99 protein-coding genes, 1 tRNA gene and 1 other annotated feature (1 of these 101 running past the window's edge) are annotated in these 115,343 nt (G+C 31.1%); of the genes, 16 read left to right on the top strand and 84 right to left on the bottom strand.

What is annotated here, in order from left to right:
• Positions 1 to 93 precede the first annotated feature (93 nt).
• From DWX74_RS11235 to lepA, 21 genes are all read right to left on the bottom strand, one after another.
• Complete coding sequence (locus tag DWX74_RS11235) at positions 94 to 1,410, bottom strand: rubredoxin-like domain-containing protein (protein WP_286164178.1); 1,317 nt, start codon at positions 1,408 to 1,410, stop codon at positions 94 to 96.
• A 153-nt stretch (positions 1,411 to 1,563) separates the two neighbouring features.
• The gene (hpf, locus tag DWX74_RS03750) at positions 1,564 to 2,112 is read right to left on the bottom strand and encodes a ribosome hibernation-promoting factor, HPF/YfiA family (protein ID WP_199647538.1); all 549 of its coding nucleotides are present in this window, start codon (positions 2,110 to 2,112) and stop codon (positions 1,564 to 1,566) included.
• A gap of 339 nt (positions 2,113 to 2,451) precedes the next feature.
• Positions 2,452 to 4,491, bottom strand: coding sequence for a CocE/NonD family hydrolase (locus DWX74_RS03755; RefSeq protein WP_118548779.1), 2,040 nt, complete (start codon positions 4,489 to 4,491; stop codon positions 2,452 to 2,454).
• 45 nt (positions 4,492 to 4,536) lie between these two features.
• Positions 4,537 to 5,934, bottom strand: a complete 1,398-nt coding sequence (locus tag DWX74_RS03760) for an APC family permease (protein WP_118548780.1) — start codon at positions 5,932 to 5,934, stop codon at positions 4,537 to 4,539.
• Between the two features lie 22 nt (positions 5,935 to 5,956).
• Positions 5,957 to 6,625 carry a TetR/AcrR family transcriptional regulator gene (locus DWX74_RS03765; protein ID WP_118548781.1) on the bottom strand — a complete coding sequence of 223 codons (669 nt, stop codon included), beginning with the start codon at positions 6,623 to 6,625 and terminating at the stop codon, positions 5,957 to 5,959.
• A 90-nt stretch (positions 6,626 to 6,715) separates the two neighbouring features.
• Positions 6,716 to 8,011, bottom strand: a complete 1,296-nt coding sequence (locus DWX74_RS03770; RefSeq protein WP_118548782.1) for an MFS transporter — start codon at positions 8,009 to 8,011, stop codon at positions 6,716 to 6,718.
• Between the two features lie 351 nt (positions 8,012 to 8,362).
• A complete protein-coding gene (locus DWX74_RS03775; protein WP_118548783.1) occupies positions 8,363 to 8,806 on the bottom strand; it encodes a GatB/YqeY domain-containing protein in 444 nt (147 codons plus the stop codon).
• Between the two features lie 30 nt (positions 8,807 to 8,836).
• A complete protein-coding gene (gene rpsU, locus DWX74_RS03780; RefSeq protein WP_002844447.1) occupies positions 8,837 to 9,016 on the bottom strand; it encodes a 30S ribosomal protein S21 in 180 nt (59 codons plus the stop codon).
• A gap of 199 nt (positions 9,017 to 9,215) precedes the next feature.
• Positions 9,216 to 9,566 (bottom strand): histidine triad nucleotide-binding protein, encoded by a 351-nt coding sequence (locus DWX74_RS03785; protein ID WP_118548784.1) that lies wholly within the window; start codon positions 9,564 to 9,566, stop codon positions 9,216 to 9,218.
• Between the two features lie 108 nt (positions 9,567 to 9,674).
• A complete protein-coding gene (gene mtaB, locus DWX74_RS03790; RefSeq protein WP_118548785.1) occupies positions 9,675 to 10,973 on the bottom strand; it encodes a tRNA (N(6)-L-threonylcarbamoyladenosine(37)-C(2))-methylthiotransferase MtaB in 1,299 nt (432 codons plus the stop codon).
• On the bottom strand, positions 10,974 to 11,726 hold the full coding sequence (locus DWX74_RS03795; protein WP_118548867.1) for a 16S rRNA (uracil(1498)-N(3))-methyltransferase: 753 nt from the start codon (positions 11,724 to 11,726) through the stop codon (positions 10,974 to 10,976).
• Between the two features lie 69 nt (positions 11,727 to 11,795).
• Entirely contained in the window at positions 11,796 to 12,743 is a 948-nt protein-coding gene (gene prmA / locus DWX74_RS03800; RefSeq protein ID WP_118548786.1) for a 50S ribosomal protein L11 methyltransferase, read from the bottom strand.
• A gap of 176 nt (positions 12,744 to 12,919) precedes the next feature.
• Positions 12,920 to 13,354 (bottom strand): hypothetical protein, encoded by a 435-nt coding sequence (locus tag DWX74_RS03805; protein WP_118548787.1) that lies wholly within the window; start codon positions 13,352 to 13,354, stop codon positions 12,920 to 12,922.
• A gap of 354 nt (positions 13,355 to 13,708) precedes the next feature.
• On the bottom strand, positions 13,709 to 14,884 hold the full coding sequence (dnaJ, locus tag DWX74_RS03810) for a molecular chaperone DnaJ (RefSeq protein WP_118548788.1): 1,176 nt from the start codon (positions 14,882 to 14,884) through the stop codon (positions 13,709 to 13,711).
• Between the two features lie 197 nt (positions 14,885 to 15,081).
• Positions 15,082 to 16,920, bottom strand: coding sequence for a molecular chaperone DnaK (gene dnaK, locus DWX74_RS03815; protein ID WP_118548789.1), 1,839 nt, complete (start codon positions 16,918 to 16,920; stop codon positions 15,082 to 15,084).
• An 81-nt stretch (positions 16,921 to 17,001) separates the two neighbouring features.
• The gene (gene grpE / locus DWX74_RS03820; protein ID WP_118548790.1) at positions 17,002 to 17,583 is read right to left on the bottom strand and encodes a nucleotide exchange factor GrpE; all 582 of its coding nucleotides are present in this window, start codon (positions 17,581 to 17,583) and stop codon (positions 17,002 to 17,004) included.
• An 11-nt stretch (positions 17,584 to 17,594) separates the two neighbouring features.
• Entirely contained in the window at positions 17,595 to 18,629 is a 1,035-nt protein-coding gene (hrcA, locus tag DWX74_RS03825; protein ID WP_199647540.1) for a heat-inducible transcriptional repressor HrcA, read from the bottom strand.
• Between the two features lie 249 nt (positions 18,630 to 18,878).
• Positions 18,879 to 20,009 (bottom strand): radical SAM family heme chaperone HemW, encoded by a 1,131-nt coding sequence (gene hemW, locus DWX74_RS03830; protein ID WP_118548792.1) that lies wholly within the window; start codon positions 20,007 to 20,009, stop codon positions 18,879 to 18,881.
• A 183-nt stretch (positions 20,010 to 20,192) separates the two neighbouring features.
• Complete coding sequence (locus DWX74_RS03835; protein ID WP_118548793.1) at positions 20,193 to 21,059, bottom strand: nitroreductase family protein; 867 nt, start codon at positions 21,057 to 21,059, stop codon at positions 20,193 to 20,195.
• A gap of 221 nt (positions 21,060 to 21,280) precedes the next feature.
• On the bottom strand, positions 21,281 to 22,627 hold the full coding sequence (locus DWX74_RS03840) for a CCA tRNA nucleotidyltransferase (RefSeq protein ID WP_118548794.1): 1,347 nt from the start codon (positions 22,625 to 22,627) through the stop codon (positions 21,281 to 21,283).
• A 69-nt stretch (positions 22,628 to 22,696) separates the two neighbouring features.
• Positions 22,697 to 24,502: a translation elongation factor 4 gene (gene lepA, locus DWX74_RS03845; RefSeq protein ID WP_006440900.1), complete on the bottom strand. Its 1,806-nt coding sequence runs from the start codon at positions 24,500 to 24,502 to the stop codon at positions 22,697 to 22,699.
• A gap of 395 nt (positions 24,503 to 24,897) precedes the next feature.
• Between lepA and rpsT the strand changes: the two genes are divergently transcribed.
• Entirely contained in the window at positions 24,898 to 25,164 is a 267-nt protein-coding gene (gene rpsT, locus DWX74_RS03850) for a 30S ribosomal protein S20 (protein ID WP_040410674.1), read from the top strand.
• Between the two features lie 387 nt (positions 25,165 to 25,551).
• Here rpsT and holA read toward each other — a convergent pair whose 3' ends face one another.
• A complete protein-coding gene (holA, locus tag DWX74_RS03855) occupies positions 25,552 to 26,583 on the bottom strand; it encodes a DNA polymerase III subunit delta (RefSeq protein ID WP_118548795.1) in 1,032 nt (343 codons plus the stop codon).
• Positions 26,543 to 27,862: a ComEC/Rec2 family competence protein gene (locus DWX74_RS03860; protein ID WP_118548796.1), complete on the bottom strand. Its 1,320-nt coding sequence runs from the start codon at positions 27,860 to 27,862 to the stop codon at positions 26,543 to 26,545. Before DWX74_RS03860 ends, holA begins: the two co-directional genes overlap by 41 nt.
• A gap of 315 nt (positions 27,863 to 28,177) precedes the next feature.
• Here DWX74_RS03860 and DWX74_RS03865 point away from each other — a divergent pair, with 315 nt between their 5' ends.
• Positions 28,178 to 28,723 (top strand): biotin transporter BioY, encoded by a 546-nt coding sequence (locus DWX74_RS03865; RefSeq protein ID WP_118548797.1) that lies wholly within the window; start codon positions 28,178 to 28,180, stop codon positions 28,721 to 28,723.
• A gap of 68 nt (positions 28,724 to 28,791) precedes the next feature.
• On the opposite strand, the gene DWX74_RS03870 is transcribed toward DWX74_RS03865, so the two are convergent.
• A complete protein-coding gene (locus DWX74_RS03870) occupies positions 28,792 to 29,994 on the bottom strand; it encodes a GNAT family N-acetyltransferase (protein WP_118548798.1) in 1,203 nt (400 codons plus the stop codon).
• Between the two features lie 9 nt (positions 29,995 to 30,003).
• The gene (locus DWX74_RS03875; RefSeq protein ID WP_199647556.1) at positions 30,004 to 30,903 is read right to left on the bottom strand and encodes a DUF2156 domain-containing protein; all 900 of its coding nucleotides are present in this window, start codon (positions 30,901 to 30,903) and stop codon (positions 30,004 to 30,006) included.
• Positions 30,904 to 31,145: 242 nt separating this feature from the next.
• Between DWX74_RS03875 and DWX74_RS03880 the strand changes: the two genes are divergently transcribed.
• From DWX74_RS03880 to DWX74_RS03890, 3 genes are all read left to right on the top strand, one after another.
• Positions 31,146 to 31,988, top strand: a complete 843-nt coding sequence (locus DWX74_RS03880; protein ID WP_118548800.1) for a ComEC/Rec2 family competence protein — start codon at positions 31,146 to 31,148, stop codon at positions 31,986 to 31,988.
• A gap of 123 nt (positions 31,989 to 32,111) precedes the next feature.
• Positions 32,112 to 33,707, top strand: a complete 1,596-nt coding sequence (locus tag DWX74_RS03885; protein ID WP_118548801.1) for a potassium/proton antiporter — start codon at positions 32,112 to 32,114, stop codon at positions 33,705 to 33,707.
• Positions 33,708 to 33,735: 28 nt separating this feature from the next.
• Positions 33,736 to 34,221: an AAA family ATPase gene (locus DWX74_RS03890; protein ID WP_118548802.1), complete on the top strand. Its 486-nt coding sequence runs from the start codon at positions 33,736 to 33,738 to the stop codon at positions 34,219 to 34,221.
• 79 nt (positions 34,222 to 34,300) lie between these two features.
• Here the strand turns inward: DWX74_RS03890 and DWX74_RS03895 are convergent, their stop codons facing one another.
• The 4 genes from DWX74_RS03895 to DWX74_RS03910 all read right to left on the bottom strand — a co-directional run bounded on the left by DWX74_RS03895 (position 34,301) and on the right by DWX74_RS03910 (position 36,416).
• Positions 34,301 to 35,005 carry a tRNA threonylcarbamoyladenosine dehydratase gene (locus tag DWX74_RS03895; RefSeq protein ID WP_118548803.1) on the bottom strand — a complete coding sequence of 235 codons (705 nt, stop codon included), beginning with the start codon at positions 35,003 to 35,005 and terminating at the stop codon, positions 34,301 to 34,303.
• A 76-nt stretch (positions 35,006 to 35,081) separates the two neighbouring features.
• Positions 35,082 to 35,178, bottom strand: a tRNA-Sec gene (locus DWX74_RS03900).
• A gap of 86 nt (positions 35,179 to 35,264) precedes the next feature.
• The gene (locus tag DWX74_RS03905; RefSeq protein WP_118548804.1) at positions 35,265 to 36,008 is read right to left on the bottom strand and encodes a uracil-DNA glycosylase; all 744 of its coding nucleotides are present in this window, start codon (positions 36,006 to 36,008) and stop codon (positions 35,265 to 35,267) included.
• Between the two features lie 36 nt (positions 36,009 to 36,044).
• Positions 36,045 to 36,416, bottom strand: a complete 372-nt coding sequence (locus DWX74_RS03910; RefSeq protein ID WP_118548805.1) for a NusG domain II-containing protein — start codon at positions 36,414 to 36,416, stop codon at positions 36,045 to 36,047.
• 186 nt (positions 36,417 to 36,602) lie between these two features.
• Between DWX74_RS03910 and DWX74_RS03915 the strand changes: the two genes are divergently transcribed.
• A complete protein-coding gene (locus DWX74_RS03915; RefSeq protein ID WP_118548806.1) occupies positions 36,603 to 37,676 on the top strand; it encodes an FAD:protein FMN transferase in 1,074 nt (357 codons plus the stop codon).
• A 224-nt stretch (positions 37,677 to 37,900) separates the two neighbouring features.
• Here the strand turns inward: DWX74_RS03915 and DWX74_RS03920 are convergent, their stop codons facing one another.
• The 10 genes from DWX74_RS03920 to DWX74_RS03955 form a co-directional block, all read right to left on the bottom strand.
• Complete coding sequence (locus DWX74_RS03920; protein WP_158573233.1) at positions 37,901 to 40,405, bottom strand: cell wall-binding repeat-containing protein; 2,505 nt, start codon at positions 40,403 to 40,405, stop codon at positions 37,901 to 37,903.
• Between the two features lie 307 nt (positions 40,406 to 40,712).
• Positions 40,713 to 43,163, bottom strand: coding sequence for a cell wall-binding repeat-containing protein (locus DWX74_RS03925; RefSeq protein ID WP_118548808.1), 2,451 nt, complete (start codon positions 43,161 to 43,163; stop codon positions 40,713 to 40,715).
• Positions 43,164 to 43,251: 88 nt separating this feature from the next.
• Positions 43,252 to 43,404 carry a hypothetical protein gene (locus DWX74_RS11065; protein WP_158573234.1) on the bottom strand — a complete coding sequence of 51 codons (153 nt, stop codon included), beginning with the start codon at positions 43,402 to 43,404 and terminating at the stop codon, positions 43,252 to 43,254.
• Between the two features lie 162 nt (positions 43,405 to 43,566).
• Positions 43,567 to 44,562, bottom strand: a complete 996-nt coding sequence (locus DWX74_RS03930) for a hypothetical protein (protein WP_118548809.1) — start codon at positions 44,560 to 44,562, stop codon at positions 43,567 to 43,569.
• 269 nt (positions 44,563 to 44,831) lie between these two features.
• On the bottom strand, positions 44,832 to 46,922 hold the full coding sequence (locus DWX74_RS03935; RefSeq protein ID WP_118548810.1) for a cell wall-binding repeat-containing protein: 2,091 nt from the start codon (positions 46,920 to 46,922) through the stop codon (positions 44,832 to 44,834).
• A gap of 75 nt (positions 46,923 to 46,997) precedes the next feature.
• Positions 46,998 to 47,162, bottom strand: a complete 165-nt coding sequence (locus DWX74_RS11070) for a hypothetical protein (protein WP_158573235.1) — start codon at positions 47,160 to 47,162, stop codon at positions 46,998 to 47,000.
• Between the two features lie 534 nt (positions 47,163 to 47,696).
• Positions 47,697 to 49,580: a selenocysteine-specific translation elongation factor gene (selB, locus tag DWX74_RS03940; protein ID WP_118548811.1), complete on the bottom strand. Its 1,884-nt coding sequence runs from the start codon at positions 49,578 to 49,580 to the stop codon at positions 47,697 to 47,699.
• A gap of 40 nt (positions 49,581 to 49,620) precedes the next feature.
• On the bottom strand, positions 49,621 to 51,003 hold the full coding sequence (gene selA, locus DWX74_RS03945) for an L-seryl-tRNA(Sec) selenium transferase (RefSeq protein WP_243412067.1): 1,383 nt from the start codon (positions 51,001 to 51,003) through the stop codon (positions 49,621 to 49,623).
• A 74-nt stretch (positions 51,004 to 51,077) separates the two neighbouring features.
• Complete coding sequence (gene selD, locus DWX74_RS03950) at positions 51,078 to 52,136, bottom strand: selenide, water dikinase SelD (protein ID WP_118548813.1); 1,059 nt, start codon at positions 52,134 to 52,136, stop codon at positions 51,078 to 51,080.
• A gap of 395 nt (positions 52,137 to 52,531) precedes the next feature.
• Entirely contained in the window at positions 52,532 to 53,194 is a 663-nt protein-coding gene (locus tag DWX74_RS03955) for a helix-hairpin-helix domain-containing protein (RefSeq protein ID WP_118548814.1), read from the bottom strand.
• A gap of 82 nt (positions 53,195 to 53,276) precedes the next feature.
• On the opposite strand from DWX74_RS03955, the gene DWX74_RS03960 reads away from it, so the two are divergent.
• A complete protein-coding gene (locus tag DWX74_RS03960; RefSeq protein ID WP_118548815.1) occupies positions 53,277 to 54,635 on the top strand; it encodes a D-alanyl-D-alanine carboxypeptidase family protein in 1,359 nt (452 codons plus the stop codon).
• 152 nt (positions 54,636 to 54,787) lie between these two features.
• Here DWX74_RS03960 and DWX74_RS03965 read toward each other — a convergent pair whose 3' ends face one another.
• The 8 genes from DWX74_RS03965 to aspS all read right to left on the bottom strand — a co-directional run bounded on the left by DWX74_RS03965 (position 54,788) and on the right by aspS (position 65,250).
• Positions 54,788 to 55,519: an amino acid ABC transporter ATP-binding protein gene (locus DWX74_RS03965; RefSeq protein ID WP_118548816.1), complete on the bottom strand. Its 732-nt coding sequence runs from the start codon at positions 55,517 to 55,519 to the stop codon at positions 54,788 to 54,790.
• 2 nt (positions 55,520 to 55,521) lie between these two features.
• Complete coding sequence (locus DWX74_RS03970; RefSeq protein WP_118548817.1) at positions 55,522 to 56,328, bottom strand: transporter substrate-binding domain-containing protein; 807 nt, start codon at positions 56,326 to 56,328, stop codon at positions 55,522 to 55,524.
• 21 nt (positions 56,329 to 56,349) lie between these two features.
• Positions 56,350 to 57,015, bottom strand: a complete 666-nt coding sequence (locus tag DWX74_RS03975) for an amino acid ABC transporter permease (RefSeq protein WP_118548818.1) — start codon at positions 57,013 to 57,015, stop codon at positions 56,350 to 56,352.
• A gap of 374 nt (positions 57,016 to 57,389) precedes the next feature.
• Positions 57,390 to 58,706 carry an argininosuccinate lyase gene (argH, locus tag DWX74_RS03980; RefSeq protein ID WP_118548819.1) on the bottom strand — a complete coding sequence of 439 codons (1,317 nt, stop codon included), beginning with the start codon at positions 58,704 to 58,706 and terminating at the stop codon, positions 57,390 to 57,392.
• Positions 58,707 to 58,968: 262 nt separating this feature from the next.
• Entirely contained in the window at positions 58,969 to 59,733 is a 765-nt protein-coding gene (locus DWX74_RS03985) for an EFR1 family ferrodoxin (protein ID WP_334294636.1), read from the bottom strand.
• A 140-nt stretch (positions 59,734 to 59,873) separates the two neighbouring features.
• Positions 59,874 to 60,374: a MarR family winged helix-turn-helix transcriptional regulator gene (locus DWX74_RS03990; protein WP_118548820.1), complete on the bottom strand. Its 501-nt coding sequence runs from the start codon at positions 60,372 to 60,374 to the stop codon at positions 59,874 to 59,876.
• Between the two features lie 157 nt (positions 60,375 to 60,531).
• Positions 60,532 to 63,168 (bottom strand): calcium-translocating P-type ATPase, PMCA-type, encoded by a 2,637-nt coding sequence (locus DWX74_RS03995; RefSeq protein WP_118548821.1) that lies wholly within the window; start codon positions 63,166 to 63,168, stop codon positions 60,532 to 60,534.
• Between the two features lie 288 nt (positions 63,169 to 63,456).
• Positions 63,457 to 65,250 (bottom strand): aspartate--tRNA ligase, encoded by a 1,794-nt coding sequence (aspS, locus tag DWX74_RS04000; protein ID WP_040410672.1) that lies wholly within the window; start codon positions 65,248 to 65,250, stop codon positions 63,457 to 63,459.
• A gap of 259 nt (positions 65,251 to 65,509) precedes the next feature.
• Here aspS and DWX74_RS04005 point away from each other — a divergent pair, with 259 nt between their 5' ends.
• Positions 65,510 to 66,142, top strand: a complete 633-nt coding sequence (locus tag DWX74_RS04005; protein ID WP_118548822.1) for an NUDIX hydrolase N-terminal domain-containing protein — start codon at positions 65,510 to 65,512, stop codon at positions 66,140 to 66,142.
• Between the two features lie 119 nt (positions 66,143 to 66,261).
• The gene (locus tag DWX74_RS04010; RefSeq protein ID WP_118548823.1) at positions 66,262 to 66,831 is read left to right on the top strand and encodes a GNAT family N-acetyltransferase; all 570 of its coding nucleotides are present in this window, start codon (positions 66,262 to 66,264) and stop codon (positions 66,829 to 66,831) included.
• 51 nt (positions 66,832 to 66,882) lie between these two features.
• On the opposite strand, the gene DWX74_RS04015 is transcribed toward DWX74_RS04010, so the two are convergent.
• The 11 genes from DWX74_RS04015 to scfB form a co-directional block, all read right to left on the bottom strand.
• Positions 66,883 to 67,962 carry a helix-turn-helix domain-containing protein gene (locus DWX74_RS04015; protein WP_118548824.1) on the bottom strand — a complete coding sequence of 360 codons (1,080 nt, stop codon included), beginning with the start codon at positions 67,960 to 67,962 and terminating at the stop codon, positions 66,883 to 66,885.
• Between the two features lie 381 nt (positions 67,963 to 68,343).
• A complete protein-coding gene (hisS, locus tag DWX74_RS04020) occupies positions 68,344 to 69,606 on the bottom strand; it encodes a histidine--tRNA ligase (RefSeq protein ID WP_006440871.1) in 1,263 nt (420 codons plus the stop codon).
• Complete coding sequence (gene hemZ / locus DWX74_RS04025) at positions 69,596 to 71,146, bottom strand: coproporphyrinogen dehydrogenase HemZ (RefSeq protein ID WP_199647542.1); 1,551 nt, start codon at positions 71,144 to 71,146, stop codon at positions 69,596 to 69,598. The genes hisS and hemZ overlap by 11 nt, the downstream gene beginning before the upstream one ends.
• Before the next feature lie 66 nt (positions 71,147 to 71,212).
• Positions 71,213 to 71,848: an MBL fold metallo-hydrolase gene (locus DWX74_RS04030; protein ID WP_118548826.1), complete on the bottom strand. Its 636-nt coding sequence runs from the start codon at positions 71,846 to 71,848 to the stop codon at positions 71,213 to 71,215.
• Between the two features lie 12 nt (positions 71,849 to 71,860).
• Entirely contained in the window at positions 71,861 to 72,310 is a 450-nt protein-coding gene (gene dtd, locus DWX74_RS04035) for a D-aminoacyl-tRNA deacylase (protein WP_006440868.1), read from the bottom strand.
• Between the two features lie 24 nt (positions 72,311 to 72,334).
• Positions 72,335 to 74,650, bottom strand: coding sequence for a RelA/SpoT family protein (locus tag DWX74_RS04040; RefSeq protein WP_286164185.1), 2,316 nt, complete (start codon positions 74,648 to 74,650; stop codon positions 72,335 to 72,337).
• Between the two features lie 43 nt (positions 74,651 to 74,693).
• Positions 74,694 to 75,206 (bottom strand): adenine phosphoribosyltransferase, encoded by a 513-nt coding sequence (locus DWX74_RS04045; RefSeq protein ID WP_118548827.1) that lies wholly within the window; start codon positions 75,204 to 75,206, stop codon positions 74,694 to 74,696.
• A gap of 17 nt (positions 75,207 to 75,223) precedes the next feature.
• The gene (gene recJ, locus DWX74_RS04050; RefSeq protein ID WP_118548828.1) at positions 75,224 to 77,692 is read right to left on the bottom strand and encodes a single-stranded-DNA-specific exonuclease RecJ; all 2,469 of its coding nucleotides are present in this window, start codon (positions 77,690 to 77,692) and stop codon (positions 75,224 to 75,226) included.
• 15 nt (positions 77,693 to 77,707) lie between these two features.
• A complete protein-coding gene (locus DWX74_RS04055; protein ID WP_199647544.1) occupies positions 77,708 to 79,378 on the bottom strand; it encodes an ABC1 kinase family protein in 1,671 nt (556 codons plus the stop codon).
• Positions 79,379 to 79,492: 114 nt separating this feature from the next.
• A complete protein-coding gene (locus DWX74_RS04060; RefSeq protein WP_118548830.1) occupies positions 79,493 to 79,987 on the bottom strand; it encodes a gamma carbonic anhydrase family protein in 495 nt (164 codons plus the stop codon).
• On the bottom strand, positions 79,987 to 81,369 hold the full coding sequence (scfB, locus tag DWX74_RS04065) for a thioether cross-link-forming SCIFF peptide maturase (protein WP_118548831.1): 1,383 nt from the start codon (positions 81,367 to 81,369) through the stop codon (positions 79,987 to 79,989). The genes DWX74_RS04060 and scfB overlap by 1 nt, the downstream gene beginning before the upstream one ends.
• A 188-nt stretch (positions 81,370 to 81,557) precedes the next feature.
• Between scfB and DWX74_RS11405 the strand changes: the two genes are divergently transcribed.
• Both DWX74_RS11405 and DWX74_RS04075 read left to right on the top strand, forming a co-directional pair.
• On the top strand, positions 81,558 to 81,623 hold the full coding sequence (locus tag DWX74_RS11405; protein WP_442952063.1) for a sortase B protein-sorting domain-containing protein: 66 nt from the start codon (positions 81,558 to 81,560) through the stop codon (positions 81,621 to 81,623).
• A 120-nt stretch (positions 81,624 to 81,743) separates the two neighbouring features.
• A complete protein-coding gene (locus DWX74_RS04075; protein ID WP_118548832.1) occupies positions 81,744 to 82,394 on the top strand; it encodes a hypothetical protein in 651 nt (216 codons plus the stop codon).
• Between the two features lie 193 nt (positions 82,395 to 82,587).
• Here the strand turns inward: DWX74_RS04075 and DWX74_RS04080 are convergent, their stop codons facing one another.
• Together DWX74_RS04080 and ilvA are read right to left on the bottom strand one after the other, a co-directional pair.
• Positions 82,588 to 82,968 carry a RidA family protein gene (locus DWX74_RS04080; protein ID WP_006440852.1) on the bottom strand — a complete coding sequence of 127 codons (381 nt, stop codon included), beginning with the start codon at positions 82,966 to 82,968 and terminating at the stop codon, positions 82,588 to 82,590.
• A gap of 160 nt (positions 82,969 to 83,128) precedes the next feature.
• A complete protein-coding gene (gene ilvA / locus DWX74_RS04085; RefSeq protein WP_118548833.1) occupies positions 83,129 to 84,346 on the bottom strand; it encodes a threonine ammonia-lyase in 1,218 nt (405 codons plus the stop codon).
• A 425-nt stretch (positions 84,347 to 84,771) separates the two neighbouring features.
• On the opposite strand from ilvA, the gene aspD reads away from it, so the two are divergent.
• Positions 84,772 to 86,403 carry an aspartate 4-decarboxylase gene (gene aspD / locus DWX74_RS04090; protein ID WP_118548834.1) on the top strand — a complete coding sequence of 544 codons (1,632 nt, stop codon included), beginning with the start codon at positions 84,772 to 84,774 and terminating at the stop codon, positions 86,401 to 86,403.
• Between the two features lie 131 nt (positions 86,404 to 86,534).
• The gene (locus DWX74_RS04095) at positions 86,535 to 87,530 is read left to right on the top strand and encodes an asparaginase (RefSeq protein ID WP_118548835.1); all 996 of its coding nucleotides are present in this window, start codon (positions 86,535 to 86,537) and stop codon (positions 87,528 to 87,530) included.
• Between the two features lie 42 nt (positions 87,531 to 87,572).
• Here the strand turns inward: DWX74_RS04095 and DWX74_RS04100 are convergent, their stop codons facing one another.
• The 6 genes from DWX74_RS04100 to nadD form a co-directional block, all read right to left on the bottom strand.
• Positions 87,573 to 88,082: a threonine/serine exporter family protein gene (locus tag DWX74_RS04100; protein ID WP_286164187.1), complete on the bottom strand. Its 510-nt coding sequence runs from the start codon at positions 88,080 to 88,082 to the stop codon at positions 87,573 to 87,575.
• 1 nt (position 88,083) lies between these two features.
• On the bottom strand, positions 88,084 to 88,845 hold the full coding sequence (locus DWX74_RS04105; RefSeq protein WP_118548837.1) for a threonine/serine exporter family protein: 762 nt from the start codon (positions 88,843 to 88,845) through the stop codon (positions 88,084 to 88,086).
• A gap of 236 nt (positions 88,846 to 89,081) precedes the next feature.
• Positions 89,082 to 91,505: a leucine--tRNA ligase gene (leuS, locus tag DWX74_RS04110; RefSeq protein WP_118548838.1), complete on the bottom strand. Its 2,424-nt coding sequence runs from the start codon at positions 91,503 to 91,505 to the stop codon at positions 89,082 to 89,084.
• 93 nt (positions 91,506 to 91,598) lie between these two features.
• Positions 91,599 to 91,800: a binding site (T-box leader), on the bottom strand.
• A 107-nt stretch (positions 91,801 to 91,907) separates the two neighbouring features.
• Positions 91,908 to 92,267, bottom strand: coding sequence for a ribosome silencing factor (rsfS, locus tag DWX74_RS04115; RefSeq protein ID WP_006440844.1), 360 nt, complete (start codon positions 92,265 to 92,267; stop codon positions 91,908 to 91,910).
• A 109-nt stretch (positions 92,268 to 92,376) separates the two neighbouring features.
• Complete coding sequence (gene yqeK / locus DWX74_RS04120; RefSeq protein ID WP_118548839.1) at positions 92,377 to 92,970, bottom strand: bis(5'-nucleosyl)-tetraphosphatase (symmetrical) YqeK; 594 nt, start codon at positions 92,968 to 92,970, stop codon at positions 92,377 to 92,379.
• A gap of 45 nt (positions 92,971 to 93,015) precedes the next feature.
• Positions 93,016 to 93,705 (bottom strand): nicotinate-nucleotide adenylyltransferase, encoded by a 690-nt coding sequence (gene nadD, locus DWX74_RS04125; protein ID WP_118548840.1) that lies wholly within the window; start codon positions 93,703 to 93,705, stop codon positions 93,016 to 93,018.
• A 186-nt stretch (positions 93,706 to 93,891) separates the two neighbouring features.
• Between nadD and recX the strand changes: the two genes are divergently transcribed.
• Positions 93,892 to 94,530 (top strand): recombination regulator RecX, encoded by a 639-nt coding sequence (gene recX / locus DWX74_RS04130; protein WP_118548841.1) that lies wholly within the window; start codon positions 93,892 to 93,894, stop codon positions 94,528 to 94,530.
• A 209-nt stretch (positions 94,531 to 94,739) separates the two neighbouring features.
• Here recX and DWX74_RS04135 read toward each other — a convergent pair whose 3' ends face one another.
• Positions 94,740 to 96,422, bottom strand: a complete 1,683-nt coding sequence (locus DWX74_RS04135; RefSeq protein ID WP_118548871.1) for a 5'-nucleotidase C-terminal domain-containing protein — start codon at positions 96,420 to 96,422, stop codon at positions 94,740 to 94,742.
• A gap of 281 nt (positions 96,423 to 96,703) precedes the next feature.
• On the opposite strand from DWX74_RS04135, the gene DWX74_RS04140 reads away from it, so the two are divergent.
• Positions 96,704 to 97,618, top strand: a complete 915-nt coding sequence (locus DWX74_RS04140; protein WP_118548842.1) for a ribonuclease Z — start codon at positions 96,704 to 96,706, stop codon at positions 97,616 to 97,618.
• Positions 97,619 to 97,656: 38 nt separating this feature from the next.
• Here DWX74_RS04140 and DWX74_RS04145 read toward each other — a convergent pair whose 3' ends face one another.
• The 8 genes from DWX74_RS04145 to DWX74_RS04180 form a co-directional block, all read right to left on the bottom strand.
• Positions 97,657 to 98,013: a YhbY family RNA-binding protein gene (locus DWX74_RS04145; protein ID WP_006440838.1), complete on the bottom strand. Its 357-nt coding sequence runs from the start codon at positions 98,011 to 98,013 to the stop codon at positions 97,657 to 97,659.
• A 48-nt stretch (positions 98,014 to 98,061) separates the two neighbouring features.
• Positions 98,062 to 99,345: a GTPase ObgE gene (obgE, locus tag DWX74_RS04150; protein ID WP_118548843.1), complete on the bottom strand. Its 1,284-nt coding sequence runs from the start codon at positions 99,343 to 99,345 to the stop codon at positions 98,062 to 98,064.
• 147 nt (positions 99,346 to 99,492) lie between these two features.
• Positions 99,493 to 99,783, bottom strand: a complete 291-nt coding sequence (gene rpmA, locus DWX74_RS04155; RefSeq protein WP_040410667.1) for a 50S ribosomal protein L27 — start codon at positions 99,781 to 99,783, stop codon at positions 99,493 to 99,495.
• 14 nt (positions 99,784 to 99,797) lie between these two features.
• The gene (locus DWX74_RS04160; protein ID WP_006440835.1) at positions 99,798 to 100,115 is read right to left on the bottom strand and encodes a ribosomal-processing cysteine protease Prp; all 318 of its coding nucleotides are present in this window, start codon (positions 100,113 to 100,115) and stop codon (positions 99,798 to 99,800) included.
• A gap of 5 nt (positions 100,116 to 100,120) precedes the next feature.
• A complete protein-coding gene (gene rplU / locus DWX74_RS04165; protein WP_006440834.1) occupies positions 100,121 to 100,432 on the bottom strand; it encodes a 50S ribosomal protein L21 in 312 nt (103 codons plus the stop codon).
• Positions 100,433 to 100,583: 151 nt separating this feature from the next.
• Positions 100,584 to 101,993 (bottom strand): Rne/Rng family ribonuclease, encoded by a 1,410-nt coding sequence (locus DWX74_RS04170; RefSeq protein WP_118548844.1) that lies wholly within the window; start codon positions 101,991 to 101,993, stop codon positions 100,584 to 100,586.
• A gap of 9 nt (positions 101,994 to 102,002) precedes the next feature.
• Positions 102,003 to 102,698, bottom strand: coding sequence for a TIGR03936 family radical SAM-associated protein (locus tag DWX74_RS04175; protein ID WP_118548845.1), 696 nt, complete (start codon positions 102,696 to 102,698; stop codon positions 102,003 to 102,005).
• Positions 102,698 to 104,542 carry a TIGR03960 family B12-binding radical SAM protein gene (locus DWX74_RS04180; protein WP_118548846.1) on the bottom strand — a complete coding sequence of 615 codons (1,845 nt, stop codon included), beginning with the start codon at positions 104,540 to 104,542 and terminating at the stop codon, positions 102,698 to 102,700. The genes DWX74_RS04175 and DWX74_RS04180 overlap by 1 nt, the downstream gene beginning before the upstream one ends.
• A 464-nt stretch (positions 104,543 to 105,006) precedes the next feature.
• Between DWX74_RS04180 and DWX74_RS04185 the strand changes: the two genes are divergently transcribed.
• Complete coding sequence (locus tag DWX74_RS04185) at positions 105,007 to 106,209, top strand: FprA family A-type flavoprotein (RefSeq protein ID WP_118548847.1); 1,203 nt, start codon at positions 105,007 to 105,009, stop codon at positions 106,207 to 106,209.
• 47 nt (positions 106,210 to 106,256) lie between these two features.
• Here DWX74_RS04185 and rodA read toward each other — a convergent pair whose 3' ends face one another.
• The 9 genes in view from rodA to radC are tightly spaced (at most 54 nt apart) and all read right to left on the bottom strand, a layout consistent with a single transcriptional unit that may run on beyond the window.
• Positions 106,257 to 107,384: a rod shape-determining protein RodA gene (gene rodA / locus DWX74_RS04190; protein ID WP_118548848.1), complete on the bottom strand. Its 1,128-nt coding sequence runs from the start codon at positions 107,382 to 107,384 to the stop codon at positions 106,257 to 106,259.
• A gap of 53 nt (positions 107,385 to 107,437) precedes the next feature.
• Positions 107,438 to 107,719 carry a cell division topological specificity factor MinE gene (minE, locus tag DWX74_RS04195; RefSeq protein WP_006440827.1) on the bottom strand — a complete coding sequence of 94 codons (282 nt, stop codon included), beginning with the start codon at positions 107,717 to 107,719 and terminating at the stop codon, positions 107,438 to 107,440.
• 21 nt (positions 107,720 to 107,740) lie between these two features.
• Entirely contained in the window at positions 107,741 to 108,532 is a 792-nt protein-coding gene (gene minD / locus DWX74_RS04200) for a septum site-determining protein MinD (protein ID WP_118548849.1), read from the bottom strand.
• 20 nt (positions 108,533 to 108,552) lie between these two features.
• Positions 108,553 to 109,374: a septum site-determining protein MinC gene (locus tag DWX74_RS04205; protein WP_118548850.1), complete on the bottom strand. Its 822-nt coding sequence runs from the start codon at positions 109,372 to 109,374 to the stop codon at positions 108,553 to 108,555.
• Between the two features lie 40 nt (positions 109,375 to 109,414).
• Positions 109,415 to 112,435, bottom strand: a complete 3,021-nt coding sequence (locus tag DWX74_RS04210) for a penicillin-binding transpeptidase domain-containing protein (RefSeq protein WP_118548851.1) — start codon at positions 112,433 to 112,435, stop codon at positions 109,415 to 109,417.
• 11 nt (positions 112,436 to 112,446) lie between these two features.
• The gene (mreD, locus tag DWX74_RS04215) at positions 112,447 to 112,935 is read right to left on the bottom strand and encodes a rod shape-determining protein MreD (RefSeq protein WP_243411989.1); all 489 of its coding nucleotides are present in this window, start codon (positions 112,933 to 112,935) and stop codon (positions 112,447 to 112,449) included.
• A 12-nt stretch (positions 112,936 to 112,947) separates the two neighbouring features.
• The gene (gene mreC, locus DWX74_RS04220; RefSeq protein WP_118548852.1) at positions 112,948 to 113,829 is read right to left on the bottom strand and encodes a rod shape-determining protein MreC; all 882 of its coding nucleotides are present in this window, start codon (positions 113,827 to 113,829) and stop codon (positions 112,948 to 112,950) included.
• A gap of 14 nt (positions 113,830 to 113,843) precedes the next feature.
• Positions 113,844 to 114,899, bottom strand: a complete 1,056-nt coding sequence (locus tag DWX74_RS04225) for a rod shape-determining protein (RefSeq protein ID WP_118548853.1) — start codon at positions 114,897 to 114,899, stop codon at positions 113,844 to 113,846.
• A gap of 54 nt (positions 114,900 to 114,953) precedes the next feature.
• Positions 114,954 to 115,343 carry the 3' portion of a RadC family protein gene (gene radC / locus DWX74_RS04230; protein ID WP_118548854.1) on the bottom strand. Its footprint extends 288 nt past the window's final position, so only the last 390 of its 678 coding nucleotides appear in the window; the start codon falls outside the window, past its right edge; it ends in the stop codon at positions 114,954 to 114,956.

The following is a 115,343-nucleotide window of genomic DNA, read 5'->3' on the forward strand; positions in this document are numbered from 1 at the left end:
CCTTTTATGGACTTTCACCACAGATTAATAGCATGCCCGTCATACTAAAAAGGCTGTCACAAATTTTGTGACAGCCTATATAATATATCTTATTTACTGTTTTATAAAATGAGATTTATCTACATGACATAATGGGCATTCGTAATCATCTGGTTCTTTTGTTATATCTCCTTCGTATACGTATCCACATACGTCACAGTAGTAGCTTACTCCTACATCTTCTGCTTTTGGAGCTTCCTCTTCTTTTACTGCTTCTGCTTCTTCTTTTTCTACTTTTATAAAATGTGATTTATCTACTGCACATAATGGGCATACATAATCGTCTGGTTCTTTTGTTATATCTCCTTCGTATACATAGCCACATACGTCACAGTAGTAGCTTACTCCTACATCTTCTGCTTTTGGAGCTTCCTCTCCTTTTACTGCTTCTGCTTCTTCTTTTTCTACTTTTATAAAATTTGATTTATCTACTGCACATAATGGGCATACATAATCGTCTGGTTCTTTTGTTATATCTCCTTCGTATACATAGCCACATACGTCACAGTAGTAGCTTACTCCTACATCTTCTGCTTTTGGTTCTTCTTTTTTAACTTCTTCTTTTGCAGCAGATTTTTCTTCAGATTTTATAAAGTGTGACTTATCTACTCCACATAATGGGCATACATAATCGTCTGGTTCTTTTGTTATATCTCCTTCGTATACATAGCCACATACATCACAGTAATAACTTACATTTTCTTCTACTGGTTCTTCTTCAACTTTTACAAAGTGTGATTTATCCATATGGCATAATGGACATTTATAGTCGTCTGGCTCTTTTGTTATATCTCCTTCATATACATATCCACATACATCACAGTAGTAACTTACTTTTCCTTCTGCTTTAGGAGCTTCTTCTTTTTCAACTTCTTCAACATAAGTAGGAGCATTCTTTGGTGCTTTACCTTTTATTACTTTATGATAATAATCATAAGTCATAGGTTTGTGTTTTCCTACAAATCCCGAATTTGTTACTTTAGCAAGTATTAAAGAATGTGTTGCTGCATCTGTAAATGATACAACTTCACATATTAAATATCCGCTTATATCCTGAACCATCACTGGCATTTTATCTACATAATCATATTTGAAACCATCATATTTGTCATTCTTTTCAGATGACTGGAAACCAAATGCTCTTATTATAGCTGGATCTGTATCTTCTGATAGTATAGATACACTAAATCTTCCTTCTTCTTTTATACAATCATGTGTAAAGTTATCTTTGTTCATACTTATACATATTAGTGCCGGATCCGCAGAAACCTGGAACACTGTGTTTACAACACACCCAACTTTTCTTCCATATTTTAATGTACCTATTGTATAAAGTCCATAAGATAAGTTCTGTAAAACTTTCATATCCATAATTTGTTTCCTCCTTAAAATTCATATAGTATATGTTTACCCAAATTTACTATCTGTTAAACATTTTTATAATTATATTTTAAAAAAGGAGTTGCCAATTGACAACTCCCTTGTTTACATTTTATATACTATCTATTTATGGCTTTATAGAATTTAAACTTCCTGTTCTATTAATCCATATCCGCCTTCTTTTCTCTTATATACTAAGCATATTTCGAAGCTTTCCCGATCTTTAAACATATAGAAATCATGGTCTGTTAAGTTCATCTGTAGTATAGCTTCTTCTACACTCATAGGTTTTAAATTGAATTTTTTTCTTCTTTCTATTACTACTTCTGGTTCTTCTACTTCGTAATCTAATTCTTGAGCTAGTTCTTCTATTCCTTCATATCTTATAGAGAAGTTGCCTGGTACTCTAGTTTTAAATTTATCTTTGTATTTGATTATCTGTCTATTTAACTTATCACAAACTAAATCAATTGCTGGATATAAATTATCCTGTTCTTCTTCCACTCTTATTGCGTGTCCATTTACATTAGGTATCATAACTTCTACCTTCTGTCTATTTTTACTAGCGCTAACAGTTACTTTAACTTCTGTATCTTCATCTAGGTATTTTCCAAGTTTTTTTAATTTATCTTCTGTATACCCTTTTATTCCATCTGTTAATTTAACGTGTTTTCCAGTTACTGTAACTCTCATAAAACTCTCTCCCTTCGCTAACATATATCGTTTTCCCTTAGTATATTTTATGTTTGATATATGTTTTTTTAGCTTATATATATAATAACTTATATTTTTGCGAATTTACAGACTTTTTATTTAATTGAAAGTGTGTTATTATAAATATAACCGAGTGTCAATTTCATTTTCATTTTATTGCTATGAAATTTATTGAGATAGCCGTTTAAAACTATCTCTTTTTTTATACATTTTTTTATTTAACTATATTTTTTAGATAACCAAATAAAAAAGTCGCCTATTTTACAATAGGCGACTTTTTTATTTGGATTTTTTATGTCTTATTTTTATAGAATATAATTACATTCCGAAACGTTTTATTTTCTGATCCCAAACTTTGTGGAATGCTTTTTCTTCATTTGCAGTTACATCCATATATCCTTTTAAGTAGAAGTATTCTTCGTCAGCAGTCTGAGTTACAACTATATCAGAGTTTGTCCACCAACCTTCTCTTCCTAATCTCATATTCTGAGTTATAGTGTATTCAGCTGATAATGGATCTCCATTTGTTAAGTTAAGCTCTCTCTTTAAGTTGTGTTCAACTGTAACATCTACATCATCAAATCTGTATATACCTTCACCGAATACTCCACCAACACCGTCAGTTACACAAGTCCAAGTATCTGTTAATATATCGTAGTATACTGATCTATCAACTCTACCTTCTGTTAAGAATGTAGCTGGAGTTAATGGTGCTGATTCTGGCTGCATATTAGGTCCTTCGCAGTCTTTTCCTGTAAATACTGGTAAGCTGAATTTAGCAGTATCTAATGATAAAGTAAGAGCTGCGTCTTCAGGCATAGGCCAGAACATAGGCCAGAATGTAGTAGCAAGAGATACTCTTATTCTATGTCCAGCTGGGAAGTTATGTCCACAGCAGTCTAAGTTTACAAATGCTTTAGTTTTCTGTCCTGGAACTAATTCTACAACTTTGTCATGTCCTTCTAAGTGAGTTAAGTTCATTACACCATAAGAAACTCTAGTAACAGCTCCGTTTGGTGCTACATCTGATAACTGTGCAAATAACATTGCTTTTGGTTTATCACTTGTTAATTCAACTTCGAATCTTGGGTATCCTAATATTTCTATTGCTTCTTCTAATACATCTGTTTCGAATAGCATTGCCATACCATCATCAACTCTCTGGTCAGCTGGGCTTTCACCAAGTACACCTGCACCCATCCATTCACCAGCAAGAAGACCGTGGTTCTGCGGAGTCTGAAGTACTACTTCTTCTTTATTTTCATTTGCTGTTTCCATTAATTTACCATGAGTAAATGACATTACTTTGTCGTTTACATCTTTACTTGGCCAAGAATCTAGACCAACCCATCTACCTTCACTAACTGGATGTTTAGCTTCTGGTAACATACTTTCTTCTAACCATGCCTGTATCTGTGGGCAATCAAGAGCATCATTGTCTATTTTCTTTAACCATTTATCCCACCATTTTGTAGCTTCCTGTAAGAATCCCATAGCTGGTCCTGGTACACCATCATGAGCATAAACGTGTGCCCAAGGTCCTATTATACCTTTTCTTGGAACGCTTAATCCGTTCATTAATGTCATTACTGTATTTGTGTAAGAGTCTGCCCAACCATCTATTGCCATTACTGGTACTTTTATTGCTGAGTAATCTTCACAAACTGAACCATGTTTCCAGTATTCATCTCTAGTCTGGTGTTCTAACCAATTTGCCATCCATAAAGGCATCTGATCTAATCTATTTATCCAAGCATCTTTCCATGCATCTCCAACTATATGTGGATCAAGTGGTCTAGCCTGATATGCAAGCATTATACATCCCCACCAGAAGTTGTCGTTTAATAAACATCCACCTTTGTAATGTATATCCTGATTAAATCTATCATCTGTAAATCCAACTGTTATAACTGCTCTTAATGCTTCTGGCTGTCTTGCAGCTACCTGTAGAGAGTTGAATCCTCCCCATGATTTACCCATCATACCTACATTTCCATCGCACCAAGGCTGTTTGCTTATCCAATCTATTACTTCAAGAGCATCGTCCTGTTCCTGTTTGATGTATTCATCTCTTAAAAGACCATCAGATTCTCCTGTACCTCTCATATCTACACGAACAACAACGTAACCATGTCCTGCAAAATATCCATGCATAGGTTCATCTCTCATTCTTGTTCCATCAGTTTTTCTATAAGGAATATATTCTAGTATTGCTGGTAATGGTTCATCAGTTTCTGGGAACCATATTCTTGAAGATAGTTTTGTACCATCTTTTAATGTTATCCATTCATTTTCAACAGCATTAAATTTGTAAGGCTGTTCAGTTAGAATTATTCTTTCTTTGCATTCAACACCCATTTTATATTTCCTCCTTAAATTTAGACGACTACCCTATTTAATTATTTATTTTTTTATATATCTGTTCCATAAATAAAGACCAGACATTATTACTATTAAACCGCCGCCTATCATTTCTAGTTCATATATTATATTTTCTCTAAGTGAGCCCATAACTGGTGCACAAGAGAATAATATACCTAATATACATAAGAATAGTGTTTCATATCCTATTCCTATACAAATTTTATTGCTCTTTGCCATAACATAACCATCATAATTATCATCTTTAGATTCTTTTCTTATTTTTATATAAGATATTAAAAGTAATCCATATGGCAGTAATGCTGTAAGAGCTGTCATTGTTACTAATATATTATAAATAACATCAACACCTGGCATAACCGCTGTTGCTATTAATAATAACGAAACTATTACTGTCTGAAGTATAACTGCTTTTTCAGGTATACCAACAGAGTTTACTTTTGTAAATTTATCTGGGAACATTCCCTTTGGTACAGATCCAAATAGCATTTTTATAGGTGAAGCTATGTATATTATTGTAGCTCCTAGCATTGAAAACGCTACCCCACCAGCTATAAGTTTTACAAGCCAGTCTCCTATTCCTAGAAGTGCTGCAACCCTACCTATTGAATCAAGTATTCCAGTAGATGCTTGTATTTCTTCAGGTGGTAGTATCATAGTAATTGCTATAGATCCTAGTATATATAATCCAGCAACTAAGACTGCTGATACTAATATAGCTTTTGGATAAGTCTTTTTAGGATTATCTATTTCTGTTATAAAGTTTGCTATAACCTCTGCCCCAGTGAATCCAAATATTATTCCTGATACAGCTACCAGTGAATCCGCATTAAATTTTGGAGTCATAGTTGCAACAGTGTATACTGAAGCTGAAGGCCGTTTTTTAAGAACAACTATTGCTATAAAAGCAAATGATATTAGTATTACAGATGGTATGAAAGAACCAAATGCTCCAAAACTAGTAAATATTTTTGAGCCACCCATTCCTTTCATACTCATCATAGATAGTAGCCAGAATATGACAACTGAAAGTATCATTACTACTATTTTATTATCTGCAAGTTCTGATCTCCCTATAAAATAACTTATATTTATAACAAAGAATGTCATAAAAGAAGCGTACCAAAATATTTTGGATGTCCAATTTAGCCAAGCTGCCATAAATCCATATTTTTCTCCTAGAGCTTCTTTTACCCATACGTATAATCCCCCATCACTTTTATCCGAGAACCTATTTGCTAATTCTGCACATATAAGTGCTTGTGGAATAAAGAATAGCACCGCAAATATTAACCATGAAGGTATTGCAGCAAGACCTAATCCAAAAGATGATGCGGTAGATTTTGCAATCCATCTTATACCGTACAAAGTAGATATACTCATCAGAATCAAATCAAATAATTTAATTTTTTTAGCCATTTGAACACCTCTTATCTTTATTTTATTTATCTTTGTTTATAAGATAATTTATACACGAAATGAATTTTTTGATGTACTTATCTTTGTCAAATTCCTCTTTTTGTTTAGCTGCTATTGATATATATTCATGAGCTATACATTTAGTTATCTCATTAATTATCCCTATATTTTCTTTCTTTATATAGCCACCTTTAGAGAATTCCTCAAGACATTTCTCATTTCTGTATCCGAAATTAGCTAATTTTAAAAGTTCGTGCATTTCCTCCAAATCATCTTTAGAATCGACTTCAACTGGGAATATTTCATAATATTCTTTCATTATTTCTTCTATATTTTCATTTCCACTAAAGAAAATATATTCAAAAGCTATTGGATGCTCAAATGCATTTTTAAAAAACACTTTCCATTCGACAATAAATTTTTCATATTCATCATCGTATTTTTTTATAGCCTCAAGAAACTCCTTATTATAGTTTTCTAGATATTGAATAGATGCAAAAGCTATCATATGATTAAGATTTTTAAAATAATTATATATAGTCGCACTATTATACCCAGCTATATCTGCAACTCTTCTTATAGTTACATGATCTGTTCCCTCTTCTTCCATTATCTTTTGTGTAGCTTCTATGAAATACATCATTTTTCTTTTTCTCTGTATTTCCTTATTTCTTTCTTTTATACTTTCCAAAACTGTCCCCTCCCCTTTGTCAATTGATTTTAGATTTTATAATTTATAATACCATATAATCATACTAAAATTAACATAAGGGTTAATTTTTTATGCTTCTGCTACATTTGTAGCTGTTTCAGCTTCTTTTTCTTTTAAACTTTCTCTATAATCTTTTGTTATTCTCTTCCAAATTAATACAAATACAACACCTGCAACAGCTAATGCTAGTAATATTCCAAAGAATACTTTGTATCCTAATACGCCCTGGAATTTATCTATACATTTACCTGCTATAATTGGCATTATTATTTCTGGGCTGTATCCTAACATCATAAGAGGCATTGTTACTGCACCAGTAACTTCAACAGGATAATCAGCTTCAGATAGTATAGCGAAATGCATTGCCTGAAGAGCATACATAGTTGTGTATATTAAAGCTATTGAAACTAATAGCATAAATATCATAGAAGGTTTTCCTGGTACTAAGATTAATCCTACTATACCTATTATCATTAATATGTAAGATATTATAACCATATTTGAAACACCTATTTTATCACCTATAACACCACTTCCCATACAACCTATTGGTCTACAGTACTGTGATAGATAACCTATTGCTGCTGAGATAACAGCTGTTGTTCCAAATGCTAATGATGCATATGGTGTTATGTAGTAGTAACTTATTATCATTGCATAAGACGGAAATATTATTAATGCTGCAACCCAAGTTGTAGGCATTTTTAATATCTTTTTAAGAGCTGCCCAGTCAAATACTGCTTTTTTGTCTTCTTTTTTAGCTCCATCTTCAACTTCTTTAAATAAGAACATTATTGCAACTGCAAGTACTAAGCATATAACTGAGTACACTATTATAACAGCAGATAAAGCCATTTTTTCACTCATTCTTTTTGAGAAGAATGCAAATATTGCTAGTACAAACATAGACTGTATTATGTTTGTTACACCTCTACCACCTTCAAAGAATCCAAATGCTTTTCCTTGTTCGTTTTCACTTGCTAGTGATCTAACAGCTTTTACAAGTGCACTCCAGAAAGTAAGAATTGAAGTTATTCCCCAAGCTGCATGTATTGCTAATAATACAGGATATGGAGGATATGTTAATAATGTAAATCCTAATAATCCAGTTGAAATAAGTGATATCATTAATAGATTTTTTGTTTTCCATCTATCTGCACAATAACCACCAAATACATAAGATATTAAACAACATACTCCATAAGCACTTCCTAATGTACCCATTTGAGTATTAGTTAATTTAAATGCTGCTAAAAAAGTATCATAATAATAATTTCTAAAGTACGGTAACGCATATATAAGCGCACCTGCTATTGAAAGAATTACCAATGTTGGCATATTCTTTTTTAATCTTCCTTCATTCATACAGTTTTTTACCTCCTCTTCGTTATGACTATATCATAACATAATCATGATTATATTACAAGCGTGTTTTATTTTTTAATTCAGATTATTTTTATTGTATAGATTATTTATTTTAATATGTTTATTTTATATATGATAATTACTTTTTAGTACAAAAATTATTTTTCAGAATATATATATTCATCTTGAATATACATCAAATTTTAGTTTCAAAACTTTTTCAAAAAAACAAAAATACCATTTTAAAAGTCTATTATTATCTAACTCTTAAAACGGTATTTTCTATCTTTAATAAATTTATTCAAAAAAGATTAAAAGCCTGGATAAAATATCCAGGCCATATATACATATTTATTGTAAGTTTTCCTTAACTAATTTATTAATTAGTTTTCCATCAGCTCTACCTTTTGTTTTAGGTTTTATAACTGACATTATTTTTCCCATATCCTTCATAGAAGTTGCTCCTACTTCAGATATAGTCTGTTTTACAATCTCATTTAGCTCTTCTTCGCTTAATTGTTGAGGTAGGTACTCTTTTAATACTTCTATTTCTGATCTAGTCTCTTCAACTAAATCTTCCCTTCCAGCATCTAGAAATTGTTCTAAACTGTCATTGCGCTGTTTTAGCTGTTTTGATATTATATCTATAACATCATCATCGTTCAATTCGATTCGTTTATCAACTTCTACCTGCTTTATTGAAGATCTTATTAAAGTTATAACTGATTTTCTCAATGTATCTTTGTTTTTCATTGAAGTCTTTAGATCTTCTTGTAATTTTTGTTTAAGGGTCATTTCCCCTCACCTCTTTGCTTTTATTTGCTACTATCTTTTAGCGTTTTTTCTTCTAGCTGCTTCAGCTTTTTTCTTACGTTTTACACTTGGTTTATCGTAGTGTTCTCTTTTTCTAACTTCAGACATTATGCCAGACATTGCACACTGACGTTTAAATCTTCTTAAAGCACTGTCTAATGATTCATTTTCTCTTACTCTAACTTCTGACATTCTTTTTCCCTCCCTCCGATAGCGCAATTATGCTGGGACTGTAACAACTGTTAAGGATTACAAACCTAACACTTAATCTAGTATAAACTAAATCTTTACTTTTATCAAGTATTTTTATTCCTAATCCGACATTTTTTTTTAACATTTTTTAAAATTACCCTAGCATCAATTTCGCCAAGATTGATATAGGAAAATACTCCTATTTTTCTTCTGCTTCGTAGTTAGGAAGTTTTTTACCTGCTAGTACATGGTAGTGTATGTGTTTAACTTCCTGACCACCATCTTCACCGCAGTTATTTATTATTCTGAATCCAGTTTTATCGAATCCTTTTTCTTTAGCTATTGTGTTTATAGCGTTGTGTATATCAGCTATTATACCCATTTCTTCTGCTGGCACGTCTAATATACTAGTGTAGTGTTTTTTAGGTATTACAAGTATATGATATGGCGCAACAGGATTAAGGTCGTTAAACGCTAATATTTTATCATCTTCATAAACTTTTGATGATGGTATTTCTCCATTTGCTATTTTACAGAATATACAATCCATAATTATTTCACCTCCGATTTGTTATCTTTATAAATTTCTACACCAAAATAAAAAATCCTTCTTTTTTCACCAAATTAATTGGTAAAATCAGAAGGATTTATTTTTATACTATATTAATACACCCTCAACATAGTCTTCTTTTATTCCAGTTATTTTTACTTTTCTTATCTGTCCAGAAATATCTTCTTCACTTGGAGCTTCAACTCTCATGTAGTTCATTGTAAGTCCTTCATAGTTTCCAGATTTAGTAGTTTCTTCAAATAAAACATCCATTTCTCTACCTATAAATCTTTCAGCAAATTTATCGAAATTATTTTTAGATAGAGATATAAGTTGTTCACTTCTCATATGTTTTACCTGAGGATCTATCTGATTATCCATCTTAGCCGCTGGAGTACCTTTTCTTGGAGAATATTTGAATATATGCATCTGTGCTAATTCTATATTCTTTAAAAATTCATAAGTCTGTTTAAATTCTTCATTAGTTTCTCCAGGGAATCCAACTATAACGTCTGTAGTTATAGCAACATCTGGCATTTTTTCTCTTAATCTTTCTACTATTTCTCTATATTCAGCAGTAGTGTATCTTCTGTTCATTCTATCTAAAGTTGCATCACATCCACTCTGTAGTGACAAATGGAAATGAGGACAAACTTTATCCATCTTAGAAATTTCTTCTACAAACTCATCAGTAAATAATATTGGCTCAACTGAACTAGTTCTTATTCTTTCTATACCGTCTATTTCATTTACAGCTTTTATAACGTCTAGTAATTTGACATCTTTATCCTTTATATCTTTTCCATAAGATGCAACATGTATTCCAGTAAGTACTACCTCTTTATAGCCCTTAGAAGCCAATAATTTAACTTCTTCGACTATATTATCAAGATCTCTACTTCTAACTCTTCCTCTTGCATAAGGAATTATACAATATGTACAAAATCTATCGCATCCATCCTGAATTTTCATAAACGCTCTAGTTCTACCATTAGTCTGAGTTATTTCTATTTCTTCAAATTCTTTTACCTTCATTATATCGTCTACTGTAGACACCTTATCATTGCATGTAACAGCCTCAACTTTTTCAACGATATGTCTTCTGTCATTAGTACCCATAACTAAATTTACTTCTTCTATATCTAGTATCTCCTCTGGCGCAACCTGAGAATAGCATCCTACAACCGCTATTACAGAGTTTGGGTTCTTTTTCTTAACTCTTCTTATATACTGTCTTGATTTTCTATCACTCATGTGAGTAACTGTACAAGTATTTATAACATAAACATCTGCATATTCTTCACTCTGAACGTGCTCATATCCAGCATGTTCAAATAATTCTATCATAGCTTCTGTTTCATACTGGTTTACTTTACATCCAAGTGTGTAAAAAGCAACTTTTTTCACTTATATTTCTCCTCCTAAATCACCTAATTCATATTGTACAAGTGCTGAGGCTACAGTAGATGCAGTTTCTGTTCTAAGAATTCTAGGACCAAGAGTAACTACTTTTGCTCCATTTTCTTTAAGTGCATCTATTTCTTCATCAGCAATTCCACCTTCTGGTCCTATAAATATACCTATACTTTCTATATCAAGCCCTCTTATCTCTTTAACTAAAGGTATATTTCTTTCGTCTTCATAAGGGCAAATATTGTAATCATTTCTCTTCATATCATCAAGAGCTTCTTTAAAACTTAAAACTCCTTTTAATGTAGGAATTTTTCCTCTCTTAGACTGTTTTGCAGCTTCATATATGATTCTTTCCCATCTTTCAAGCTTTTTATCTTCTTTTTTGCCATCTACTTTGGCAACACTTCTCTTAGTATCTACTAGAATTATTTCATCAGTTCCAACTTCTGTTAATTTCTGAAGAATATACTCCATTTTAGGACCTTTTGGCATTCCCTGATATACTCTAACTCTTAGTTTAGACTCTCTTTTTATATCTCTTTTATCTATTATATCTAGACAAACTTCTTCCTTAGACATAGATTTTATTTCGCCAATATACTCGTTATCTTCTCCATCACAGATTTCAAGTTTTTCGCCTTCTCTATATCTAAGAACTTTTGTTATATGCTTTACATCTTCGCCTTCTATGATGCATGTATTTTCTTCTAAATTTATATTGTTCTTGTCTACAAAAAATCTATCCATAGTCCATGTCCAATCCATAATAATATCCTTTTAAAATAAATTTTATTCTATAAAACTCCTAATTGAGATTTATTTTTTTATTTTAGATACTATAGCAGACCATTCTCCTTTTCTGATAACTTCTACTATTTCAAATCCATTTTCTTCAAGACTTTCTACTACCTCATCTATTTTTGCAAGTATTATACCTGAAGATATAAACACAGCATCTTCTTTCATAAACTGCTGTACATCCTTAGCAAGTATTTTTATTATATCTGCTATTATATTAGCCACAACAACATCCGCTTTATCATGTATAACATCAGTTAAGTTTCCATGAAGTACTGTAACCTTATCTTCTACATTACTTTCTTTTACATTTTCTTTAGCAACTTCAACAGCTACTTCATCTAAATCAACTGCTGTTACATCATTAGCACCTAATTTAGCAGCTGCTATTGCTAATATACCACTACCACAACCTATATCGAATACCTTAGCATCTGGAGTAACGTATTTTTCTAACTGGCATATACACATACTAGTTGTTTCATGAGTACCTGTACCAAATGCCATACCTGGATCTAACTCTATAACTATATCTCCTTCCTGTTCTTCGTATTCTTCCCAAGATGGTTTTATAACTATCTTTTCACCTACTTTAGTTGGTTTGTAGTATTTTTTCCAGTTATTTGCCCAATCTGCTTCATTAACTGTATCTAAAGACACGCTTCCTTCACCTGGATCTATACCGAAATCTTTAAGTGTAGATATTCTATGTCTTACATTTTCAACGAATTCTGGTACATTTTTTTCTTCAGATATATATGTTTTTATTTTTACGCAGTCTTCTCCACTTTTATTGAATACTTCTTCTTCAACATAATCCCAATCATATTCGTGTTTTTTCTGGAATTTAAAGTCATTAGGGTCTTCTATCATAGCCCCAGCTGCTCCATTTTCATAAAGTATATTTGTTATAGCCTCAACTGCTTCTGTAGTTGTTCTAATTGTTACTTCTATCCAATTTCCCATTTTCGTAACCTCCATCTAAAAAATATTATTCTTTAAATTGACACATGGTCAAAATTTTCCATTTTACATTACCTTTTATTATATCATACTATATAACAATTTTTATCTATTATCTTTTCTTTCTGCAAAAAAGGTTGTGCTACTAAATTTTAATAGCACAACCTCTATAATATAAATTATTTCTTTTTCTTCTTTGATTTTTTTCTTTTTCCATCGTGTTTAGGTTTTCTAGCTTCTCTTTCTAATCTTTCTTTTTCTCTTTTACCAGATAAGAAATAATCTAAAATTCCAAATACTACCTCTGCTACTGCAACTGTTATAAAGAAATTCATTATGGAATTAGCAAATATACCAGCACCTATACCAGCTATAATACTTGCTCCTTTTCCGTCGCCTTTACCTATAATATGGAATCCCTTCCAGTATTCAAGCACCATTGCCACAAACACTAGCCCTAAAAGAACTCCACCCATGCTAGTAGTCTCATTATTTCTAAACTCAACCCCAGCAAAATTAACAACAAAATGTTTAAGCGTAAAAATAACTAAAGCTGCTAAAAACAACTTCCCAGTCTCTACCCAATTTATACTAAACCCTTTCTTCTCTTCCATTACTACTCTCCTTTACTAAACCTTTCATAACTATTCACAAATTTTTCTCATTACAAAAAATACCATTAATAAACCAATCTTTCAAGATAAATTTTCTTTTTTATCTACTTTTACCAAAATCTTCTACTTTGGGGAAATAAAATGAAAAAGAGATGTCCTAAAGATTTTTCATAAAAACTAACTTTAAACTTCAATATCGAATCTAATATGCTCTCGACAATCTGGAGGCACATCGCAACATATAAATGTGTTATAGAATAAATGCGATGTGCCGAAGCCTGGAGAGGAGTTTAGATTCGATTTGAAGTTAAAAAAAGATGCCCTTGAAAAATCTTGGACATCTCTTTTCATTATTTATTTCTTTTTCTTTCCAAATAATCTATCTATTTTTTCCCCGAATGTGGCTTTTTTTTCGTGTTCTTTCGACCCACATTCACCTGCGAATTCTCTTAATAATTCTTTCTGTTTTTCAGAAAGTTTCTTAGGCACTTCTACATTGACCTTAACATACTGATCACCCTTAGAATTACCTCTAATACGTTTTATACCTCTATCTCTTAATCTAAATACTGTACCTGTCTGAGTACCTTCTGGTATAGTATATTTAACCTTACCATCAAGAGTTGGCACTTCTATCTCATCACCAAGTGCTGCCTGAACAAATGTTATAGGCATATCTATATAAATATCGTATCCATCTCTTCTGAATATTTCATGAGGAGTAACTTCTACTATTATATATAAATCTCCTTTTGGAGCTCCTGGTTCACCAAATTCACCCTGTCCAGATAATTTTATCATCTGTCCATCATCTATACCTGCTGGTATATCAACTTCGATAGTCTTAGTTTTTCTTACACTACCAGTTCCCTTACATTTAGAACATGGAGTATCTATTATTTCACCAGTACCATTACAGTTTGGACAAGTCTTAGTACTTGCTATATTACCAAATGGTGTTCTCTGTACACTTCTAACTGTACCAGTACCATTACAGTTTGGACAAGTTTTCTTAGAAGTACCTGGTTTTGCTCCTGTACCATGACATTCGCTACATTCTTCATTTCTAGTTACTTTTATTTCCTTTTTAACACCTTTTGCAGCTTCTTCAAATGTAACTCTTACTCTCTGTCTTATATCAGCACCTCTTACTGGACCTCTTCTTCTTGAGCCAGATCCTCCAAATCCGCCGAATCCGCCACCGAATATATCTCCAAATATATCTTCAAAGCCGCCAAATCCACTGAAGTCACCCTGACCAAAGCCGCCAAAGCCACCTTGACCACCGAATCCTCCTTGACCATTTACGCCATCTGGACCAAACTGATCATATCTTTTTCTCTTTTCCTCATCTGATAATACTTCATATGCTTCATTTATTTCTTTGAATTTTTCTTCAGCTTCTTTATCACCTGGATTTCTATCTGGGTGATATTTCATAGCTAGTTTTCTATATGCTTTTTTAATTTCCTGAGCTGTTGCTGTCTTTTCAACGCCAAGAAGTTCATAATAATCTCTTTTACTACTCAACCTGTGACACCGCCTTTTCCTTTCTCAAACTTTCTACAATAAAACAATAGCTTGTAGAATATTTAAAACTACAAGCTATCATTCATACTTTATAATTCTACTTTAATATCTTACTTTATTCACAGGTCAATTACAAGCTATATAGTCTTTTTTCCTGGAATAATCACATTCAGTTATTTAATACTAAAGGTTAGATATTATTTATCTTCATCTACTTCTTTGAAGTCTGCATCATATACATTGTCATTATTTGAAGATGATCCTTCATTTGCCTGTTCAGCACCTGCCTGCTGCTGTGCCTGCTGATACATTACTTCAGATACTTTCTGGAATTTCTGCATTAATTCATCTATAGCATTTTTGATTTCTTCTGCTGATGCATCTTCTTTATCTTTTACAGATTTTACGTTTTCTATTGCTTTTTCTATTTCAGCTTTATCATCAGCGCTTATTTTATCTTCAACTTCTTTTAAAGTTTTTTCTGTCTGATATACTGTTGATTCAGCCTGGTTAACTGCTTCTATTTTTTCTTTTTTAGCTTTATCTGCTTCTGCATTCATTTCAGCTTCTTTTACTTTTCTTTCTATTTCTTCTTCAGATAAGTTAGTGTTAGAAGTTATAGTTATTTTCTGTTCTTTTCCAGTTCCTAAATCTTTAGCTGTAACATGAACTATACCGTTAGCATCTATATCGAAAGTAACTTCTATCTGAGGGATTCCTCTCATTGCTGGTGGTATATCAGTTAACTGGAATCTACCTAATGTAGTATTGTCGTAAGCCATACTTCTTTCTCCCTGAAGTACATGTATATCAACAGCTGTCTGGTTATCTGCTGCAGTTGAGAATACCTGAGATTTTTTAGTTGGTATTGTTGTATTTCTTTCTATTATCTTAGTGAATACATTACCTAATGTTTCTATACCTAATGATAATGGAGTTACGTCTAATAATAATAAGTCGTTAACTTCTCCTGTTAATACCCCTGCCTGTATTGAAGCACCAGCTGCAACACATTCGTCTGGGTTTATACCTTTGTGAGGTTCTTTTCCTATGAATTTTTTAACAGTTTCCTGAACTGCTGGTATTCTTGTAGAACCACCAACTAATAATACATCATCTATTTCAGAAACTGATATTCCTGCATCTGATATAGCTCTCTTCATTGGTTCCATAGTTTTTTCAACTAATCCTGCTGTTAATTCTTCAAATTTAGCTCTTGATAAATCTATGTTTAAGTGTTTTGGACCTTCTGCAGTTGCTGTTATGAATGGAAGGTTTATATTTGTACTCATTGTTGAAGATAATTCTTTTTTAGCTTTTTCAGCAGCTTCTTTTAATCTCTGAAGAGCCATTTTGTCGTTTCTTAAATCAACACCTTCAGCTTTTTTGAATTCTTCTGCTAAGTAGTCTATTATTATTTTATCGAAGTCATCTCCACCTAGTCTGTTGTTACCAGCTGTAGCTAAAACTTCGAAAGTACCATCACCTATTTCAAGTAATGAAACGTCGAATGTACCTCCACCTAAGTCGAATACTAATATTTTTTTATCCTGATCTAATTTATCCATACCGTAAGCAAGTGATGCTGCTGTTGGTTCATTTATTATTCTCTTAACTTCAAGTCCTGCTATTCTACCAGCGTCTTTAGTTGCCTGTCTCTGAGCATCTGTGAAGTATGCTGGAACAGTTATAACTGCTTCTGTTACTTTTTCACCTAAGTAGCTTTCTGCATCAGATTTTAATTTCTGAAGTATTATTGCTGATATTTCCTGTGGTGAATAATCTTTTCCATCTATATTTACTTTGTAGTCAGTACCCATATGAGTTTTTATTGAGCTTATAGTTCTATCTGCATTTGTTACTGCCTGTCTTTTTGCTGGTTCCCCAACTATTCTTTCTCCATCTTTAGTGAAAGCTACTACTGAAGGAGTAGTTCTCATACCTTCTGAGTTTGGTATTATCTGTGGTTCTCCACCTTCTAATACTGCTACACATGAGTTTGTTGTACCTAAGTCTATACCTATTACTTTTGCCATTTTAATTTCCTCCTTTATGATTATAAATCATATTATGATTTGTAATTTACCTTTTCATTTAATTAATTTATTTGCTATTTATTAGCAAGAAACTTTTACCATAGTTGCTCTTACAACTTTTTCATTTAATTTATATCCTTTTTGTAGCACATCTACAACCTTACCAGGTTCTACACCACATATATGATCCTGCATAACTGCCTGATGGAAGTTTGGATCGAAAGGCTCATCTTCAGCTGGTATTTCTTTAAGACCAAATTTACCAAGAGTATCTAAAAGCTGTTTTAAAACTAGCTCAACACCCTGATAAACTGCTGTACCTTTATCTGCTGAATTTAAAGCTCTTTCCATATTGTCTATAACAGGAATAAGTTCTGCCATTATTTTTTCATTGGCAAATATTCCTATATTTTCTTTTTCTTCATTAGTTCTTCTTCTGTAGTTTGCATACTCAGCTTGAAGTCTCTGATATTTATCATTTAAATCTGCTATTTCATCTTTTAATTTTTTTTCTTCAAGTTTAGCATTTATATCTGTTATGTTTTCTGCTTCACCTTCTATCTCTTCATTAGAAACATTTACTTCTTCATTCTGAGCTTCCTCAGCCGTTTTAGTATTTTTTGTCTCCTCGTTTATACCTTTATTATTTTCCAAGACATACACCCCTCAGTCCGTCAGCTTTTTGCTGTTTTATTTCTTTTATTTAGTAAAATGCTCATATAATTTATTATTGAGCAAACTCTAGCGTAATCCATTCTTGTAGGTCCTATAAAGCTTATCTTTCCTAATGTATTATTGTCTACATTATATGTAGCTGTTACAACACTACAATCTTTTTCAAGACCTTTTCCATTTTCATTACCTATTAAAATATTTAGATTATCCTTTTGAATACCCTTCTGTTTAATAAGATCTGTAACGGCATCTTTTTCTTCTACTAGATTTAAAAATTCTCTAGCTTTTATTATGTCGTTAAACTCAGGGTAATTGAAAATGTTTGTAGCTCCATTTAATGTAAGTGAATAATCATCATCTGACTCTTCACCATTTAGAACATCTATTAATGTATCGACTATCATTGAAAACTCACCAATCTGATATTTTACATATGATATAAAGTTTTCATCTAAGTCAGCTACACTCTTTCCAGCAAGTCTTTTTGTTAAGCTATCTGATATAAGATTCAGCTTAGCTTGTTCAATGTTTTCTCTTACTGGTATGTTCGCTTTCTTTACATCACCTTTTGCTGAAACTACTATTAAAAGTATCTCGTTTTCATTTAAGTTTACCAACTGTATATATTTTATTACGTTGTTTGCTATACTCTTTGTAATAGCTACTGTAGTATAATTGGTTAATTTTGATAACATCTTTGATGTTTCATGAATTAAACCATTTATATTGTCTATATTGTTTTGCATACAGTTTTCAATTAATCTTTTTTCCTCATCAGTAAGCTCTCCCTTGTTCATTAAAGAATCAACATATAATCTATATCCTTTAACTGAAGGAACACGACCTGCAGATGTGTGAGGCTGTATTAGATATCCTAGCTCTTCCAAATCCGCCATTTCATTTCTTATAGTCGCTGCACTAACTCCAAAATCATGTTTCTTTGAAATTGTTCTAGAACCGATAGCCTCTGCTGTATCAATATAATCTTTAACTATCGCTTTAAGTATATTTAATTTTCTCTCATTCAATTCCAAATTCATCACCTTCTTACTTTATTAGCACTCATCATTCAAGAGTGCTAAAAAGCTTATACTTATTTTATAACACCATTAGAATTTTTTGTCAACATCTTTTGAAAAAACTTTTTAAAAAGTATTTTTGAACACAAAAAAGAAATCCAATTATACTATAATCAGATTTCTTTATTGCAAATTCAATATTCTTTTTATTAATTGTCCATTAGCACACTAGAGTGCTAATTAACATATCATTATCACTCTTATCTAAGATAATATTTCTAAAAATACACTATTAGATATCTCTCTTCCCTTTTGAGTTAGTTTTATATTTTCATCATCTACAGATAAAAGTCCTCTCTCAACTAAATCCTCTACCTGTTTTTTATATTTATCACAGAATTCAACTCCAAATCTATTTTTAAAATCAATTCTATTAATTCCAGAGTTCATTCTCAATCCCATAAACACCATTTCTTCCATCATTTCCTCATCAGAAAGATTTTCTACACTTATAATAGGCTTTTTCCCACTTTCTATTTTTTTATGGTAACTATTTAAATTTGACTCATTTGTATATCTATCTCTAGCAAGATATCCAGCTGCACCTGCACCAAGTCCAAGATAGTTATCGCACTGCCAATATATTATATTGTGTCTACATTCTTTGCCTTCTTTAGAGTAATTAGATATTTCGTACTGATTATATCCATTGTTTTTTAGATAGTTAATAGTGTATTCATACATCTCTATATCTCTATCCTCGTCCATAAGTTCAAACTCTTCTCGCTCATACATATCAAAAAGCTCTGTTCCCTCTTCCATTATAAGAGAATACGCAGAAATATGCTCAGGGTTTAATCCAACAACCTTTTCCAAACTCTCTTTCCAATCGTCCTCAATCTGATTAGGAAGTGCAAACATGAGATCTATATTGATATTATCAAAACCTACACTTCTAGCCTCTTTAAAATTCTTCTCAAACTCCTCATAAGTATGAATTCTACCTATATAACTTAAATGATGATTTTGAACAGCTTGAAGGCCTATACTCAGCCTATTTATTCCACTTCTTTTAATAGCTTCTAACTTTTTCCTATCAATAGTACCTGGATTACATTCCATAGTAATCTCGGCATCATCAGAAATATTAAAACTATCTTTAACGCACTTCATCAAACTCTCAATCTCATCACAAGATAAAATACTAGGAGTCCCTCCTCCAAAGAAAATAGTATCTACTATTCTATCAGCACATTCACCTGAATACATCTTTATCTCTTTATTTAAATCATCTAAATATCTCTTCTTATCACATAAATTCATTTTAAACGAATTAAAATCACAGTATTTACACTTCTTTACACAAAACGGAATATGTATATAAACTCCAAACATCAAACATTCCTCCTTTTAATAATTATTATTTTATACAATCTGAAGATGCATCGCAACAGATAAATATATTATACAAAATCAAAGCGATGCATCGAAATCTGGAGATAAGATTATATTTGGTCTAAGCATAAAAAAAAGAGATGTCTCTTTAAATAATCGAGACATCCCACATAATCAATTTAATTATATATTGCAGTATCCAACTACTCTATATTCAGCAGGTACTTCATATCCACTTGCATCAAATACCCATTTAGAATCCATAAGAGTTGTATCCACTATTACTCCGAAGTATAACATAACTATACCAGAAGCTATTTTTCCTTCGTATTCGTCTTTTAATTCTTCTTTATCAACAACAAGAACTATTTTACCACCATCAACTATAAATCTCCATGGCTGTTTGTTAAGTGCTGAAGGAGCTAGTCTAGCATATGAAAATGCATCTAATAAAGCTCTTGTTTCTAGATCTTCTATATCTGCTGCCTGTCCCCATTTATCCATGAATACTATTTCTTCTATAGCTTTTCTATCTGATGCAGGTTCTGCCATTGCTTTTTCCATTTCTGACTGAGAATAGTTTTCTCCAGTTTTAGTAGCTTTTAAAACTTTTTTCTTAGCTTCATCAGCATATCCAAATGCTACTAATGCAACTAATTCTTTATCAGTTACTATTCCTATATTTTCAAGTATTTTCTTTCCGTCATTAAATGTTATCCAGCAAGAATCTATTTTTAATTCTACCCCTTTTAATCTTGCGTTTTCTGCTATATATCCAGCATTTTCTATATAATTATCTTTTTTATCTGAAAGTAAAAGCATGTAGTGTGGTGCATCTATAAGGAATCCATTGTATCCAGCTAATCCTTCCATTTTGTCATATACTTCACCTTTGTCATAGAATTTTAATTCTGTTTCTATACCAGGAACTAGAACTTTAGCTGTTTCTATATATTTTTTTATTTCTTCTAAGTTTTTAGCTTCAACTTCTTTTTCTTTAAAACTTCTAACTGATTTTGAGTTCATTATTAAATTCTTATAATCCATCATTTTGTACTCTCCTTCTACCGACAAATAAATAATCTTAATTTAAAAAGCCGATACATAATAATTAATTCTTTATGTTCATTATATACCCTTTTAACCGTAATTCAAACCGACTTTTTTAAATTTTTTCAATTTTTTATAAATTTGATTATATATTCTATTTTTATCGATATCTACAAACAAAACATATTTCTATAGATTATCCACTCCAAATATTTTTAAAATTATTTTATCATTTCTAATAATTTTTCTTTTTTATTTATATCTGGATTTTTTATTACTTCTTTTAAGATTTTATTTAGCATTTCTCCTATTTCCTTGCCTGGTTTTATTCCAGCTGCTATTAAATCTTTTCCATTTATATCTAAATCTTTAACTCTAAAACATTCGCCGTTATCCACAATTTCTTTTAAAGTATTTTCTACGTTATTTAGTACTATAAGAGCTTCTACTGTAAATGCTTCTAATACTTCTATCCCTACACTTTCAATTTTCTTCTCCTCTTCGCTTTTTTCTTCAAATTTACCTTTTCTTTCTTCTAAATATGTATCTACTTCAGCAGCCTTTAAATCAATTAAATCCTCTAACATTTCTACACTGTCCAATTTCATAAGTAAATACTTTAAATCCTCTTTATTATTGGAGATATTTCTCATACCGTATTTTAAAAGCTCACAAGCTTTAGAAATTGTTTTATTATCATATCTCATCTTTTTCAATATTTTTCTAGTATTCTCTAGTCCAATAGCTTCATTTATATAAATAAAGAATCCAGCTAACCTACAAGCTAAATCTTTTTTACATAAATCAGCACAATTAACACCCATTTTTATCATTTCTACAGCCGAAAATTCTCTATTATAATCTTCACTATCTATCTTATACAGCTCTGGTAGTATATTTTTTAGTATTCCACTTTCATGATAAATCATTATTTTTTTTGCATCCGACATCAATGTCTTAGTAAATTCTACATTTATTCTCTCAATAGATACTGCTGAGATTAAATCCGACATTTCTTCTATCGCTTTGAATGTATCATTCTCAATAGAGAATCCAAGCTGTGCAGAAAATCTAATTCCCCTCATCATCCTAAGTGCATCTTCTTCAAATCTTTTTCTTGGATCTCCAACACATCTTATTACCTTATTTTCAAGATCATCTCTACCACCAAACACATCAACCAATCCAGTAGAATTATTATACGCCATAGCATTTATAGTAAAATCTCTTCTAGATAAATCTTCTTCTATATTTTCAGTGAATTCTACACTATCTGGATGTCTTCCATCTGTATAATCTCCATCTATTCTATATGTAGTTACTTCATACGGTTCCTTATCTATCACTACAGTTACAGTACCATGTTCTATACCTGTTTCTACAGTATTTTCAAATATATTCATTATATCTTCTGGCTTTGCAGATGTAGCTATATCCCAATCATTTGGCACTCGTCCAAGAAGACTATCTCTTATACATCCACCTACTGCAAATGCCTCAAATCCATTTTTTTCTATTTTTTCTATTATATACTCTGTTGTTTCTGGCAATTTTATCAAAAAAATCACTCCAATCTTCTAAAAAGGCTGTTACACATATCAAATGCAACAGCCAAATTATTTTTGTATTCTATTTTATTAGTCGTCAAGTTTAAGAACTGACATGAATGCTTTCTGTGGTACTTCTACGCTACCAATCTGACGCATTCTTTTCTTACCTTCTTTCTGTTTTTCAAGAAGTTTTCTTTTACGAGAGATATCCCCACCGTAACATTTTGCAAGAACGTCTTTTCTTAAAGCACTTATTGTTTCCCTTGCTATTACCTTATTTCCAACAGCTGCCTGAATTGGAACTGCGAACTGATGTCTAGGTATTTCATTTTTAAGTTTTTCACACATAGCTTTTCCTCTTACAAATGCTTTTGTTTCGTGGATTATGAAGCTAAGTGCATCGACCTGTTCTTTATTGATAAGTATATCAAGTTTAACAAGTTTAGAAGGTACATATCCCTTCATTTCATAATCTAATGATCCATATCCTCTAGTTCTTGATTTTAACGCATCAAAGAAGTCGTATATAACTTCATTTAGAGGTAGGTCGTAGTGAAGCATAACCCTTCTATCATCAATATATTCCATATTGTGCATAGTTCCTCTTCTTTCCTGACAAAGCTCCATAACAGCCCCTACGAAATCTTTTGGAACTATTATATCACCTTTAACTATAGGCTCTTCTATCATCTGTATTTCACCTGGTTCAGGTAAGTTTGCAGGGTTCTGTATCATAACAACTTCTCCATCAGTTTTTGTAACTCTGTATATAACAGATGGTGCAGTTGTTACTATATTAAGGTCAAATTCTCTTTCTAATCTTTCCTGCATTATTTCCATGTGTAATAATCCAAGGAATCCACATCTAAATCCAAATCCAAGAGCTGCAGATGTTTCAGCTTCAAATTCTAAAGCTGCATCGTTTACCTGTAATTTTTCAAGGGCATCTCTTACATTTTCGTATTTTTCTCCTTCGCCTGGATATATACCGCAGTAAACCATTGGAGTTGCTTTTTTATATCCTGGTAATGGCTCAGCTGTCATATTATCAGCGTCAGTTATTGTATCCCCAACACGACAGCTTCTTATATCTTTTATACTCGCTGCTATATAACCAACATCCCCTGCAGATAATTCTGGAAGCTCTGTTGGATTAGGAGCCATAACACCGACTTCTGTTACCTCGAATTTCTTCTTAGTATTCATCATTTCTATTGTCATACCTTTTTTAACAGTACCTTCAAATACTCTTACATAAGCTATAACACCTTTGTATGCATCATAGTATGAGTCAAATATTAAAGCTTTTAAAGGAGCTTCTGAATCTCCTTCTGGAGCTGGTACATGATTTACTATACCTTCTAATACATCTTCTATGTTTATTCCGTTCTTAGCTGATATAAGTGGTGCATCAGATGCATCTAGTCCTATATAGTCTTCTATTTCTGCTTTTACTTCTTCTGGTCTGGCACTTGGTAAGTCTATCTTATTTATAACTGGAAGTATTTCAAGGTCCTGATCTAAAGCTAGATACACATTTGCTAGTGTCTGAGCTTCAACACCCTGTGCTGCATCTACAACTAAAAGAGCTCCTTCACAAGCTGCTAAACTTCTTGATACCTCATAGTTAAAATCGACGTGACCTGGAGTATCTATTAAATTAAGATAATATTCTTCACCATCATTAGCCTGATATTTAAGTCTAACATTCTGTAATTTGATTGTTATTCCTCTTTCTCTCTCAAGATCCATGTTATCAAGAAGCTGAGATTTCATATCTCTTTCGCTTACAAGACCTGTAGTCTGTATTAATCTATCTGCTAAAGTAGATTTCCCGTGGTCTATATGTGCAATTATACTAAAGTTTCTTGTTCTACTCTGTCTGCTTGACAATTAAGTTTCCTCCCTTTCAAAATTATTCTCTATTTCAAAGCGATTTATTACGCTAAATTCATTTTTTCCGTTTATGAGCGCAGTTACACTTTTATATCATACCTATTATTTTACTTTATCTCTTGCTTTATGTAAATAAAAAAGTCATTGTTCAATAAAGAAGTGACAATTATTTTTTCTAGTTTTTTGTTTTTTTAATTGATTTTTTTGTATTCTCCTAGTATAATTTATAATTGACTGTATTTTAGCAGAGCAAAATTATAACCAAATCAGGTTACGAAAAATATAAAAAATAAATAAATATTTTTCCTTGATTTTTATTTATAATTCTGTTAAAATCTAATATGTTGACGATGAGTGATTATTTAATAAAGTTATTGTGGGAGGTGAATAGAATGGCAAACATAAAATCAGCTAAAAAAAGAATAAGTGTTATAGAAAAGAAAACTGCTTTAAACAGAGTAAGAAAATCTCAGGTTAAAACAGCTATAAGAAGATTTGATGAAGCAGTTGCAGCAGGAAACGTAGAAGAAGCTAAAGCTAGATTCCAGTACGCACAGAAAAGAATATACCAGGTAGCTTCTAAAGGAACTATACATAAAAACGCTGCATCAAGAAAAGTAGCTAAATTAGCTCAGAAATTAAACGGTATGAACGCTTAATTACCAGTTTAATATGACATATATGACCCCCTGTTCGCTAAAGGGGGTTTTTTTATTGCCTTTTTAGCCTATTTTGTATCCAAGCACGATTATTTGCACTCCAGGCTTCAGCGCTCCACACATTTATGTAACACATTTCAATGTTGCGGGGCGCTTGCAGAATTGTCGTTGCAAATTAATCTGTGCTTGTTTCCAAAATAGTACGCTAATAAATGCGATTGCAAAAACTATATATTAGAAACCGATAATAATAACAAATAAAAAAGGTAGTTTTGAAAAAATATCCAAAACTACCTTTTTTATTTTTATAAATATATATATTAACTTATTTCGAATCAGTTTTATAAACTGTGGCGAAGAGATGTAACCGCTCTTTTGCCACATTGCTTATTTGCAGTATTTTCCTATTAGTATTTCTATGGCTGCTTCGTCACCGATTAGTCCATTTTTTATTCTGTATTCGCTTTCTAGTATGTAGTTCATTATTTCTGTTAGTTTGTCATCAGAGAAGTTTGTTCCCTGTTTAGCGGCATTTTTTACAACGAATTCTTGTACTCCTAGTGTTGTTGCAATTTCTTTGATTTTCATGTTTTCTTTTTGCATGTCTTTTACGTTTAGTATTATTCTAAATTGTCTAGATATTAAGCTCATTATTCTAAGTACTGGCTCACCGTCAAATACCATGTCTTTGAATATTTTCATTGCAACAGACGCATTTTTCATTCCTATGTTGTCTATCATTCTAAATACATTGTTTTCAACTTTTCTAGGAGAAAGTTTGTCTACTATCTCGTTTGTAAGTGTGCTGCCTGCTCCAGCATAAGACCCCATTTTAAATATCTCATTTTTTACATCTGTAAGAGTCATATCGCTGTTTTTATCTCTATATCCAAGTTGCTCTATAAAGTAGGCTATTGTAGCATTTCCCGCATTTACATCAAGTCTAGAGAATTCTCTTTTTACCCATTTGAAAAGATCCATTCCATCTAATTTCTTACATTCACATACAGTACCAACCTTGTTTACTTTCTTGTATATAGACTTTCTCTTATCTATATCTCCATAAACTATGAATGCTAGTACAGTAGTGTCCGGTATATTATCTAGTCTTTCGATAAAGTATTTTTCATCTGCATCTGTAAAATTCTTCTTATTTCCATTAAAAAGCTCAAAGTCTTTAACTATTACAACTTTTCTTTCATCCATGAACGGAAATGTTTCTATCGAACTAAGAAGCTGATCTAACTGTACTTCTTTTCCATCTATAACATCAAAGTTGAAATCAAGCATACTCTCATTTAAGCCAGATTTTAACATTTTTATTGAATTTTCTATAAGATAATATTCTTTTCCATAGAAAAGATATACTCTCTCAAAATTATTCTGTTTCATTCCTCCGATAATATCCTTGTAATCCATTTCTTTGCTCCTCTACGACTTTGATTTCATAATAAATTATGCCTAGAATAATTATTATATAATAAATCACAAGAAAACTAAAGTCTAATTGAGTAAATTGTATGTATGAAAACCATATTTCATCTACTTTTTCTAGGATAAAATAAATTATCGTTATAATTACAGAATTTAATCCTGCTACAATGCTCGCAATAAACGGAAATATTTCAAATAAAAATATACTTGCAACATCTATATACACGACAAATGCTACAAATGGAACTGCCAAAACATTACTTATAACTGATAATATAGAAATCCCATCAAAACTATATACTATTATCGGTAGCGTCATTATATTTGCCGCTATTGTAACCGATGCTGCTGAAAATTTTATCCTTTTGTTTATAATAGAATAAAAGTAAACTATAGAAAAAGTAGCTAAAAAACTTAATTGAAACCCTGTATTATATATTACAAATGGATTTAAAAATATCATCACAGAAGCAATTATAGCAAGTGTGCTAATTCCATCCCTTTTTCTATCCAACACAAAGCATATATCAGCAAACACAGAAGATACAACTGCCCTTCCAATAGATGGACTTCCTCCAGCTATATAAAAATATATAAATAAGACAATATTAACAATTACCATATTAAAAGCTATATTTATTCTTCTTCCAATAAATCCAACCAACGTACACAATATTCCTACATGAAGTCCAGAAACAGCTATAATATGGCTCACACCAGTTCTTGAAAACATCCTCTTATCCTCATCACTCATAAGATCCTTCTCACCTAAAAGCATAGAATTGATAAAATCAGACTTTTCCTTATACAGATACGCATTTGTATCCTTTATATATTCTCTAATCGCCCCTATCATCTTATAAGCTTTACTAATCCCAACTTTCTTACATTCGCTCATAACACAATAAACTTCTATACCAGTACTTTTTAAATACCTTCCATAATTAAAATCATCAAACTTCATATCAGAAAGTGCCTTTGACTTTCCTATAGCCTCTACAATATCTCCAACTTCTAAATCTGCTTTTTCAGAATAGTCATTTACCAGACACTCTCCTATCCTATATTGAGTGTATCTCTCTTTTTTCACTTCAGAAACGACTGTACCTCTAATAGAAATAGTTTGATTTGATTCAACTGAATCCACTAATTCACCTTTGGTAGACAAAACAGAAATAGCAAATATAAAAAAGAATAAAATTACAGATGGTCTTCTAACAAAAAATACTTTTAAACGTTCAAATAAACTTCTACTTTTCTCCATATGTTAACCACCTCTCATTACTTTCTACTTTTATATTTGACACTTTTCAAAAATATATTCATAAAACTTTTTTTATTATTTATATAATTCAAATAAATACATTATTTTTTTAAGATAACAATAAAAAATCTAGCGTAAACCAAAAATAAAATAATAAGTTTACCTTTGTATTTAGGTAAACTTATTTTATAGTTATAGTTGACATTTATTTGATTTTAATTTATTCTAGTAAACATAAATCTCATACTATAAATTAAAAGATTTATAAATCAAAAATCAAAACACAGAAATTAAAAAGAAAAGAGGTATAAATTTATGAAAACAAAAGAATTAGTATACGTATCACTTTGTGCTGTAATAATAGCTATCTGCTCTTGGATATCTATACCAACTGCAGTGCCATTTACTCTACAAACATTTGGAATATACTTAGCAATTGCAGTACTTGGTGGAAAACTTGGTTCAATATCACTATTAATATATCTTGGATTAGGCGCAATAGGATTGCCAGTATTTGCTGGATTCAAAAGTGGATTAGCTACTTTAATGGGGCCAACAGGTGGGTATATAATAGGATTTTTAGCTACTGCACTAATAATGTGGGGATTTGAAAAATTCTTTGGAAAAAATAAAGTTTCATTTATAATATCTGCAATAATAGGTCTTGTAGCATGTTATTCACTTGGAACAATTTGGTTTATGAAAGTATTCTCTGCCGCAAATGGTCCAATAGGACTTGCTGCAACACTTGGAATGTGTGTAGTTCCATTTATAATACCGGATTTAATCAAACTTACAGCTGCATACCTAATAGGAAGCAAAATATCAAACATCTCAAAAGTGAATACAGCAACTTACTAAAAATTTAATTGATAATATAAAAAATGGGCTACTACATCAATAATAGCTAATGTAGTAACCCATTTTTATTAGTCGTATTCATTTATATGATTTCTCTTTTTAACAAATACTTTTCTAAGTATATCTAATTTTTCTTCGTTTATTTCCTTGTCGTATAAATCTAAAACATCATCTATATCCTTATATCCAAATATCAACTGAGATATCTGATTTATATTAAGGACAATATCAGATTTTTCTTCATCATATTCAAGTTTATCACAACTGTATAAATTTCCTTCAAAACTCAATTTATAGTTTCCGGTATTCTGATTTATATAATCGTCTTTTATCGCTATTGTAATACTCTCTTCAAAACAGCCTAATTTATCAGAGTAATTGTAACTAGTTTCAAGATAATCTGCCATATTTCTAAAGCATTCATCTATATTTACTACTCTACCCATCATAAATGGTTTTAAAAGCGATTCTGATGTCTTAGGATTCTTTAATGTATTACCTATAGTATTTCTAGCGTCTTCCATTATAACAACCTTATCACACTGTGTATTGTGGTTGTAGATAAATGCTAAAATAGACTTTAAAGCATTTGTATTGCTGAAGTACACTTCTCTAACAAAGAATTTTCCTTCATTAATAGCATAAATAACATATCCATCATATACACCACAATCAGAACAAATATAAATATGTCCTCCATCTGCTGCTACTTCTTTAAACATATTCTCATATCTCTGCTTACCTCTTACAGTATATCCATTTAATCTTCGGTTAGATTTATTATAAATATCTATAAGATTATCTATATCCGATTCTTTAGCTTTTCTAAAATCTCTTTCTATTCTAAAAGCTGATAAATCCTCTATATTTATTCTATGCTCAATCATATCGTAGCAATTTTCAAATCCAAATCTTCTATAAAGCCTAAAATCTATCGGCATCAGTATAGAAACGTTCTGTCCTCTATTGTACATCTCTTCAAATGATAAATTCATCAAAGACTTCATCATACCCTTACCCCTAGCCTCTGGTAGTGTAGATACGCCTACAACATAGGATACATTTTCTTCTTTGTTACCAAGTTTTATAGTATGTTGATTTAAGTGAATTGATGCAACAACATCTCCATCTAACTCCGCAACAACTGTATTTTCAGCTCTATACTTATTTTCAAAGTAGCAGTTTTCTACTTCTTCACCTTCATTGAAACAGTATGTCCATATTTTCCTTATCTGATCGTAATCTTTATCAGTCGCTATTCTGGCAGCCATTGGATCCTCCTATTTTTCTCTAACTGTATATTTTTCAGCAAATCTAACAGGATGATAAGAAAGCTTAGCCTTTCTAAGTCCTTCTATACCTAAATCTTCTTCTCTATTTACAAATTCAACATCTGGGAATTCGTCTACTAAGAATTTCTGATTTATATATGGATAAAGTCCTCTTATCTCTGGATTCGCCTTTTCTATATGTATAAGAGCCATATTAGGTTTTAATTTTTCACCTATACTAAATGCTTCTAACGCTCCATCAACATATATTCCAAAAACTTTCACTCTATCTCTTAGTTTATCATAATTGTTGAATATTTTCTCTATTGCTACATATTCTCCATCATCAACATCAGCATCTGAGTCCTCTTTCTGAACCTTCCACTTATCAAGTAATGCTCTACAATCGTCGAAATCTGCTATATCTAATAATCTACTTTCAAATCTTCCTTCATATTCTTTTAAGAAGTAGTTTATATGATTTCTCTTCTTCTGATTTTTTCTACCTGCTAATGTTCTTAAAGACTCAGCATCGTATATATAGTCAAATAAATCTCTTTCTTCTATGTATTCAAATTTATCTCCGTAATTACTGTGAACATAGTCCACCATTTCCTTATTTATCCCTCTTAAATAAACTTTGCTTTCTATTTCTTCAAAGTAATTCATTGCAAAATCTATAGCTTTTTTAACATTTTCTCTTGATGCTAATGGTAGTACTGAGAATATCTCCCCTTCATATTCCCCGAAAACTATCGCAAAATCATCTTCTATATGGTATTTTGTCTTGTAAGTATCCCGCCACATAAACATTGTAGCAAAACAATAATCACATGCTTCATAATCTGTCATATCAAAGAATGGCTGTAACCTATCCAACGATTCTATATCTAAATTTTTAAATTCTATTTTACTCATAAAAAACTCTCCTTTTTTCCCCTTAACATATCTTTTTCATTTATTTTATATTTATACATTTATATTTTTAATTATCACATCTTTTGTTTTCATCTCTTTTCTCAAATCTCGTTTACAAATAAAAAAATTTGTAAACTATACAAATGAGAGAACTAACTATTAATTTTTTATAATTTTTATTTTACCCTAAAATTATATTTTCCAAACATTTATTTTAACAGAGGTGTACAAAAATGAAAAGCAAATCACTCATAAAAATTTTTTTACTATTTTTACTTGTTATCTATGTAAACGGTTGCGCAGCAGAAAAATTATTTTCTGTACATATAATTGACGTTGGTCAAGGAGATAGTATATTCATACAGACACTTGAGGATAAACGTATTCTTATAGATGCAGGTGATGAAGAAGCTGAGCATACAGTTTACTCATATTTAAAAAGAAGAGGAGTAAAAAAAATTGATGTTTTAATTGCCACACATCCAGACACAGACCATATTGGAAGTATGGACTATATTATAGATAAATTTAAAATATCTCATTTCTATATGCCAGAAGCAAAAACTGAGTCCGAAGCATTTTACAATCTTTTGGATAGTTGCAGAGATAAAAATTTAAAAATAGAATACCTGACAAAAGGAGATGTATTAAAAATAGATGGCTCAACAACTATGGAAATTTTATCTCCATCTACAATTACTGATAAAAATAATCTAAATTCAATTGTATCGCTATTAAATTACAAAGGTTATGAGTTTTTATTTACTGGAGATGCCGAAAAAGAAAACGAGTCAGAGATATTATCGTCTTGTAATTTACCAGATATAGAGTTTTTAAAAGCAGGTCATCATGGCAGTTCTTCCTCATCAACAGATGAATTTATAGAAAAGCTTAAACCTGAGGCTGTTGCAATCTCTTGTGGATACAACAATGACTATGGACATCCACATAGAAGTGTTCTCGATACATTTAGAGAAAATGGATCTGTGGTTTATAGAACTGATAAAAATGGTTCACTTGTCTTTTATTGTGACGAGAATGGAATTTTTACAAAGAAAAAATACAAAACCGAGTAAAATTTATAAATATAAAACTACTCTATCATTTCAAAGATGAGCAAGATGAAAGTTTTTCTATTTTCAAATTATTCTGATTTATGTTATCATTAATTATACAATAAACCTTAAAGGAGGTTGCCTATGGAAAAAGCCGTACTATTAGTTAGTGTAATTATCATAATCAGAATTTTATTAAATGATTTTTTAGAAAAAATTCCTGTACCATCTCTTATCATATTCATCTTGCTTGGGATGTGCTTTGGAGAAAATGGAATTTTTAAAATCAGTTTTGATAATTATTCTTTCGTCAATATAATTTGTTCAGTCAGTTTAATTTTCATCATGTTTTACGGTGGATTTGGTACAAATCTAAAAGCTGCAAAACCAGTTGTAGCTCAATCTGTGTTGCTTTCAACAGTTGGTGTAGCTGGAACTGCTGGTGCTGTAGGACTGTTCTCTCATTTTGCATTACATCTACCATGGTTGGAGAGTATTTTAATCGGTTCTGTAATATCTTCTACAGATGCTGCATCAGTTTTCAACATACTTCGTTCTAGAAATCTAGCCCTAAAAAATAACACCGACTCACTTTTAGAAATAGAATCTGGATCAAATGACCCGATATCATACATGCTTACAACTTCATTAATAACAATTATGCTTGGTCAGGATATATCCGTTCCAGCTTTACTTATACAACAGATGTTATTTGGAGTATTATTCGGTGTTTTAGTAGCTAAATTATCTATATACTTATTTAAAACTAGTCTTTTTAAATCTCAAGAAAGTGTAACTATATTCTTATTCGCAGTAATGCTTCTATCATTTTCACTGCCATATACTTTAAACGGTAATGGATATTTAAGTGTTTATTTATGCGGAATAATTTTAGGTAATTCAACTTTGATACATAAGAAATATTTAGTGCATTTTTTCGATGTTTCAACAGATGTCGCACAAGTTATAATATTCTTCCTACTTGGACTTTTAGTGACACCTGTGGACTTACCTAGAGTTATGATACCTTCATTGATGATAATGGTATTTCTTACATTAGTTGCAAGACCACTAGTTTCATCTGTACTTCTCGCTCCATTTAGATCATCACCTAAACAAATTGCACTTGTATCTTGGTCTGGACTTAGAGGGGTTGCATCTATCGTTTTTGCAATTTCCGTTGTTTTAAGTGGTGTTGAAACAAAGTACAATTTATTCAACCTAGTATTTTGTATAGTTATTCTTTCAATTTCTATACAGGGAACTCTCCTTCCTTGGGTTGCAAATAAATTATCTATGATTGATAAGAATGCGGACGTTAGAAAGACTTTCAATGATTATCAAGAAGACAGTGATATAAGCTTTATAAAAATTCATCTTGATAAAAATCACCCGTGGAAAAATCTAGAAATAAGTAAATTAGGACTTCCTAGAGATTTATTGATTGCAATGATTGTAAGAAATCACACACCTATCGTTCCTAAAGGAGATACTGTGCTTGAGGTTGGAGATTTACTCGTTTTTGCAGCAAGGTCTTTTGAAGATAGAAAGCATCTTTCACTTAGAGAGGTAGTTATTGATAATAAGAGTAAGTGGGTAAATACACCACTTTATAAGATAACTACAGAGAATCCTTATCTTATTATTTTGATAAAGAGAAATTTAGAAAATATAATTCCTACTGGAGATACAAAACTACTGCCAGGAGATATACTGATTATGGCCACAGCAGAAGAATAAAGATAAATAAAAAGGATGTGATATTTTTATGAGCAAGGTAATTATGATGTGTGGAGTTTGTGGCTCCGGCAAAACCACATTTGCAAAGAAAAAAGAAAAAGAAGGATTTATAAGAATTTCCATAGATGAGGAAATGTGGAAATTATACGGAGCTAGAGGAATAGATTATCCAAATGATAATTATGAAGAACTTTCCTCAATTGTAGAGTCTAAACTTCAAAATGACATAGTAAATTATATAAAAGAAGATAAAAATCTTGTAATAGATTTCAGCTTTTGGAGTAAGTCTAATAGAAAATATTATAAAAATTTTTTAGAAGAACTTGGTGCAGATATACAGCTTATATATTTAAAAGTTGATAAGGAAACCTTAAAAAAGAGAATAGAATCTAGAAACAAAAATCATGATGCTAATTCTCAATTTATAGATGAAAAAACATTTGAAATGTATTATAACGGATTTGAAGAACCAAAAAATGAAGGTGAAGTAGTAATCACTTTTTTTGATAAGTAATAAAAAATAGCTAACAACTTTAATCTATTTTTTAGTTGATTAGCTATTTTTTATTTTATAGTCATTTATTATGTATTGATTATTCACCTAATAAGTCATTTATTACAGCAGATGCCATTATTAATCCTGCCACAGATGGTACAAATGATACACTTCCTGCAGTCATTTTGTTTCCGTTCATTATTTTTTCTTTTGGCTCTATTGCTTTTTCAGTTGAGTATACGACTTTTAGTTTTTTTATTCCTCTGTTTTTTAATTCTCTTCTCATTACTCTAGCAAGTGGACACATGCTAGTTTTGTATATGTCTGTAAGTTCTATTTTTGTAGGATCTAGTTTGTTCCCCATTCCCATAGAGCTTATTATTTTGATTCCTTTTTTAGTACAAGTTTCTATAAGATGTATTTTAGAAGTTATCATATCTATTGCATCTATTGCATAATCATAATCACCGCTTAGCAGTTCTTCACCATTTTCTGGAGTGTACTTTTCAGCGATTGCAGTTATGTTTACATTTGGATTTATGTCTTTTATTCTTTCTTTAAATACATCTACTTTCATCTTTCCAACTGTAGAGTGAAGTGCTATTATCTGTCTGTTTATATTTGTTATATCAACATCGTCAAAGTCTACTATAGTAATATTTCCAACTCCAGCTCTTGCTATTGCTTCAGCTGCAAATCCACCGACACCACCTACTCCAAATATTATCACACTTGCATTGTTTAATTTTTCTATTCCATCATCTCCCACAACAAGAGATGTTCTCTTTTCCCAATCCATCATTTTAAAATTCCTCCGAGTAAATATTTATAATATATAAAAAAAGGAACCTTCATTCAGGTTCCGTAATATACTGTATTGGCGGGAGTGCGTGGGAATTGAACCCACCTAAGAGGCTCCTAACCCCTCATACTAGTTTTGAAGACTAGAGGGCACACCAGCACCCATCCACCCCCGTGGTTTTTTCAACAGTAATAATATAACACATAGAATACTCTTTTGCAAGTGTTATTTAAAAAATAAATAAAAAAATCGAAAAAAACTATATTAAACTCATCTGCTCATCTTCTTTTAAATTATTTATCTGCCAATCGATTTCAGTTTTACCAATACTTTTTAATATTTCATTTGCTTTTTTAAAATGATCACATCCAAAAAAGCCTCTATTTGCAGAAAGTGGACTCGGATGAGTGCCTTCTATAACATAATGTCTGTCTGTATTTATTAATTTTACCTTCTTTTTAGCATTATTTCCCCAAAGTATAAATATAACGGGCTCTTCTCTTTCGTTTAATACTTCAATTATTCTATCTGTAAACTTCTCCCATCCTTTTTTGCTATGAGAGTTTGCCTCATGTGCTCTTACAGTAAGTGCTGTATTTAAAAGAAGAACTCCCTGGTCTGCCCAATCCATAAGATATCCATTATCTGGAATAAAGCAACCATACTCTGCATTTAATTCCTTGTACATATTTTTTAGTGATGGTGGAGTCTTAATTCCAGGAAGAACTGAAAACGCAAGCCCATGAGCCTGACCATCGTTGTGATAAGGATCCTGACCTAAAAGAAGAATCTTTGTGTCTTTAAAAGATGTATGGTTTAAAGCTGTAAATATATCCTCTCTCTTAGGAAATACCTCGTGCTCCTTGTACTCACCCTTTAAAAACTCATTTAACTTATCAAAATACGCTTTATCAAACTCATCACTAAGTATATCTTTCCAATCTGTATTTATTAAACTTTTCCACGCTTCTTTAGTAAAACTCTCTTCGTTATATATATTCATTAAAAATCTCCTCTCAAAATAATATCTTACCTATCTCTACTGAACTACTGCATCTATATCATCACTCGAATTATTATCTACAATCTTTATATTCAGTTTATTAGGTATGCAAACTATACTCTGGCTCGGCTTAGTGATAAAACCAGTCTTAACACATACCTTATCTGGACAATTAGCCTCAATCACCTCAACACCATGATCGTGGACCTTAACCTTATTTACGTGTTCTCCATCCTTTATTGTAAACTCTGTTTCCTCATCTAGTGGAATTTCTTTATAAAGCTCATTATCTTTATAAACTTCTACAAATGCAGCTTTCTCATTTGCATCCTTAAACTTTGTATATCCAAAAAGTGCTGCAACTGCAACTAGTACAACAGCTATTAAAATAAAATCTTTCTTTTTCATAACAACTTCCTTCCCTTGTAAATTTTCAAATAACTATATTCAACAAAATTCTATATTTATTTTAATAAAATATCTGTTATTTTCTTTTGTATAATAAATTTATTATCAATTATGATATAATTATCATATCATAATTTGATATTATCGACTATAAATGACTATAAATTTTGACAAGGAGAATTAAAAATGAGAAAATCCACTCCACAAATTGTTGTACTAATAATATTATTAGTTGCAGGATATTTTATATTTAAACCTAATATAGATGAGAACTACTCACAGACAAACTACTATCTAGGAACAGTAAATACTGTGACAGTATACGGAAAGAAAGAAAAGAAAGCAATGGAAATACTTAAAGGATGCGATGAAGTTGTCAAAGTTGTCGACAACCTTATGAGCACAGAAATTCCTGGTAGCGACGTGTCTAAGATAAATAAAAATGCAGGTATTAAACCTGTCAAAGTCTCGCCTGAAACATATGAAGTTGTAAAAGAGGCAATCAAATACTCTAAATTATCTGATGGCAATTTTGATGTAAGTATAGGACCTGTCAGCGATCTTTGGTCTATAGGTAAAAAGGATGCTAGAGTTCCTGAAAAATCAGAAATAGACGCACTCCTACCTTTGATAGACTACAAGAATGTAGAAGCTAAGGAGATTAAGCTAGAAACTGATCAAGATGGTGACGGAAAAAATGAAACTTTTGATAAGGAGTATACTGTTTTCTTAAAGAAAAAAGGTATGAAAATAGACTTAGGTGCAATTGCTAAAGGTTTCGCAGCAGACCAAGTTGCTCTATACTTAAAAGCTAGTGAAGTTGAAAAAGCTATAATAAACTTAGGTGGAAATATCAAGACTATTGGTGATTTTAATATCGGTCTTAAAAATCCTATTGAAAATGCAAATGATTCATTTGCAAGTGTTAAGGTAAGCAATAAGTCTGTTGTAACTTCAGGTGTTTATGAGAGATTTGTTGAAAAAGACGGTAAGAAGTATCATCATATACTAAATCCAGCCGATGGTTATCCATTTGATAATAATCTTCTTAGTGTTAGTATCATCTCTGATAAGTCTATAAACTGCGATGCACTTTCTACATCTGCATTTGCTCTTGGGCTTGAGGATGGCAAGAAAATGATTGAGAGTATAGATAATGTTGAAGCTGTTTTCGTTACTAAGGATAAGAAGGTTTATTTGACTAAGGGATTCAAAGATGAGTTTGAGATTTTAAATGATAGTTTTAAGGTTGTGAAGTAATGGAAGATAATTTTTTATTCTTTCAGAATGAATTATTTTCGTTGATTTATTTTTTAGATTTTGAAAGTATTTTTTTATTTTTTCCTTTACGTTTGGCTGATTTTTAGATATAATTTTGTTATATTATATTTTATCGGTTTGCCAATTTTGGCTTACATGACTTTAATTAAATAATATCATCGCACATACAGAAAAAGCTGCCAAAATGGCAGCTTTTTTATTATTTATTTAGTTGTTGTTTCTGTTTTTTCTGGTTGTGTTGGTTTTTCTGGTTCTACTGGTTTTGGAAGAGGTCCTTGTACTCCATTTATTATACATTTATCATTTTCTAGTATTATATCTCCGTCTATTGTACAAGAATTATCGTATTTTAAAGTTGCTCCTAATCCTTCGCCATCATTTCCCCACATATATATAGCAGGACTCATATGTGTTCTATTACCATTTATAAGCTTAGTATTTTTTAATTCAACATTTGTAGAATACTGATAAGAACCTGGAGCTTTATTTCCTACAGTTAATACTGCAAGATTTACCATATTCCCTGAACCCCAATTTCTATTATCAAAATAATTTAGTAAATCACTACTACTAAGTGTATTTGTAATAGTAGTATTTGATATAGTTGCAGTTCCACCTCTAACTACTAAACCTTGTAAGTATCCTTGAATTTTACAATTATCAATAGTATATATACCTGGTACATTTACTAAAATAGCTGTTCCTGCATCATTTTCTCCATTTCCACCATTAAATGTAGAATCTTTTAAATTATAAACCACACCATAATTCTTTTTATCACCTGCATTTGTAGTTACACAGTATCCATTAGAATTTATTACTGAACCTATAATATTAGCTGTTGCTTTTTCTCCTTGTAAATATACTCCACTACCATTAGTTGTATATATAATATTTTCTAAATTTATAGTTCCACCATCATAACCATCTATGCAAGAATTAGTTATTGATGCCGCTTTTGTATTAAGATTTCCATTTCTAATAGTTAGTACTTGCCCTGATTTTATAGATTCAATAGATGGTCCATTTGATTTATTAACTTCAAGATTAGATGTAAGTGTAAATCCATTTAAGTCTATTGTTGTTTCACCTGATGGTGATAGTGCAATCTGTTTTTCAACAGTTAAATCCTTTATTAAACGTATAACTTCATCTTTTTTAACTTTTGATATTGCATCAGTTAATTCTTTTTCTGTTGAAACATCGTGATATATAATACTTGGAGTTACTACTCCCCCACCTGATGAAGATCCTCCACCAGTAGTAGTTCCACTACCCGGTTTATTTCCTTCAACACTTGGAGTTGTTGTTCCAGTTATCGGATTAGATATAGTACCGTTATTTTCTATAGTAGTACCACTTGCATTGTTTTCAACTTTATCTATCTTACCACTATTTTCTATCTTAATATTTTCAGAGCTTAAATCAACTTCTACCCTATCTATTTTACCAGATGAAGTATTTTCTATAGTTGTATTTTTTCCATTTTCTACAACTAAAGTTCCTATATTTCCACTATTTTTTATATCTGCATTTGGAGCTTTAACTGTTACTTCACCTGTTAAATCTCCTTTTACATTTATTTCAATAGCATTGTTTGTAGATAGAGTCGCATCTTTTGATATATTTGCACTTGATTCTACTTCTATAATATCATTAGCATTTGCTTTATTTAATGCTTCCTGAAGTTCCTCTTCATTTTTAACTTTTATTACTTCTGTTTTTTCTATTTCTTTTAATTCACCGAAAGCTTTTTCGTTACCATTTCCACCAACCTGAGTTATTGTATCTATTTTCTTAGTATTTATCACGTCTATCTGAGTAGCACTTAATTTTTTAGAAGCTATTAAAACAGGAGCTCCGTTTTTAGCTGCTAAAGCCCCTACCGCCAATGCGTCTATTAGATGTCCAGAGTTTTCCATGCCATCTTTTGCTAAGTATAGGTTATCTAGGTTTCTATCAGCATAGAATTTTTCTATAACATTTGCATTAGTATTATTTCTGTTGGCTCCTTCTATTCTCTGTTTTCCAGGTAAATTTTTTACTATATTATCTGCAACTACTTTATTTCCACATATTACAAATGAAGAAGTTATTCCTTCATCTTTTATGAATTTTTCAACTAATGATAATCCAGTTTTTGGATTAGCAAGAAGTATTGGCATATTTCTTTCGGCTGCTGCAGCTGCTACTGATACTGCATCTGCAAGTCCTGTTACACCATTTACTACAGCTATTTCTGATACGTCTTTTATTCCATCTAGTCTTTTAGCTATTTCTAAAGCTGTTTCTTCTCTTGTTGCACCTTTTACTCTGTCAACTTTTAGTTTTAATGCTTTTAAATCTTTTTCTACTTTTGCAGAAAGTACCGCATCTCCACCTATCATTATTACTTCTTTTGCACCTAATCTTTTTATTTCTTCTGCTGTTGCTTTGTTTAATCCAGCTTTACCTGTTAAAAGTATTGGTGCATTTTTTGCAAATGCAATAGGAGTTGCTGTTAATGCATCTGGTATTGCAGAGTCATTAACTAATATTACTGTTTCAGCCGAACTCCATCCATCTTTACTTATTTTTACCGCTGTATCAATTCTGTCTTTTCCTATTATTTCTTCGTTACTAGTTGTCGTTGCTGCCATTACTGGAGTTACACTACCTGCCACCATAGCAATAGCCATTATATTTGCTAAGTTTTTCTTTGCTTTCATAGACATCACCTCAATTTTATATTTACAGAATAGTTTTAATATTTTTTCTATATTTTTATTATATAATTTTTGTGTATTAATTAAAATATTTTTTAAGATATAATAAAACTTCTCATATTTTTAATTATTTTTCAAATTTTAGTTTGTTATCTAATTGTATTCTTTTGTATTTGTTTGTATATTTGCAAAAAAATAGCCTGTTGCATTAACTTTTATAATACAACAAGCTATTTTATATACTTAATATGTGTAATATAAATTATTACCCATTACTATTTTAATTTATACTAAACCAAATAAATTATAACTAATTTTTTTCTACTACAAAATCTCCATTTTCTACTCTTAATGTACTTCCTTCTTTAACATAAGCTTTAAATTTTTCTTCTGTTAATCCTGTATTTCTAAATCTTCCAGATACTATCTTTAATTTTGTTGCACATCCTTCTACATCACAATTATCCTTACTTCCACAATAAGATTTTATAGGTCCATCAATTACTTTATTAGTAGAGTTTTCTATAACTAGTCCTACTATATCAGTATCTTTGTAATTATGGTCTACGTCTACAGCTGAAGGATTTTTGCCTTTATATCCTGACATATCCACAGATACATTTTTTATTGTTGTTTTAGCATAATTTAATGCTATAGCATACTGAGTTATATTACCTGCAACTATATCTAAATCTTCTATTTCTAATGTACAATAATTTTGGAATATCATTTTTATATTTTTTGCCTCTGGAGAAACATTTATTTTACCATTTTTTACAGTTACTGTATTATCTCTTTCAAGATGGAATGCCTGAGTTTCAGTACCTGGAGAACCTGCACCTGGATCCTTAAATGTATATGTATTTCCTCCTAAATCTATTATTAAGTTAACATTCTTATGCCCCTTATTTCCATATAATCCAATACCTTCACCTGAAGAATCTTTTGTTAATATAACTGTTCCTGTTTTATTTTCAGAATTTGCAACTGCTTCAACTGCTTTTGCTAATGAATCATAGTATACACTATTAACTTTTGCTGGAAGAGTAGATTGGAAGTTTAAAGATATATTAGCTTCATTTTTATTTGCATCTACTAAAACTAAGTTTATAGGCTGTCCTTCTTTATTTACCGCATTTTCTCTGAAGTCTGTTACTATTTTATTTACTAATGTCTGACTTCCATATTTCCAGTTAGACCCTTTTAATGTTCCTTTTGTATCCCATGTATATATTGCTCCATTATATTTTATAGCTTTTATTGAAGCTCCTTTATCATTTCTATGAAGTGCACCTAGATAACGAGCCATATCATTCATAGCTGCTTTTTTCTCATCAGCTAATCCAAGATTTATTGCTTTATATTCACCTTCAAAGTTTACAGTAGCTGATTCACTTCCTGCCACAGTTACTTTTCCTGTATATGTATATGGTTTTTCACCAGCAGCTATATTCTCGCCTTCATATTTGTAATCTTTAGCAGCTTTTGCAGCATTAACTAAGTTCACTTTATTCTGATCTACAGATGGTGTTATTACAGTTCCACCACCAGTACTTGGTTTACTTGTTGAGTTGTTTGCAACATTTCCATTTGGAGCAGTTATTTCTACTTTACCTGTAACTGTTCCTTCAACTTTTATATCTACGTTTTTATCTGTATTTATTATTATATCTTCTGTTATTGTTGCATTTGGTTTTAATACTATTTTGTCGTTAGCATTTGCTTTTTCTAAAGCTTCTTTTAATTCTTCAACTGTTCCTACTTCGTAAACATCTGTTTCTTCTATATCTTTTAACTGGTTGAATGCACCTTCGTTACCTTTTCCACCAACCTGAGTTATTGTATCTATTTTCTTAGTATTTATTACATCTATCTGTTTTTCGCTTAATTTTTTAGAAGCTATTAATACTGGAGCTCCATTTTTAGCTGCAAGCGCTCCAACTGCTAATGCATCTATTAACTGAGTATCTCCATCTCTACCGTCTTTTGCTAAGTATAGGTTGTCTAATTCTTTATCTCCATAGAATTTTTCTATAACTTTTGCATTAGTATCATTTCTGTTTGATCCTTCTATTCTCTGTTTTCCTGGTAAACTAGATACTAATTTTTCTGGTAGCGCTGTTGTTCCACCTATTATGAATGACGCTTTTATTGCTTCATCTTTTATAAATTTTTCAGCTGCTGATAATCCTTTTTTAGGATTTGCAAGAAGTATTGGCATACCTTTTTCAGCTGCTGCAGCTGCAACAGATACTGCATCTGCAAGTCCTGTTGTACCATTTACTACTGCTATTTCAGATACATCTTTTATTCCATCTAATCTTTTAGCTATTGCAAGAGCAGTTTCTTCTCTTGTTTCACCTTTTATTCTGTCAACTTTTACGTTTAAAGCTTTAAGATCTTTTTCAACTTTAGCTGAAAGAACTGCATCTCCACCTATCATTATTACATTTTTTGCGCCTAATCTTTTTATTTCATTAGCAGTTGCTTTATTTAGTCCATCTTTACCTGTTAAAAGTATTGGAGCTTTTTTAGCATGCGCAAGAGGAGTTGCTGTTAAAGCATCTGGTATTGCTGAACTGTTTACAAGTATTACAGTTTCTGCACTTGACCATCCATCTTTACTTATTTTTACTGCTGTTTCATGTCTGTCATTTCCTATTATTGTTTCGCTGCTTGTTGTAGCTGCCATTACTGGTGCTACACTTCCAGCTACCATAGTTATCGCCATTACTGTAGCTAAATGCTTTGGTGTTTTCATAATTTCATCCTCCAAAATTTATTTTTTTTAAAAACAATTCTACTGGGTTTAGATTGTTTTTTGTATAAAAAAATGCAGAGTAATCCCTTTAGATTATTCTGCATTTATAAACAAGTTTATATTCATTTTTTTCATAGAAAAGAATAGACTTATAGTGTCTGTCTGTCTGTCTGTCTGTCTGTCTGTCTGTCTGTCTGTCTGTCTGTCTGTCTGTCTGTCTAGATTTTAGTAACAATAACATATTTCAGTCAATCCTTTCCTAATAATTAATTCTACCAATATTATACACTATTTTTTTGTATTTAACACACAATTTATTCTATTTTAAACTTTTTCTTATTTTTTAATTATTCTCTATTTTTAATACAGTTTTATATCCAACTATACCCCCATTTATTAAAAATTACTCTCCATATTTTTTAATATTAAAAGCTCTAACACGTTCATCTAGTTCTTCTTTTGTATACTTGCTAACTGTCTCTTCAAAGTTTTTAAATTTATTCTTACTTCCATAGCAATTATTTTTAAAAGAATTCCCATATTTAAAATCATTACCTTCTCCACAAAAATCCCCTGTCAATTTATCAATATTTTCTATGTAGTTGTATTTCACTGCATTATACAAATATCCACACTTACTCCTTGGATTCTTGATCTTTGTAATTTTAATTTTTTCCTGTAGATAACTAGAGTCCTTCCCTTTGAGTTTGAGAATCTCATTAATCCTTCTAGCATACTCCTCTGTATATTCATTTTCTAAAAATTCCTTTAATATCTCGTCTTCTTTTTTCACTTTGCACACACCTATACCATTAGGTAGTCGTTGTGTAATATATTTAGTATTATTTGTGTAGTTATTGGTATTGCTCTGCTCAACCTGACTAAATTCATTTTTTACATCTGAGCAACTGCATTTAGTCAAGTTAATATTATTTATTTGTTCATTTTGATTAATTGCATTTTCTTCTTTTGAATAATTGCAATTATTTATATTTGTAGAGTTATTATCTATCTTTTTGTAAACTTCTTTTATCTTTTGTTTATATTTTATTTTTTCATCAGCAATTTCATTTAACTTGTCGTAGTCTATGCTATACCATTTAGTTCTATCAAATCCCATTTTGTTAAAATTTCCAACAATTAATAGTCCTTTTTTCTCTAGAGGCGTAAAAATTCTTCTAAGTGTACTCTCACTCCAAAAATCAAATACATCATCATGCCATTTCTGCATACTATTAAATGTCCAATATCTTCCTTCTTTGAAATTAATATTATTTTCCTTATTCTTTACAAGCCAATAATGAATCTGCTGTATAACTATAGCTTCATTTACCCCGATAATTCTAGCAAGACTTCTTTCAACTATCATTGGATGCTCGTCCATTAAAAATTCTCTCATAAATATCTTCCCTCACTTTTGATTAATATAATTTACCCTATCACTTTTGTATATACAAGAATTACTAAAAATTGACACTTTTTTTCGTAATTGAAATTTCAACGTTTTAAATGATTTTATCAAAATTTAGTTTGAATAATTATTTTTCACTAAGTACAAATAATACTTTTTATTTTGAGTTATTTACTCACTAAAAAAGGCTACCCCACTAAATTAATAGTGTGATAGCCTTTCAAATCTCAATCAATTTTTATTGATTATATTTAGTTTTATTCAAAGTCTATTTCAAAGTCCATTCCACCAACCTGAACAGTGTCTTTTCCTTTTAATATACTCTTATCAGATTTTTTGTTAACTAAAACTATACCGTTATTTTTAGCTAGAGGAGATGCTGTTAATGCGTCAACTAATTTATCCCCGTTCGCTATATATACTTTTTCTTTTCCTGAATAGAATTCATCCATAACTTCTCTATTTGTTGCATATCTATCTGATCCAGCTAATCTTTCTGCGTCATATTTAGATACTATTGATTTATCTACTACAGTATTTCCACCTATTACATAGTATTCAACACCAGCTTTTTTAGCATGAGTTGAAGATTTTCCGTTAGTTAGTAATATTGGTGCTCCATTTTTAGCAGCTACAGCTGAAGCTGACATCGCATCTGCTTCACCTTCGAATCCATTAACTACGAATGCTTTGTTGTAGTTACCTAACTTTTTAGCTACTAATTCTGAAGTTTCAACTCTTGTTTTTCCACCAAGTCTTTCAACTTTTATATTAGCTGCAGTTATTTCTTTAGCAACTTTTGCACTTATAGCACTTTCTCCACCTATGATGTAAACTTTTTTAACTTTTTTGATTCTGTCCATAGTTACTTTAGGTATAGAATCTTTTTTAGTTAATAATATTGCTCCATTTTCTTTACCTGCAAGACCTGAAGCTGATAATCCATCAGACATTGTAGATGTTGCATTTACAAGAACTACTGTATCGTATGATCCTAATTTATCAGCTATTTTTGCTGCTGTATCATATCTATCTGAACCTATTATTTCTTCATGATTATATACTGGTTTAGAAGGTTTTGATGGAGTTGATGGTATACTTGGTGCTATTACACTAAATTTAGCTTCTAAAGTAATATTTCCAGTAACTTTTTCATTAAAATCATATTTAACTCCATCTTTATACCATCCTTCAAATGTATAACCACTTTTAGATGGTTCTTCTGGTTCTTTTATAGCATTTTCTTTTGTTACATAAACTTTTTTATATTCTTTTCCATCTACTTTAAAAGTTACTTCAATATTATTTGTTGGATTAAATATATTATCTTGATTTGCACTTCCATTTACATTTTCTACACAACTTTTATCAAAAGAAACATTTGTAGTTACACCAGATGTATTAGTTATTTCATTTCCACCAGATTTTCCAGCATCTAAAGTTGTTACTTCTGCTTTTCCAGTTATAGATACAGAACTAGAAGCTATAGAACCTGTTACATCAGCTTCATTAGCTCCTCCTACATATAATTTTCCAATTGTTCCACCAGTTATTTCCATATTACTAGAATCCATTGATCCTCTATTTACACTTTGCATTTCTTTTATAGTTCCATCATTTATAGATACTTTAGCATCTCCAGTATATCCATTAGAACCACCAGCAGTTACATAATTTACATTTCCACCATTTATAGACACTTTAGCTTTTCCAGTATAACTTATACCTTCTCCGCCTCCATATACCATATTTATAGTTCCGCCATTAACTATTACTTCTGTTTCATCAACTCTACATGGCGAATTTTTTGGATCTCCGGCATACCAATTTTTTCCATTTTCACATCCACAGTTATTTCTTAATGATGATGCTCCTCCTCCCATTATTCCACCGGTTATCTCAGCACCTTCATTTACAACCACTCTTGCTTTTGTTACATGACTTTTATGAAGTCCTCCTGCAATTATATTTTTTACTTTACCAGAATTCATAGTTATTGATGTTTCACTAAGGGTATCATTATCATGATATCCGCCTACAATACTTGCTGTTTCTGGTACTTCTAACGAGCTTCCATCCCATGAAATCTTTACTTTTCCTTCACTTCCTGCTTCAATAGTAATTGCTTTAGCATTTGCAAAGAAAATACCTAATGTTTCATTGTATGTTGGTTCTTCATTGGTAATAGTACTTTCAATATTAGGTACTAAAGAATCACCTTTTATTTCTTCTGCATTTACTCCTTGAGGCATTAATGAAGAAATAATTGCAGCACATGCAAGTACACTTATCACTTTTTTAGTATACTTCTTTTCATTCATTTTTCTAATGTTTTCTCTAAATTTCAAAATAATCCCTCCAAAATTATAATTTTAAACATACTAAAACTTACAAATAAAAAAGCACAGAAAAAACTATATCCCTTAGAATATAATCTCTCTGTGCTTAATCTCTAATTTTATGTAATTTTTTGCATCAAAAGAAAAAGACATTAAACTACTTTGTCTGTCTGTCTGTCTGTCTGTCTGTCTGTCTGTCTGTCTGTCTGTCTGTCTGTCTGTCTTAGTATTTTCCCAAACTACGAACATCTCGTCAACTCCCTTGATACAAAATTAGTAATGTTTATACTAAAATTATATCAAATTAATAAAATAAATCAAACGTTTTTAATAAACTCCTTAGAAAGTAAAGAACTTCACATATATACACATTTATTCTATATAAATCCATGTATATACTTTCCTTTTTCATAATAATTTCATATTTATCTTAAAATATTTTTTACCATAATCGCTATATCAAACTTTATAAAACAAACTATTAAATTTTCAAAATAAAAATTCTTCCAATAAAAATACTCTTATTTACTTTTTTAAATATTTGTTATCGAAAAACTATTTAAAAAGGGTTTCCAACACAAAAAAGAGGAAGAATGTATGCTTGCAACGACAATTGGCTTGCCACCTAGAGTAAAAGCATACTTCTTACTCGCCTTCTTCCCTAATAACAACAAGGAATCGAAATAAAAAGGGTTCACTATGCAAAAAAAAGAGGAAAGGGTATGCTTGCAGCGACAATGCAGCTCGACTGCCTGGAGCAAAAGCATACTTCTTCCTCTTCCCTTACATAAGAACCCTTTTATTTTCGATTCTCTTTGTTATTCTATTTCTATCAAAACTTTCTAATATTATCATGCAGTTCTTTCTGCTTGATCCTATTAAATCTCTATACTCTCCAAGAGTAATCTCTCCATGCTCATTAATATAATCAACAAGCATCTTCTTAGCCTTATCATAAGTTTCCATATCCATAATATATCCATCCCCAAGCATAGCAACAGAATCACCTATCATAGCATCAAGAACCTCTTTAGCTCTAACATCTTTTCCTGTTATCTCTTCTATAGTTGGAACAGACTCAAATCCACATTTCTTAAGCATCTTCTGCATTCTGTTTCTATTTTCCTTCTGTTTTTCATTGAAAACAACTTCGAAATCTTTAAGAGAAACAATATTTCCAGCAATTTTGATAAGTCCATCTCCTTCAAATGCAGCAAGCACTATATCAAATTCTTTTGGTTTGAATTTACTTTCAACCTTAGATTTTAACTCTTCCTTTAAAATACCTGGTTTTAATCTATTATGTTTGTGGTAATCTGAAAGAAGCTCATTTACCTTTTCAGATAATTTCTGGTAGTGATTAGTATGTATGTACATATTTCCAATCACAAATATCTTACCTTCTTCAGATAATTTATCTAAAGCTTTTCTTATATCCTCTTCGTGAGCACCACTATAACTCATCATATCCTTAACAGTTGGATAATTTTTAGAGTTGTGTTTTAAGTACTCTTCAAGTATGTCGTGAAGTTCACCTTTTTCTTTAACTTTTAGAGCTTCGATTACATCTTCATCAAATCTCTTATGTTTTTTAGGTGAAGCATCTATTATAACACCACCGCCTATTGTAGCCATTGGTGAGTAACTTCTTACAACAAAAGTATCTCCTTTTTTAGATACTATACTTTCTTCAAGTCTTAACTGAACAAATCCGCTTTCTCCTGGAGCAATTTCTTCTTTATCAAGAGGAACTGCTCTACAAAGAATTTCTCTTGTTCCATGGTATAATCTTAATCTATCCCAATGTTTTAAAGTCTTATCTACATGCTTGATTATGTTCATCTTAACATCTAGCATCATAGACTCTTCTAATGAATCTGGAGCTGCAAGAACATCCCCTCTTCCAATCTCGTCTTTTTTAACATTAGAAATATTTATAGCTGTTCTCTGTCCAGCATAAGCAGTATTTTCATCTTCACCATGAACCTGAATACTTCTTATCTTAGCTTTTAGGTTTTCTGGATATACAACTAAATCATCATCAACGCTTATCTTACCTTCAAGAAGAGTACCTGTAACAACAGTACCATGTCCTTTTATTGTAAATACTCTATCTATATTAAGTCTTGCTGGTGAGTTTTCGTTCTTTTCTTCTATCTGCTCACTCATATCGTCTAATTTCTGAATAAGCTCTGATATACCTCTCTTAGATACAGAGTCAACTTCTAGTATTTCCGCATCTTCAAGGAATGTACCTTTCATTCTTTCTTTTATATCTTCTTTAACTAATTCTCTAAATTCTTCTTCTACCATATCGCTCTTAGTTAATACAATTAGACCATTTTTGATATTTAAGAATGATAGTATATCTATATGCTCTACTGTCTGTGGCATTACACCTTCATCAGCTGCAACAACAAGCATTACCATATCTAGTCCAGATGCTCCAGCTAGCATGTTTTTTATAAATTTTTCATGCCCAGGAACGTCTACTATACCTACTCTCTTTCCACTAGGTAAGTCGAAGAAAGTAAATCCTAGATTTATGGAAATACCTCTTTTTTTCTCTTCATCAAGGGTATCTGTTTCTCTACCAGTCAAAGCCTTGATAAGTGTTGTCTTACCATGGTCTATATGACCAGCAGTCCCTACTATAATGTGTTTCATATTTATTTCCTCCTAATTTCGAATCCAAGCTACAACTAAATTACATAAAAGCTAATTTTAGTTCATTTGCCACATCTACAAACTCGTCTTCGAATATAGTTCTAACATCAAGAACGTATTTATTATCATAAACTCTAGCTATTATATGAGAATCGCTAAGTCTTAATTTTCTTTCTAATGTAGATACGTTCATATTATTTGGAGTTATCGCTATTCCTCTAGATTTCATTGTTTCAAGAGGCATAGATCCTCCACCAACCTGAGATAGACATTCTTCTATGTGAACATCTGCATCTAGGTTTAATTTTTCTATTTCTGCGTATAGAAGGTTAGCTTTTCTTTCTAATTCTTCCATAGGCATTGTTATCATATTTAATGTAGGTATATTTTTAACCGCTTCTTCTTCATCTAAGTACATTCTAAGTGTTGCTTCAAGTGCACATATTGTAAGTTTGTCTACTCTTAGTGCTCTTGTTAGCTGGTTTTTCTTCATTGCAGATATGTATTTCTTTTTACCTACTATTATACCTGCCTGTGCTCCACCAAGCATTTTATCTCCACTGAATGTTACTATATCAGCACCCCGGTGTATTGAGTCAAGTACAGTTGGTTCGTACTCTAAACCGTATTTAGATAAGTCTATAAATACACCACTACCTAAGTCTTCTATTACTGGTAGGTCGTATTTTTTACCTAATTCAACAAGCTCTGCAACAGATATTGATTCTGTGAATCCCATTATTCTGTAGTTACTTGTATGAACTTTCATAAGTGCTCTTGTATTTTCTGTTATAGCTTCTTCGTAGTCTTTTAGATGTGTTTTGTTTGTAGCTCCTATTTCAACTAGGTCAGCCCCACTAAGAGCCATAACACTTGGTATTCTAAATGAACCACCAACTTCAACAAGTTCTCCTCTTGATACGATAGCTTCTCCACCTTTAGCCATTGTGCTAAGAACAAGCATAACTGCTGCAGCGTTATTGTTTACTACTAAAACATCTTCTGCTCCAGTTAATCTTTTTATCATATCTGTTAAGTGAACATATCTTGATCCTCTTTCACCTTTTTCTAAATCATATTCAAGGTTTGAGTATCTTGAAGCTGCTGTCCATATTTCATCTTTAATTTTTTCACTTATTAAAGATCTACCTAAGTTTGTGTGAAGAACTGTTCCTGTTCCGTTTATTACTTTCTTTAAAGAAAGAGCGTAATTATCTCTTGCTTTTTTTTCTGTTTCTTCTATTACTTTTTCCATAGTAAGAGAGAATTTTTCAGCTTCTTCTTCTGTTTTTATAGCGACTATTGTCTTTCTATTTATATCTATTACTTCCCTTATAGATTCAAGAACTATACTTCTTGGATATTTTTCTATTAATTCTTCTATTTCTTTCTGTGATAATACTTCATCTACTGAAGGAAGCATCTTAAATAATTCTTTTTTATTCAACCTGACCACTCTTTCTTTTTAATATTTAGATATTGTTTTCCCTTATTTGATTATATCACATGTATGTATTTTCCGTTTTCATATTTTTCTTTAACTTCACCTATTACTTCTGCAACTATTGATCCATTTGCAAGCATGTCTTTTACTATATCATCTGCCTGATCAGCTCTAACTGCAACAAGTAATCCTCCTGATGTCTGAGGATCGTATAAACAGTCTTCTATACATTCTGGTACACTTTCATCCTTCATTACATCATCCTGTATATAACCCATGTTGTTGTATGCTCCTGATGGAACTATACCCATCTGAGCCATTTCTATTGCACCTTCTAATATAGGTACATTTTTTGAATCTATTTCTATTGTTACATCTGATGCTTTAGCCATTTCCATAGCATGTCCTAATAAGCCGAATCCTGTTATATCTGTTATTGAATGTACTTCAAATTTGTTAACACTCATAGCCGCATATTTATTTAGATGTACCATTGTTTCTATTACTTTATCTACTACTTCCTGAGATACTAAGTCTTCTTTCATTGCTGTTGAAAGTATTCCTGTTCCTACTGGTTTAGTAAGTATTAATTTATCTCCTGGTCTAGCTGTTGAATTAGCCTGTACTCTATCTGGATGAACTAATCCTGATACAGATAATCCGTATTTTGGTTCTTTATCATCTACTGTATGTCCACCAACTAGTAATGCACCACTTTCTTTAACTTTACTGAATCCACCTTTTAATATTTCTGCAAGTACCTGCATATCGTGGCAAGATGGGAAGCAAACTATGTTCATCGCAACTATTGGTTCCCCACCCATTGCATATATGTCTGATAATGAGTTTGCTGCTGCTATCTGTCCAAATATGTATGGATCGTCTACCATTGGAGTAAAGAAGTCTAATGTCTGTATTAGAGCTTTTTCATCATCTAATTTGTATATTGCAGCATCATCTGCTGTGTCTAGTCCTACTAATAAGTTTCCTACTTTTTCGTTGTCATTTTTTGGTAACTGAGATAATACGTCAGCCAGAACCTCTGGCCCTATTTTAGCAGCTCACCCTCCTGCTGATGTCATTTCTGTTAATCTTTTATATTCTTTTGCCATTTTTAATTCCCCCTGTTTGTAAATTTTTTCGTTATTTATATTTTTCTTTTTTAATTCTATTTAAGGCATCTATTGTTTTTTTATTTATATCTATCGTTTTTTTTAATAACTGTGCACTCTTATATTAACATATTTTTTACGTTTTATATATAATTAATTAACGTTTCTCCCCAAAATAAAAGGCTAGCTTGATTTTTTTAATCAAACTAGCTTTTTTGAATTTTTTAATAAATTTATTTTTTTAATTTTATTTTTGATTTATCTTATATTTTTAACAAATATCTTTTTCTTACAATACTTTTTACATCTCTTATAATAGATAAAATCTTCATATTTGAATAAAAAAACTATAGACTTATTATATATTTACAATAGTCTATTTGGGTTTTAATCCTTTATACGCATATACTACTCTTCATATCCTCAAATTTTTTATCTCCTATTCCCTTCACATTCTTTAAATCTTCTATACTTTTAAATCCTCCATTTTCTTCTCTATAGGTTATTATTTTGTTTGCAGTAGCCTCACCCACTCCAGGAAGTGTATCCAATTGTTCAAGTGTTGCAGTATTTATATTCACAAGTCCACCTTGTGCCTGTGCATTTCCTCCTGATGTTTGTGCAGCTCCACTAGTACTTCCTCCTCCAGCATTTACATCCATAGGAATTTGCTCTCCTTGCTTTGGTATTACATAATGCTTTCCATCAACTAACTTTTCTGCAAGGTTTATAGCATTCATATCAGCGCCTTCTACAATTCCTCCCATTACCTTTATAGCATCAGATAATCTATCTTCAGAGCTCATAGTCACAACTCCCTCTGTTTTTACTGCACCACTTATATATACAGTAACTTCTGTACTATTAGTGCTTTGTGCATTTCCATTTTGATTTATACTAGAACTTTCTTTTGAATCACTGCTTTCCTTTTGAATATCTTCACTCTGAGCAATATCGTATCTAGCATTTCCCTCACTTTCAAAAATTTTTATCCCAGCTATTGCACAAAGTCCTATCACAATAGCTGCGAATACGAATGTTTTTTTATTTTTTTCCATTCTTATCACTCCTTTCATTTCTATTATTGACATAACTGTGTTATACTAAAAAAGTATATTTGAAATTTTTGGAGGTTTTTAAATGAAAAAAATATCTTCAGTATTAATAGCCTTCTTATTAGTCTTTGCATCAGTTTTTACATCTATAGGAAGTGTATTTGCTGATCAAAAGGTTGTAAATTTAGAAGCTAAAAGTGCTGTTTTAATGGATTATGAAACTGGTAAGGTTCTTTATCAGAAAAACGGAAATGTAAAAATTTATCCAGCCTCTACTACAAAGGCATGGACTGCTTATTTGGTGATAAAACATGTTCCAGATTTAAACGAAAAAATAACTATTGGCAACCTTCCTTACATAGAGCCGTCTAGTATGTTCCTTAAAAAAGGGGAAACTTTCACAGTAAAAGAACTACTTACAGCTCTAATGGTTCATTCTTGTAATGATGTAGCTTATGTTTTAGCTGAGTATGTAAGTGGATCAATTCCAAAATTCGCCGATTTAATGAACAAAGAGGCAGAAGCTATAGGTTGTACTGGTACACACTTCAACAATCCAAATGGATTGCCTGACGATAACCACTACACAACTGCAAAGGATATGGCTTTAATAGCTAGAAAATGTATGTCTGATTCAGTATTTAGAGAAATCGTAGCTACTAAATCAGTAAAATTCAAGCCTACTAAACAGTATCCTCACGAAAGAGTTTATACAAACTCTAACAAATTCCTTACTTCTCATCAGAAAATAACATATAAAGGTAAGAGAATAGATATAAAATACGATATTGTAGATGGTATAAAGACAGGGTTTACAAATGCTGCTGGTAAATGTCTTTTAACAAGCGCTGTTAAAGATAATCAGAGAATTATATCTGCAGTGTTTAATTCAACTAATGATGGAATTTATGTAGATTCTAGAACATTAATAGACTATGGATTTGAAAACTACGATTCATTTACAATAATGGATAAAGCTGACTACGTAGATACTAAGAGAAAGTGGTTCTCTACTCAGAAAAAACTTATGTATCAGCCAAAAGAAAGCTACTCAGTAGTTCTTCCTAAAGGGCAAACTGTTACAGACGAATTTACATTCAAAACAGATCTACAGGATACTTCTCTTCCAATAAGCGCCGGAGATAAGGTTGGAGAGTTTTATATATATAAGAACGGAGAAAAGTTTAAAACTATTGATTTAGTTGCTAAAAATGATGTTACTAGCAAGTTTGCTGTTATAACAGAAAAGCCTATTTTCAAGATTCTATTCACTATCTTAAAAATCGCACTTGGTGCACTTGTTATTTATCTTGTGTATAAACTAGTAAGAAAATACTACAAAAGATTTAAAAGAAAACAGAAGATAAAAAACAAGAAAAAGAAAAAAACTAGCAAATCAAAAGATAAAACTATAAAAAAAGATACAGGAAAAACAAGAAAATAAAAAGGACAAGATTATAACTACTCTAAGCTTTATAGCTTCAGCACATCATAAATTTATGTAATACATTTATATGTATGAGATGCTTAGAATATAATTATTTCTTGCCTTATAGCAAAAAAAATGGTTATCAGCAAATTGCTGATAACCATTTTTTATAAAACTTTTGATAAAAATTCTTTTAATCTTTCATCTTTTGGATTATCGAAAAACTCTTCTGGTGTAGACATTTCTTTTATTTTTCCCTCATCTATAAACATAACCTTATTAGCTACCTCTCTAGCAAATGCTATTTCATGTGTTACTACTACCATTGTCATACCCGCATTTGCCAATTTTTTAATAAGTTCTAATATATCGCCTACCATTTCTGGGTCTAAAGCCGATGTTGGCTCATCAAATAAAATCACATCTGGATTTACAGCCATTGCTCTAGCTATTCCTACCCTTTGTTGTTGGCCTCCTGATAACTTAGATGGATAATAATCTTTCTTATCTAACATACCAACTTTTTCCAAGTAATCCAAAGCTATTTCTTCTGCTTCTTTTTTGCTTTTTTTATGAACAGTTGTTAGTGGAACCATTATATTTTCTATAGCTGTCATATTTTTAAATAAATTATAATTCTGATATACCATAGACATATGCTCTCTAATAGATTTTATATCGTGTTTAGTTGCTTTTTCAACATTTACACTTACATCCCCTATAGTTATTATTCCACTTTTAGGGTGTACTAAAAAATTCATTCCTCTCAGTAAAGTAGATTTTCCTGTACCAGATGGACCTATTATAGCAAGTACATCCCCTTTTTTAATTTCAAAACTTACCCCATTTATAATTTGATTTTCACCAAACTCTATATGTAAGTCCTCAATTTTTATCATTTTTATTTTAACCCCTTAGTTAAATCTGTGTAGAACCATTTTTCAGTTAACGTTTTTATTGTTCCATCTGCTAACATTTCTTCTAATGCTTTATCTACATTTTCACGTATTTTATCTGATCTTTCATCATCTTTTCTAAAGAAGTATCCTGTAGTACTTGCTACTATAGGTTCTTCTATTACTCTTACGTCAACACCTGCTTTTTTAGCATCATGGTATAAACTTATTTCTGAGCATATCCAAGCATCACATCTATCAAGTTTTAACTCTTCTATACCCATTGTTCCGTCACCTAGCATTTTAACTTCAAATCCTATTTTTTCAGCTTGTTCATTAGCTATTTCCTGTCCAACTCCACCTTCCTGAACAGCTACCACTTTACCTTTTAAGTCTTCTAAGCTATTTACTTCTGTATTTTCAGCTTTTAGACCTAATGATGTATTATCTTCTGCATATGCTATAGAAGAATTGTATTTTTCTAATCTTTCTTCTGTCTGACCATAGAAGTTTGCTGCTACGTCTACTTTTCCTGAATCTAATGCACCAAATATATTACTGAATCCCATAGGCTGCATTTCAACTTCATATCCAGTTCTTTTTGCTATTTCGTTCCACATATCAACTTCAAACCCTTTGTGTTCTCCATCTTCTATAAATGAATATGGATCTCCAGCATTTGATGATGCTACTATTACCTTTTCAGTTTCTTTTGCTGGTGCTTCTGCTTCTTCTTTTTTACCACACCCTGTTAATATTGTTGCTGCTAATGTAAACACTAGAGCGCTTGAAATTATTTTTTTTAATTTCATTTCTTTTTTCCTCCCTATTTTTTAATATGCTAAATTACAACGTATTTCAAGTTTTTTCTGTACAAAACTTAAAATTGTAATTATAACCCAATAAATAATCATAACTGCTGCGTATACTTCAAAAAATCTAAATGTAAAAGCGCCTTCCATTTTTGCCATTCCCATTATATCAGCTACACCTACAGTAAACGCTATCGACGTACCTTTTATTAAATCTATCAAGTTATTAAATAATGATGGAAATGCACTTCTCATAGCTTGAGGCATTACAACTTTTACCATTGTTTGATATTTAGACATTCCAAATGAAAATGCTGCTTCTAATTGTCCTTTATCAACAGACATAAAAGCTCCTCTTATATTTTCTGACATATATGCACCCACATTAAGACCTAATACGATTGCAGACGCTAAAAGTGGATCCATATTTTTTACAGTCTCGCTTATATATGCAATACCGTAACAGAAGAAGAATAATTGTGGCATTAAAGGAGTCCCCCTAAATATAGATATATATATTTTACAAATAAAGTTTATTCCCTTTATATTGTAATAATTAGATACAGCAGAAACTAATCCCAAAATAATAGCTATTACAAGAGCAATAACTGATAATTCAAGTGTAACTCCAAGTGCTCCTAATATTTTTGGCATTACTTCTAAAAAATAGCTTACTTCAAAATCCATAATCCCCCCCTATAATTTAATTCTTTTTTACATGTATATTTTTAGCGTCAATTAACTTCGAATTAACTTTATATTGAATTCAAGTTAAAATCATCTTCTTTTATGTTATCATAAGAAAAAATAATATTTTCATAGTTTTTATCTATAACTATATTTTTTTTGGTTATAATATTTTTTATTTACATATAATAATTCCAAAACGTTTTTAACTTTATTTTATATATTTTTATTAATTATATTTATAATATACAAAAATATATAAATTTTTTAATATTACAATCTCCCTAACCCTCCATCATAATTAAATTGAAAATTTATAAAAAATTATGCTAAAAAAATAGAGCTATTGCAATCTGCAACAGCCCATTTTATATTTATTTTAGATTCTTTTTAATTCCTTTGTTTAGTATGTTTTCGTAGTCTATAAAGTCATATATTTCTTCATCAAATACGTCTGAGAACTGACTTAGTTCTTCTAATGTTAATTCTTCTATTGCTTTATCGTGGTCTTCACAGTAGATTACTATATTTCCAACGATTCCATGAGCATCTCTAAATGCAGTTCCTTTTTTAACTAGATAATCTGCAACTTCTGTCGCATTTAAAAATCCACCTTTTACAGCTTTTTTCATGTTATCATCTCTAACTTTTAGAGTTTCTATCATTCTAGCCATTATTTCTAAGCACATTTCAAGAGTTCTTACACTATCAAAGAATCCTTCTTTATCTTCCTGCATATCTTTGTTGTATGCTAGAGGTATTCCTTTCATTACTGTAAATAGTGAGAATAAGTTTCCATATACTCTTCCTGTTTTACCTCTGATAAGTTCTGCACCATCTGGATTTTTCTTCTGAGGCATTATTGAGCTTCCTGTTGAATATAAATCGTCTATTTCAACAAATTTGAATTCCTGTGAACTCCAAAGTATTAGTTCTTCACTTAATCTGCTTAGGTGCATCATTATTATTGAGAAATCTGACATAAGTTCAAGTAAATAATCTCTATCACTTACACCGTCCATAAAGTTATCTACTGGTTTTTTGAAGCCTAATTTTTCTGAAGTTATTTCTCTATTTATATCGTGAGTTGTTCCTGCTAATGCACCACATCCTAAAGGACATTCATCTAATATTTCAAGAGCATTTCTAAGTCTTTTTTCATCTCTTGAGAACATACTATGGTATGCCATTAAATGATGCTTAAATGTTACAACCTGCGCTCTCTGTAAATGAGTGTATCCAGGCATTATGCATGGATTTTCATCAGCTTTTGCTTTTATTGTATCTTTTAACATAGCTGTAAGATCTGCTATTTCTGCACCTTTTTCTTTTGCATATAATCTCATATCTACAGCTACCTGGTCATTTCTACTTCTTGCTGTGTGTAATTTCTTTCCTGTTTCTCCAATTCTTTCTATAAGATTAGCTTCTGTGAATGTATGAATATCTTCGTAGTTTCCATCAAGTGGTAGTTTTCCACTCTCTATATCCTCAAGTATTCCAACAAGTCCATCAGTTATAGCCTTTCCTTCTTCTTCTGTTAAAAGTCCGCATTTCACCTGCATATATACATGTGCTAAACTTCCTTCAATATCTTTTTTATAAAGAACGTTATCGTATCCGAAAGACTGGTTAAATTCTTCCATTAATTTGTTTTCAGACTTTCTAAAGCGCCCTCCCCACAATTTCATAAAAATCTCCTCCTATTTTGATAAATTTCGGTTTAGTTTTTTCTACTTTATTCGTTTAAATTGGTATTTTTATTTTATTAATTAGTCTAACTTTTAATTTAAATTTTCTCAATTTTCGTTAAACTATATAAATTCAATTATATTACATTTTATTTATGTTGTAAATCAAAAAAATAAAGGCAAAACAAATAACTAATTTTATATGACAAATTATTTTATCATCATACTTACAAGTTATTATCTTGCCTTTATTAAATATAATTTATATTAAAAGAGTATTTTCTTTTCTATCAGAGCATGATTTTTTAAGTTTTTTACCAGCTACTGCTTTCATTACAGGATTTACCTTTCTAGCATTAGATGGACATGCTTTTATACATCTCATACAAGAAATACATTTTGATTTATCTACTTTTTTAGGATTTTCCTTAGAAATTGCCCCCACGGGACAAACTGTGGCACATACTCCACATCCATTACATGCACTAGATCCTTTTGGTTTTAAAGGTATACCATTATATTCTCTGTATGGTTTATTTCCCTTTGGTTTTAATTCTGTGTTTATATCACCTGAATTAAATTTTTCTTTTATTTCTTTTGCAAATTTTGTTAATTCATCTATATCCTTTGAATCCGGTCTATTTGCAGCAACCGTTCTTTCTACAGAATGTTCTGCTATTGCTGTAACCATAGCACCTACTCTAAAACCACAATTTTCTAATACTTCCTGTAGCTCTAACATAGTATCTTCGTAATCTCTATTACCATATACAACAACTGCAACTGCTTTTGCATTATTTCCTTTTAATTTAGAAATTCTTTCCACTGCAACTGCTGGCACTCTTCCTCCATAAGAAGGTACAGCTATTAAACATACATCTTCTTCTTTAAACTCTTTATTAGATTTAGCTTTAAGTGGAGTTAAATCTATTTTTTCATGACTTTCCCAAACAGAAGCTAGTGTTTCTACAACTTTTTCTGTTCCACCTGTTGGACTAAAGTATATTGAATATACCAAAATTATCACCTCTATTTTTATTTTAGTTACTAAACTATATTTCAAAAAAATAGTTCAGTACTACGATATTGTAAATTACAACTATATCATTTAGTCACTAAACTATCTTTATAATAATCTTTTACTATTCTTTTGTCAATACTACTAATTTAGATGTAGTTCTTTCCCCAATCAGAATTTTCATCTTTTTCGTATTTTAGCATTTCTTCACCAAATTCAGCAAATCTTGCTTCAAATCTACAGATAAGTTCTAGTTCTTCTTCTGTAAATTCATTAAAGAAAGGACATGCTTTTGCATATTGTTCATTATCATATTTAGTATGAATCTTATCCAGTTCCTTTCCTTTTTCAGTTAATTTAACAGAATACTGTCTTTTATCATCACTTTCCTGTACTCTTTCAACAAACCCTTTGTTTTCTAACTTTTTAAGGTACTGAGATACTGCTCCTTTAGTTATTTTTAGTCTGTCGCTTAGTTCACTGATATTATCCAATCCATTTTCACCTATTTCTGTGATTACATGCACTTCCCTCATATGCATTTTTTCACCTGGATAATATTCGTGTGGAGTCGAAAGAAATTTGTAATAAGTAAATGATAGCTTTCTTTTAAACTCCAATATTCTTTGAAGTAAATCTTTTCTGTTCATTTTTTCCCTCACCTATATACATATTTTTTTAACTCCTACCATTATATCTTATTATCTAAAATAGTTCAATAAAGTTAATTTATCTATTTTATTTAACAAAAAAATAGGAAGTCAAAGACTTCCTATTTTTTCGTTGTGGATTTTTCTATTTACTAAATTATTTAACTGATTTTCTTATAAATATTTTACCAACTTCCATTACAAGAGTTGATATTAATGCAAGTCCTATACATATTCCAAGTTCCTGCATACCAAATGCTAGTGGTATTGAGAATATTTGTCTTACTGCTGGTATTAATACTATTGAGTATAATAAGAAGCATACTGTCATAGCACCTATAACGTATTTATTTGAGAAGAATCCTATTTTAACTGCAGGATCTACGTTTGAACGGCTTGCTATTGTCTGTAATGTTCTTGCAAATATTAATGTTGTGAATGCCATTGCTACACCAAATTCTGGAGATACCTGCATTCCTATGTACTGAGCTATTATTGTAACTATACCTATTACAATACCTCTAAATACTACACGCTGCATAGTTCCATCAGCTAATATACCTTCATTTGCTGATCTTGGAGCTCTCTTCATTGTTCCTCTTTCTGTTGGTTCAAATCCTAGTGCTATTGCTGGAAGTGAGTCATTTACAAGGTTTATGAATAGAAGCTGTAATGCTGTAAATGGATTTGTCCAGTTAGCAAATACCGCAAATAGTATAGCTATTATCGCACCAAAGTTACCTGCAAATAAGTATGTTATAGATTTTTTGATATTGCTATAAACTGTTCTACCAACTTCAACTGCATTTACTATACTTGCAAAGTTGTCGTCAACTAGTACCATATCACTGGCATCCTTTGCAACATCTGTACCACTACCCATACCTATACCTATATCTGCCTGTTTTAAAGCTGGTGCATCATTTACACCATCACCTGTCATAGCTGATACACAGTCTTTTTTCTGCCAAGCTCTTACTATTCTTATTTTGTTTTCTGGAGAAACCCTTGCGTATACAGTTATTTTTTCTAGTTTTTCATCTAGTTCTTCTTCTGTAAGTGCGTCTAATTCCTGACCTGTTAAAGCAAGGTCACCATCTTCCATTATTCCTATTTCTCTAGCTATTGCAGCTGCTGTTGTTTTGTGGTCACCAGTTATCATAACTGTTTTTATTCCAGCTTCTTTAGCTTCTGCAACTGCATCTATTACTTCTGCTCTTGGAGGGTCTATCATTGCAAGTAGACCTATTAAAGTTAAATCGTCTTCATCTTCTATCGAAGGAGCAAATCCTTCTTCTACTTCTTTATATGTAAATGCTAAAACTCTTAGCGCTCTATTTGAGAATCCTTCGTTCTGAGTTCTAAACTGCTGTTTTATTTCATCTGTAAGTTCTTTCTTTTCTCCATTTATTAAAACGTATTTTGATCTAGAGAATATTATATCTGGAGCACCTTTTGTAAACATAAAGTATCCATCTCTAGTTTTATTTACAGTTGTCATTAATTTTCTATCAGAGTCGAATGGTAATTCTTCAACTCTAGGATTTTCATTTCTTATATCTTCATAGTTTAATCCATTTTTATTTGCAAAATTGATTAAAGCGGTTTCTGTTGGGTCACCTATTTCCTGACCTTCACTACCTATTGCAGAGTCATTACATAATACTGAGCATAATGTAAGTAATCTGCTGTGTGCGTTAGATTCATAGCTTTCTGCTGAATTCATAACTTCTGGTTCAGTTCCATTCATGTATAAATCTACTACTGTCATCTTGTTCTGAGTAAGTGTACCAGTTTTATCTGTACATATAACTTTTGCTGAACCTAATGTTTCAACTGCAGGAAGTTTTCTTATTATAGCCTGTTTTTTAGCCATATTATTTGTTCCAACTGCTAAAACTATAGTCATTATTGATGATAATGCTTCTGGTATTGCAGCAACGGCTATTGCTACTGCGAACATGAATGAGCTAAGAACTACCTCACCCATATTTCCTGTTCCCATTAGGAATGCTTTACCAACCTGTATTCCGAATATTAATAGTGCAAGTAATGTTATACCAACACCTAATTTTTTACTGAATGCTTCTATATTCTGCTGAAGTGGAGTAAGTTTTGAGTCTGCATTTTCAAGTAGTCCTGCTATTTTACCCATTTCACTGTTCATACCAGTTCCAGTTGTTACAAATGTTCCTCTACCATAAACTACCATTGAACCACTGAATACCATATTTTTCTGGTCTCCTAAAGGAGATTCATCTTCTATAACATCTATGTGTTTTAATACTGGTTCTGATTCACCTGTAAGCATTCCTTCAACACATTTTAATGTCTGTGCTTCTATTAATCTACCATCTGCTGGTACATAATCCCCTGCTTCAAGTATTACTACGTCCCCTGGTACTAATTCTTTAGCAGGTATAGTTAATTTATCCCCACCTCTAATAACTTTCGCATTTGGTGCAGATAATGCTTTTAAACTGTCTAATGAGCTTTCTGCTTTCTTAGTCTGAACAACACCAAGTATACTGTTAAGTATTATAACCGCAAATATTATTAAAGATTCCATAGTTTCACCTAATGCAATCTGAACTATTGCAGCTATAAGAAGTATTATTACTAGTGGATCTTTAAAGCTTTCTAAAAATAGTTTCCATACAGGTACTTTGTCTTTTTCCTGTAATTCGTTGTAGCCATGTTTTTCTAAAAGCTGTTTTGCTTTTTCTTGACTCAAACCATTTTCACTTGATTCTAAGTCAGTTAAAACTTCTTCATAATTTTTTTGATAAAACATAAGTATTCCTCCTTTTCTTCTCTAATAGATATGATTCCTTTTTGATTTATTTTGAGTAATAAAAAAACCTTGATACGAACCTTCAAAATAAACCGTTGTCTATTTTGAAGGTCTCGCTATCAAGGTTAACATTCTATCCTCGCCAGTTGACCGAGCGTATATGCTGTATTGACGACCAACTGCACTTATCTGTGTAAGCTACTCCCCTTCGAGAAGTATTATTATTTTGTAATAAGTATTATATATCTTTTAGCTAAATTTGTCTATATTTATTTTAATATTTACAATTTAGTTTTCTTCTTTTATATCTACTTTTATGCTTAATTCTTCAAGCTGAGCATCTTCTGCTGGAGCTGGAGCATTTGTCATTGGACATATAGCGTTCTGGTTTTTAGGGAATGCTATAACTTCTCTTATGTTGTCCACTCCTGCAAGTAGCATAACTAATCTATCAAGTCCAAATGCCATACCAGCGTGTGGTGGTGCACCGTATTTGAAAGCATCTAGTAAGAATCCGAATTTGTTATAAGCTTCTTCTTCACTTAACCCTAGAGCTGCGAACATTTTTTTCTGAACTTCAGAGTCAGATATTCTCACAGATCCTCCACCTACTTCGTATCCATTTAATACTATATCGTATGCTTTTGCTCTTAATGTATCTTTTTCATCAGTGTCAAGTCTGTCTATATCTTCATCTAATGGAGAAGTGAATGGATGGTGTTTAGCAACATATCTTCCATTTTCTTCATCTTCTTCAAATAGTGGGAATTCTGTTACCCATAAGAAGTTGAACTGATTTTTCTTTTCTTCTAATATTCCTAGTTTTTCTGCAACAGCAAGTCTTACCTGTCCTAATGCATCGTAAACTATAGCATCTTTGTCAGCAACGAATAGAAGTAAATCTCCTACTTTACCATTCATTCTTTCAACTATTGCATTTAAGTCTTCTTCACTGAAGAATTTAGCTATTGGAGATGTTACTCCTTCTTCAGTTATTTTCATCCATGCAAGACCTTTAGCTTTGTATGTTTTAGCGCAGTCTTCTAAATGAGATATCTGTTTTCTTGGGAATTTTTCAGCCATTCCTTCAACATTTATCCCTCTAACACTCTTACCTTTTTCAGCACAGTCAGCGAATACTTTGAATCCACATCCTTCAACTAAATCAGTTATGTTTACAAATTCATATCCAAATCTAGTATCTGGTTTGTCTGAACCGTATCTGTCCATAGCTTCTGCGTAAGTCATTCTTGGTAGAGGAAGTTCTATATCAACATTTATAGTTTCTTTGAATATTTCCTGAACCATTTTTTCCATTATTGTCATAACATCTTCTGCTTCAACGAAAGACATTTCTGTATCTATCTGAGTGAATTCTGGCTGTCTATCAGCTCTTAAATCTTCATCTCTGAAACATTTTACTATCTGGAAGTATCTATCCATACCAGAAACCATTAATAACTGTTTTAATAACTGTGGTGACTGTGGTAATGCATAGAATTTACCTTCATTAACTCTACTTGGTACTAAGTAGTCTCTTGCACCTTCTGGAGTTGGTTTAACTAAGAATGGTGTTTCTATTTCACAGAAGTTCTGTTCTGTTAAGTATCTTCTTACTATGTTAGTAACCTGCTGTCTTAACATTAAGTTTCTCTGCATTTTTGGTTTTCTAAGATCAAGATATCTGTATTTTAATCTTAATGCTTCTGAAACATCATCGTCATCTTTTATGTATATTGGTGGTGTTTCTGATTTGTTTAGTAATCTTAATTCATTTGCGAATACTTCAACATCTCCTGTTGGCATGTTAGGGTTTTTAGACTGTCTTTCTCTAACTTCCCCTTTAACAGCTATTACATATTCTGATCCTAATTTTTCTGCTTTTTCAAAAGCTTCTTTATCTACATCTGTATCGAATACTATCTGGCATATTCCGCCTCTATCTCTTAAATCAACGAATACAAGACCTCCAAGATTTCTCTTTTTCTGTACCCATCCCATAAGTACAACTTCCTGTCCTATATTTTCAGCTCTTAATTCGCCACAATAGCAGCTTCTTTTTAGACCTTTTATTGTTTCCAAACTTATTACCTCCGTCCTCATTTTGACTATATTGAATCTCCCTTGACAAAAGTCCGAGTATTCTTTCCAATTTACTGAACATCAAGCTATTAAGTTAGCAATTGTTCTTTTACATTTTAATAAATTGCATATAGTATATATTATATCGTATTAACACTTTATTGTGAATACAATGTGTTATAATTGCCTTGATAAGTTTTTTATTATCATATTTTAATATTATAACATATTTCTCATTTTTTGAGATATAGGAGGAAACATGAAAAATAATACTTTTTTAAATGAACCTTGGCTTAAATGGGCAATAGATATTCAGAGTATAGCCCAGGCTGGAATTGAATACACAAAAGATATTTACGATAAAGAAAGATATGAAATGCTTAGAGATATCGCCGCAGAAATGATTTCTTTTAAGACTGAAATACCAAAAGACAAAGTTTACAATCTTTTCTGCAATGAAAAAGGTTACCAAACTCCAAAGATAGATACTAGAGGAGCTGTTTTTAAAGACGGTAAAATACTACTTGTTCATGAAAATACTGGTAAATGGTCGCTTCCTGGAGGTTGGTGTGATGTGTTAGAGTCAGTCGCTTCTAATACAGTAAAAGAAGTTAGAGAAGAGTCTGGATATAATGTAAAATGTGATAGAGTTATCGCACTTCACGATAGAAATAAAAGAAATAAACCACTTTATGTTTATGGTATCTGCAAAATATTTGTACAATGTGAATTAATTGATGGTGGATTTGTAGAAAATATAGAAACTACTGAAGCTAAATTCTTTGGATTGAATGAACTTCCAGAGTTAGATGAAGCCAAGTGTACTAAGGAACAAGTTAAAATGTGCTTTGATGCATATAATGATCCTAATTGGAAAGTTATTTTAGATTAATTCTTTAAATTTATATTTATATTTGAAATATCTATAATTGTATTAATGTTAACTATATATCTATTGTAGACATAGTATATTCTCTCTGATATTATGAACTCTGTAAGGAGTGAGTTTGTATGAGTGAATTTTTAGGGAATAACAATCCCTTTTATTTTGAGAAAGACATAAAACTTTTAAATGGTGATATATTATCATTAAGAAATGCTATCACAGCTGATGCAGAAACTGTGGTTAATTTCTTTAAAGTAACTTCAGATGAAAGCGATAATCTATCTTTTTCATCTGATGAATATTTTGTAACACCTTATGAAGAAAAAATAGTAATCTCAAACATCAATAGAAATAGTAAGACTATAATGATTCTTGGTTTTATAGATGAAGTTCTTTGTTGCATTGCAGAGCTTAATTCTTCTGCTGAATTAAGATTATCTCACAACGTAGAGTATTCTATAACTGTCCTTAAAGAATTTTGGGGAATAGGGATTGGAAATGCTATAACAAAAGAAATTATAGAGTTTGCAGAAGAAAAAAATATTAAAAATATAGTTCTATCTGTAAGACGGGAAAATAGCGCTGCAATAAATCTTTATAAAAAATATGGATTTAAAACTGTAGGAATAAAAAAGGACTATATTTGCATAGACGGAAAATACGACGATGAAATATCTATGCAGCTACAATTATAAAAATAAAAAGGATGTCTCAATTATATTTTTGAGAACATCCTTTTTTTATATTTATACTTTTCTTACCACTTTTGTTATAGCCTCAACTACAGCGTAGAATACACCTGCACAAGGCCAAATTACCCAACTTATATGCCAGTTAAATGTATAGAAACTATATGCTAAATATATAGTTGCTATTGTACACCAGTATATTGTATCTAAATGCTCATTTTTTCTATTATTTTCTTTTTCTTCTACTGTATACTCGCCAATTTGCAGTACTTTTTCATATCCTTCTCTTAGCATCTCAGCTTTAACTATCATATTAACTCCTATTGAAATCAATACTAAAAGCAATGCTACACAAATTACCATTATATATTCTTCTGCATCTAATGCTCCTGCCGCAATAAGAGGAATTGCTCCTATTATGAATAAAGCTACTCCAAAAGCCATACTCTGTTGCAATTTTCCTTCAAAACTATCATTCTTTTCTTCTACAAATCTTAAAGAACTTGAATCTACTTCTATCGGTCTATCCATATATTTAAATTTATCCATTTTCATTCCGTATATTATAAATACTGATACTGCACTAGCAACCATAATTAAAAGTATTATTAGGCCAATCATAGCTGCATGATCTTCTTTTAGTGGAATTTTATGTTGCTCTGCAAATCCAGCCAAAAGTACCAACATTACTGGTGATAAAATACAAAACATAACAGCTCTAGCAAATTTTTTTGCAGTAATTTCGGCTAGTTCAATATAATTTGAAACCTCTTCAAAACTAGTCTTTCTTCTTTTTATCACATTCTCATTAGCTTTTTCTTCACCGATAATTCTATCTATAGCTATATCTGATGATATATTTCTATTATTTATATATGAACTTTCCTCAATTTTATTCATATAAATTGAGCTTTCACTCCTATCAAATTTTTCTTCTTTAAAATCATCTTTTAAAAGATAGTCTGTGGATACATCAAATATTTCACTGATTTTTATTATTTTTTCAAGAGTTGGTACAGATTCCCCACTTTCCCATTTTGATACAGATTGTCTAGATATATCTAATCTCTCTGCTAGTTCCTCTTGTGACCATCCATTCTTTTTTCTTAAATTCATTATTTTTTCTGATAATGTCATCTTCCTCACCTCTTTTAACTTGGTCGATATATCGTTCCCTTTAGATATCTATTTCTATGGTCTTATCTTACCAAAATTCTTAAAATCATACTACCAACTACACTAACAAATTTGTCAACTGCTAGTTGCATCGTTGAAATTTCAATATTTAACTAGTATATTTACTCACTATAAAAATAAAGAAGGCTGTTTGCAATTTAATTTTCAAGCAGCCTTCTAAAAAACTTAAACACAAGTAGCTCGCACCGACAATTCTGCAAGCGCCTCGCATCTATTAAATGTGTTATATAGTAAAGCGAGGCGCTGAAGCCTGGAGAGCGAATACTTGTGTTAAGTTTAAAGGCTGCTACAAAATTAATTGCAACAGCCTTTTATTTTTATTTATAATCTTTCTTTTAATTCTTTTACTAGTTCACTAAGTTTTACAGTGTGCTGTTCTGATGTAGCCATGTTTTTAAGTGATGCTTCGTTGTTTTTAAGTTCATCATCACCTATAACTATTGTAAACTTAGCATTTATCTTATCAGAGTATTTAAACTGAGCTTTAACACTTCTTGATAAGTGATCTTTATCAGCACTTATGTGATTATCTCTTAATTCTTTTAAAAGACCGAAGCTTTTCTTTTTAGCTTCATCACCTATAGTAACTATGAATATATCTGTAGACTGAGGATTTTCTATTTCTATTCCTGCATCTTCAAGAGTAAGAAGTAATCTTTCTGCTCCAAGTGCAAATCCTATTCCACTAGTTCCTTTAGGTCCACCTAGCTGCTCAACTAGTCCGTCGTATCTACCACCACCACAAACTGTGCTCTGAGCACCTATGTTTTCAGCTATTATTTCAAATGCTGTTCTCTTGTAGTAGTCTAATCCTCTAACTATAGTTTTATCTATTTCGTAAGGTATTTCCATTTCTTTTAGGTATTCTTCAAGTTCTGCAAAATGGGCCTTACAGTCATCACAAAGATTATCTATCATATAAGGTATATCTGTTATAGCCTCTTTACACTGAGGATTTTTACAGTCTATAACTCTCATAGGATTTTTTTCTTTTCTTTCATTGCACATATCGCAAAGAACTTCTGATTTTGAATCTAAGTATTCTCTTAGTTTTTTATCATATTCTTTTCTACAAACTGGGCATCCAACAGAGTTTAAGCTGACTTTTAAGTCTTTTAATCCTAATTCTCTGAAGAACTGCATTGCTAATGATATAGCTTCAGCATCCATTGATGGGCTATCGCTTCCTATAGCTTCAATACCAAACTGGTGGAACTGTCTCTGTCTTCCAGCCTGTGGTCTTTCATATCTGAAGCAAGGAGTTATGTAGAACATTTTTGTTGGCTGAGTATCGGCATATAGTTTATTTTCTATAAATGCTCTTACTGCCCCAGCTGTTCCTTCTGGTTTTAGAGTTATTTCTCTATCTCCTTTATCTTTAAATGAGTACATTTCTTTCTGAACTATATCTGTAGTATCACCTACACCTCTCTGGAATAGTTCTGTATGCTCAAATATCGGTGTTCTCATTTCCTGATACCCGTAAAGTGCACATATTTCTCTAAATTTATTTTCAAGATAATTCCATTTGTACGAGTCTTTAGGAGTTATATCTTTTGTTCCTCTTGGTGCTTTAGTTAGCATTTTTTTCTACCTCCCTTTTTTTCTTTTCAATCATATCCTCAACCCTATCAAGGTATATTTCAAGGTTTTTAACGTCGTCTACTCTTTCAATTCTATTTTCATCTAAGTATACAAATTTAGAAACAGCTCCAGCTCCTATAGCTATGTTAGTCTGTTTTTCTTCCATCATCTGCATATTATAGATGCACTCATATCCTTCTTTAGCGTATCCTACGTTTTCTAAGTTTCCTAGCATCATTTTCTGTCTATACATATAGTACGGATTTAAGTTCATTTCTTTAGCAGCTTCCATAGAAATATCTATCATTTTGATCATTTCTTTGTACTGAGTAAGATTTTCTTTATAAGAATCCATATCCATATTTAATTTAGATGCTCTTTTTATTGCTAGTGTATGAACAGTTAAACTTTCTGGAGATAATTTTTTAATTTCTTCCAGTGTCTTTTTAACCATTTCTGCATCTTCATCGACAAGACCTAAGATTATATCCATATTTATATTATCAAATCCTAGCTCTCTAGCCATTTTGAAGCAAGTTTTTATATCTTCCACGCTATGTTTTCTACCTATTTTTTCTAGTGTAGAATCATTCATAGTCTGTGGGTTTATACTTATTCTATTTACTCCATGTTTTTTAAGTACTCTTAATTTTTCTTCTGTAATAGTATCAGGTCTGCCAGCTTCAACAGTAAATTCTTTTATTTTACTGAAGTCAAAGATTTCAAATAGATTTTCTATCATATAATCCATATCTTCTGCGTCTAAAGCTGTAGGTGTTCCTCCACCTATGTAGAATGTTTCTATTTCCCAACCTCTATTTTTTATTATTTCTGCGGTTCCTCTAGCCTCATCTAAAAGTCTTTCAACATATTTTCTTCTAAGGTTTCCATACTTCTGAATTGAGTTAGATGGGAATGAACAGTAATAACATCTAGTTGGGCAGAAAGGAATACTTACATAAAGAGATATTTTTTTATCGCTTAATGGATAAATAAATCCTCTTTCTCTTTTAGCTATGTCTAGTGCTAATTCAGCTTTTTCATCTGTTATAAAATGCTCTTCTTTTAAATAATTTAAAACCTCTTCATCATCCATTCCATCAGATATTAGGTTATGAACTATTTTAACTGGCTTTATACCTGTTAAATCGCCCCATGGCACATAGCTATCTGGCATAATTTGTTTTAATGCCTGGAACATACTTTTTTTAATGCTCCATCTAGCTGCTTTTTTTACAGCTAGAGAATCTTCTCTTTCTAACTTTTCCACGAATTCAGCATAATTATTAGAATTATTTATTAAATCAGAGTAATCTTTTTCAAATTCTTTCTGTTCTGTAAATTCACCGATTATACTTCCATTTTCGCAAACTTCTGTTTTTGATATTACTTTTTTTCCATTTATTTCTATGCTATTGACTAAAAATTTTTCTTCAGAATTCTGTAATTCTTCAACATATTCAAACTCTGATGTGAATAATTTTATAAGTTCTGAAACCTCGTATTCATAGTCATGCCCTTTTAACACTACTTTTAGCATTTTTTTCTCCTTATACATAATAATTCACTATGCAAAGGCAAAAGCCCTCGCATAGTGTTTTTATTTTTATTCTCCAATGTATCTAGTCGAAAGATAAGGATTATTTTGTTTTTCGTGTCCAAGTACAGTAGGTTCTCCATGACCAGGATAAACAGCTATTTCATTTTCGAATTTTTTTATCTTATTAAGAGATTTTTTCATTTTTCTTTCGTCTCCACCTCTAAGGTCACATCTTCCCATACTTCCTTTGAATAGAGTATCCCCTGTTATAAGATTATTTTCTGTTCTTATACACATACCACCTTCAGTATGACCTGGAGTGTGTATGAATAAAAGTTTTGTTTTACCTAAGTATAGGCTATCTCTGTCATCTACATATATATCTGCATCAAATTCAGTTTTTCCACATCTCATCATATTACTTAAATTGTAGCTTGAATCATTTAACATTTCTTTTTCATCTTTATGAGCTACAACTGGCACTTTTTTATATGCTAATATATCTTTAACATATCCTATATGATCTGCGTGTCCATGAGTTAGGATTACATATTTTAAACCTAATCCTTCTTCTTTTAAGTATTCTATTACTTCATTTGGACTTCCACCTGGATCCACTACTGCAGCTTCTTTAGTTTCATCATCTGATAGTATGTATACGTTTGTTGATGTATAAAAATCGTCAATTCTTTTAATTTCCACTATTTTATCCTCCTAAAAAGATTTATTTGATTCTAAAAGTATAGTTACTGGTCCATCATTTACTAAATCAACCATCATATGTGCTCCAAATTCACCAGTTTCAGTATTTATTCCCTGCTCAGAAACTTTCTTGACAAATTCCTGATAAAGTTTATCTGCTTCTTCTGGTGCAGCAGCATTTGTAAAGCTTGGTCTACGTCCCTTTCTACAGTCACCGTAAAGAGTAAACTGAGAAACAGCAAGCATTTCACCGCCTATATCTTTTAGAGATAAATTCATTTTGTCATTTTCATCTTCAAATATTCTAAGATTGATAGTTTTATCAACTATATAATCTACATCTTTTGAAGTATCTCCATGTGTTACACCTAATAAAACAAGAAGACCTTTGTTTATCTTTCCTGTTGTTCTCCCATCAACTGTAACTTCAGAGCGAGATACTCTCTGTACAACAGCTCTCATTTTAAAATTCTCCTCATTTATATATTAATTTGTCATTCTATAAATTCTTTCAACACCTGGAACTGCTTTTATCTTCTTCATTATATAATCAAGCTGTTCTGTTCCTTCTACTTCCACTAAAAGATTTATAGTAACTTCAGAGTCTTTTCCTTTTCTAGCATTTATTCCATTTAAACCTATTTTTTCATTTGCTACGATATGAGTTATTTCGTTTACTATTCCTCTTCTATCTACAACTTTTATCTGAATTTCTGCTTCAAATGTACTATTGCTATCTTTTCCTTCTCCATCCCAAGATACTTTTATCATTCTCTTCTTGAAGAATTCGTCATCTGGGTTTACATTTACACAGTCTGCTCTATGAACAGCAACTCCTCTTCCTTTAGTTATATATCCAACTATTTCATCACCAGGAAGTGGATTACAGCACTTAGCAAATCTTACTAAGATATTGTCAAGACCTTCAACTATTATTCCCTGTGAAGGAGTTTTCTTTCTCTTCTTGCTGTATTCTGCATCACTTATGTTGTGTTTTTCTATATCTTCAGAAAGGCTAGCTTTCTTTTCTTTCATAGCCTGTCGCATTTCTCTTGTATAAAGCTCTTTAAGCTTAGTAACAACTTGAGATGCCATTATTCCACCATATCCAACTGTAGCTATTAAATCCTCAACATTTGGCTGGTTAAATTTTTTAGCTATTATAAGCATATTTTTATCTATCACAGAATCTTTTGTAGTAGGTAATCCATGTTTTTTAAACTCTCTTTCAAGTATTGCATTACCACGTTCAATATTTTCTTCTCTTCTCTCTTTTTTGAAGAACTGTCTTATTCTACTCTTTGCATTTGGAGTTTTTACTATACCTAACCAGTCTCTACTTGGCCCTGGAGAGTTTGAAGATGTAAGTATTTCAACTATATTACCATTCTGTAATTTGTAATCTAATGTAACCATTCTTCCATCAACTTTTGCACCAACACATTTATTACCTACATTTGTATGTACTCTATAGGCAAAGTCTATTGGAGTTGACTCAGCTGGTAATTCTATAACATCCCCCTGTGGAGTAAATACATATACCTGGCTTGAGAAGACATCTTCCTTTAAGGCATCCATGAATTCATGAGGATCTTTTACATCCTTTTCCCATTCCATCATCTGTCTTAACCACTGAAGTTTTTCTTCTATTTTATCTTCTTTAGAATTAGATATACCTTCTTTATATTTCCAATGTGCAGCTATACCATATTCTGCTATATTGTGCATTTCATGAGTTCTTATCTGAATTTCTAAAGGTTCTCCATCTGGCCCAACAACTGTAGTATGAAGTGACTGATACATATTAGGTTTTGGCATAGCTATGTAATCTTTGAATCTACCTGGGATAGGTTTCCATAGTGTATGCACTACACCTAAGACAGCATAGCAATCTTTTACTGTATCAACTAAAATTCTGACTGCTGTAAGGTCAAAAATCTCCTCGAATGTTTTATTTTTTTTCTTCATTTTTCTATATATACTATAGAAATGTTTTGGTCTACCATAAACATCACATGATATTTCCATTTCAGCAAATTTTTCTTGTAAACAAGTTACTATTCTCGTTATATTTTCTTCTCTCTGACTTCTCTTCATAGATACTTTTTCAACTAATTCATAGTATCCATCGTGATCTATATATCTTAAAGCTAAGTCTTCAAGCTCCCATTTTATCTTAGATATCCCAAGTCTATGAGCTATTCCACCGTATATTTCTAGTGTTTCTGTAGCCTTATATTTTGCTTTTTCTGGATCCATGTAGTTAAGAGTTCTCATGTTATGAAGTCTATCGGCTAATTTTATAAGTATAACCCTTATATCCTTAGCCATAGCTAAAAACATCTTTCTTAAGTTTTCAGACTGTGTTTCCTCTTTTGAGCGGTATTTTATTTTACCAAGTTTTGTAACACCATCTACAAGATCCGCTATTTCTTTATTAAAAATACTTTCTATATCTTCATATGTGTACTCAGTATCTTCAACTACATCATGTAGTAATCCTGCAGTTACTGTTTCTATATCTAGCTGCATATCACATATTATATTTGCAACAGCTAATGGATGTATAAAATACGGTTCTCCCGATTTTCTTTTTTGATCTCTATGTGCATATTTAGCTAATTTATACGCTTTTATAATTGTATCCAAATCGCCATTTGGAGCATATGATTTAACTTTTTCTAATATTTCTAAAAGATCTTTGTCTGATTCAGCAGAAGTGTCGGCGAGAACTTCTAACGTTCTTTCATTTTTTTCGGCATCTTTTAACTTTATGCCCTCTATTTTTTTCTTTCCCTGCATAAAACCACCTTATTCCGTTCCATCTGTATAACTAATCTGTTGATTAGTATTTTATTATTGATTCCACATCGTATCCTTTTAGTTTATCTTTACCATTTAAGAACTCAAGCTCTATTAAGAACTGAATAGATACTATTTCTCCACCTAAGCTTTCTATTAGCTTAGTAGCAGCTTCTACAGTTCCTCCAGTAGCTAATAAGTCATCTATTATAACTACTTTTTTACCTTCTTCTATTGAATCCTTATGCATTTCTATTTTATCTGTTCCATATTCAAGATCATATTCAAAGCTAACTACTTCTGCAGGTAGTTTACCTGGTTTTCTTATAGGTACAAATCCTGCACCTAATGCATAAGCTACAGGAGCACCTAATAAAAATCCTCTTGCTTCAGGTCCAACTACATAATCTACTTCTTTATCTTTTAAGTTTTCAACTATTTTATCTATAGCTGCTTTAAAAGCTTCTCCATCTTTTAATAAAGTTGTTATGTCTTTAAATCCTATACCTGGTTTTGGGAAGTCCTGTATATTTCTTATTTTAGATTCTAAGTTCATCTTTTTTCCTCCAATACTTAAACATTATAAATTTCTTTTGCTTTTTCTCTAATTTGATTTAGATTTATTAAAATTTTACTTCTATTTAAATCAAGCTTAGTATCTGGTTTTGGTAGCACCTCAACATTTACAAAATCACGCTCATCTATTGCTACTTCAAATAGCCTAAGCTCTTTAAAAATCTTGATAATTGCAAATAGTTTTAAAGGAATTATTTTAAATATATTCATTGTATCATCTATTCTAAATCTAATTCCTCTGTTTTTTATTATATATCTATAAATATTTACAAATTCATTTCTAGTTGGAACTATGTTTTCCATTATGCTCTTGATGTAAATTTTATCTATTTCATTGTAATTTTTTATTATTTTACATTCATCTTCCACTTTAGAGTATAATTTTCCATAGTCATCCCTAGTATACAGATAATCATAAAGAATAATATTATTATATCTTTTTACGTCTATTTTATCAATATTAGGTGAGAATATCAGATGTATTTTTGAATGCTTTTTGTCATTTTCATCTATTTCTTTAAAATATATTTCCACTTCTTCTTCTAAAAGTGTTAAATCTGATTTTGCTCTGAAAAATCCATTTATAGAGTTTGCTATTACAAGAGTATTATCTTCAATAAAATCAAATATATTTTCTACTCTTTCTCCCTCTATATCTATATGTCCTAATTTGTATTCCTCTAAACTTTCTATATTGTATAAACTATTTTCATTATTTGGTATTAATTCATTCATAAGTTTAACAGCATCCATATTTGTCGTAGCCGATTTTGGATAAGCAAGTCTCAGGTCTTTAACTAAGAACTGCAATTTTCTTTTTCCCATAAACGTATTTTCATCTAATTGGAATAATACATCTATTCTATCTCCATTTTTTAAACCATCTATTAAATGAGCTGCATTAAATCCGACGCATTCAAATACACTTTCCTTTTCTATTTCTAGTTTTATATGCTGTTTATTTTGTCCCATGAATCTCATATCTCTAAGTATACAATCTCTTAAAATAAACTTTGGTGTTGGATTGCTCATACCAAACGGCTCAAGTTTTCTAAGTTCTTCAATTAAATCAAAGTTAGCTGATTTTTCATCTAATTCGTACTCTACTTTGATTTCTTCTATCATATCTTCTTCTGTAAGATTTATATCAGCTGATTCATTTATTCTTCTTCTAAGCTCTGGTACTTTATCTGCACTTATACTAAGCCCCGCCGCCTGTTCATGACCGCCAAACTTAGTAAGTATATCAGAACATTCTGTTAGGGCATCAAATATACTAAATCCTTTTATAGATCTAGCAGAACCTGTCGCTTCACCATCTTCTATACACATAAGTATTGTAGGTTTGTAGTATTTTTCTGTTAGCTTAGATGCTACTATTCCTATAACACCATGCTGCCAACCTTCATGTGCTAAAACTATAACCTTATCATCTTCATATGATGGATCATTTTTTATAATTGTTTCTGCTTCGTGATGGATTTTCATCTCTATCATTTGTCTATCATTATTTTTTTCATCTAGAGCCAATGCTATTTCGTGTGCAGTATCCTTATCTGTAGCTGTGAATAGTTCTACACCTAAATCAGAAAAACCTAGTCTTCCTGCTGCATTTATTCTCGGTCCTATTGTAAATCCTATATGAGAAGAACCTATTTTTTCTTTATCTACTCCACATACATTTATAAGTTCTGAAAGACCTAAATTATGTCCATTTTTCATCGCTTTTAGACCATTTTTTACAATTATTCTATTTTCATCTACCAAAGGAACTATGTCACATATAGTGGCTAGTGTAGCTATTTCTATATAATCATAAACTGTTGTTTTGAATACTTCTGGTGGAGTAAGTGCCTGTACTAGTTTAAATGCTATTCCACATCCACAAAGCATATCAAAAGGATAATTACAATCATCTTGTTTTGGATTTACAACTGCATATGCATTTGGTATTTCACTCTGACATTCATGGTGGTCTGTGATAATCATTTCTATACCGAGTTCATTGGCGTATTCAACCTCATCTACTGATGTTATTCCACAGTCGACGCTTATAATTAAATCGCATCCTTCCGAATTTATATACTCTATAGCCTCTTTATTTATTCCATATCCTTCTTCTAATCTATTTGGTATATAATATTTAACATCAAAATTTATAGACTTAAAGTACGTAAGTAACACCGACGTAGATGAAACACCGTCAACATCATAATCTCCATATATCCAAACTCTCTCATTTAACTCTATTGCCTTTTTTATACGCTCTGCTGCCTTTCCCATATCCTTCATTAAAAATGGGTCTCTCAAGTAATCTAAGGATGGATTTGTAAATAATTTTATCTCCTCCTCAGAATTTATGTTTCTATTTTCAAGAATTTGAGATATCTCTGGAGAAAGTTTAAACTTTTCTGTTTCATCTGTAACGCCTGGTTTTCCTCTATGTATTAGAGTCCACTTTTTCATATAATCCCTCCAATTCTACCTCTTCTTTATTTTAACTTTTACAATTTCTATAACTAAAATAAGCCCTATTATAAATGATATGAAAAATCCAGCAATTGCCATATATTTTATTCCCATATTACTTTCTATATTAGGAGATGCAATAATAAGTGATGAACCAACTATTATAGATGCAAGTACTAAAGCCATTGTCATCTGTGTTGTCAATTCCTTTAAACAATCCTCTATTCTAGTCATTTTTACTTCTTCAACAGATATTTTTACATTGTTCTTTTCTATTATTTTTAAAACATTTTTTATCTGCTTTGGAAGATTTTTTAAATCTAATACTATATCTTCTATATTTCCCTTTGTTTCCATTGCGATATTTTTAGGATTTATTCTACTCTTGTAGTAATTCTTTATAAATGCCTTGCTAATCTCTCTAGCAGAAAATTCAGGATCCAATGTTCTCGCTGTTCCCTCTAATGTAATTATTGTCTTAGCTAAAGTTATCAACTGAGGTGGCATAGTTATTTTATATTTTCTAAAGAATCTAAAAATCTCATTTAATACCGTTCCTATGCTTATTCTTTCAAGCGGTATATCGTAATAATAGTGTATCATATACAGCATTTCACCCTTGAATCCATCTATATCAGTTTCTTCACCTATTGCATCTATTTCAGTAAGAACTCTAACTATCTTATCTACATTCTTCTCTGATGCTGCAAGTGCAAATTTATTTAGGAAATTAAGAGTTCTATTGTCTACCATACCAATCATACCAAAATCTATATATGCTATTTGAGATTCACTAAGCACAAATATATTTCCAGGATGTTGGTCTGCATGGAAGAATCCAAAATCGAATACCTGTCTTAAAAAAGCTTTAACTCCTATGTGTGCTATTTTCTTAGTATCCCAACCTTTTTCTCTAATTAAGTCTATATCACTTAATTTTATTCCTTCTATTCTTTCCATTATCAATACTCTCTTTGTTGTATATTCCATATGTATCTCTGGAATATATACCTCATCGCTATTTTGGAAAATTCTCTTCATTTTTACAGCATTTACAGCTTCGAAATTATAATCTAATTCTCTTAATAACTGGCTAGACAGCTCCTCTAGCATCTCTTTCATATCTATATTGTAATCTTTTATAATATCCTGAATAGATCCAGATACTCTCTTTAATATCTCTAAGTCAGATTTTATAGTTTCCTCTATATACGGACGCTGTACTTTTATTACAACTTTTTCTCCATCTTTTAAAACTGCATTGTATACCTGTCCAATAGATGCAGCTGCTATAGGCTCTTTGTCAAACTCAGAGAATATTTCCTCTATATTTCTTCCAGTTTCTTCTTCTATTATTGCCATAGCTACATCGGTATCAAATGTTTCAACATCATCTCTAAGCTTAACAAGCTCATCTATCATATCTTGATCTAAAAGGTCCCGTCTTGTACTAAGAATCTGTCCCATTTTTATATACGTAGGACCTAGTTCTTGAAGTGCTAATCTTAACCTTTGGCCAGATGTCATATTTTTTATATCATCTTTAGGTTCTGAAGATGATACATCTATCTTGCTTCCAGATCCTTCTTTATTTATTCTCTCTATTATAAAACTAAAACCGTACTTAACCATAACCTGGGCAATTTCTTTATATCTTTTTATATGTCTATAACTTATTCGCATTATTTCACCGCCCATCTTTATATATTTAATTTTATTTTATCATACATTATCATTCTCTCGCACAAATAAATAAAAAAAAGAGATGGGTTAATTTTCCATCTCTATAAAATCTATTTATTTATGTTCTTCTGCAGTTTTTACATATAAATCTGCACTTTTTTCTAAATTTTTCTTTTCATCGTCAGTTAATGGTCTTATTGCTTTTGCTGGAGAACCTATTATAAGCATACCATCTTCAAACTTCTTATTTGATGTAACTAATGCTCCTGCTCCAACTAAACAATGCTCACCTATTTCTGCACCGTCTAAAACTATAGCTCCCATTCCTATTAAAGAATTATCTCCTATTTTGGCACCATGTACAATTGCTCTATGTCCAACTGTTACATTATTTCCTATTATAGTTTTTTCTTCTCCATGTAGTACTGAGCCATCCTGTATATTAGTGTTTTCTCCGATGATTATTTCTTCATCATCACCTCTAACAACAGCATTATACCAGACACTAGAGTTTTTACCTATTTTTACTTTTCCTATAATATCAGCAGACTCTGATACATATACGGATTCTTCTATCTGTGGTTCTATACCGCAAAATGATTTTATCATTACTCGTTATCCTGACCTTCCATCATTAATTTAGCCTGTATCATTATTGCACATTCAGTACGTTTTCTCTGCATTTCACAACCTAAATCATATGGTTTGTTTATATCTCCATTGAAGTTTAATGCATTTGCATGACATCCACCTGAACAGTAGAATTTATTCCAGCATTTTTTACATTCTTCTTTATTATATACGTGAGCATCTCTGAACATTTTCTGAAGATCTTCTGGGAATTCTATTTTTTCATCCATTATGTTACCCATTATATATTCTTCCTGTCCAACGAACTGATGACATGGGTATATATCTCCATTTGGAGTTATTGATAGGTATTCATTACCTGCACCACATCCAGTTATTCTTTTTATTACACATGGTCCCTGAGTTAAATCTACCATAAAGTGGAAGAATTTGAATTTATCTCCAGCTAACTGTCTATCAGCTAATTCAGCTGCAAATCTTTCATATTCATCAAATATCTGTGGTAAGTCTTCTTTTCTTAATGCAAATGGATTTGATTCATCGTCTACAACTGGCTCAACAGAAGTAAGTTCAAATCCTAAATCTCTAAAGTGAAGTATATCTTTTGAGAAGTCTAAGTTTTCTCTAGTGAAAGTACCTCTTACGTAGTAATATTTATCTTTTGGTCTTTTTTCTATTAATTTCTGCATTTTAGGAACTATTACATCGTAGCTTCCTTTGTCGTTTATAGTCATTCTCATGTTGTCATTTACTGATTTTCTTCCGTCTAAGCTAAGTACAACATTATGCATATTTTCGTTCACGTAATCTATTATTTCATCATTTAATAATAATCCGTTAGTAGTTATAGTAAATCTCATATTTTTACCGTGTTCTTTTTCTATACTTCTTCCGTATTCTACTAACTGTTTTACAACTTCAAAATTCATTAGTGGTTCTCCACCGAAGAAGTCTATATCAAGATTTCTTCTGCTTCCTGAATTAGCAACTAGGAAATCTAATGCTCTCTTACCTACTTCAAAGCTCATTAATTCAGGTTTTCCACCGAAGTTACCCTGTTTAGCAAAGCAGTATTTGCATTTTAAGTTACAGTCATGTGCAACATTTAAGCAAAGTGCTTTTACTACTGGCTCTCTATGAACAAATGCTGGGTGGAACTGATAGTTATCTTCTGTATATAAAAGACCTTCTTCTTCTAAGTTAGCTATTTCATCCCAAGCTTCTTCAACCTGCTCTTTAGTAAATTCATCTTTTAATAATTCAACTGTCTCTTCTTTAGTATTTTCTTTGTAGAAATCTAATACTCTATAAGCCGCATCGTCTACAACGTGAACAGATCCACCATTAACATCTAATACTATGTTGTATCCATTCATTGAATATTTATGTATCATACTCATATATTTTTCCTCCATCTATATTAATTTTTTTAATTTTTGACCTAAACTATCCTTCATTATATCATAACTTTACAATTTAATTCAATATTAGCAGAAATATAGCGTCATCATTTGGTATTTATTTTATATTTAAAATTATTTTTTACAAAATTTTTTATATTTTGTATACAAGATGATGTGTAATTATTATTTATGCTACACTATTTAACATTTCTTTTTTATTTTTTATCAAAAAATCTTTGTTTTTTTATTAATTATTGTAGCACATTTATTATTTTTATGTTATTATTAGTTTGTAGGCGGGAATAAGAGTATCACATTTAGTATATTCACTGCTTATATACTCAAACTTATTTTAAAAGGAGATGGCAATTTTGAAAGGAAATATAATACAGTACAATTTTTTAAGAATGGAAGACAAAGATTTTTACGCATTTGATTATTCAATAGTTTTAGAAGATAAAGGTGATATGCTTACAATATTACCATTCAATAATAAATTCGCTAAGGATTCTATATCTACTTTCTGCTTAGGAAAAATAGACGGATTCCTTGAAATAAGAAATGAAGGTTTCATAGAAAATGCTGGACAGTATGTTCACTTTGAAAAAATGATGGATGTACCTAAAGCTGATGTTCATATGGTATACAAACAGGATATAAACGGTGGTCTATTAAAAGATGAAAATGGAGAATTCATACCTATTACATTATCTGATGAACAGAATGAAATGATAGCTGAAAAACACGAATTATACGAAGAAGGAGAAGCTAAAACTCCACTTAGCGTCATATTCAAGGCTGATAAGAGTTTCAAACTTGACTACAACAGCATAAGCTCAAAAGAACTTCTTGAACTTGGAAATACAGAATTTGATAGATATAGAGAATTTAACTTTGGAGATGAAAAAGTTCTATTATTCTTCATCGACGGAAAACGTTATTCTATAATAATGAGAAAAGGACACACTTTATCTCGTGAAGAAAGAAACTCTGCTCTAGCAGTTCACTTCAATATAGCCTAGTTCAATTATTTATAATATAAATCAAAACCATACCTCTTATAAGTAAAAAATAGCTGATATCTCTATATCAGCTATTTTTCTGTCTTTATCCACAAGTAATTTTTCTCTTATATTAATTATATTTAAAACAATAAATTTAATAAAAAAGATGCCTCTAAAAAGAGACATCTTTATAAATTCTATAATTATCAAATTATAAAACTGCTATTAATTCTATTTCAACTTTAACGTCTTTTGGTAATCTAGCTACTTCTACGCAAGATCTAGCTGGTTTGTTTTCACCGAAGAATTCAGCGTAAACTTCATTTAAGTCATTGAATTCGTTCATATCTTTTATGAAAACTGTAGTTTTAACAACGTTAGAGAAGTCTGCACCAGCTTCAGCTAATACATTTTTTATGTTAGTTAAAGATCTAGTTGCCTGTTCTTTTATTCCACCTTCAACAACTGTCATTGTTTCTGGATCTAGTGGAACCTGTCCTGATAAGAATAATAAGTTTCCTGCTTTTATAGCCTGAGAATATGGTCCTAAAGCTGCAGGAGCATTGTTAGTGTGTATTACTTCGTGTTTCATTGGAAACCCCTCCTAATATTATATTAATATAAGATACGTGTTTTTATTAACACTATATTTATATTATACTCTTTTATTTATATTGATTCAAATATTATTTATATTTTAATAAATTTATTTTATGTTTTAAACTATTTATAAATATATTTTAAATTTGTAACTATATTTCTTTTACACAGAATCCAGCTTCAACTATTGCTGATTTTACTCTCTTAATATGATCGAAGTCTAGAGTTTCAAGTATAAATTCAGCAGACTGTTCAGTTAAACTATCTCCAGATGCTAAGCTTCCCTGGTTAGCAGATAGTATATTAGCTCCAGTTTCGCTTATTATACTAGTAACTTTTGTGAAGTTACCTGGTTTATCATTCATGCTAACTTTTAAGCTAACTCTTCTTCCTTCTTTAGCTAAAGCAACACCTATTATTCTGTATAGTGTGTTAACGTCTACATTACCACCAGATACTACACATACTACATTTTCTCCAGCTTCTGGTTTATATTTTCCACTTAATAAAGCTGCTGTTGAAACTGCACCAGCACCTTCAGATACTATTTTCTGACTTTCCATCATAAATAATATAGCCTGTGCTATTTCGTCTTCTTCTACTACAACAACGTCATCAACTAATTCTTTTATTATATCAAATGTTAAATCTCCAGGAGTTTTAACTGCTATACCATCGGCTATTGTAGGTGCATTGAATGCAGATGTAACTTCTCCATTCTGGAATGATTCTTTCATTGAAGGTATATTAGCTGTCTGAACACCTATAACTTTACAATTAGGGTTTAATGCTTTTGCAACTACTGCTACACCAGCAACTATTCCCCCTCCACCTATTGGGCATAATACAGTATCTACTTTGTTATCTAACTGTTCAAAGAATTCTAATGCTAAAGTACCCTGACCAGCTATTACATATTTATCATTGAATGGATGTAGGAAAGTAGCTCCTGTTTCTTTCTGTACTTCTACTGCTTTAGCATATGCATCATCGTAAACTGTACCATTTAATACAACTTCTGCTCCGTAACCTTTAGTTGCACTAACTTTTGCTAATGGTGCAGTAGCTGGCATTGCTATAGTAGCTTTTATTCCTGTTAATTTTGCTCCAAGTGCAACACCCTGTGCATGATTTCCTGCAGATGCTGCTATAACTCCTCTTGCTTTTTCTTCTTCAGTAAGATTTGCTATTTTATTACATGCACCTCTAACTTTGAAAGATCCAGTTTTCTGTAGGTTTTCACATTTGTAGTAAACATGAGCACCAGTTTTTTCGCTTAATTTTGTACTTTCTAAAACGTCAGTCTTTTTAACTATATCTTTTATAGTCTCTCTCGCCTGTTTTACATCTTCTAAAGTAACCTGTAACATTTTAATCAACTCCTGTTAAATTATATTTTTCTTATTTCATTTTTTATTCTATAACCTTTTCCTAAAAAATGCAACAAGTTTTGCATTATTTTAATTTTATAGAGAAAACGTATTTTGACATTAAAAAAATGTCTTTTGGTATATACATTTACTATTTCTTTTTATTTATTAAGTTTTTTATCCTTTATGTATTTAAAAATATCTTTTTTTAGTATTTTGACTTTATTTTTTCTCTTTACTTTTTCTAAAAATATATTATAATTAAAGCTGTAAGTATACTGTTTCAGATGAATAAATCAGTTATTTTTATAATTGACACTAATAATGTATATTCATTTGAATCAATTTTATAATGATGATTATATTTATAGAGTTTATATTTTAAGAATTATATTTTAAAGATTATAAAAAGGAGATTATAAAAAATGATTAACTACACAAAGGACGAAATCAAAAAAATGTACGACAGATTAAGTCCGTTTGAATTTAAAAACGAACTTATAGAAATCGCAAAGGATACTTCTAACACTAAAAACATACCTTTACTAGATGCTGGTAGAGGAAATCCAAACTGGACTTGTTCTTCTGCTAGAGAAGCTTTCTTTACATTCGGACATTTTGCAGTAACAGAAACAAGACTTAATTGGGACTTAGGAAATCTTTCAGGTATGCCACAGAAAGAAGGTATAGCAAAAAGATTATTTAAATATATAGAAGAAAATAAAGATATGCCTGGTGCTTTCTTATTAAAAAATATAGTAAACTACGGTATAACAGAAATGGGATTCGATCCAGATGAATTTGTTCATGAGTTAGCAGACGGTATAATAGGAGATAACTATCCACTACCAGATAGAATGTTACCTCATATAGAAAAAATAGTTCACGACTACTTAGTTCAGGAAATGAAATACAATATAGATGATGAATATGGAGATATACAGGTATTTGCAGTTGAAGGTGCTACTGCTGCCATGTGTTACATATTCGATTCACTTATGGCAAACGAACTTTTAAGAAGAGGTGATAAAATAGCAATGATGACTCCTATATTCACTCCTTACTTAGAAATACCAAATCTTCCAAGATACAACTTCGACATAATAAATATAAATGCAGATGTTATAGATGAAAGAGGCGTTCATACTTGGCAGTTCTCAAGAAAAGAACTTGAAAAATTAAAAGATAAAAATATAAAAGCTCTTTTCGTTGTAAACCCTAACAATCCAGCTTCAATAGGTATGGATGAAAATACTTGCAATGAATTAATAGACGTTGTTAAAACATATAATGAAGATTTAATGATAATATCAGATGACGTTTACGGAACATTTGTAAATGACTTCTATTCATTAATGTCAAAACTTCCTTATAATACATTAGGTGTTTACTCTTATTCAAAATACTTTGGTGTTACTGGTTGGAGATTAGGTACATTTGCAGTTCACGAAAGAAATGTTTTCGATAAAAAAATAAAAGAATTAAAAGGTGAATCTAAAAAATTAGTTGATAAGAGATACAGTGATATGAGTCTTAACCCTTCTGCTCTTACATTTATGGAAAGAGTTGTTGCAGATAGTCGACGGGTTGCTCTAAACCACACAGCAGGACTTTCTACTCCACAGCAGGTTCAGATGGCATTCTTCTCTGCTTTTGCATTAATAGACAAGGTTGACGCATATAAAAAATTAAACATGAGCATATGTAGAAGAAGACAGAGACTTCTTTTTGAATCTCTAGGAATAGACTATGTAAACTTAGAAAATAGTGCTGCATACTACTTCCAGTTTGATATAGATGAATGGGGAAGATTAAATCATGGTCAGGAATTTGTAGACTTTATGCACAAAAACTTTGATGCATGCGATATATTATACAAACTTGCAAAAGACTACGCTATAGTTCTTCTTGGTGGTAACGGATTCGCTGCACCAAAATGGTCTATAAGAGTTTCTCTTGCAAATTTAGACGATAGAGCTTATATAACAATAGGTGCATCTATCAAAAATATACTTAACGACTATGTTGAGCTATGGAAAAGCAAAAAGACTAATTAATACTATTTAAAAGTATGATTGTGATGTATTTTATGCAAAATCTAAAATAAAAGATGTATTTATTGTATTTTTTTGTTATAATTTCTATTGGAATATTAATTATTTTTTATTAGAAAGGTGTATAGATTATTATGACTACTAAAAAGAAAGTTGCAATTGTATTTACTGGTGGAACAATATCTATGACAGTGGATGACCAGGTGGGGGCAGCAATACCTACTCTTTCAGGAGAACAGATACTTTCTATGGTTACTAATATAGATAAAGTTGCCGATATAGAAGTTCTTAACTTTGCTGAAATACCAGGACCTCATATGACTCCTTACAGAATGATGGAGCTTAAAAAATATACTGAAGATCTTTTAGCTAGAGAAGATATAACTGGAGTTATCATAACACACGGTACTGACTCACTAGAAGAAACAGCTTATTTCCTAGATTTAACTATAGACAATCCAAAACCTGTTATAGTTACTGGTGCTATGAGAAGTAGTTCAGAACTTGGTTACGATGGTTCAAGTAACCTATCAGCTGCAGTTTGTACAGCTGTATCAAAGGATGCTATAGGAAAAGGTGTTTTAGTTGTTTTAAACAATGAAGTTTTATTAGCTTCAGAAGCTACAAAAACTAATACACTAGCTTTAAATACATTCCAGTCTTTAGTTGGTGGACCTCTTGGTTACATAGACTGCAATGAATTAGTTTTACTTAGAGATATAGTAAATAGAAGAGTTATAAAAACTGATAAAATAGAATCTAAAGTTGCTCTATTTAAAGCTTGTGCAGGAGAAAACAGTGACTTCATAAAAGCTGCTGTAGATTTAGGATACAAAGGTATAGTAATAGAAGCAATGGGTAGAGGAAATATACCTCCAGAAATGTTACCTGGTGTTGAATACGCTAGAGAAAAAGAATTACCTGTTGTTATAGTTTCAAGATGTCATTCAGGTAGAGTATTTGATAGCTACGGATATCATGGTTCAGGTAGAGACCTTAGAAACTTAGGTTGTATATTTGGTGGAGATCTTCCTGGACAGAAAGCTAGAATAAAATTAATGCTAGCTCTTGGACAGACTGATGATATGGATACTATAACTGACTACTTCGAAAGAGGTATATACGCTTAATTTTAAAATACATAAATATGAAATAAAAGAGGACCTCTATTTTTAGAAGTCCTCTATTTTTATATCATCATCTTCATCTGAATTTTTATTTATCTTCTTAAATGAGTTTATTATTTTTCCAAGTATATCATTTGTTTTTCTTCTTCTAAATAAAGTCGTTATAAATACCAAACCTAGAGATATAGCCCCAGCTATCATAAGGGTTGATATACCATTTCTTACACCCGCTGTATAATCATTTGTAAGGAAGGCATAAAAAGTATTATATACACCATATCCTGGGACAAGTATTATCATCGCACATACACTCATTATTGTGGATGGCGCATTGTACAACCTAGCACAAACCTCTACATATACTCCAAAGCATATTGTAGCAAAGAAGAAAGAAAGATTATTCTCCATACCAACCATTAGAAGTAGCTTATAAGATAGCCAAGCTATTCCTCCACCAATTGCAGATATTCTGAGATATTTTCCTTTTATATTAAAAATCACTCCAAAACTATATGCAGCTATTATACATAGTACAACTTCTAGTGCTAATCTCATTTTAAATACCTCCATATCTTATGTATAAGTTTAAAACGAAACACATTCCTATACTAACAGCTATACCTATTAAAAGAACTTCCTCTATTTTCATAGCCCCAGATAAAAGCTCTCCATCAAGTATATCCCTTATAGCATTGGTTAGTGGCAATCCTGGAACAAGGAGCATTATAGATCCCATAATAACCTTGTCTATAGTATATATAAATCTAAACTTAACTAATAATATTGCAATTGTAGGTATTATCGCCGCACCAATCATATTTATAAAAAAGTCGTTAAGCGATATTTTTCCAAATAATCCTGTGACATATTTAACAGTACAACCTATAAAGAAACTTGCAAACATATCTGCTACTCCACCGCCAAACAGTACAGTAAGAACTGCAGTCCCTACCCCTGCAAAAAATATCTTTTTATTATCTGAATAATAGTTTCCTTTTTCTATTTCAGCTAGTATTTTTTCACATATCGCTATATCAAAGTTGTACTGTGATATAGTTCTAGACAAAGCATTTATCTCAAATACCTTATTTAAGTCTGTACTTCTTTTAGTTATTCTCTTTACAACTGAGCTTATTTTTCCATCAACCGTTCCTGATACTATTACCGCAGTCGGAGTTGCAAATACACCTGTTTTCTCTACTCCAAATGAAGCGCATATTCTCGTAACTGTTTCTTCTACTCTGTACGTTTCTCCACCACTTTGTAGAAGTAAAACTCCCGCATCAGATGCAAATTCTAGTATTCTATTTACGTCCATTAAAATCTCCTTTCTTTAATTTTTATTTATATTTTTAACTTTATGATTTATTTATATATTTAATACAAATTGTATTCTTTTAATTTTTTAGTCCACTTTGTCTATTGTATACCTAGATTAATCTCTTTTCAATATTATTTATTATTTTATATAGGTTAAATTACAAATTCCACACAAAAAAAGATGCTGCTGCAAAACATCTCTAAATGTTATTACAACAGCACCTGTATTCTCTATTATTTTACAACTATATTTATTAATTTTTTAGGAACAGCTATAACTTTAACTATAGTTTTTCCTTCAACTAATTCTTTTATTTTTTCGTCTTCTAAAGCAGCAGCCTGCATATCATCTCTTGATATTTCTGTAGGAACATTCATTCTTCCTCTTACTTTACCATTTATCTGAACAACTACTTCAACTTCATCTTTTACTAAAGCTTTTTCGTCGTATTCAGGCCAGCTTATATCAAATACGCTTCCTTCTTTACCTATCATCTGCCATAATTCTTCACCTAAATGAGGAGTGAATGGAGATATTATTGTAACTATAGCTTCTATACCTTCTTTTATAACAGCTGAGTTTCTTCCATCTAATTCTTTATATTTGTACATTTCGTTTATTAATTCCATTAAAGATGCTATAGATGTATTGAAACCGAATTTTTCATCTAAGTCAGATGTAACTTTTTTGATTACACTATTTATAGTGAATCTCATATCTTTATCAGCTGAAGTTAATTTACCGAATTCACCATCGCAGTTTTTAACTTCTTCTGCTAATTCATCAACTAATCTATATACTCTGTTTAAGAATTTGAAGCATCCTTCAACACCCTGGTCTGACCAGTCAAGGTCTCTTTCTGGTGGAGCTGCGAATAGTATGAATAATCTAGCTGTATCAGCACCGTATTCATCTATTATTTTTAAAGGAGATACTGTGTTTCCTTTTGATTTACTCATTTTTGATCCTTCTTTAAGAACCATACCCTGAGTTAATAGGTTTTTGAATGGTTCGTCAGCTTCTACCATTCCCATGCTGTGGAATGCTTTCATTAACCATCTAGCGTAAAGAAGATGCATTATAGCATGTTCTACACCACCTATATACTGATCTACTGGTACCCATTTATCAGCTATATCTTTTCTGAATGGTTCTTCAGTATTTTTGTTGTCAGTATATCTTAAGAAGTACCAAGAAGAATCTATGAATGTATCCATAGTATCTACTTCTCTTCTAGCTGGTTTTCCACATTTTGGACAAACTGTTTCAGTGAATGTTGGAGAAGTTGTTAATGGTGATTCTCCTTTTCCTGTAAATTCAACGTCTGTTGGAAGTAATACTGGTAGATTTTCTTTCTTTTCAGGTACTATACCGCAATCATCACAATATACTACTGGTATAGGGCATCCCCAATATCTCTGTCTTGAAACTAACCAGTCTCTTAATCTGTAGTTTACAGTTCTCTTTCCTTTTCCTTCTGCTTCCATTTTGTCTACTATTTTTTCGAAAGCTTCTTTAGCAGGCATACCATTAAATTCTTCAGAATTTATCATTATTCCGTCTTCATCTATTACTGGTACTATTGGAAGGTCGTATTTTTTAGCAAAATCTTCATCTCTTTCATCGTGAGCTGGAACTGCCATAACAGCACCTGTTCCGTAGTCAGCAAGTACATAGTTAGCTATCCATATTGGCACTTTTCTTCCATTTACTGGATTTATTACATATTTACCTATGAACATACCTTCTTTTTCAAGGTCTGTAGATGTTCTTTCTATTTCTGTCATTTTGTGCATTTTTAGAACGAATTCATCTACTGGAGCTTCGTATTCAGTTCCTGCAACTAATTCTTTAACTAATGGGCTTTCTGGTGCTAATACCATGAATGATACACCGTAAGCTGTATCAGGTCTAGTTGTATAAACTGTTATTGTATCTTCAGTTCCATCTATTGTAAATGTTAAGTTAGCCCCTGTACTCTTACCAATCCAGTTTCTCTGCATTGTTTTAACTTTTTCTGGCCAACCGTCTAATTTATCTAAGTCGTTTAATAATTCTTCTGCAAATGCAGTAGTTTTGAAATACCACTGTTCTAGGTCTTTCTTTATAACTGTTGTTCCACATCTTTCACATTCTCCCTGAACAACCTGTTCATTAGCAAGAACTGTTTCACAAGATGGACACCAGTTAACGTAAGATTTTTTCTTATATGCTAATCCCTGTTCTAATAATTTTAGGAATATTTCCTGAGTAAATCTATAGTATTCTGGAGTAGATGTAGCTACTTCTCTATCCCAGTCATAGCTTAATCCTAGTAGGTTTAACTGTTCTCTCATTTCAGCTATATTTTCCATAGTCCATTTGTGTGGATGTATACCATGTTTTATAGCTGCATTTTCTGCTGGTAATCCAAATGAGTCCCATCCCATTGGATGAAGTACATTGAATCCTTTCATTTTTTTGAATCTAGCTATAACATCACCTATAGAATAGTTTCTAACATGTCCCATATGAAGTTTTCCTGATGGATAAGGGAACATTTCTAATGTGTAGTAGTTTGGTTTTTCTGTCTGCTCAGTATCCATTTTGTACTGATTGTTTTCTTTCCAAGTTTTCTGCCATTTTGTTTCTATGGCTTTGAAATCATATACGCTCATTTTTTCTCCTCCTGTTTTTTATTTTTAGTAGTTCAAATATAATAATTATTATTTCTGTATAATAAAAAAATCCTCAATCCCTAAACGTAATCGTTTAGGGACGAGGATATTATATACTCGCGGTACCACCCTAATTAGTTCAAATAAATTGAACTCTCTTAGTTGAGTCTTTAAACCGACAACGGTCGACAGCTCTTTTCTGACAAGTTCAGAAATTTGTTATACTGGTTCGCAGCTAACACCAGCTCTCTGAAATAACTCCTATCCTACTACTTCAGACTGTCTGTAAATATTTTTTATTTTTGATTAATAAAAACATTCTAACATCTTTAATATTAAGTGTCAAGTTTGATTATTTTAAAAAAGGACTATATTTATAGTCCTTTTTGATTAAATACAATTTTATAATTCATCTGGATCTACAACTGGTGCATCTTTCCATAATTTTTCTAAGTTGTAGAAATCTCTGTTTTCTTCATCAAATATATGAACCATTATATCGCCGTAGTCAAGAAGTACCCACTGCTGAGAGTCTATACCTTCTTTACCTCTTGGTTCTAATCCGTTTTTAGTCATATCTTCTTCTACTTTATCAGCTATTGCTTTAACCTGTCTTGAAGATGAAGCTGTAGTTATTATGAAATAATCAGCTAAGCTTGTTATTTTTCCTATATTTAAAATTAGTATATCTCTTCCTAATTTGTCTTCTATCGCATGGTTTATAACTTTTACCATCTGTTCTACTGTTAAATCTGCTGCCATTTATCTTTCCTCCTTAAATTTATGAAACTACAAAATAGTTCTCTTACTTGTAAATATTAAAACTATTATACCATATAGAACTAAAAATAAAATCTCTTTTTAAATTTATTTATAAATTTTTAATAGCTTTTTTCTTTTTTCTTTCTGTAATCATAAAGTTTCTTGCTGCTACAGATCTAGGATGAATTGTATTTCCTTTTTTTAGCATAAGAGCTATAGTGTTGTCAAATGATTGTATCATGGCAGCATCCATATCTCCTCCATAAGCTAAATCTCTTAATTCTTCTACTCCTGGATAATCTCTTCCTACCTCTATTAAATCTGCAACATATATTATTTTTTCCATTAGATTCATATCAACCTTACCTGTTGTATGATATCTTACTGAGCTTATTATATCATCATCGTCTATTCCAAAGTCGTATTTTACAACATAAGATCCTATTATACTATGAGAAAGAGAAATATTTCCAACTTCTAACTCATCTAGCTCTATGTTATATTTTTCTACATAATGGTTTACTTTGTCTGTTTTAAAGTATTTTGCACAATCGTGTACAACTCCAGCTAAATATGCCTTTTCTTCATCGGCACCGTATATTTCAGCTAATTTTTTAGCACTTTCAGCAACATTTAATGAATGTACATATCTTTTTTCTGTCAACAATTCCTTTAGTTTTTCTTTGATTTGATCTAAGTTCATCAATTCTTTTGTTCACCTAAAAGCGAACTTCCCTCCCAAATTATTTTATTCTTCTATCTGCTTATATAAATCCTTTCTCTGCATATACTTTTCCACAGATTCAGGCATTAAATATCTTACTGTTTTTCCAGCTTCTATCTGTTCCCTTATATATGTAGATGATATATCTAAAGAAGGAACATACACACTTATAATAGATGTATCGTATTTTCTTTCAAGCTGCTCAATCTTTTCCTGGGCCTTTAAAAGACTTATACCAGGTCTTGTGGCCGCTATAAATGTAGCCATTTCAAAGTTTTTCTTAACACCTCTCCAGCTTTCAACCTCACATATAGCATCTGCTCCTGTTATAAAGTAAAGCTCTGCATTTGGATACATTCTCTTTAAATCGTTTAGTGTATCTACTGTATATGTCTGTTTATTTCTTTCTATCTCTATATCTAAAGCTATAAAATTATTGTTTGTTTTAGTAGCAAGTAGAACCATATTGTATCTATCATACTTATCTGTTTTTATACCCAATTTATGTGGTGGATTCCCAGTTGGTATGAAAAAAATCCAATCTAAATCGTATTTATCTCTTATAAATTCTGCTGTTGCTAGATGTGCAAAATGTATCGGATCAAAAGTTCCTCCCAAAATACCTACCTTTTGTTTCTCTTTTATATTTTCAAATTTGCTCAATTTTTTATCATTCGCTTTTCTAGCACTATCTACTAGTTCTAAAATCCCCATTGAAACTAACTTCTCCTTTTCCTTTTACTATTATCTATTGTACCATAGATTCACATTTTCTTGAATGAATCTATAAAAATACAAGGTAAAACAAACGACTTATTTTGCCAATTCTTTCATTATTCTTCGTTGACTTTGTCTTTCAAGTGGATTAAAATTAATCTATCTCATTAGAGGAGGATTTTTATGGCAATTATTACAAAAATTGAAGCTCAAAAGAGAAGCAAAGATAGAGTTAATATATATGTAGATGAAGAATATTTTATGGCAGTTTATGCAGAGCTAGTCTATACACATTCTTTGAAAAAAGGAATGGAAATAGACAAAGAGTCACTTGAAAGTCTTTTACACGATGAAATGTATATGAAAGCAAAAAATAAGGCTCTTTCAGTTCTTTCAAAGTCTGATCAATCAGAGAAAAAACTTAGAGAAAAATTATTAAACGATTACGACGAAAATATCGTAGAAGAAGTAATAGAGTTTTTAAAAGGATATAAACTTATAAACGATAATCTTCTAGCAGAAAAGATTGTCCACGATAATATGAATCTTAGCAAGTTTGGAAAAAATAAAATCAAGCAAAATCTATATAATAAAGGAATAGCCGCATCGGATATTCAAGATGCTATTTCTCAAATTGATCCGGATGAAGAGTACGAAAACGCTAAATATCTAGCTGAAAAGAGATTAAAAAGGCTAAAGGGCGAGGATAAAAATAAAATTAATCAAAAAATTTATCAACATTTAGCTTATAAAGGCTTTAATTATGATATTATTAAAAGAGTACTAAGAGAACTTTTGAATTTTGATGAATTCGATTGTTAAGGAGGAATAAGTATGAAGAAATTAATTATCGGTGTTTTATGTTTTGCACTAGGTGTGTATAATTACTATCAGTTAAAGAAACAGGATACAATGAGATAAATATTATATTAAAATTAAAATCCCCACAGAAGTTTTAAATTACAACCTTTTGTGGGGATTTTTTATTCAATCAATTATTATTTATTTGGGATTAATACTAATTCAAGTTATTAGTCTTCTTTTTTTCTTCTTAGTGCTCCAAAAGCTGCAGCTGATGCTACAAATGTTCCTGCTGCTCCTGCTATTGATGATGCATCTCCTGTTTTTGGAGATTTCTGTGTAGGTTTTGAACCACTTGAGTTACTTGATGATGAACTAGATCCTGTTCCGTTTGGTTTACTTACATTTACACCATTGCTTCTTAAAGAATCTGCTATCTTAACAAGTTTTTTATAGTTTGTTACTTGTTTTCTTTCGTCCTGATTTAAGTCATTGAACATTTTTATAGCTTCATTTACCGCTTTTATATTAGATGTTGTCTTATCATATGTTAATTTATCTATAGCAGTAACTACTTTTTTAACCTTTTCTCTATTTATATTTATTGTTTTAGTTACTTTTATTCTACCATCATTTTTGTAGTTTACAGTTCCTTTAGATTTTATAAATTCTGCTATTACCTTATCTAATTCAACGTAATTTTTTTCAATACCTGATCCAGATATAGAGCTATAATCTGTAGACATATAATCATTCATAGCAACTAGATACTGTTTTGATTCATCAAGCTTTTTACCTTTTACTTTAATATCTGTTATTCTACTACCAGCTTTTTTATTTACATCTATTGTGTATGTAAGATTTCCAAAGTGTAGGAATGTAGAGTTAGCTTCTGGATATATCTCAGCTCCGACTTCTATAGCATCTTTTATCTGTTTTCCAGTTAACTTTTTAGTTATAACTGTATTTCCAAATATTACAGATTCTACTATATTTCCATAAGTTATATCGCCTTTTGGTATTGATTTTAATATAGTTCCTGCATTAGTCATAGCTATTTCTGCACCTGTTTTGCTAAGTAATGCATCATTTATTAAATTTGCAAAGTTACTTTCTTCTTTACCTATTGTATAGTAATCTCCAACTAATTCAGTAGAAGTTTTTCCTAGTACATCTTCATTGTTAAAGCTTACTTCGTCTTTGTTCTCATCCTTATTTTCTTCTTTATCTTGTTCTGGTTTCTGATTTGAGTTATTTTTATCTTCTTCTTTATTCTTATCTTCTTCTTTTCTGTTTTCAGTTTTAGATTCTTCTTTTTCTGAAGATGATACAGTTGTTGCTGTTTTTAAAGATATTAATTCATTAGACGAATTTTTCTGTCTATAATCTATTTCAACTTTTACTTTTTTAGAAGTGTCTTTTTTTGCATCCTCTTTAGTTCCTTCTTTTGAAGGATTTTCTTTAGATGTAGATTCTCTTTTTAAATCTTCTTTTTTAGACTCATTTGATTTACCGTTAGTTTCATTTGATTTGCTTATTTTTTTAGATACGTCATTAGCACTAAATACATCTACATTCTCACCATTTATGTAGATAAATGCCTCTGCACCGCTCTTAATTAGATTTGTCATATCAGATTTTAAATTAGTAGATTTATTTGAATCAACAACCGCTATGTCTATTCCATCTACGACTTCACAAAGTTTGCCGTCTTTTATTTCCTTTTGATTTGTTTTTCCGTTGATTAATATATCTAAATAGTCCTTAGAATCTTTTCTTTCGTATACAACTACTAGTTTTTTAGATTCATTGTTGTTATTATTAGATATTTCTTTTGCAAATACTGTATTTCCTTGTATTACTATAGATAATACCATCGCCGTACTTATTATTCTTTTATATGCTTTTCTCATTTTTCTCCCCCCTTATCTAGAAATTAGGTGTTTATGTAGTCACAATCAATTTTTATTTTTAAGAAAAAATCTTTTTTCTACTTTTATTATAGCAAAAATATATTCATTTTAATCATATTGATGTTACAATTATTATATTATATATTTCAGATTTTATAATTACAAATAAGTTACAATTTTAACTTTAATAAGATTTTTTTATCATTTTTTTAATATAATCTAATTAAGTATCTATAATTTTAAATTTTATTATATTAAATTTACTATTTTAGGAGGAATATATGGTTAATTTAACTCTTTTAGGATGTGGTGGAAATGTTCCACTACCAAATAGATTTTTATCTTCTCTTTTTATGAATTTTAATGGGAGAAAAATTTTAGTAGATTGTGGCGAAGGCACACAAGTTTCTATGAAAATGAAAGGCTGCGGTTTTAAGGATATAGATTTAATCTGCATAACACATACTCATGGTGATCATATAATAGGTCTTATAGGACTGCTTTCTACTATGGGAAATAGTGAAAGAAAGAAAACCGTAACAATTGTTGGTCCTGTCGGAATAAAAGAAGCTATGGATGCTATACAAGTTCTTATCACACTACCATATAAATTGAATATAATTGAAAATCCAGAGGGTAGATTCTCTCTTGTAGATCCTATATTATCAGATTTATCTATAGAAACAATAGAATTAGAACATTCAACTGAATGTATAGGGTATAATTTTTATTTTGCAAGACATCCAAAATTTAATGTTGAAAAAGCTCAGCAAAACAATGTTCCTAGAAAATATTGGAATATGCTACAAAAAGGAATGACTATTATGGATGATGATGTAAATTATACACCTGACATGGTTCTTGGAGATGATAGAAAAGGTATAAAAATTTCTATGATTACAGATACTAGACCGTTAGATACTATACCAGAATTTATAGAGGATGCTGATTTATTCATCTGTGAAGCTATGTACGGTGACGAAATGGATATCTCAAAGGCTATTAAAAACAAGCATATGCTATTTAGAGAGGCTGCATCACTTGCTGTAAGGGGAAATGCTAAACAACTTCTTTTAACTCATTTTAGCCCTTCTATAGAAGACCCAAATGTATTCGAAAATAATGCTAAAAGTGTATTTGAAAACACAATAATAGGATACGATCGTTTCAGTACTCAAATAAAATATCCTGAATAAAAAATAAAGCTGTTGCAATTTTTGCAACAGCCATTTTTTTATTGTACTGATCTTTTTGTTACTCTTTTTTTACCGTTATCTTTTTTAGCTTTTGCTGGAGCCTGTCCTGGGAATAGTATTTTAGGCTGTTCATTATTTTTTCTGTATATAGTGAATTTAAATCCTATAGCCTGAACAAATTCAGCTCTTAATTCTTCACATATTGCATTTGCTGTTTCTTTAGCATCTAATCCAGCATTTTCTAATATAGTTATTTTAACTAGTTCTCTTGCTCTTAACTGGTTGTCTAATTCATCTAAGAATGCTCCAGTTACACCTTCTTTACCTATCTGAGCTGTAGGTTTTAAAGTATTTGCAAGTGATCTAAGATAAGCTCTCTGTTTACCTTTTAGCATGTCTTTTCTCCTCTATTTTTATAATTTAATCTTTTTAAAATTTATATCTTAGTTATAGAATTCGAATTCTAATTCGTAAATTCTTACTAAATCTCCGTCATCTATACCCATTTCTCTTAATCTGTCGAATACTCCCTGGCTTTCCATAGCATTCTGGAAGTACTGAAGTGATTCCATATCGTCGAAGTTTACAGAGTACATTATTCTTCTAAGTGCTTTACCAGTTACTTCAAATACTCCATCTTCTCCAAGTTCTATGTGTAGACCTTCTTCTTCGTTATTTGCATCAAGTTCTGGTCTATATATTTCATTTTCTGATACTAATTCTATTTCTTCTGCTTCAGCAAGTAACTGAGTTACATATTTTATAACGTCATCTACACCATCTCTAGTTGCAGCTGACATTTTGAATACTTTGTATCCTCTTGATTCTATCTCTGCTTTGAAGTTTTCATATATAGAATCATCGAAAAGTATATCTGCTTTGTTAGCTACCACTACCTGAGGTCTTGTAGCTAATCTTTCATTGTATAGTTTTAATTCTTCATTGATTTTTTCAAAATCATCTATTGGATCTCTACCTTCTAATCCAGATATATCTACTATATGTATTAATACTTTTGTTCTTTCTACATGTCTTAGGAATTCATGTCCAAGTCCTATCCCTTCAGATGCACCCTCTATTATACCTGGTATATCTGCAAGTACAAAACTTTCACCAAATCCTGTCTGAACAACACCTAGGTTTGGAGTTAGTGTTGTAAAGTGATAGTTAGCTATCTTGGGTTTAGCTTTTGTTACTACTGATAAAAATGTTGATTTACCAACATTTGGGAATCCTAGTAGACCAACGTCTGCTATCATTTTTAATTCTAGTATTACCCATCTTTCTTCACCATCAGTACCTGATTTCGCAAATGCAGGTGCCTGTCTTACAGCATTGGCAAAGTTCATATTACCTTTACCACCGTATCCACCTTTAGCTATTACTGCTCTATCACCTTCGTGCTTTAAGTCAGCAATTATAAGTCCTGTAGCTTCATCTCTTACTATTGTTCCCTGAGGAACTTTTAATACAAGGTCTTCACCATTTTTACCAGCTCTTCTTTTTTTAGAACCGTCTCCACCATTTTCTCCATTGTATTTTTTCTTATATTTAAAATCCATTAGTGTTCTAAGTCCAGTATCAACTTCAAATATTATACTAGCACCTCTACCACCATCTCCACCGTCTGGTCCTCCAGCTGGAACATATTTTTCTCTTCTAAAAGATACTGCCCCATTTCCACCATTTCCGGCTTTAACAAATATTCTGGCTTTATCTATAAACATATCTTTTCACCTTCTTTTCTTTTGATATTTATATTTATTCCGTTCACTCTAATTTATATTAATTTATATAATCCGTACAATTTTATTTGAATATTATAAAAGGAGTGTTTTATACACTCCTTTTCATTCTTAGCTGTAGTCCTGTAATTATTCAGCTATTGAAACTGGGTATACAGAAACTTTTTTTCTTTTTTTGTCTTTTCTTTCGAATTTAACAGTTCCGTCTATTAATGCGAATAAAGTGTCATCTCCACCTTTACCAACATTGTTTCCTGGATGTATTTTAGTTCCTCTCTGTCTAACTAATATACTTCCTGAAGTAACTAACTGTCCATCGAATCTTTTAACACCTAATCTTTTAGAAACAGAATCTCTACCATTCTTTGAAGACCCTACCCCTTTTTTAGATGCTAATAACTGTAAGTTCATCTTTAACATTTGGAAGTCACCCCCTATTTTTTAAGAATTTTTATATTTTTTGGGTATTCCCGTTTGATTTCTTGAATCGCTAGTTGAAAGTGCTGTAATAGAAGTTGAGCTTTTTCTATACAATCATCTTTGACTATACAAGAAATATTTCCTTCTTCTGCCTCAACGCTTTCGAACTCGACCTTCTGTAAGACATCTAGAGAATTAATTGTCGCTATTGCATGAGTTGTAACAGCTGCACAAACTATATCTCTTCCGTACTCCGCGTATTCAGCATGTCCTTTTACAGAAAATCCTTTTAATTGGAAATCGTCATTGTAAAAATATTTAACTTTAATCATGATAATTAAGCGTTTATTTTTTCAACTACTATTTTAGTGTATGGCTGACGATGTCCCTGTTTTCTTCTGTAGTCTTTTTTAGCTTTGTATTTGAATACAACAACTTTTTTAGCTTTTCCCTGTTCTAAAACTTTAGCCTGAACAGATGCTCCTTCAACTACTGGGCTTCCTAATACTAATTCACCGTCTTTTGAGCAAGCTAATACATCGTTTAAAGTAACTACGTCACCAGCATTAGCTTCTAATTTTTCAACGAATAGTACGTCACCTTCTGAAACTTTATACTGTTTTCCACCAGTTTTTACTATAGCGTACATAAATACACCTCCTCGGTCACAAACTCGCCATTAAAGGTACCCATTGGGTTTTCAACCTTTTCTGAGCGGCATTACAGTTATTTATTATACGTTATGTAAAGCCAAGTGTCAACTTATTTTTGCATATTTTTTGTATAAATTTTATATTTTTTTATTTCACAATTTCTACTGCAAAATCTTTCACATCAGTACTTTCTGCGATCTCTATTTCAACTCTATATTTTAGGCCTATCTTTTTAATTATATTCATATAATTGTTTATTATATTAGGTTTTATACTAGGATTAAAAATCAATCTAACTTTTTTGTAGACTGTATTTCTACTTATATTCATAACTTTTTTCTCTATTAAATCAAGAATAGAATTTAAAGATAAATCTCCATATTTGGCTCCACATCTCTTGCAGTCTTTTAAGAAATAATCTTCTAAAGGTTCTTTTTCCCTTCTTCTAGAAATTTCTACAAGCCCTAAAGATGTCATACCTTTTACTTCATTTTTTCTTTTATCTTTTTTAAATTCTTCTTTCATTATATTGAGTAATTTTTTCTTTGAACTGCTTACAATCTGATCATCTATAAAATCTACAATAATTATTCCAGCTATATCTCTTACAATTATTTGGTTTACTATTTCTCTCGCAGCCTCTTCATTGATTTTCATAGCTGTATTAGCAAGCTTTGCTCCACCAGTAAATTTTCCACTATTTACATCTATTACCGTAAGAGCCTCTGTTTTTTCAATTATTAAGTATCCACCGCTCTTTAACCAAACTTTTTTCGATAAGTATCTGTTTAACTGAGATTCTACACCGTAGACATTAAATACATCAACATCCTTGTCTAACTTTAATACTTCAATATATTTTCTGTCTATTTCCTTTAATATCTCTCTAAGATCGTTGTATTTGTTTTCATCATTTGTAATTATGGTTTCTATTTCATCTGATATATTATCTCTTACGTATTTTATAGCTGTGTCAGATGCAGTGTATAAAAGTTTAGAACCTTTTCCTCTTTTAAACTCTTTTTCTACATTTGCATATAGTGATTTTAATTCTTTTATATCATTTTTAAAATCTTCCATGCTACATCCTTGTGCTTCTGTCCTGATTATATATCCAGTTTCATTTTTACAATTTGTGTAGAATAATCTCTTTAATCTCAGCCTTTCTTTTTCATCGACAATTTTATTTGACATAGTAACTCTAGTATTACTTGGAATGTACACTAAATATCTACCCGAAAAACTTATTTCTTGAGATATTTTAGCGCCTTTTGTTCCAATTTCATCTTTTATTACCTGTACTAAAACATCATCTCCTGTTTTTAGACTACTTTCATTATCTAATTTAAGATATGCATTTTTTTCTTTTCCTATATCGACAAAGCAAGCATTCATACCAGGAAGCACCTTTTGTACTATCCCTCTATAAATATTGGATACTATACTCTTTTCAATTGTGTTATCTATGTATATTTCTTCTAGCTTTCCTTCATTTAGAATAGCTGTCTTTTGAGAAGATTCTAGTGATTCTATTATTATTTTCTTCAATAATATCACCTTCTCATCTTATAGAGGAGTTACTAACTCACCATCTTCAACATAGTATAAATCTCTTCTTAATATATCCACATCTAATGGATCTAGCTCTATTCCAAATAGAGAAAGTATCTGTGGTATAAATAAGTTTGTATTTAAGTTCTGTATTGAACCTGTTGCTATTACAGCATTTAAAGTTAGAGAATCATCTTCTAAATCTAATACATCAAAAGTTTTTATAAGTGGTCTTATATCAACTTCTACTAATCTACCTTTTTTATTCTTTTTAGTTATTATTATTTCTTCTTTTCCCATATAATCTAATACTTTAGATTTTACAAATTCCTTAGAAAGTTTTCTTTCTAAAGGTATAGTAAATAGATATTCTCCCCATTCTATAACTGATGATAGAGCTGGAACAGTTTTATCTATTTCTTTGCATTTTACAAATTCTAACCCTACAGGTAATTCTGGAGCTATTTTTTCTAAAAATTCTTTTTCTGTTAATTCATCTTCTACTTCTATATCTACATATTCTCCCTGGCTTTCTGTTCCAAGAGCTAATGCATTACCGTAACTCATTTTAGGATGAGGATTGAATCCCTGTGAGTAACATAGCTGTATTTCAGCTCTTCTAAAAGCTCTCTGAAGTGTTCTCTGTAAATCTAGATGAGATATGTATATCATATCCCCTTCTTTTTTGAATTTTACTCTCATTATTTTCATTAGCAAAGTCCCCTTCCTATATCGTGTACATTTATTCCACAACCGTTACATCCTTTTCTACAGTCTGGTGTTATTTCTCCTTTTAATGCTTTTTCAGCTTCTCTTATTAAGAATTTTTTGCTTACTCCTACATCTATATGATCCCAAGGGAATACTTCATCTAATTCTCTAGTTCTGTGAGCGTAGAATGATATGTCTAGTCCACATTCTTCCATAGCTTGTTTCCATATTTCTAAATCGAAGTGTTCATCCCAACCATCAAATTTAGCACCTAATTCATGTGCTCTTAGAAGTACTTTACCTAATCTTCTATCTCCTCTTGCAAATACAGCTTCCATTAAACTTGTATCTGAATCATGGTAGTTGTAAGTTATGTTTCTATTTTTAAGTTTTCTAACTAAGTGTCTCTGTTTTTCTATTACACTAGATTTCATATCCTGTGGATTCCACTGGAATGGTGTGAATGGCTTAGGTACAAATGTAGATGTACTAACTGTTACATTGAATTTTCCTTTGAATTTTCCATTGTGAACATCTTTGTATATATCTACAACTTCATAAGCTAAGTCAGATATTCCATCTAAATCATCGTAATTTTCTGTTGGAAGACCTATCATAAAGTATAGTTTTATGTTGTTCCATCCCATTTCAAATGCCTGTCTTGAAGCTCTAGTTAAGTCTTCTTCTGTTATACCTTTGTTTATAACGTCTCTTAATCTCTGAGATCCTGCTTCTGGTGCAAATGTTAGACCACTTTTTCTAACTTTCTGTATTTTGTTAGCTATTTCCATAGAGAAGTTGTCTAATCTTAAAGATGGTAGTGATATACCAACATTTTTGCTTGCGTATTCTTCAACTAAGTAGTCTGTTAATTCAGCTAACTGGCTGTAGTCACTTGTACTTAGAGATACTAGTGATATTTCATCGTATCCAGTTGTTTTTATAAGTTTTTCTAGTATTTCTTTTAATCTAGCAAAGTTCTTTTCTCTTATAGGTCTGTATATCATACCAGCCTGACAGAAACGACATCCTCTTGTACATCCTCTGAATATTTCAAGTACTATTCTGTCGTGTACTGTATCTATATAAGGAACTATGAATCTTTCTGGATATTCAACCTTATTCATATCTCTTATTATTCTTTTTCTTGGATGTGGGTTTGCACATTCTCTATTTGGAGTTACGCTTTTTACTGTCTGGTCTTCATTGTATTCTACATCGTAGAATGAAGGTACATATACACCTTCTATTTTAGCTATTCTTTCTAAGAATTTTTCTCTAGGTTCACCACTTTTTTTCCAAGCTTTGTATTCGTTTATTACTTCTATATTCATCTCTTCACCTTCACCAAGAAGTGCTGCGTCGATGAAGTCAGTCATAGGTTCACTGTTGTAAGCGCAAGAACCTCCAACAAGTACAAATGGATCTCCTTCTTTTCTATCTTCTTTTAAAAGAGGTATCCCTGCTAAATCTAACATATTAAGTATATTTGTATAGCAAAGTTCGTACTGTAGAGTAAACGCAACTATGTCAAAGTGTCTTATAGATTCTCTTGACTCTAATCCAAATAGTGGTATGTTATTTTCTCTCATTTTTTCTTCCATATCCACCTGTGGAGCGTATACTCTTTCACAGAATACTCCTTCTTCTTTGTTGATTACATCATATAGTATATGACTTCCAAGATGACTCATTCCAACTTCATAAAGGTCTGGGAAACAATGTGCATATCTTACAAGCTCTGGATTGCTTGTATCTTTGTGTACAGCATTTATTTCGTTTCCAAGATATCTAGCTGGCTTTTCAACTTTTTTCAAAATTCTTTTTAAATCTACTTTTTCCATAAATTCTATATATCCTCCGCATTTTATTCTATTTTATCTATTATTTCTATATAATATTCATAATTGAAAATACTTTATAGTATCCCTACTTTAACACTCTTTATTATATTATACAATTATAAAATAGTATTTTCCATTATAAAATTGTTAAGCTTAATCTTTTCTTTTTTTATTATATTACTCAAAACTTTATTTATTTTAAACTTTTAGCCTATACTCAAATTTTTCTTTGCATAAAGCTTTTTTTATGTTACAAAAATAACTAATTGGGGTATATTTTTTTATATAAATATACTATTTTTTTATTTTCATAAAAAAATCTTTTGATGAAATTTTCTGATATAAAATTTCAAATTGACGAATTCGAAGATATGTTATAATGTATATATAAATAATTTATTTTGATTCTTTAAAAGCTTTTGCTTTTGTTAAATAAATATAAAATAGAGGAGGTAATTTTCAAAATGGCAAATACTTTTGAAATAAAAAAAGATCTTTATTATACAGGGGTAACTGATAAAGATCTTCAGGTTTTCGATATAATAATGGAAACTGAATTTGGTACAACTTACAATTCTTACCTTATAAAGGATGAAAAAACTGTTCTTTTCGATACAGCTAAGAAAGAATTCCAGGATGAATTTTTATCTAATTTAAAAGAAGTAACTGATATAGCTGATATAGACTATGTAGTAGTTCATCATACAGAACCAGACCACGCAGGGAGTCTTAAAGCTCTACTTGACTTAAACCCTAACATAGAAGTTTACTGTACTAGACCAGCTAAACTTTACTTAGATAGCCAGATAAATAGAGAATTCAAATGCCACGTTGTAGCTGATGGAGAAACTCTTAATATAGGTAAAAGAACTCTTACTTTCATACACGCACCATTCCTTCATTGGGTAGATACAATGTTCACTTATGATGAATATGATAAAGTTCTATTTACTTGTGATGCTTTTGGTGCTCATTACGCTTGTGTTCATCTAGATGACATAGTACATGCTGACTACCATAAAGCTAATAAAGTTTACTACGATTGTATAGTAAAACCATTTGCTAAACACGTTTTAACTGCTTTAGATAAAGTTAAATCATTAAACTTAGATTTCGATACAATATTAACTTCTCATGGTCCAATATTAGATAGAAATCTCGGTCATGCTATAGCAATGTACACTAAATGGTCTAAAGATGCTGTTGCAGCAACTAAAAAAGATAAAGTTAGTATATTCTACTTATCAGCTTACGGAAATACTTTAGCCATGTCTAAAGAAATAGCTAAAGGTCTTGAATCAGAAGGTATGGAAGTTGAATTATTTGACTTAGAAACTACTCCTCTTGACAAAGTTCATGACGAGTTAATATCTTCTAAAGGTGTTATGCTTGGTTCTCCAACAATAAACAAAACTATGGTTAAACCTATGTGGGACTTCTTCTCAATAGTTGACCCAGTTGCAAATGCTGGTAAATTTGCTGCGGTATTTGGTTCTTACGGATGGAGTGGTGAAGGTTTAGCTATAGCTCATGCAAATGCTAAGGCTGTAGGATTTAAAACTCCTTTAGATCCACTTAAAAAGAAATTCTTCCCATCAGAAGAAACATTTGAAGATTGCTTCGAATTCGGTGCAAACTTTGCTAAGAATATAAGAATATTTGAATAAATAAAAAAGATGTCTTGAAAAAATCAAGACATCTTTTTTATTTATTTTTAACCAAAGTTAATTTTCTTTCTTCTCATATATACATTCATAACAAGTCCAAGGTTTGCCATAGATGTCAGCATAGAACTTCCTCCATAACTGACAAATGGAAGTGTTACCCCTGTTACTGGTATAACTGCAACTGTCATACCTATATTCTGGATAATCTGATAACCAAACATTCCTAGAACACCAATTACAATTAACGTTCCATAGAAGTCCCTCGCTTGTTGTGCTGCATATATTAGCCTAAATATAAAGGCTATATATAAACCTATTAAAAATACCATCCCTATGACACCAAGTTCTTCACCAACAACAGCGAATATAAAGTCAGAGTCCTGTACAGGTAAGAAATCTTCCTGGTTCTGACTTCCCTGATAAAGTCCTTTACCAGTTACACCACCTGAGCCTATAGCTATAAGCGACTGCATTACCTGATAGTTACCTTTTAAAGTTATATCCTCAGGATGTAAGAATGCTTCTATTCTCTGTTTCTGATGGTCTGCCATAAGCATATACATAATAGGCATTAAAGCGACTACTATAATAATCGCTCTTTTTATAATTTTACCGTCTAATCCAGCAGTGAATACCATTGCTGCAATTATACACATGAAAACTAATGCTGTACCAAGGTCTGGCTGAGCAAGTAATAGACCTAAGAATGGTAAAGCGTATATAATTAACGGCATTATATCCTTTATGGTTCTAAGTCTATCTCTTTTAGATTCAACTATTTTTGCATAACTCAATATAAACGTTAATTTTACTATTTCCGAAGTCTGAAGGTCTAAAGGACCAAGGTTTAACCATGATCTAGCTCCTCCTCTTTCAGCTCCTATTCCTGGTATAAGGACTACTGCAAGAAGTATAAGACTTATAAGATATAACTCTTTATAGTGTTTACCTATAAGAGTATAGTCAAATAGTAATATTATACCTATCACCATTGCACCAAGTCCAAAAGCTGCACACTGCTTTCCTAACTGGAATAATGCCTTAGTTGAATTTGTATTTAGATGAGTTGCACTACTAAGTATAACTAATCCAAATCCAAATATAGTCAGAACTATAGCAATTAATTTCCAGTCTAACTGTTTAATTAACTTTAAACTCGATTTGTAATTTACCAAAAAATCACCGTCCTTTTAATTTAAGCTTATGACTTAAACTAAGACCTGATTATTTATTTTCTCCCCTTTAATGCTTTTAAAGGTATATTTGCTACAAGTGCAGATACTGGCTTATCAGTGTCTTCACCTCTACATTTAGACATTTTTATTTCAAGTCCGTCTTTGTCTATTTCAGCATATTTAGATATAACCTCTATTATATCCCGCTGTATTAATTCTATAAGCTCTGGAGAACAGTCTACTCTATCATGAACTAATACAAGCTTTAATCTTTCTTTAGCTATATTTTTGCTTGATTTTTTATCATTTGAGAAACTTTTAAATATATCGAACATTTATTACTCCCCCCTACTTACCTATTTCGAAAAAACTCTTTTTAATTTCTGAAGGAAGGTTTCTTCTACTCTTAAATCTAATAGAGGTACTTCTTCTCCCATTATTCTTGCAGCTATATTTTTATAAGCCTGACCTGCTTTTGATTTTGGATCCATTATAGCCGCTTCACCTTTATTTGTAGAAACTATTACAGCTTCATCATCAGGAATTATACCTAATAATTCTATCCGTAGTATTTCAACTATATCTTCCTTACCCATCATATCTCCACGCTCTACCATGTCATATCTAACTCTATTTATAGCTAGTTTTACATCTGTTATTTCATTTGCTTCAAGTAATCCAATTATTCTATCAGCATCTCTAACAGCAGATACTTCTGGGTTTGTTATTACTATAGCTCTATCTGCCCCTGCAATTGCGTTTTTGAATCCTCTTTCAATACCCGCTGGACAATCTATCAGTACATAATCAAAGCTTTCTCTAAGCTGATCACATAGTTCTTTCATCTGTTCTGGAGATACTGCATTTTTATCTCTAGTCTGTGCTGCTGGAATTAAGTATAGATTTTCAAATCTTTTATCTTTTATTAAAGCCTGTTTTAATTTACAAACACCTTCTACAACGTCTACTATGTCGTAAACTATTCTGTTTTCAAGTCCCATTACAACATCTAGATTTCTAAGACCGATATCTGCATCTAAAACCACTGTTTTTTTACCCCTAAGACTTAGTGCAGTCCCTACATTTGCAACTGTTGTTGTTTTTCCAACTCCACCCTTACCTGAAGTTATAACTATTACTTCTCCCATTTTATTCACCTCTACATATTTTATTTGCCTATTTGTGTTTCAATTATTATCTGGTTTTCTGAAATAAAAGCTATTTCAGATTCCACACCATCAGTATTTTCATCAACTAACTCAGATGAATCAGTATCTTCTGGTGCTTCAGCAATTATATCTGCTATCTGAAGTATCGTTGGTCTAAGATTCTTTGCGGCTATATATGAGTTTTTATCTCCATCTGCACCCGCATGAACAAATCCAAAAAGATTTCCAAATACAACAACATTTCCTACTGCCACCGCTTTTGCTCCAACACACATATCACCCATGATAAGTACATCTTTTCCAGAAACTACCTTTGAACCAGAGTTCATATCAGACATAACAACTATATTTCCATCAGATTCTATAAAATCCCCCGATCTCATTCTAGAAATATATCTTGTCGAATAATCCTTATCTGATTCTTCTTCTGAAACAACTATTTCTTTTTCAGAACATTTATCCTCGCTAGAATCTTCATCTTCTAATACTTTTATTTCACATTCAATATTATTAATTTCGTCTACTTTATTAATTTCGTCTTTTATAGTGGTTTTTCCTTCTATTTTTTTATCTTCAGGTTTATAAAAATCTATATTAAACTTAGAAGTTATAAGTTTTTTCAATTTTTCCTTATAATCATCACCTAAAAACTCAGACTCAATCTTGTAAATTCTAGCTCCATTAAAAAATGATTTAGATGATTCGATTTTTGATACTATCACATCTGCGATAGTATCAAAATCTCTTTCATCATTTAAATCAATTATTATCCCTTCTTTACTTCCCTTAAACTCTATTTTTTCATATTCGGAATTCTTCAAAACAATCCATCCTCCAAAATATGCATTCTTAATCTGGAAATTAATTTATTGGTTTTACACCATAGTTTACCTGTTTTTCAGATTCTTCCTGCTGTTTTTTCTCTTGATACCGCTGTTCTTGTTCTTTCGTCATATTTTTCTTTTGTTCTTCTGTTAGCTGACCGTTATCGCTTAAAAGACCAAAATACTGTCCAAGAACTTCTCTCACTGGGAACATAGAATAAATACTACTATCTCCCTGAGGTATAACGCATACAACAGCTATTTCTGGATCATCTGCTGGAGCAAATGCAACACTCCATGTAAATGTTCCGTAATCATCTTTAAATCTGTCTATCTGTTCATCAGTTAAATCTGGTTTTAATTCTTTCATAGCTTTTCTTAAATATTGTGCGTTAATTTTATCAGTATCTTCAAGTTTTACTTCTATTTTTCCAGCAAGTTGTTTTTCTATATCTTCTCTTTCTTCATCTGTAAGAGATTTATCTTTTAGCTTGGCCTGTAATTCTTTTTTCTTAGCTTCAGATAATTCTTTTTCTTTTTTAGCTTTTAACTGATTTGCTAATTTTTCAGCCTGTTTAATATCGACACCGTAAGAAGATGCATGAGATTTTAAATACTGATACTCATTTGCTGTAGGAATCTTACCTGTCATTTCCGCTGATCCAGTTTTAGCTGCAACTGGTATTGGGAAACTTGACATTACCTTAGCCCCTGTACCTTTTGTAGCAACTAATTTCATACCCTTAGTTAATTCTTTTAGCAACTCAGGGTTTTTAAAATCTATTTTTTCTTTATTATTATTTTCATCTATAGTTACTGAGCTATAGTCACTAGATACTATTTTATCAACAACAGAAATATCTACTAGGTAACCTCCATTTGCTATTGCTGCAACATATCTAGCTACCTGTGCAGGAGTATATGCATTTTCCCCCTGTCCTATACTAAGGTTGAATGTATCCCCTGTTCCCCATTTTGCTGAGTTGAAATAACTATATACGATTAAATCTGCTATTTCCTCTACTTTGTCTTCTTTTACTTTTATCTCTTTTAATCTCTTCATAGCTTCTACTCTGCCTGGAGTTTCATTTTCTGCTGCCCAACTAACTATTTCATCAATTCTCTTTTCATATTCTTCTCTGTTTTTAGCTCTAGTTATGTCTGTAAAATCATTAGCCATTTTTTTATCTATATCTGATCTTAACATACTCTGAACTGATTTTAATTTATCTTCAGTATTAGGTACTTTACCTTCACTTTCACCAATTTCATCATCAAGTCCAACTTTTTTATCAAAACCAAATAATTTGGCATATTTTAATATTTTTTCAGCTCCCATATCTATACCTAAATCTTTATTAAGCATCCAGTTTTTACCAGTACCTAATGTAAAGAAGTAAATATTACAAGATTCTTGTATTGCTTTATATAGGTTTGTCCGTCCATGATTTCCACGACCGTGGTTCCAAACGTAGTCCCCAAATGTCTTAGCTCCAAATTTTATAACCCCTGGGTCATTTATTGTGTAGTTTGGCTCTAATCCACTTTCTAGTGCTGCCATACCTGTTACCATTTTAAATGCAGAACCTGGCTGGAATGCACCATGTGTTGCTAAGTTTATAAGTGCATTTGGAGCTAGTGTATCATTCTGATTTTCTGGCTGTAGTGCCTTATAATCTTCTTCACTAATTCCATTTGCAAATTTATTAGGATCAAAATCTGGATAACTTGCCATAGCTAATGTATCACCTGTTTTTACATCGATAGCTATTATTGCTCCAGATTTAGCTTTTGGAACAGCTGAAGCACTTACATCTCCAAGCTTACTCTTAAGTGTAGCTCCTGACTGTGCTTTTGTAACAACTTGTTTAAGTGCATCCTGAGCAACCTTCTGAAGTTCTAAATCAAAGCTTAGATATACAGTATCTCCAGATACTGGTTCCTTAGAATCTATTTCGCCACTTATACGTCCAAATGCATCGACCTGGACCTGTTTGTATCCATCTTCACCATTTAATTGTTCTTCATAATATTTTTCTATACCTGATAAACCTACCATATCATCCTTGTTATATCCTTTTTCTAGATATTCATCAACCTTTACTGAAGGTATTTTACCTAGATATCCAAGAACATGAGATGCTAATTCCTTATTAGGATAGTATCTTACCGGCTGTGAATCAACCGTTACACCTGGTAGATTTATAGAGTTTTCTTCTATTTGAGCTATTGTATTTTCTTTTATATTCTTAGCTACTGTAACTGGGCTATACTGAGAATATCCCTGTGATTTTATCAAATCTTTTACAAGCATAATCTTTCTAGCATCGGCATCGCTAAGATTTTTATCTATACCTAGCTTTTCACTATTTCTAAGCTTTAAAAAAGCTTCTCTAGCCGTATCTGTTTTTTCTATATCATAAGACTCTAACCAGTCATACTTATCTCTTTGCGCTGTAAATAGCCATTTACTAACAAGTATAGGTGGATAATATCCTTTTTCATTTAATTTAGCCTGTAAATCTACAGGATCTAAATCTCTATCTTTAGAATCTAGAGTTCCACTTGCAATTAAGTCATCTACTATCTTATAGAATGTTTGCTTTGCGTTGTATTTTAAAGGAATATTATTTTCTTTTTTATAGTCATTTACCTCTTTATCATATGTGTAGAAATATTTCCCATTTTCTACATATATAGGAAATTCATCTACATACTCTTCTCCATTTTTTTCTAGAAGATTTATAAGGTTCAATGCTATTTTATTAGAACTATCCCTAGAATCTTTGTCCTTATCCTGTTTGTTTAAACTATCACCTGATATTTTAACTGCAAATTGGTTTTTATTTCCTGCAAGAAGTCTTCCATATCTATCTCTTATTTCACCTCTTGGTGCTTCTATAGTAAGATTTTTATATGTTTTACTCTGTGCAAGCTCTGTATAATGCTGATACTTTACAGTAGTAAGATATAGTATTTTAGCTAATATTACGGCAAAGACAACTAGTACTATTTTCTTTATCGTATCTAGCCTAGGTATATTTTTCTTTTCTTCCATAAAATCACCAACTATTCTTTCATAAGTTTCATAATAGATCTTCCAAATAACTTATAGATTATAAATCCTACAAGCACATTTAAAAGAGGTAGTATTATAAATCCTTTTAGAATCATTATCAATATTCCATCTGTCTGATATGCAATTAGCGATATGATTATCATTAATAACGATTGAAAAACTGTCGCAGCTGCTATTAATGCCATTCTCATACTAGTACTTTCTGCATAGAAATTTTTTCTATAATGAGCTATAACAGCGCATACAGTAGCATATACAAGCGCATTAAATCCTAAAATTCCTCCAACAGTCATATCAACTATAAAACCTAATAATAATCCTATTACACCAGCTTCTTCCTCATCCATATGAAGAGATGCCATAACTAAAAATGGTAAAAGCACGCTAAATGTAACACCAAATATATCGATATAATTTATAATACTATTTTCAAGAATTATAAGAAGAACTCCTGTAATAAAAAGTATTATTCTCTTCATAACACAATCTCCTTATCCTATATTTCTAGGTTTTATAATCATTACATCATTTACATCTTTAAAGTTAACATATGGTTTTATAACAACAGATTTTAAAGATTTATTCTTATCATCTATAACTTTTTCTACTTCTCCTATAGGAATATCCTCTGGATATAGACCCATTCCAGATGTAACAATTATATCACCCTGTACAACTTCATAATCTGAGTCAAACATATATCCATTTAAATATCCGTTGGCTTCATATGCCTTTTCTTTTCCAGCTGATGTACTAGTACTTATAACACCTTTAGCTGCTGTATTGTTTACTATCTTAAAACTAACTGCAGACTTACTATCTAACATAGAAATAGCCTTACAACTGTTTCCAGAAACTTCATAAACTATACCTACTAAACCTTTTCCATTTATTACTATACTATTTTTTTCTACACCATCATTTTTACCTACATTAAGTACAAATGATTCATACCAGTTCCCATCATTTTTTTCTATAACAGAACCTGATACTATGCTCTTCATTCTGTCTGTACTCACATAGTTTAAGCTCTTTTTTAAATCCTCAAGAGATTCTAGTTTAGCTGATTTAGAGTTTAAATCTATAACCTTAGCCTTTAACTCTTCGTTTTCTTTTTCTAGCTCTCTCATTTTATTACTATTTTTCTTGAAATTCATTAAATCAGATGCTCCCTGTTTAACAAACTCCATTGCTGAATCTATAGGAGATGCAGTAGCTGCTGCCCCATCAGATACAATTCCTACAGAGAACGGTGATGTTCCTGAGTGTTTTATCACCGATATACTCACAATTCCAATTAAAGTGATAGCAACCACTACAGTTGCTACCACTTTAGAATTTATTTTTTTCTTTTTAAATTTGTCAAATTTCAACTAAATCACCAACTTTATTTTCCAGCGTTCATCATTAAAACTTTTTCAAATATAACTTCATCTTCTACAGTTTTTCCTGTTCCTAGAGCAACACAATCAAGAGGTGATTCTGCTATTTCTACCTTCATTCCTGTTTCTGAAGCTATAAGTTTATCAAATCCTCTAAGTAGCGCTCCACCACCAGTAAGCATTATTCCATTTTCCATTATATCTGATGCTAATTCTGGTGGAGTTTTTTCAAGTGTTGATTTAATTCCATCTACTATAGCATTTACTGGTTCTTTTAATGCTTCTCTAACTTCTGTAGATGATATTGTTATAGTTTTTGGTAGTCCTGATATAAGGTCTCTACCTCTTATTTCCATTTCTTTTTCCTGATCATCTTTAAATGTTGATCCTATATTTATTTTTATGTTTTCTGCAGTTCTTTCACCTATCATAAGGTTGTATTCTTTTTTAACGTAAGCTATTATAGCGTCGTCAAATTCGTCCCCACCTATTCTTATAGATTTAGCGGCAACTATTCCACCTAATGATATAACAGCGATTTCAGAAGTACCACCGCCGATATCTACTACCATGTTTCCTTCTGGTTCTTCAACTTTAAGTCCAGCACCTATTGCCGCAGCCATAGGTTCTTCTATTAAGAATGCATCACTAGCTCCAGCCTGTCTAGCTGCATCTTCTATAGCTCTTCTTTCAACTTCTGTAACACCAAATGGTACACATATTGCTATTCTTGGGCTCGCTACACTTTTATTATCAGATGCTTTTTCTATAAAGTATCTGATCATAGACTGAGTGACATCAAAGTCAGCTATAACCCCATCTTTCATAGGTCTTATAGCTACTATGTTACCTGGTGTTCTACCTATCATTCTTTTAGCTTCTTCACCTACAGCTAAAACTTCTCTACTGTCATCTCTTACAGCTACAACAGATGGTTCTCTTAATACTATTCCCTGCCCTTTTATGTAAACAAGTGTATTAGCAGTACCTAAATCTATCCCCATATCTTTTGTCATTTTCTGGAATCCACCAAAGAATCCTCTTTTTTCTTTCTTTGCCATTTTACTTCTCCTTCCAATCCTTTAAAGTATAACTATTGTTAGTAACTTTCTTAATTACATTTTTCTGCTTTCTTTAAAACTATAATATATTCCATCGCCAATTATTATATGGTCGATGACCTCTATTCCTATTATTTTTCCACATTCAATTAGCCTATCTGTTATATGCATATCTTCATTTGAAGGTTCTACATTTCCAGATGGATGATTGTGAATAAGAATAATCTTATTTGCGCTTTTTTTAATAGCTTGCTTAAAGACCTCTCTTGGATGTACTAATGAAGAATTCAAAGTACCATGAGATACATCTATATCTGTTATAATCTCATTTTTAGTATTCAAAAGTACAGTCTTGAATATCTCTTCCTTTAAATACCTCATAGATTCCATATAATATTTGTATATGTCCCAAGGATTTTTAACTTGGTATCTAACAACCTCAGA

This window comes from Peptoclostridium sp. AF21-18, assembly GCF_003478825.1.
Lineage (GTDB): Bacteria > Bacillota > Clostridia > Peptostreptococcales > Peptostreptococcaceae > Peptacetobacter.

Bases quoted from the DNA above. Each gene is read 5' to 3' on its own strand.
- DWX74_RS03910 (WP_118548805.1), bottom strand. From the start codon at position 36,416: ATGAAAAAGAAAGATTTTATTTTAATAGCTGTTGTACTAGTTGCAGTT.
- recJ (WP_118548828.1), bottom strand. From the start codon at position 77,692: ATGAAAAAGTGGACTCTAATACATAGAGGAAAACCAGGCGTTACAGAT.
- DWX74_RS03770 (WP_118548782.1), bottom strand. From the start codon at position 8,011: ATGAATGAAGGAAGATTAAAAAAGAATATGCCAACATTGGTAATTCTT.
- rplU (WP_006440834.1), bottom strand. From the start codon at position 100,432: ATGTACGCTATAGTAAAAACTGGTGGAAAACAGTATAAAGTTTCAGAA.
- hemW (WP_118548792.1), bottom strand. From the start codon at position 20,009: ATGTTTGGAGTTTATATACATATTCCGTTTTGTGTAAAGAAGTGTAAA.
- argH (WP_118548819.1), bottom strand. From the start codon at position 58,706: ATGAAATTGTGGGGAGGGCGCTTTAGAAAGTCTGAAAACAAATTAATG.
- DWX74_RS03805 (WP_118548787.1), bottom strand. From the start codon at position 13,354: ATGGAAGAGAAGAAAGGGTTTAGTATAAATTGGGTAGAGACTGGGAAG.
- holA (WP_118548795.1), bottom strand. From the start codon at position 26,583: ATGGATTACAAGGATATTATCGGAGGAATGAAACAGAATAATTTTGAG.
- minE (WP_006440827.1), bottom strand. From the start codon at position 107,719: ATGTTCGATATATTTAAAAGTTTCTCAAATGATAAAAAATCAAGCAAA.
- DWX74_RS03760 (WP_118548780.1), bottom strand. From the start codon at position 5,934: ATGGCTAAAAAAATTAAATTATTTGATTTGATTCTGATGAGTATATCT.
- dtd (WP_006440868.1), bottom strand. From the start codon at position 72,310: ATGAGAGCTGTTGTACAGAGAGTATCTCGCTCTGAAGTTACAGTTGAT.
- DWX74_RS04185 (WP_118548847.1), top strand. From the start codon at position 105,007: ATGGCAAATACTTTTGAAATAAAAAAAGATCTTTATTATACAGGGGTA.
- nadD (WP_118548840.1), bottom strand. From the start codon at position 93,705: ATGGGGATTTTAGAACTAGTAGATAGTGCTAGAAAAGCGAATGATAAA.
- DWX74_RS04040 (WP_286164185.1), bottom strand. From the start codon at position 74,650: ATGCAGGGAAAGAAAAAAATAGAGGGCATAAAGTTAAAAGATGCCGAA.
- leuS (WP_118548838.1), bottom strand. From the start codon at position 91,505: ATGAGCGTATATGATTTCAAAGCCATAGAAACAAAATGGCAGAAAACT.
- mreD (WP_243411989.1), bottom strand. From the start codon at position 112,935: ATGAAGAGAATAATACTTTTTATTACAGGAGTTCTTCTTATAATTCTT.
- DWX74_RS04145 (WP_006440838.1), bottom strand. From the start codon at position 98,013: ATGCTAAAAGGTAAACAGAGAGCTTATCTTAGATCACTTGCAAATACT.
- DWX74_RS03995 (WP_118548821.1), bottom strand. From the start codon at position 63,168: ATGTTTTATCAAAAAAATTATGAAGAAGTTTTAACTGACTTAGAATCA.
- hemZ (WP_199647542.1), bottom strand. From the start codon at position 71,146: ATGCTAAAAGTAGTGTTAAAAGGGCATGACTATGAATACGAGGTTTCA.
- DWX74_RS03885 (WP_118548801.1), top strand. From the start codon at position 32,112: ATGGAAAAAGCCGTACTATTAGTTAGTGTAATTATCATAATCAGAATT.
- DWX74_RS03870 (WP_118548798.1), bottom strand. From the start codon at position 29,994: ATGGCTGCCAGAATAGCGACTGATAAAGATTACGATCAGATAAGGAAA.
- DWX74_RS04180 (WP_118548846.1), bottom strand. From the start codon at position 104,542: ATGGAAAAAGTAGATTTAAAAAGAATTTTGAAAAAAGTTGAAAAGCCA.
- DWX74_RS04005 (WP_118548822.1), top strand. From the start codon at position 65,510: ATGAAAAATAATACTTTTTTAAATGAACCTTGGCTTAAATGGGCAATA.
- scfB (WP_118548831.1), bottom strand. From the start codon at position 81,369: ATGAGTATGATACATAAATATTCAATGAATGGATACAACATAGTATTA.
- DWX74_RS03975 (WP_118548818.1), bottom strand. From the start codon at position 57,015: ATGGATTTTGAAGTAAGCTATTTTTTAGAAGTAATGCCAAAAATATTA.
- hpf (WP_199647538.1), bottom strand. From the start codon at position 2,112: ATGAGAGTTACAGTAACTGGAAAACACGTTAAATTAACAGATGGAATA.
- DWX74_RS03795 (WP_118548867.1), bottom strand. From the start codon at position 11,726: ATGGATAGATTTTTTGTAGACAAGAACAATATAAATTTAGAAGAAAAT.
- DWX74_RS03785 (WP_118548784.1), bottom strand. From the start codon at position 9,566: ATGGATTGTATATTCTGTAAAATAGCAAATGGAGAAATACCATCATCA.
- DWX74_RS03930 (WP_118548809.1), bottom strand. From the start codon at position 44,562: ATGAGAGAATTTTTAATGGACGAGCATCCAATGATAGTTGAAAGAAGT.
- DWX74_RS04100 (WP_286164187.1), bottom strand. From the start codon at position 88,082: ATGAGATTAGCACTAGAAGTTGTACTATGTATAATAGCTGCATATAGT.
- rpsU (WP_002844447.1), bottom strand. From the start codon at position 9,016: ATGTCAGAAGTTAGAGTAAGAGAAAATGAATCATTAGACAGTGCTTTA.
- DWX74_RS04160 (WP_006440835.1), bottom strand. From the start codon at position 100,115: ATGATTAAAGTTAAATATTTTTACAATGACGATTTCCAATTAAAAGGA.
- DWX74_RS04140 (WP_118548842.1), top strand. From the start codon at position 96,704: ATGGTTAATTTAACTCTTTTAGGATGTGGTGGAAATGTTCCACTACCA.
- DWX74_RS03775 (WP_118548783.1), bottom strand. From the start codon at position 8,806: ATGACCCTTAAACAAAAATTACAAGAAGATCTAAAGACTTCAATGAAA.
- DWX74_RS04135 (WP_118548871.1), bottom strand. From the start codon at position 96,422: ATGAGAAAAGCATATAAAAGAATAATAAGTACGGCGATGGTATTATCT.
- DWX74_RS04055 (WP_199647544.1), bottom strand. From the start codon at position 79,378: ATGCGAATAAGTTATAGACATATAAAAAGATATAAAGAAATTGCCCAG.
- DWX74_RS03960 (WP_118548815.1), top strand. From the start codon at position 53,277: ATGAAAAAAATATCTTCAGTATTAATAGCCTTCTTATTAGTCTTTGCA.
- DWX74_RS11065 (WP_158573234.1), bottom strand. From the start codon at position 43,404: ATGTTATTGTTACTAAAATCTAGACAGACAGACAGACAGACAGACAGA.
- selA (WP_243412067.1), bottom strand. From the start codon at position 51,003: ATGCTTCCTTCAGTAGATGAAGTATTATCACAGAAAGAAATAGAAGAA.
- DWX74_RS03835 (WP_118548793.1), bottom strand. From the start codon at position 21,059: ATGATGGATTATAAGAATTTAATAATGAACTCAAAATCAGTTAGAAGT.
- DWX74_RS03860 (WP_118548796.1), bottom strand. From the start codon at position 27,862: ATGGAGAAAAGTAGAAGTTTATTTGAACGTTTAAAAGTATTTTTTGTT.
- dnaK (WP_118548789.1), bottom strand. From the start codon at position 16,920: ATGGCAAAAGTAATAGGTATAGACTTAGGTACAACAAACTCATGTGTA.
- prmA (WP_118548786.1), bottom strand. From the start codon at position 12,743: ATGGGAAATTGGATAGAAGTAACAATTAGAACAACTACAGAAGCAGTT.
- ilvA (WP_118548833.1), bottom strand. From the start codon at position 84,346: ATGTTACAGGTTACTTTAGAAGATGTAAAACAGGCGAGAGAGACTATA.
- DWX74_RS03755 (WP_118548779.1), bottom strand. From the start codon at position 4,491: ATGGGTGTTGAATGCAAAGAAAGAATAATTCTAACTGAACAGCCTTAC.
- DWX74_RS04095 (WP_118548835.1), top strand. From the start codon at position 86,535: ATGACTACTAAAAAGAAAGTTGCAATTGTATTTACTGGTGGAACAATA.
- DWX74_RS04015 (WP_118548824.1), bottom strand. From the start codon at position 67,962: ATGACATTATCAGAAAAAATAATGAATTTAAGAAAAAAGAATGGATGG.
- DWX74_RS03905 (WP_118548804.1), bottom strand. From the start codon at position 36,008: ATGAATATATATAACGAAGAGAGTTTTACTAAAGAAGCGTGGAAAAGT.
- DWX74_RS04225 (WP_118548853.1), bottom strand. From the start codon at position 114,899: ATGGCAAAGAAAGAAAAAAGAGGATTCTTTGGTGGATTCCAGAAAATG.
- DWX74_RS03990 (WP_118548820.1), bottom strand. From the start codon at position 60,374: ATGAACAGAAAAGATTTACTTCAAAGAATATTGGAGTTTAAAAGAAAG.
- recX (WP_118548841.1), top strand. From the start codon at position 93,892: ATGGCAATTATTACAAAAATTGAAGCTCAAAAGAGAAGCAAAGATAGA.
- aspD (WP_118548834.1), top strand. From the start codon at position 84,772: ATGATTAACTACACAAAGGACGAAATCAAAAAAATGTACGACAGATTA.
- rsfS (WP_006440844.1), bottom strand. From the start codon at position 92,267: ATGGCAGCAGATTTAACAGTAGAACAGATGGTAAAAGTTATAAACCAT.
- DWX74_RS04080 (WP_006440852.1), bottom strand. From the start codon at position 82,968: ATGAAACACGAAGTAATACACACTAACAATGCTCCTGCAGCTTTAGGA.
- DWX74_RS03880 (WP_118548800.1), top strand. From the start codon at position 31,146: ATGAAAAGCAAATCACTCATAAAAATTTTTTTACTATTTTTACTTGTT.
- minD (WP_118548849.1), bottom strand. From the start codon at position 108,532: ATGGGAGAAGTAATAGTTATAACTTCAGGTAAGGGTGGAGTTGGAAAA.
- DWX74_RS03920 (WP_158573233.1), bottom strand. From the start codon at position 40,405: ATGAAAGCAAAGAAAAACTTAGCAAATATAATGGCTATTGCTATGGTG.
- DWX74_RS03955 (WP_118548814.1), bottom strand. From the start codon at position 53,194: ATGGAAAAAAATAAAAAAACATTCGTATTCGCAGCTATTGTGATAGGA.
- DWX74_RS03965 (WP_118548816.1), bottom strand. From the start codon at position 55,519: ATGATAAAAATTGAGGACTTACATATAGAGTTTGGTGAAAATCAAATT.
- DWX74_RS04060 (WP_118548830.1), bottom strand. From the start codon at position 79,987: ATGATAAAATCATTTTGCGGTATAGAACCACAGATAGAAGAATCCGTA.
- DWX74_RS03925 (WP_118548808.1), bottom strand. From the start codon at position 43,163: ATGAAAACACCAAAGCATTTAGCTACAGTAATGGCGATAACTATGGTA.
- DWX74_RS04175 (WP_118548845.1), bottom strand. From the start codon at position 102,698: ATGAAAATAATGAGAGTAAAATTCAAAAAAGAAGGGGATATGATATAC.
- yqeK (WP_118548839.1), bottom strand. From the start codon at position 92,970: ATGAACTTAGATCAAATCAAAGAAAAACTAAAGGAATTGTTGACAGAA.
- DWX74_RS11235 (WP_286164178.1), bottom strand. From the start codon at position 1,410: ATGGATATGAAAGTTTTACAGAACTTATCTTATGGACTTTATACAATA.
- DWX74_RS03895 (WP_118548803.1), bottom strand. From the start codon at position 35,005: ATGATGGATTGGGAAAAGAGAACATCTCTTGTTGTGGGAGATGATGGA.
- DWX74_RS11070 (WP_158573235.1), bottom strand. From the start codon at position 47,162: ATGTTCGTAGTTTGGGAAAATACTAAGACAGACAGACAGACAGACAGA.
- DWX74_RS03970 (WP_118548817.1), bottom strand. From the start codon at position 56,328: ATGAAATTAAAAAAAATAATTTCAAGCGCTCTAGTGTTTACATTAGCA.
- hisS (WP_006440871.1), bottom strand. From the start codon at position 69,606: ATGCTAACTAAAGCACCAAGAGGAACAAAAGATATAACTCCTAAAGAC.
- DWX74_RS04210 (WP_118548851.1), bottom strand. From the start codon at position 112,435: ATGGAAGAAAAGAAAAATATACCTAGGCTAGATACGATAAAGAAAATA.
- DWX74_RS03915 (WP_118548806.1), top strand. From the start codon at position 36,603: ATGAGAAAATCCACTCCACAAATTGTTGTACTAATAATATTATTAGTT.
- DWX74_RS03865 (WP_118548797.1), top strand. From the start codon at position 28,178: ATGAAAACAAAAGAATTAGTATACGTATCACTTTGTGCTGTAATAATA.
- DWX74_RS04045 (WP_118548827.1), bottom strand. From the start codon at position 75,206: ATGAACTTAGAATCTAAAATAAGAAATATACAGGACTTCCCAAAACCA.
- obgE (WP_118548843.1), bottom strand. From the start codon at position 99,345: ATGTTTATAGATAAAGCCAGAATATTTGTTAAAGCCGGAAATGGTGGA.
- selB (WP_118548811.1), bottom strand. From the start codon at position 49,580: ATGAAACACATTATAGTAGGGACTGCTGGTCATATAGACCATGGTAAG.
- DWX74_RS03890 (WP_118548802.1), top strand. From the start codon at position 33,736: ATGAGCAAGGTAATTATGATGTGTGGAGTTTGTGGCTCCGGCAAAACC.
- rpmA (WP_040410667.1), bottom strand. From the start codon at position 99,783: ATGTTAAAGATGAACTTACAGTTATTAGCATCTAAAAAAGGGGTAGGG.
- rpsT (WP_040410674.1), top strand. From the start codon at position 24,898: ATGGCAAACATAAAATCAGCTAAAAAAAGAATAAGTGTTATAGAAAAG.
- DWX74_RS04105 (WP_118548837.1), bottom strand. From the start codon at position 88,845: ATGGACGTAAATAGAATACTAGAATTTGCATCTGATGCGGGAGTTTTA.
- DWX74_RS04010 (WP_118548823.1), top strand. From the start codon at position 66,262: ATGAGTGAATTTTTAGGGAATAACAATCCCTTTTATTTTGAGAAAGAC.